We start from the raw sequence: 114,496 nt of genomic DNA on the forward strand, positions 1-114,496 counted from the left end.
CCGGCAAGAAGGTTTTCACGTTCCAGACGGTGGCCGGCATCCTCAATGCCGTCGAGCATGATGATGGGACGATCTCCGTCGATATGGGCAAGCCGGTCTTCGAGTGGGATAAGATTCCGCTTGCCGAAGAATTCCATGATACCAGCCGCATCGAGCTGCAGATCGGGCCGATCGACAACCCGGTCCTGCATTCGCCTTCCGTCGCCTCGATGGGCAATCCGCATGCGATCTTCTGGATCGACCGCGATCCGATGTCGTTCGATCTCGGCCGCTTTGGACCGCTGCTTGAAAACCATCCGATGTTCCCGGAGCGCGCCAATATCACGCTGGCGCAGGTGACCTCTCCCAGTTCGATTACGACGCGCACCTGGGAGCGGGGAGCGGGACTGACGCTTGCCTGTGGTTCTGCGGCCTGTGCGACGGCTGTTTCCGCCGCTCGCACCGGACGGACCGGACGCGAAGTGGCGGTGAAGGTCGCAAGCAGCCCAAATCAGGGCATACTCAACATCGAATGGCGCGAACGCGATGGCCACGTGATCATGACGGGGCCCGCCGAATGGGAATGGTCCGGCACGCTCGATCCGGCGACGGGTTCGTGGTCGCGCGATGCGGCGCCGGGAGCGGAAGCGCGGTGAGCGGCGTCGAAGTCATCACCTTCGGCTGTCGTCTGAATACCTACGAATCCGAAGTGATGCGGGCGGAGGCTGAAAAGGCCGGGCTCAACAATGCCATCCTCGTCAATACCTGCGCCGTCACCGGTGAAGCCGTGCGTCAGGCTCGCCAGGCAATCCGTCGCGCGCGGCGCGACAATCCTCATGCCCGCATCATCGTGACAGGTTGCGCGGCCCAGACGGAGAAGGAAACCTTCGCCGACATGGCAGAGGTCGATGCCGTCCTTGGCAACGAGGAAAAACTGAAGAGCGCTTCCTATCGCGCTCTGCCGGATTTTGGTGTTTCGGCGGAAGAGAAGCTACGCGTCAACGACATCATGAGCGTGCGCCAGACAGCGCCGCAGATGGTCAAGCACATCGATGGTCACGTGCGGGCTTTCATCCAGGTCCAGAACGGCTGCGACCACCGCTGCACCTTCTGCATCATTCCCTATGGTCGGGGCAATTCGCGTTCGGTGCCAATGGGAGCGGTCGTCGACCAGGCGCGCAAGCTCGTCGAAAGCGGCTACCGCGAGATCGTTCTGACCGGGGTCGATGCGACCAGTTACGGCGCTGACCTACCCGGCGAACCGACGCTCGGGTTGCTCGCGAAGACGCTTCTGAAGCAGGTGCCCGATATTCGCCGCCTGCGGCTTTCGTCGATCGACAGCATCGAGGCGGACAAGCATCTGCTGGACCTGATCGCCGAGGAAGAGCGGTTCATGCCACATCTTCACCTTTCCCTGCAGCATGGTGACGACATGATCCTGAAGCGAATGAAGCGCCGCCATTCCAGCGCGGACGCCTTGGCCTTCGTCAACGACGTGCGCCGCCTGCGGCCTGAGATGAGCTTCGGCGCAGATATGATCGCCGGGTTCCCGACAGAGAGCGAAGAGATGTTCGCCAATGCCGAGCGGCTCGCGGAAAAGGCCGGTATCGCCCATCTTCACGTATTCCCGTACAGCCCACGGCCGGGGACGCCCGCCGCGCGGATGCCGCAGCTCGATCGCGCGCTGGTCAAGGAGCGGGCAGCGCGGCTTCGCGCCACTGGACATCGCCTGCATCAGTCCCATCTCGACGGAATGGTCGGAACGCGGCAATGGCTGCTGGTGGAAAACAACGGTTTGGCGCATACCGAGAACTTCACGCTTGTCGCAGCGGCCGGACTGGCGCCCCGAAGCTTCGTGCAGGCTGTGATCACCGGGCACAACGGCAAACACCTCGACATGCAATTGACGGCCGCCGACGCGGCCTGAGTTTACGGAATCCTCATGGCGTTCAATTTCATCAAAAAGGTCTTCACCTTCGGCCCAAAGCCGGAGGAAGAGCAGGCGCCGGAGCCGGTCGAGACGAAAGCAGTCGAGTCCGAACTGGAGCCGCACTCGCGTGAGGAAAATCTTCCTGTTGCCGCCGACCCCGTTCTGGCCGAGGAGATGGATACGGCTGGCGGTCCTGCCCAAGACGTAGGTGAGGACGCTCCGATCGAGGATCTAGCCGAGCAGGCCGAAGCGCTCGTGCCCGTCGAGGAAGACGTTTCCGAGGTCTTGCCGTCCGAGATGCAGGCGAGCGATATAGGTGTTGTGCCGCTGTCGCTGCTCGAGGCCGAAACCGAGGTCGTTACTCCCGCCGAAAGCGCGCCGGAAGAGGCGGTTGCTGTTGCTGCTTCCCTGCAGCCGGGAACCGGCGAGCAGGCAAAAGAGGACGACGTTGCGCAGGTAGTATACGCTGCCGAAACCGACGAGCCGGCCGCAGAGCTTGAAACGGACGCTGATGCTGAGCAGCAGCCCATCACGGATGAACTCTCTCCCGCCGATCAAGAGATATCTGCTCCGATCGAAGACGATGCCGTTTCCGATGATGCCTCGGCCGCGCCGGTTCTTCCAAAGGGATTTGCGACAGGTCCCGTGGCTTCCGAGGCAGCGCCTCTGGTTCCTGCTCCTAAACTTTCCTGGTTCCAGCGTCTGCGTGCCGGCCTTGCCCGCACGTCGTCGCAGCTCACCGGCCAGATCGCGGCGCTCTTCACCAAGCGCAAGCTCGACGACGAGACGCTGCAAGATCTCGAGGATCTGCTGATCCAGGCCGATCTCGGCGTCGAGACGGCGATGCGCGTCACCGATACGCTCGCCTCCGAGCGCTACGGCAAGGACGTCACCGGAGAGGATGTCAGCCGCATCATGGCAAGCGAGATCGCCAAAGTGCTGAAGCCTGTCGCCAAGCCGCTGCAGCTGGACCTCAGCCACAAGCCGCATGTCATCCTTGTCGTCGGCGTCAACGGTACTGGTAAGACCACGACGATCGGCAAGCTCGCGGCGAAGCTGTCGGGCGCCGGGCTGAAGGTCATGGTGGCAGCCGGCGACACGTTCCGCGCCGCTGCGATCGAACAGCTGAAGATCTGGGCCGATCGCACCAAGTCGGAGTTCATCGGCACCAAGCTCGGCGCGGATGCCGCAGGCCTCGCCTATGACGCTTTCGAGCAGGCCAAGGCGAAGAAGTGCGATGTGCTGATCATCGATACCGCCGGCCGTCTTCAGAACAAGGCGGAGCTGATGGCCGAACTTGAGAAGATCGTTCGCGTTCTCGGCAAGCTTGATCCGGACGCGCCGCATACGGTGCTGCAGACGCTCGACGCGACAACGGGGCAGAACGCGCTGTCGCAGGTCGAGATCTTCCGCAATGTCGCAGGCGTCAACGGGCTGATCATGACGAAGCTCGACGGCACGGCCCGCGGCGGTATCCTCGTGGCGATCTCCGCCAAGCACAAGCTACCAGTCTATTTCATCGGCGTCGGCGAAGGCGTCGATGATCTCGAGCCGTTCGAGGCCGAGGATTTCGCGCACGCCATTGCCGGGCTCGGCCAATAGTGCCACAGATATGCCGACAAACACGGGCAAGCGTCTCGTGTGACACAAACGGATTTGAGATAGAATGACGACAGAGAGCGATATCACCCCAAGCGCGGCCGACAGGCATCACCCGATGCTGAAACTGGCGCTGGAGCTTGGCCCGCTGCTGATCTTCTTCTTCGCCAACCTGCGCGGCGCGTGGCTGGTCGAGCGTTTTCCTGTTCTCTCGGAGCTTGGCGGACCGCTGTTCGTGGCAACGGCCCTTTTCATGGCCGCGACCGTGGTCTCGCTGATCGTTTCGAAGGTCGTGCTCGGGCACCTGCCGATCATGCCGTTCGTGTCGGGAATCGTGGTCGTTATCTTCGGATCGCTGTCGATCTACCTGCAGAACGAAACCTTCATCAAGATGAAGCCGACCATCGTCAACGCGCTCTTCGGCGTTTCGCTGCTTGGCGGCCTGGCTTTCGGCAAGTCGTTGCTCGGCTACGTCTTCAATGCGGCCTTCCAGCTCGATGCCGAGGGATGGCGCAAGCTGACGGTTCGCTGGGGCATCTTCTTCCTCTTTCTCGCAGTGCTGAACGAAGTCATCTGGCGCAATTTCTCCGATGACTTCTGGATCGCCTTCAAGGTTTGGGGAACGATGCCGATCACCATCATCTTCACGATGGCGCAGATGCCACTGATCATGAAGCACACGGTAACGCCGGCTGGAGAGGCCGAAAAGTGACGGTTGCAGAGGCGCAGACAAGGGTTCGCCATCAGACGTTCTGGTTCGCAGCCTGCCTACTGGTTCTGCTGGCGCAGGTGGTTGCCGAGTATCTGATGGGCCGCACGCCGATCTGCACCTGCGGCTATGTCAAGCTGTGGGAAGGCGTCGTCAAGTCGAGTGGCAATTCCCAGCACCTGTCGGACTGGTACACGCCGTCGCATATCATCCACGGGTTCATCTTCTACGGCGTGGCGCATCTCGTCCTGCGCGGAAAGCCGTTTGCGGCACGCCTGCTGTTGGCGCTGGTCATCGAGTCCGGCTGGGAGCTGTTGGAGAACTCGCCCATCATCATCGATCGCTACCGCTCGGCGACGATCTCGCTCGACTATTACGGCGACAGCATCATCAATTCAGCGATGGACACCGTGTTCATGGTTGTCGGCTTCATCTTCGCATCGCGCGCGCCGGTGGCGCTGACGGTGGCGATAGCGATCTTCTTCGAGCTTTTGACCGGCTACCTGATCCGCGACAACCTGACGCTCAACGTCTTGATGCTGGTCTGGCCCGTCGAGGCGGTCAAGACCTGGCAAAGCGCGATCTGATCAGGAAGCGGGCTTGCCAAGGGCCTTTGCCATAGCGGGCAACAGACCTTCCTTCAGGCTGATGTCGTCGAACGGGCCTACACGTTTGTATAGGATTGTGCCGTCAGGGGCGACGAGATAGCTTTCCGGAATTCCGTAGACACCCCAATCGATCGCGGCCTGCCCCTTGGGGTCGATGCCGATAGCGGCAAAGGGATTGCCGAGTTCGCCGAGGAAGCGAAGCGCGTTGTCGTTCTTGTCCTTGTAATTGATAGCAACCACGTTGAGGCGGCTGTCCTTCGCGAGTTCCCTCAGGATCGGATGCTCTTCACGACAGGGGATGCACCAGGAGGCGAAGACGTTGACGAGCGTCAGCTTGCCCTTAATCGCACGGTCGGTGAGGGCGGGCAGGTTGGCGCCTTCGAGCGGCGGCAGGTTCAGCGCCGGCGCCTTCGTGCCGATCAATGCCGAGGGGATTTCAGAGATATCCTTGCCATGGACATCCTGATCGTAAAGCATCTTGGCCGCAGTGCCGGCAATGACGGCAAAGACCGCCAACGGGATCAAGGCGACGGCATAGCGTCCGAACCTGCGCTTGGCGGGGTTCGTTTCAGGCGTGGGGCTCATTCGCCATCCTTTGCGCGCGCCGAGCGGCGGCGAATACCGGAAGCCTCAAGGGCTGCAAGTTCCTTACGGCGAGCGCGACCGTCGGCCCAGGTCCACAGCGTCACGGCTGCTGTCACAAGCGCTGCAAAGGCGTAGGAGCCGTAAACATAGAAAGCGTGTGTCATGGCTATCCCTCGCGGCTCGCGAGCCGGGCTACCATACGGCGTTGGGCGGCGACACGGCGACGCCAGATTTCGTTGCGCATGGCCATGATGTGCAGGGTGAAAAAGAGCGCGGTGAAAGCCACGGCCATCACCAGCAGCGGCCGCAGGAATTCCGGGTCGATGGCCGGGCCGTCGAGACGCAAAACGCTTGCGGACTGATGCAATGTGTTCCACCAGTCGACGGAGAACTTGATGATCGGGATGTTGACGAAGCCGACGAGGATCAGCACGGCGCTGACGCGTGCGGCCTTGGACGGCTCGTCGATTGCGCGATTGAGCGCGATAAGCCCGAGATACATCAGGAACAGAATGAAGACGGACGTTAGCCTTGCGTCCCATACCCACCACGTACCCCACATCGGCTTGCCCCAGAGAGAGCCGGTGACGAGGGCAATCAGCGTGAAGGCGGCGCCCAGCGGGGCTGCGGCCTTGGCCGATACATCCGCCAACGGGTGGCGCCAGACGAGCGTGCCGATCGCCGAGAGGCTCATGATCGTATAGCCCATCATGGAAAGCCAGGCGGCCGGGACGTGGATATACATGATGCGAACCGTCTCGCCCTGCTGATAGTCGCCTTCGGTCGTGAAGCTGAGATACAGCCCCACGATGAAACAGAGGGCCGTGAAAGCGGCCATCCAGGGAAGGATGCGTGCAGCCAGCGCCAGAAACCGCGTCGGGTTGGCGAGATCGCTGAATTTCGTGATGGCGAGGCTCGTTTCACTCATGCCGTTTCCTTACCGCGATATGCCTTCTGTCGCAATCGAGCGCTCCATCAATCCGACGTGTTGCGCAGCGCCAATGCCGCCGCGGCCGGGCCGATAGCGGCGAAGAACAGTGTTAGCGCGATCAGGATCAGAAACGGTGGCAGGAAGGGCGACGGTCCCTCGACCGCCGAATAAGTAGCGCTGACGCCGAAGATCAATACCGGAATGGTCAGTGGCAGGACCAGGATCGAGACCAACAGTCCGCCGCGCGGCAAGGCAACGGCGACGGCCGCGCCAACCGCGCCGATGAAGGTAATCGCCGGTGAACCGACCAGCAGTGTCAGCATCGTCGCGCCGATCGCCGTCTCGCTCATGTTCATGAACAGGCCAAGCAGCGGCGAGGCAATGACGAGCGGAAGGCTGGTGGCGATCCAGTGCGCCAGGCACTTGACCAACACCGTCAGGACGAGCGGGGTCTCCTGCATCAGCATGAGGTCGAGCGAGCCGTCGTCGCGTTCGGCCTGGAATAGCCGGTCGAGGCCGAGAAGTGCCGCAAGCAGAGCTCCGATCCAGACGATGGCCGGGCCGATACGGGACAACAATGCGAGATCGGGTCCGACACCAAAGGGAATGACCGCAACGACGGTCAGGAAGAAGAGGACGCCGACCAGCGCACCGCCGCCGGCGCGGATGGAGATCTTGAGGTCGCGCAGCAGAAGTGCGGTCATGCCCACACTCCTGATCCGGGATGAGCAAACCCCGTCATCCGCAGTTCCTGCACGCCTTCTAGGCCAAGGGGCTGGTGGGTCGCAGCAAGCACGATGCCGCCATTGCGCCGATGCGCTTCGATGAGCTCGGCAAAGAGGCGGTCGCCGCTTGTGTCGAGCGCCGCCGTCGGTTCATCGAGGATCCAGACCGGCCGGTAGGCGATCAGCAGCTTGGCGAAGGCAAAGCGCCTTTGCTGGCCAGCCGAGAGATAGCCGAAAGGAAGGTGGGTGATCCCTTCGAGCCCGACCGCGGCTGCGGCCTCATCGATGGAAACGGAGGGGCCGTGCATCTGTCCCAGAAAGCGGCGCCAGAACTCGAGGTTTTCAGCAACGGTCAGTTCGCTTTTCATCGCATTGCGGTGGCCGAGATAGTGACTGATTTCTCCAACGCGCTTGTGTGTGTCGCCATGCGAATCGGTAAAGCTCACCGTACCCCTTTCCTGACGGAGGAGACCGGCGACGACGCGCAGCAAAGTTGACTTTCCCGATCCATTTTTACCAGTCAAAACCAGCGCTTGGCCTGCTTCCAGGCCGAATGAAAGCCCCTCAAAAATCAGGTCTTCGCCCCGGCGCGCAGCCAGATTGGCAGCCTCAAGATGCATGACTTTTCCGTGGTTTAATTTTTCAGTCATCGCAATGCAAAAAAATCCGAAATGGGTCACGCACTCTCTGGCACCTTTCATAGAAATTATCTATAAGACCCGCAACCACGCCAGCGGTCGGCGTGAATTTCATCCTTGCGCCGAACATGGGCTTCGCTCCACGTGCGGACAGCGGAAATGGCCGTACCCGCATCCTGATGTGCATTACGTGCATAGGCGTCCGCACGATTGTGTTCGCTATCAGAAACGGGGTCTCTCGTGTCTAAATCTCTTGACAGCTTTAATTGTCGTTCCACGCTCACCGTGAACGGTAAGGACTACGTCTACTACAGCCTGCCCAAGGCTGAGGTGAATGGCCTTCCGGGCGTTTCGAAGCTTCCCTATTCGATGAAGGTTTTGCTCGAGAACCTGCTTCGCTTCGAAGACGGTCAGTCGGTGACGAAGGAACACATCCTTGCTGTGGCCGAATGGCTGAACAACAAGGGCGCTGTCGAAAACGAAATCGCCTATCGTCCAGCGCGCGTGCTGATGCAGGACTTCACGGGCGTTCCCGCCGTCGTCGACCTCGCCGCGATGCGCGACGCGATGGTGTCGCTCGGTGGCGACCCAGAGAAGATCAACCCGCTGGTTCCCGTCGACCTCGTCATCGACCACTCGGTTATCGTCGACGAATTCGGTACGCCGCAAGCATTTGCCAAGAACGTCGAGCTGGAATACCAGCGCAACGGCGAGCGCTACCGCTTCCTGAAGTGGGGCCAGCAGGCGTTCAAGAACTTCCGCGTCGTTCCTCCGGGCACCGGCATCTGTCACCAGGTCAACCTCGAATATCTCGGCCAGACCGTCTGGACCAAGGAAGAGGACGGCGAGACGATTGCTTATCCGGATACCTGCGTAGGTACTGACTCGCACACGACGATGATCAACGGTCTCGGCGTTCTCGGCTGGGGCGTCGGCGGCATCGAAGCGGAAGCTGCCATGCTCGGCCAGCCGGTCTCGATGCTTCTGCCTGAAGTCATCGGCTTCAAACTCACCGGCAAGCTCAAGGAAGGCGTCACCGCGACCGATCTCGTGCTGATGGTCGTGCAGATGCTGCGCAAGAAGGGCGTTGTCTCGAAGTTTGTTGAATTCTTCGGCCCTGGCATGGACAACATGCCGCTCGCCGACCGCGCGACGATCGGCAACATGGGTCCGGAATACGGCGCGACCTGCGGCTTCTTCCCGGTTGACGGCGAAACCATCAACTACCTCAACATGTCCGGCCGCAGTAAGGACCGTATCGCTCTCGTCGAAGCCTACTCAAAGGCACAGGGCATGTGGCGCGAAGGCGATGGTTCGGACCTCGTCTTCACAGATACGCTGGAACTCGACCTCGGCGACGTTGTGCCTGCCATGGCCGGCCCGAAGCGTCCTGAAGGCCGTATCCCGCTCGAAAACATCGCTCCCGGTTTCGCCGGCTCGATGGACACCGATTACAAGAAGCCCGGTCAGCTCTCCAACCGCTACGCGGTCGAAGGCACCGACTTCGATCTCGGCCATGGCGACGTTGCGATTGCCGCAATCACCTCTTGCACCAACACCTCCAACCCGTCGGTTCTCATCGCTGCCGGCCTTCTCGCTCGCAACGCTGTTGCCAAGGGCCTGAAGACGAAGCCTTGGGTCAAGACGTCGCTGGCGCCCGGATCGCAGGTGGTTGGCGAATACCTCGCGAAGTCCGGCCTCCAGGCGGACCTCGACAAGCTCGGCTTCAACCTCGTCGGCTTCGGCTGCACGACCTGCATCGGTAACTCCGGCCCGCTGCCCGCGCCCATCTCGAAGACGATCAACGACAAGGGTCTGATCGTTTCAGGCGTTCTGTCGGGCAACCGCAACTTCGAAGGCCGTATTTCGCCCGACGTTCAGGCGAACTACCTGGCATCCCCGCCGCTCGTCGTTGCCTACGCGCTCGCAGGCTCGGTCCAGAAGGACCTCACCAAGGAGCCGATTGGCGAAGACCAGAACGGCAAGCCTGTCTACCTCAAGGACATCTGGCCGACCTCGCACGAAGTGCAGGACTTCATCCAGAAGTACGTCACTCGCGAACTTTACGAAACGAAGTACGCCGACGTCTTCAAGGGTGATGAAAACTGGCAGGCCGTCAAAGTGCCGGCCGGACAGACCTACGCCTGGGATGACAAGTCGACCTACGTGCAGAACCCGCCCTACTTTGTGGGCATGGGCAAGACCGGCTCGGGTATTTCGGACATCAAGGGTGCTCGCGTTCTCGGCCTTTTCGGCGACAAGATCACCACCGACCACATTTCGCCTGCCGGTTCGATCAAGGCTGCGTCTCCGGCCGGTGCTTACCTACTCGAGAACAATGTCGGCGTCGCTGACTTCAACCAGTACGGCACGCGTCGCGGCAACCATGAAGTCATGATGCGTGGCACGTTCGCCAATATCCGTATCCGCAACCACATGCTCGGCCCGAACGGCAAGGAAGGTGGCTACACCATCCACTATCCGTCGAAGGAAGAGGAATCGATCTATGACGCGGCTATGCAGTATAAGGCCGAGGGCGTTCCGCTCGTCATCTTTGCTGGCGTCGAGTACGGCAACGGCTCGTCCCGCGACTGGGCAGCGAAGGGCACCAACCTGCTTGGCGTGAAGGCGGTCATTGCACAGTCCTTCGAGCGTATTCACCGCTCGAACCTGGTCGGAATGGGCGTCATCCCATTCGTCTTCGAAGAGGGCACGACCTGGGCAAGCCTCGGCCTGAAGGGCGACGAAATCGTCAGCATCGAGGGCCTTGAGAACATCAAGCCGCGCGAAAAGAAGATTGCCAAGATTACCTACGGCGACGGCACCGTGAAGGAAGTTCCGCTGTTGTCGCGCGTCGATACGCTCGACGAAGTGATCTACCTCAACAACGGCGGCATCCTGCAGACGGTTCTGCGCGATCTCGCTGCCTGATTGTTAACAGACTTCCATGACAATGACCGCCGGAAAGAGATTTCCGGCGGTTTTCGTTTGAACGCGAGGCGGTAAATTCGCGCTCACGACGATGTGTTTCAGCTTGACTTCCTCGAAGCCTGTCTCACCCGTTCGTGACTTTCCGTTTCGATCGAGAACCACTATCTCTACGCTCAGATATCGGAACCTGCGGCGAAACTCGGCGGCAGGTACTGAAGAAAAAGGTGCAGTGAATGTCCGCGAGGTTTTTGATTTCTGTGGTTGCAGCTGTGGCGCTTGCCGGCCCGCTTTTTGCCCAGGATGCGCCGAAAGGTGTGGTCGAACTCTTCACCTCGCAGGGATGCTCTTCGTGTCCTCCAGCTGATGCGGTTTTTCGCAAGATCGTCGAGGCTGGCGGGGTTATTGCGCTCGCCTATCACGTCGACTACTGGAATTACATGGGCTGGGCCGACACGCTGAGTTCGAAGGAAAACACGGAGCGGCAGTATGGCTACGCGCAGACGATGGGTCGCGCCAATGTCTATACGCCGCAGGTCATCATCAACGGCCGCGACCATGTGGCCGGCGCTGACCTCGGTGCGATCAACAAGAAGATCGACGGCTATGCAGCCGAAGGGATGGGCCTTTCCGTGCCGGTGAAGGCCGAGATGCGCGGCGACCAACTCGAGATCAAGATCGGGGCAGGGCAAGGCAAGGCCAATGTCGTCATGGTCTATTTCAACCGTGAGAAGACCATCGACGTCGAGAAGGGCGAGAACAGCGGCCAGAAGATTGCCTACCTGAACAGCGTTGCCGATGTGGAGACGGTCGGTATGTGGGAAGGCAAGGAAACAAGCTTGACGCTGCCGGCAAGCGTGATGCAGAAGCCGGACCTCGAGGGCTGCGCGATTCTACTTCAATCCTCCACCGCCGATGGCAATCCATCCGCGATTCTCGGAGCGACGGTCGTCATGGCCGGGAAGAACATCTAGCCGTTTCATCTGCTTCTGTGGATGGAAAACGGGGCGGCCCGGCTGATCGTATTCGGGGCTGGGGTTAAGGTCGATACGGTCAGCCGGGCCCTTTGGCGCGCTGGCGCCAAACTCACGCACGACCTTTTATGCCTATAAAATCAGGCAAAGATCATGCACGAATCGGGTGCGACGTAGGTCCGAACGGGCCCGCGGCGCAGTCGTGAGGGAATTTCCCTTGCAAATGAGGCGCTGTTTTGACTGAATTGCGGCGCTCGGGAGATTGCACAGAGTATGATTAATGTGACTGATCGCCTGCTTGCAATTTGTAAACGCTAAGGCAAACTGTCATTTACCTGTCACGAGTGGAGGCACCGGGAGACTGATGACAGATCAGCCGGATTTGCGGCGCGGCGAAAGCCGGTCAGCCGAGAGCAGTTCCTCAGTCGTCGTGGATCTCAAGGAATACAAGCAGAGCAAGGATCCCGCTCCGGTCACATTCCACCGGCGCGAACTCGATGCGATTCTCTGGATCTATGGCCGCATGGTCGGCGAGGGAGAGTGGCGGGACTATGCGATCGATCATCTGAAGGACCGCGCGGTCTTCTCGGTTTTCAAGCGATCGGGCGAAATGCCGCTCTTTCGCATTGAGAAGAATCCGAAGCTTGCAACCAAGCAGGGCGCCTACTCCGTTACCAACATCCACGGCGTCATCCTGAAGCGCGGGCACGAGTTACAGCAGGTCTTGAAGGTCTTCAACAAGGCTTTGAAGCTGGTCGAGAAGTAAGCGACTCAGGCTTTGAAGAGGGTGCCGGGATAGGTCGAAGCATCCGGGTCCGAGGCTGCGCCCTCGCCCAAGGCACGTTGCATGATCATCGTGTCGAGCCAGCGTCCGTGTTTGTAGCCTGTCGCTTTCAGGCGACCCGTATCCTCAAAACCCAACGCGCGATGCAGGGCAATTGATGCCGGATGTGCGCCACCGATGACGGCGGCCATCTGACGAAAGCCGAGATCGCTGCAGCGTTGAATAAGTTCGGTAAGCAGCAGTCTTCCGATTCCCCGGCCGCGTGCCTCAGGCCCAAGATAGATGGAATCCTCCACCATCCAACGATAGGCCGGTCGTGTACGGAAAGCCGAAGCATAGGCATAACCAAGCAGGTTGCCACCCTCGTCGATCGCGGCGATGTACGGATAGCCCTGACCCGTGATGGCGGAAAATCGCGCCGCCATCTCGTCCTGTTCGGGCGGGACGAGCTCATAGCTTGCGACACCATTCAGAACGGATTCTCGATAGATCGTCGTAATAGCAGTGAGGTCGGATGGGGAAGCGTCGCGGAGGGAGATGGGCATTCGGTCGGCCGGCGTTGACTAAAGGACCCCTCCAAAAATCATTCTGCGGACGACCTAGCAACAAAAAAGGCGGCCGAAGCCGCCTTTTTCGATATGCCTCTGTTCCTTACTTGCGGTTGCCCATGAACTGCAGGAGGAACATGAAGAGGTTGATGAAGTCGAGATACAGGGTCAGTGCGCCCATGATCGCCTTGCGGCCGGCAACATCTGCGCCGTCTGCTTCGTAGTACAGTTCCTTGATACGCTGCGTGTCGTAGGCGGTGAGGCCCGCAAAGATCAGCACGCCAATCACGGAGATCGCGAACTGCATGGCAGACGATGCCAGGAAGAGGTTCACGAGCGACGCGATAATCAGGCCGAAGAGACCCATCATCAGGAACGAGCCCATTGCAGAGAGATCACGCTTGGTCGTGTAACCATAGAGCGAAAGTGCACCGAAGGAAGCGGCCGTTACGAAGAACGTCTGCGTGATGCTCGACTGTGTGTAGACCAGAAAGATCGACGAAAGCGACAGGCCCACCAGCGCGGCGTAGACCCAGAAGGTCGTCTGCGCAGCGGCAACACTCATCCGGTTAATCCTGAAGCTCAGGAAGAACACGGCGGCCAGCGGTGCAAGAATGACCACCCAGCGCAGCGGCGATTGGAAAAGCAATACGCCAAACTGCGTCAGTTGGCCGTTCTGGACGGCGAAATTGAAGCCCAGATAGGCGGCTACACCCGTGATCGCCAGACCCAGCGCCATCAGGTTGTAGACCTTGAGCATATAGCTGCGTAGGCCCTGGTCGATCATCTCGCCAGTCTGTACGCGGCCTTGGTAATTACGAAGGTCAGCCATAGTTTCCTCTTACAAGCTCCGGTGTGGACACGGTGTCGGGCGCAAAAACCCGGGCGCCGCTGCGGAGCCCAGCATGCCTGCAGACAATATGAGCCTTTCGGCTTTCGCAAACAAGGCCCTTGCAACCCGAGATCGGGTTAAATCGCCGTAAGGTGAAGGGAATTTCTCCGTTCGGTCAATCAGAGTTCGCGCAAAACGGGTGCTGCCTTCTGCCCCAAGATGCGCCATGTGCCGACGAGCCCTATGCCCACGGTGAGCACCAGGGCAGTGACGAGCGTCAGCCCGGCGACGTCAGGCAGGAAGTGGGATGGGATACGCATGATCCGGGCAGTGATGAACCATGCCGCGACGCCGCCGGCAAAGAGAGCGAATACCGCAGTCGCGGCGCCAAGGATGAGGTACTCGTAGCAGAATGCGCGGATCAGCATTCGCCGCGTCGCGCCAAGTGTCTTGAGGACGACCGCGTCATGGGTACGAGCGCGGTTGCCGGCGGCAAGTGCGCCTGCGAGCACGAGGACCGATGCGATGAGTGCAACGGAGGCGGCGGCGCGGATCGCTGTGGCCAGTTGCCCCACCAACGCATTGACGATGTCGATTGCGTCCTTGACCCGGACGCTGGTGATCGTCGGATAGGTGTTCGTTACCGACTTCAGGATCGCAGCCTCCGCGGCGGAGGTTGCCGTCGGGTCGGTTAGCGTCGCCAGCCACGCATGCGGGGCGCCGCGGAACGTATTCGGCGAGAAGATCATCACGAAGTTGATGGAAAGCGATTCCCATTCGACCTTGCGGAGATTGGCGATCTTGGCGGTGATGTTGCGGCCAAGCACGTTGACGGTGACGGTGTCGCCGATCTTCAAGCCGAGTTCCTTGGCTTCCTCGGCGGAAAAGGAGACCAGCGGCTCGCCGCTGTATTCCTTCGGCCACCATGACCCCTCGGTCAATGATGCATTTTCCGGCAGGGCTTCCGAATATGTGATGCCGCGGTCGCCGCGCAGTACCCACTGGCCGCCCGGCGGGACCTTCCGCTTCGTCACGTCCTCACCATTGAAAGCGAGGATGCGGCCACGCAGCATCGGCACTTCGACCAATTTGCCGTCCGGGGAGCCGGCTTTGACGACGCTCCGGAATTTCTCGAGTTCGGATCCCTGAATGTCGACGAAGAAGAAGTTCGGCGCGCCGGCGGCCATGCGTCCGGTCAACTGGTGCCGCATGTTGCCGTCGATCAGGGTGAGGGTGACGAGCAGCGCGAGCCCAAGACCGAGCGACAGCACGACGGAGGGCGTCAGAGCGCCGGGGCGATGGATGTTTCCGATCGCGAGGCGGAGGGCCGGCGAGTTGACACGCGGACTGCGGCGCGCGAGCCACGCAATACCGGCCGCGACCAGCCTCAGGATAACGAAAGCGAAGGCGATTGCCCCGACAAAGACGATGGCAATAAAGCGATCGTAGGCGGTGGCGATGGCGAGACCGGCAAGCGCAAGGAGAAAGGCTGCGGCAAGGAGGATGTAAGGCCAGGAGGGAAGGCCGCGCGCTTCAAAACCCTGCTCGCGGAACAGCGCTGTTGCCGGAACCTCGCGGGAATGTCCGAGCGGCATTATGGCAAACGCCAGCGTTGTCAAAATGCCGAACAGGACCGCGAGAGCCAAGGCTCCGGGGTAGAATGTGAGGTCGGTGGAAACGGGTAGGAATTGCGCCAGAAATTGCGATGCGACGATCGGCGCCAGCGCACCGATGACCAAGCCGACGACAATGCCGCCGAGAGCAATGATTGCAATCTGAAAAAGGTAGATCAGAACCACCGTCGCCGCCGGTGCGCCGAGGCATTTGAACGTTGCGATCGTCGTACGCTTGGAATCCAGGAAGGCGCGGACGGCATTCGCGACGCCGACACCGCCGACTATCAGCGCCGTCAGTCCGACCAACGTCAGGAACTGCGAGAAACGCTCGATGTTTTGAGTCAGTGAGGGGGCGGCGCGATCGCTCGTGCGAATCGACCAGCCGGCCGACGGAAATTCCTTCGCGGCCCGATCGCGGATTGTGGATCTCTCGGTGGGATCGTCCATGCGGATCTTGTAAACGTGTTCGACCAAGCTGCCCGTCTGGATGAGGCCCGATGCCTTGAGAGCGTCCCTGCTCACCAGCAGGCGCGGGGCGAAGCCGAAGCCTTCCGAAACTGCGTCCGGCTCGGTCTTGATCGTACCGGTAATGTTCAGAATGGCATTGCCGAGCAGGATTTCATCGCCAATGGAAAGACCGAGGCGCTCCAGGAGCAGCGGCGCCGCCACGGCGCCGAACGTACCGCTCTGTCCGGATAGAAGCGTGTGCAATGGGTAATTCGGGGCGGCTTCGAAAGTGCCGTAGAGCGGATAGGCGCTGTCGACCGCCTTGACATCGACCAAGGCCTGATCCGAGCCGTCGGGCTTGCGCGCCATCGAACGCAGGCCAGTCGACACTGACACGTTTCCGAAGCCGCGCAGGAAGCCCATTTCTGCTTCCGTCGCCTCGCGATTATTGAGCTCGAAGCGCACGTCGCCGGCGAGGATCTCCTGGCCCTGCGTGGCGATCGTGTCGGTAATCGACTGCGAAACGGAGTTAACCGCCGCAATGGCGCCGGTGCCGAGAGCAATACAGGCGAGAAAGATGTAGAAGCCACCAAGCCCACCGCGCAGCTCCCGAAGCGCGAGACGAAGGGCCAGGGAGACGCGCGGGCTCACCAGTGTCATGCAATGGCCGCCTCAGGCTGCACTGGCGCGCTATCGCCCTCGATCTGGCCGGACCGAACCCGAATCTGCCTGGAGCAGCGTTTGGCGAGTGCCGCGTCGTGGGTGACGAGCAACAGCGTCATGCCACGCTCAGCCTGCTTCGAAAACAGGAGATCGGCAATCTGGCGGCCGGTGTCGGTGTCGAGGTTGCCGGTTGGTTCGTCGGCGATCAGCAGTGCAGGCGAGGGTGCGAGCGCGCGTGCAATGGCTACACGTTGCTGCTCGCCCCCGGAAAGCTGGCCGGGATAGTGGTTCAATCGATCGCCGAGCCCCACGGATTTAAGCTCACGACGGGCGATCTCGAAGGGATTGGGAAGGTTGGCGAGTTCGAGCGGCACGGCGACGTTTTCCAGCGCCGTCATGTTGGCAATCAGATGAAAGGACTGGAAGACGATACCGATGTTGCGCCCACGGAAGTCGGCTACCTGGTCTTCACTTAACGCATGCAATGGCGTGCCACTGACGTTGATCTCGCCACTATCAAGCTTCTCAAGTCCGGCAAGCACCATCAGCAATGTCGATTTGCCGGACCCCGATGGCCCCACGATACCGACCGACTCACCGGCGGCAATCGTCAAGTCGATGCCTTTCAGGACATGGACGGAGGCGGCGGCACTGCCAAGCGTCAAATCGGCGCGCTTCAACTCGATGATGGTTTTTGCCAACAGTATTCGCCCTATATAAGTGCCGATCGTGCTGCCAATCTAGGGAAAGCGGAATGAGATTTAAAGTTGCCGGCCTTCACATCGCCGTCATTGTTGCTTCGCTGACCTTTGCGGTCGCCGCCAGTGCACGGACAATCAGCCTGGTTGGCTTTGGCGACAGCCTGATGGCGGGCTATCAACTCCCGCCCGGCGACGGCTTTCCAGAGAAGTTGCAGGCATCTCTGAAGGCCAAGGGAGTGGATATCTCAATCGCCAATGCAGGCGTGTCTGGGGACACGACGACCGGCGGTCTCGCACGCATAGACTGGTCTATCCCCGACGGCACCGATGGCGTCATCCTCGAGCTCGGCGCCAATGATGCGCTGCGCGGCATCCCTCCACAAGAGAGTGAAAAGAATCTCGATCAGATGATTGCCCGGCTAAAGGAACGAGGTATCGCGGTCCTTCTTGTGGGCATGCTGGCGCCGCCGAACATGGGCGGAGACTATGCGGCACAGTTCAACTCCATCTACCAGAAACTTGCGCAAAAACATGGCGTTGCGCTTTATCCTTTCTTCTTGGACGGGGTTGCTGTCGATGCCGGTCTGAAGCTTGATGATGGCATGCATCCGAACAGCAGAGGCATCGATGTGATGGTCGAAAGGATGGAGCCGGCTATCACGCAATTCTTGGGAACGATTTCTACTGTGAAGAATTAGGGACTTGCGCAGGTGTTCAATGCGTGATTCCGTGTGAGCACCTGCAAAAGATTCGGGGAGTGCTCGTTATGCCGAGACTGTTTACCGCCCTCGAAATTCCGCGCAATGCCGCAATGAGCCTCTCATTGCTGCGCGGTGGTCTCCCTGGTGCAAGATGGATCGATGTGGAAAACTACCACATCACTTTGCGGTTTATCGGCGATGTCGATGGGCGTACGGCAGACGAAATTGTCGACCGGCTCGACCGCATCGACCGGCCCGAATTCCAGATCCGTCTTGATGGTATCGGCGCCTTCGGATCCAAGAAGCCGCATTCCGTTTGGGCCGGTGTTTCGCCTTCGCCTGAGATGCATGCTCTGCAGGCGGAAATCGAACGGATCTGCCAGCGCATCGGATTGCCGCCGGATCCCCGTAAGTTCACGCCGCACGTCACGCTCGCGCGGCTGAAGTCATCTCGCGTCGATGACGTGGTGCACTATCTGGCGGGTCGCGGCAATTTCCAGACTTCGGCCTTCACTGTTCCGCGTTTCGTGCTGCTATCGTCACGGGAATCGGTTGGTGGCGGTCCCTATCTGACGGAAGAGATTTTCCCTCTCCATGAGGCATTGTCTGTTCCCAGCCCTTCCAGCAGCTTCCTGCAGCCGGTAAAGAGCCTGGCATAGACAAGTTCGAAGTCGTCCGCGCCGCCGTAGTAGGGGTCGGGAATGTCCTCGCCGGTTTCGAGCGCAATGTCTCCGAACAAGTGGACATTCATGGCTTCGGGATGCCTGCGGCGAAGTTCGGATAGATTTTCCTGATCCATCGCGAGGATCAGGTCGAAATGGCCGAAATCCTCCATCGTGATCTGGCGAGCGCGTTGCCGAGAGATGTCTATCCCGTGTCCTCTGGCCGTTGTGATCGAGTGCCGATCGGGATGATCACCTTGATGCCAGCTGCCCGTGCCGGCAGAATCGATCTCGAAACGACCAGCAAAGCCCGCCTCCTCGACAAGATGCGAGAAGATCCCCTCGGCCAGAGGCGAACGGCAGATATTGCCCATGCAAACAAAGAGGATGCTAATGCGTTTCATCTGTGGTCCATATTGCAAAAGAGGAGGGACGATCGCATGAAACGGGAAAAACTGGAACGCCAAGCCATCGCTGCCGAACTTTCCAAGCTTGACGGATGGTCGCTCGATGAAAGCGGCGCAGCGATATCGCGAAGCTTCAAGTTCCGCAATTTCGTCGAGGCTTTCGGCTTCATGACGGAAGCCGCACTCGCGGCGGAACGGCTCAATCATCATCCGGAGTGGTTCAATGTCTATTCGCGCGTCGACATCAAGCTGAATACGCACGATGCAGGCGGCCTGACCGAGCTGGACTTCAGGCTGGCCGCGGAAATGGAGAAAGCGGCGGCACGCCGGCTTGATTGAATCCGCTGCCATCATCACCATATGTGCGCGTGAACAAGAGGACCAATCTGGAATGGACGACGTCAAATTCGGTGAGATCCTGCTGCCGGGCGACGAGGATACGCAAAGCCGGCGAGAGCAGACTGTGCGCAAGAAATTCTGGCCGACCTTCAAGAAGGCCGTGCGGCAGATTCCATTCACACGCGATGTCGTCGCAGCATTCTATTGCGCGATGGATCCACAGACGCCCACGCGGGTGCGCGGTGTGCTTCTTGCCGCCCTTGCCTACTTCGTCATGCCGATCGACATGATCCCGGATGTGTTCGCCGTGATAGGTTTTTCGGACGACATTGCGGTTCTTTCCGCAGCCTTTGCCATGGTCAGCAGGCATTTGCAGCCAAGGCACTATGAAGCTGCTGATCGCGCGCTCGCCGACAAGCCCGAGGGGATGAAGACGATCTAGTTGTGCCGGCGCGTCAGGTACCCTCGGCCTCAAGTATCTTCCTGAGTTTTCCAAAGGCCAGCCGGATACGGGACTTGACCGTTCCGAGTGGCAGGCCCGTCGCCTCGGCGATCTGTGAATGCGATTGACCGAGAAAGAAGGCGGCGCGCAGCATTTCCCGTTGCTCTTCCGGCAATTGACGAACAGCGGCGCGCACGTTGGCGTCACGGTCGTCGTTCGCGACGATTTCATCTGCGCCGGTTTCCGCAACCGGTCTCAAAGCCGGATCTGCATGATCCAGGACACGCGCATTGGCCCGGCGCTGCAGATCGATTCGGCGGTTGCGGGCAATGCGAAAAAGCCAGGTCGACAGAGACGATCGAGTTGCATCGTAGAGCCCTGCTTTGTGCCAGAGCACGATCATCACTTCCTGGACGAGTTCCTCGGCCTCGCTGCTCGCCATTCTTTGGCGCAACAGCCAGGATTTTAGCCGCGGCGCAAAGTAGTCGAACAGCACGGTGAATGCCTCTTGGTCGCGGCGTTCCGCAACGGCCCTGACGAGGGCGGCGAAGCGCTGTTTCTCCTCGGCATTCATGTCCCGTGCAAAGTCCCCTGCCGCCGCGAATTCTCCAACGGATTTCCAACGCTTATTGACCTACAACGGTTTCTGAAAAGGTCAAACTCTTGCCTGAATCTTTATGTCTTAAATCATTCGTGACGATGGTCTGCGTGCGCACACAGTACTACGCCACCACGGGCGAGGCGCCAGCGCCCGACGTTGACGCTTGGGTGAGAATGGCACAGGCAGGGACTTCTCGCAGTCCCTGTTGACGCTTTGGTAACCTGAATTAAGTCAAAATAAAGCAGATCGTGATTATGCGCCGCCCGTTCGCTTCGGGCTCGAATCGCAAGAACCGGCAGGATATCCATGTTTCGTAAAACTACCGCAATCGCCATTTCCCTCGTTCTCGCCGGCGCCGGCATTGCATCCGCTCAGACCAAGAAGACGCAGCCCGCGGCACCGGCAGCGCAGCAGCAGGCTGCTCCGGCTTCGACAGCGCCGACGCGGATACAGCAGTTCCAGGCCTGGGGTGCCTATTCGTACAAGTCCGGCGCGAGCACCGTTTGCTATGTGTTGTCCGTACCGACGGAAAAGAAACCGGCCAACATCGATCACGGTGACAACTTCTTCATCGTCTCGCAGCGCCCCGGCCAGAACATTTCCTACGAGCCGCAGGCAATGATGGGCTACATCGTCAAGGAAAACTCGAAGATCGATGTCGTTATCGACAACAAGACCTTCGTGATGTTCACCAAGGACAAGGCCGGCTGGGTCGAGAATGCGGCTCAGGAGCCGGCGCTCGTCGCGGCCATGAAGAGCGGCCACTCGATGACCGTCAACGCGACATCGCGCAAGGGAACATCGACGTCGTACAGCTACTCGCTGTCAGGTATCTCCGCCGCACTCAAGCAGGTTGAAGGCTGCAAGTAAGCTTGCTGTCGCGGTAACGAAATTTCAGGAGGCCGGCCTTGCGCCGGCCTTCGTCGTTTCCATCTATAGTGACGCGCGGTGAAAATGATGCTAAAGGCCCGCGCAACAGCGGATAGATCGCGGCTTTGCCGCCGGTTCCGCATTCAATTTCTGCCATCATGCCTGTCGTGCCCGCAAGTCATCTGGCTTACCGGGGCGATCGCATGTTGAATTCGGGATTAGAGACTATGTCCGTCATGGATGCGATGACTGTTACCAAGCCTGCCGGAGTGCTGCCGCAGCTCGACGCCGGCCAGAAGCCCTCGCTGATCGGCCTCAGCCGTGAAGAGATGGGTGCTGCGCTGCGCGAAAAGGGCGTGCCGGACAAGCAGATCAAGATGCGCGTTGCGCAGCTCTGGAACTGGATCTACGTGCGCGGCGTCTCCGATTTCGATCACATGACGAACGTCGCCAAGGACATGCGCGAGATGCTGAAGCGGCATTTCACCATCGCGCGTCCCGAGATCGTCGAAGAACAGGTTTCCAATGACGGTACGCGGAAGTGGCTGCTGCGTTTCCCTCCGCGGGGAGCCGGGCGTCCGGTCGAGATCGAGGCGGTCTACATCCCGGAAGAGGGCCGCGGCACGCTTTGCATCTCGAGCCAGGTCGGCTGCACGCTGACCTGTTCGTTCTGTCATACCGGCACGCAGCGGCTGGTGCGCAACTTGACGGCCGAGGAGATCCTTTCACAGCTTCTCCTGGCCCGTGATCGGCTCGGCGATTTCCCGGACCGCGAAGCGCCGCAAGGCACGATCATGCCGGCGGAAGGCCGCAAGGTCAGCAATATCGTCATGATGGGCATGGGCGAGCCGCTTTACAATTTCGATGCCGTCAAGCAGGCGCTGCTGATCGCAACCGATGGCGACGGGTTGTCGCTCTCGAAGCGCCGGGTGACGCTGTCGACCTCGGGTGTCGTGCCTGAAATCTTCCGGACCGGCGACGAAATCGGCGTGATGCTGGCGATCTCGCTGCATGCCGTGCGCGACGATCTGCGCGATATCCTCGTGCCGATCAACAAGAAGTACCCGCTGAAGGAACTGATCGAGGCCTGCCGGAAGTATCCGGGCCTGTCGAACGCCCGCCGCATCACCTTCGAATATGTGATGCTGAAGGACGTCAACGACAGTCTTGAGGATGCTAAGGGTCTCGTTCAGCTGCTGAAAGGCGTGCCGGCGAAGATCAACCTCATTCCGTTCAACCCGTGGCCGGGCACCAACTATCAGTGTTCCGACTGGGCGCAGATCGAGAAGTTTGCCGATTTTATCAACTCGGCCGGCTATGCCTCGCCGATCCGCACGCCACGCGGCCGCGACATTCTGGCGGCCTGCGGCCAGCTGAAGTCGGAGTCGGAGCGCATGCGCAAGACCGAGCGGCTGGCCTTCGAGGCGATGATGATCGCCAACCATGGCGCGGATGATTGATCAGCAAGTTTGATCCTTCAAACACCTCCTGACGATTGATTTCATGGCCTGCTTTTCCTAGAAGCAGGCCAAAATCATATCTGGAGGATACCCAATGCGTTCAATTCTGCTTGCTGTCGCGGCCACGCTGGCCCTGACCCTGCCTGCCAAGGCAGAAGATGTCACCGTCGCTGTTACGGCGATCGTCGAGCATCCTGCTCTCGATGCAGCGCGCAAGGGCGTCCTCGATGTGCTGACGGCTGCCGGCTACAAGGAAGGCGAGAACCTGAAGTTCATGTTCGAGTCGGCCCAGGGCAACCCGGCAACGGCTGCGCAGATCGCTCGCCAGTTCGCAGGCGAGGGCCCGAACGTTATCGTGCCGATCTCCACGCCATCCGCTCAGGCGGTCGTTTCCGCAACACGCGACATTCCGGTTGTCTTCACCGCCGTATCCGATCCGCTCGGCGCGCAGCTCGTAAAGGATATGGACAAGCCGGGCGGCAATGTCACCGGTCTTTCCGACATGTCGCCGGTTGCCGAGCATCTTGCGCTTATCAAGGAAATCCTGCCGAACGTCAAAACGATCGGCTATCTCTACAACTCCGGTGAAGCCAACTCCGTATCGTTGCTTGCTGTCCTGAAGGCGGAGGCTGAGAAAGCTGGGCTGAAGGTTGTCGAGTCGGCCGCCACCAAGTCCGCTGAAGTGCAGGGTGCTGCCCGTGCACTCGTCGGCCGCGCAGACGCCATCTATATCCCGACTGACAACACGATCATCTCTGCACTCGAAGGCGCCGTCGCTGTTGCCGAAGAAAGCAAGCTGCCGCTCTTCACCGCTGACACGGACTCCGTTTCGCGCGGTGCGATCGCTGCCCTCGGCTTCAACTATTACGATGTCGGCAAGCAGACGGGCGAGATCGTCGTTCGCATCCTCAAGGGTGAAAACCCGGGCGACATTCCGGTGAAGGTTGCTGCCGGCAGCGATCTCGTCATCAACAAGGGCGCAGCGACCAAGATGGGCGTCACCCTGCCGGAAAGTGTCGTGAAGCGCGCAACGAAGACGATCGACTGATCGCCGTATAGTTTTGAGAAACTGGTCATCCAGCCGCTCCCGTTTTACGCGGGGGCGGCTGATGGTATTAAAAGCTTGGACCCGATGACAGGCGGGGCAAGTCAGAGGAAAGGGCAGGAGCCTTGAGTCAGATCGCATTCTGGGGAGCCGTGGAGCTGGGGTTGGTCTATGCCTTCGTCGCACTCGGCGTTTACCTCGCATTCCGTGTGCTGGATTTTCCGGATCTGACGGTTGACGGCTCTTTTCCGCTGGGTGCTGCGGTAACGGCGGTGTTGATCATCGCTGGCGTCAATGCCTGGCTTGCTGCGCTTATTGCGATGGTTGCGGGCGCTGCGGCCGGTCTGGTTACGGCGATGCTCAATGTGCGCTTCAAGATTCTGAACCTGCTTGCATCGATTCTGACGATGATCGCGCTCTTCTCGGTCAACCTGCGCGTCATGGGCAAACCGAACGTCGCTCTGATCAATGCGGATACGATGATCAGTCCGTTTTTTGGCCATGGCCTGCGTGAGTTTTATGTTCGGCCGCTGTTTGTCGGCGTCCTTGTCGTCGTTGCCGTGATCGTCGTTTGGCGTTTTCTTGAAAGCGACTCGGGTCTGGCGATGCGCGCGACGGGTGCGAATGCTCGCATGGCCCGCGCGCAGGGCGTCGACACAAGCCGCCAGATCTATCTCGGCATGGCGATCTCGAATGCGTTGGTTGCCTTCGGTGGCGCGCTCTTCGCGCAAACCAACGGTTTTGCGGACGTTACTTCGGGCGTTGGAACGATCGTCGTCGGTCTGGCGGCCGTCATCATCGGCGAAACGCTGCTCGGTCGTCGTGGCCTGCTGATCGCGCTGGTCGGCTGTGTGCTCGGCTCCATCCTCTACCGTATCGCCATCCAGCTGGCACTCTCGACCGATGTCATCGGGCTGCAGGCATCGGACCTTAATTTCGTGACGGCCGTTCTGGTTACAATAGCGCTCATTCTTCCCCGTCTTCGCCGCGGAGGTGCCGCATCGTGATCACGCTCAAGGATATCAAAGTCGTCTTCGGCAAAGGTACGCCGCTGCAGAAGCAGGCGCTGAACGGCGTCAGCCTGACAATCGAGGAAGGCTCGTTCGTCACGGTTATCGGCTCGAACGGGGCGGGCAAGTCGACGCTGCTCGGCGTTCTTGCCGGCGATGTGCTCGCCAGCGAAGGCCAGGTTCTCATCGGCAAGACCGATGTCACGCGCAAATCAACGGCCGCGCGTGCGGGCCTCGTTGCCCGTGTCTTTCAGGATCCACTGACGGGAAGCTGCGGCTCGCTCTCGATCGAGGAAAACCTTGCACTTGCCGCGCGTCGCGGTGAAAGGCGGGGGCTCGTCTCGGCGCTGGGTCCGAAGCGGCGCGAGCATTTTCGCGAGCGGATCGCCGAACTTAATCTCGGTCTTGAGAATCGGATGCGGGACCGCATGGACCTGCTATCCGGCGGTCAGCGTCAGGCTGTTTCGCTTGTCATGGCGACGCTTGCCGGTTCGGAAGTGCTGTTGCTCGACGAGCATACGGCGGCGCTCGATCCTGGCATGGCCGAGTTCGTCATGGGGCTCACGCAGAAGATCGTCTCGGAGCGCAAGCTGACAACGCTGATGGTCACCCACTCCATGCGACAGGCGCTCGACTATGGCCACCGCACGATCATGCTGCATGGTGGCGAGATCGTTCTCGACGTCAGCGGCGACAGCCGCAAGACGTTGCAGGTCGAAGACCTGATCGCGATGTTCCGCAAGATGCGCGGCCAGACGCTTGACGACGATGCGTTGCTGATCGGCTGACGATAGACAATTTTCCGGGAAGTCAGACTTCCCGGAGATTGCTTAGCGAGCCTGCGTCAGCAGGATTTTTGCCGCGAAGACGGAGAAGACGCCGGCAAAGGTAAAGTCCATGCCGCGCAAAACCTTCTTGTTGTTCTGCAGCCAGCTGGCCAGCCAGTCGGCCGCAAAAACCACAGCAGCGTTGACCGGCATGCCGATCACAATGAAGCAGAAGCCGAGAAACAGCAGCTTCTGCGTCACCGTCGGATCGCCGGCGCTGACGAACTGCGGCAGGAAGGTCATGAAGAAGATGATCACCTTCGGGTTCAAAAGGTTGACCCAGAAGCCCGAGGAGATGTTGGCAAGCGGCGTTCCTGTCGCTGTTTCCACCTTGTTGACCGAAAACTTCGAGCCGTAGCGGATCGCCTGGACGGCAAGCCAAAGCAGATAGGCGGCACCGCCGGTCTTCAGCATCAGGAAGGCGGTCGGCGAGGCGGTGATCAGCGCCGAGACGCCGAAGGCCACCAGCATCGTGTGGACGACGATACCGAGACTGGTGCCGAGCACGACGAACAGCGCCGCCTTCTTGCCCTGCGCCAGAGCGCGGCTGATCGACAGCGTCATGTCTGGGCCGGGCGTTGCCGCAAGCAGCAAAGTCGCAGCAGCAAAGGCGAGAAGCGTGGCAAAGCTGGGCAAAAAGTCCATGTTACACTCTGAGAGCCGGAAAAACGTTGGTTGCTTTTATCCGGCTCTCCGAAAATGTCTAATCAAACCTTCTAATACGACCTATTCCTTGCGTTCGAGATAGGTCTTGAACTTGTCGGCATAATCCTTGTGCCACCGCGACAGCGGCGGACGGTTCTCGATGATGTCACCCATCGCCCAGGCCATGCGGCGCTCGTCCACGGCGCGGGCGACGTCGTTGTCAGGGCAGAGGATGTAGAAGTCGCCGCGTTCCAGGCTTTCAATCATGAAGTCGACGGTCTGTTCCGCGGTCCATGCGGCGGCTGGCTTTTCCGCGCGGTCGCCCTTGGTGAGGCCGGTAAAAACGAAGCCGGGGATCAGCAGGTGAGCGGAGATCTTCGAGCCTTCGGTGTTGCGCAATTCATGCTCGAGCGCTTCGGTGAACACCTTCACGCCGGCCTTCGAGACGTTATAGGCCGGATTGCCGGGTGGCGTAGTGATGCCCTGCTTGGAACCGGTGTTGATGATCAGGCCGGGTTCGCCATGCGAGAGCATGTGCTGGCCGAAGGTCCGCGTTCCGTTGATGACTCCGAGCAGGTTGACGCCAAGGATGCTGTCCCAATCGGCTTGGGCGCTGAAAATCGAGGTCGCCGGGCCGATCCCGGCGTTGTTCATGAGGATATGAACGCGGCCGAAGCGCTGGATCACGGTTCTCTCGAGCGCCTCTAGCGAGTCCTTCTGCGCGACGTCGGTCTCAACGGCGAGCACATGCTCCTCTCCCGATATCGACTTCAGCTCGGCTGCCGCCGCTGCCAACCGGTCGCCGCCGAGATCGGCGATGGCAACGCTCATGCCGGCACGGGCAAAGTGCTTTGCCGCCGCAAGCCCGATGCCCGAAGCACCGCCGGTGATGACGGCGACATTGGATTTCTTGATGATGTCTTGGATTTTCGTCACGGCCAGCCTCTCCTCAGCATTGTGCGGACGCTGGCAGATATGGGTTGCGCTTTCTGCCTGTCAAACATTATCCGAGCCGCGTAGGGCCGCCGTTGCCCTTGCGTCCTGCGCCGATCTCGCTAAAAGTGCCCAGCCATACCGGGCTTGGCGGGCTTGCCGCCGCCCTTTTGCAACGGACCTCATCATCATGGCATCGCACAAAGACGTAAAGAAAGTCGTCCTCGCCTATTCCGGCGGTCTCGACACCTCGATCATCCTGAAGTGGCTGCAGACCGAACTCGGCGCAGAAGTCGTGACGTTCACCGCCGACCTCGGCCAGGGTGAAGAGCTGGAGCCTGCACGCAAGAAGGCCGAAATGCTCGGCATCAAGGAGATCTACATCGAGGATGTCCGCGAAGAGTTCGTGAAGGACTTCGTGTTCCCGATGTTCCGCGCCAATGCCGTCTATGAGGGCGTTTACCTGCTCGGCACCTCGATCGCCCGTCCGCTGATCTCCAAGCACCTGATCGACATTGCTCGCAAGACCGGCGCCGATGCGATCGCGCATGGCGCAACGGGCAAGGGCAACGACCAGGTCCGCTTCGAGCTCTCCGCCTATGCCCTGAACCCCGACATCAAGATCATTGCGCCATGGCGCGACTGGTCGTTCAAGAGCCGTACCGATCTGCTGGCCTTTGCCGAAGCCCACCAGATCCCGGTTGCCAAGGACAAGAAGGGCGAGGCGCCGTTCTCCGTCGACGCCAACCTGCTGCATTCCTCGTCCGAGGGCAAGGTTCTGGAAGATCCGGCCCAGGAAGCCCCCGAATACGTGCATATGCGCACGATTTCTCCGGAAGCGGCTCCCGACAAGGCAACTACCATCAAGGTTGGCTTCGAGAAGGGTGACGCGGTTTCGATCAACGGCGTACGCATGAGCCCGGCGACGCTGCTCGCAACGCTGAACAATTACGGCCGTGACAACGGCATCGGTCGCCTCGACCTCGTGGAAAACCGCTTCGTCGGCATGAAGTCGCGCGGCGTCTATGAGACGCCCGGCGGCACGATCCTGCTTGCCGCGCACCGCGCCATCGAATCCATCACGCTCGACCGCGGTGCCGCCCACCTCAAGGACGAACTGATGCCGCGCTATGCGGAGCTGATCTACTACGGCTTCTGGTTCTCGCCGGAGCGCGAAATGCTGCAGGCGCTGATCGACAAGAGCCAGGAGCATGTCGAAGGCGAAGTGACGCTGAAGCTCTACAAGGGCAATGTCATGGTTACCGGTCGCGAGAGCCCGAAGTCGCTCTACTCCGACAAGCTGGTTACCTTCGAAGACGACCAGGGCGCCTACGACCAGAAGGACGCCGCCGGCTTCATCAAGCTCAACGCGCTGCGCCTGCGCACGCTCGCCAAGCGCAACCTCTCGAAGTAATCGAGAGCAGTCTGCCTGATATCAAAGGCCCGCCTCGTGCGGGCCTTTTCATTGGTCCGTTGTGGTGTGGGAGAGTTGTGCCGTGCGTTGCGAGGCGCGCACGAACCAGACGTAGCTGATGATCGAAATCAGCGCCATGATCGGGATCACCGTTCCAAAGGCGAGCAGTGGCATGCCGATCAACGAACCCGCGACGCCGCCGGCAAAGCCGCCACCCATCTGAATGAAGCCCATCATCGCGGATGCCGAGCCAGCGATATGCGGGAATGGGTAGAGACCTGACGTGGTCATATGCGGGGTCAGGAACGCCAAGCCGAAGGCGAGGAATGCGATCGGCCCCATGATCGAAAGATAGGATGGCGTGACGAAGTGGACTGATAGCGCGATCATGATGCCGGCAAAGCCCAGCAGGCCAAGCCCGACGCGTACGGAGCCGTCGCCGCCCAGACGCGGCGCCGCATAGCGAAGGCACACGGAGCCGAGGAAGTAGGACCCTGATTGCATCAGCATGCCCAAGCCGAAGGCGGTCGGTGACAGACCGACGACCTTGATGAGGATGAAGGGAAGAAGTGTCGCCTGGGCGTAGAGGGCGCCGATCGAACCGCCGAGGACAAGCGAAGCGGAGACGAAGCGGCTTTCGCAGGCAAGCTCCAGATAGGCGCGAAGCAGGGGCCCCGGGAGCGCGCGGCGCGGATCCGGCACGCTCGTCTCGCGCATGAAGACGATCACTCCGAAACAGATCAGCAGTCCGAAGCCGATGAGGAGGAAGAAGACCGACTGCCAGCCAAACGCGGCCAGCGCCAAGCCGCCGACGGTTGGCGCGGCGGCCGGTCCGATGGCGATCATGATGCCGATCAGGTTCATGATGCGGGAGGCTTCGGTGCCGGTGAACTGGTCGCGGACGATGGCGCGCGCCACGGTAATCCCGACGGAGGCGCCGATGCCCTGGATCAGACGGCCGGCAAGCAGCCATTCGATGCCGGGCGCAAAGGCCGCAAGCAGGCTGCCAACCACATAGATGCCGATGAACAGCAGGGTCGCCGCACGGCGGCCGAACGCATCCGAAAGCGGACCAGCAAGCAGCTGCGCAACCGAGAAGCCGGCGAAATAGACGGACAGCGTCATCTTGATCGCCGAGTCCGATGTCTGGAACGCATGGACGAGCTCGGGCATCGCCGGCGTGTAGATCGACATCGAGATCGGGCCGATGGTCGCGAGGAGCGCGCCGAGCATGCTCGTTCGCCGTTCGCTCATCCGGAATGGGGGCATAGGGGTACTCGGTTCTGGTAACATGCGCGGTCAGCGCGAAGGCTGCGGTTTTTCTTCTGTCGCAAGCGGCGTGATCCGGCAATTCAAAAATGTCATGGCCGCCATGACAGCTTGACGCGTTTCGATTGGCGCATAAGCTGCGGCTGTCCTTTCCGGAGTTTCTCGATGACGCAATCCTTGCTCGCGGGCGCCTTTCTGGCTGCCCTTCTCTACGTGCTCATTCCAGGGCCTGCCTTCCTTGCGCTGCTTGGCATCGGCGCCGGGCAGGGGCGTCGAGCAGGCGCCATGTTCGTCGGTGGCCATCTGGTCGGCGATCTGCTGTGGGCGTCGCTGGCGCTGATCGCGATCATTGGGGCGAAGACGATCGGTACTTTCGTCTTCGACGCGCTTGGTCTGCTCTGCGGTTTCTATCTTGCCTGGATCGGCTGGAATGCGGTTCGGGCAAAGCCGAAGGGTGAGGGGCAGGCACTGATGGTGGTGGAGCGGCCGTTCCGCCGCGGCTTGATCTTCGGGGTCACCAATCCGAAGGGATATCCGGTCGCGCTGGCGACATTCACTGCCCTCGTTGCTGGTTCCGCGAGCGCACTGCAGTTCCACACACTGCCCGTGCTGCTGGCAGTTTCGTTCCTGGGCTTCATCGTGGCCGACATGATCCTGATCACAATCATCGGCGCAGGAACGGTACGGCGATTCTACCGCGCGCATGAGCGGCTGATCGTGCGCTGCTCCGGTGTGCTCTTCATGGGCTTTGCCGCGCAGGCGCTCTGGCATGCGACGCCCGGCCTGCTCGGCTGGCGGAAGGCCTGAGATCAGGCGTCGAGGAAGCTGACGACCGAATTCAGCCGTTCTACGGTCTGCGGGTCACCGATCGATGTCGCGATCTGCAGCTGTTCCTTGTAATAGTCCCGAAAATTGAAGCTCGTCGCGTCGGTGACATCCGACAGGTCGAGGATGTTGCCCGACGGGTCGATTGTTCGCATCGGCAGCGGTTCGGAGATAGCAGCATAGGTATCCTGATCGATCGCGCCGGCATCGAAGCTCTGCCTTGCATAGAGGCGTAGTTCGCTGGCGCTGATCGCGGAAAAATCTGGCGCGTTCGCGTTCGTTTCATCGATTTGAAACGACGCTGAGGCCTTTGTCTTTGTGCCGATCTGCTCTTCTAATTCACTGTAATAATTGGAATTATCTTGGTTTCTTTTGAAAAGGAAACTCGGCGAAGACCGCACAGAAAGGATTTCCATGGCGCGTATCCACTTGCAAAAAGATGATGAGTGAAACTACCGCGCGTGGCGAACGTACGTCAATCGTTAACGATTAGTTAATTCTTATGCATCATTTCTTGCCATGAAGTTTTCGCAGTCAGGGCGGGTGATGTGCGTCTGATCGCCAATACCAATTGCGGATGCGCATCCCTATATTGCCTGTTCAGTTGCCTGCCACAAAGGATCTCCGCATGCCTTCCACATCAGAATTCAACCCGGCACTTGTCGAATGGAACGGTCTCCACGGCCTGCCGCGTTTCGACGCTCTCAATGATGGCGACTTTGCTCCCGCCTTCGATGCAGCACTCGCGGCGCACGAGAAAGAGATCGACGCGATCGCGGGAAATCCGGAGGCCCCGACATTCGAGAACACCGTCGTTGCGCTCGAGATCGCGGGTGATGAACTGTCGCGCGTGTCGGCACTGTTCTGGAATCGGGCAGGCGCCCATACCAACGATACGATCCAGGCGCTGGAGCGGGATATCTCGCCGAAGATGTCGCGCCACTATTCCAAGATCGGCATGAATGCGGCGCTGTTTGCGCGTATCGATGCCTTGTGGGAAGCGCGCGAAAGCCTCGGCCTGACGCTGGAGCAAACGCGGGTGCTGGAGCGCCACTGGAAGGGCTTCGTCAAATCGGGCGCGAAGCTGCCAAAGTCCGAGCAGGAGAAGCTCGCGGGCATCAACGAGAAGCTCGCGGGTCTCGGCACCCAGTTCGGCCAGAACGTGCTTGCCGACGAGAAGAGCTGGGCGCTGATCCTTTCCGACGGCGCGGATCTCGATGGTATTCCCGACTTTCTGAAGGATGCGATGGCGGCGGCTGCGCGCGAGCGTGGCGAAGAGGGCAAGTTTGCTGTCACGCTGTCGCGCTCGATCATCGAACCGTTCCTGACCTTCTCGGAGCGGCGCGACCTGCGCGAGCAGGCTTTCAAGGCCTGGGTCTCGCGTGGCGAGAACGATGGCGCTACCGATAATCGCGGCATCATCAGGGATACGCTTGCGCTCCGCGACGAGGTGGCAAAGCTCCTCGGCTATGGCAACTTCGCCGAACTGAAGCTCGACAACACGATGGCGAAGACGCCTGAGGCCGTCAACCATCTGCTTCGGGAGGTATGGGCCAAGGCGGTAAAGCGTGCCGGCGAGGAAGAAGCCGATATCGCCAAGCTGATCGCTGATGAAGGCAAGAACCACGACGTCATGCCCTGGGACTGGCGCCACTATGCCGAGAAGATCCGGGCGCAGCGGTTCAATTTCTCAGAGGCCGAGCTGAAGCCCTACCTGCAGCTGGAGAAGATCATCGACGCCTGCTTCGACGTCGCTGGCCGGTTGTTCGGCATTCGCGCCGTCGAGAAGAAGGGTGTCCCCGCCTACCATCCCGATGCGCGCGTGTTCGAGATCCGCGATCGCGAGGACCGGCTGGTGGCACTCTTCCTTGGCGATTATTTCGCCCGCAGTTCCAAGCGTTCCGGGGCCTGGATGAGCTCGTTCCAGTCGCAGCACAAGCTGCCGCTGAAGAATGGTCGCAGCGGCGAACTGCCGATCATCTACAATGTCTGCAACTTCGCGAAGCCAGCCGAAGGCAAGCCGGCGCTCTTGTCACTCGATGACGCGCGTACGCTGTTCCACGAGTTCGGCCATGCGCTGCACGGGATGCTGTCAAACGTCACATATCCCTCGGTCTCGGGCACAGGCGTTTCCCGCGACTTCGTCGAGCTGCCGTCGCAGCTTTACGAACACTGGCTGACGGTGCCCGCGATCCTGAAGCAATATGCCGTGCACTTCGAAACCGGCGAGCCGATGCCGCAGGCCCTGCTCGACAAGGTTCTGGCAGCACGGACGTTCAACTCCGGCTTCAATACGGTCGAGTTCACCTCGTCGGCGCTTGTCGATATGGCGTTCCATACCCGCGACAAGGTCGAGGATCCGATGGCGGTGCAGAAAGAGGTGCTGTCGGAGCTCGGCATGCCGAAGTCGATCGTCATGCGGCACGCCTCGCCGCACTTCCAGCACATCTTCTCCGGCGGCTATTCAGCCGGCTACTATTCGTACATGTGGTCCGAAGTTCTCGATGCGGATGCCTTTGCTGCCTTCGAGGAAACGGGCGATGCCTTCAATCGCGAGATGGCGGCCAAGCTCAAGGACAACATCTATTCCGTCGGTGGCGCGATCGACCCTGAGGATGCCTACAAGGCTTTCCGCGGCAAGTTGCCGAGCCCGGATGCCATGCTGGTCAAGAAGGGTCTGGCGACCTTCGAAGAACGATCCGGCAGCGACGCCTGAGGCAGCAGGTCGCGCATAATCGATGCGTGAGGGCTAAAGTATTGACGGAAGATGGCATCTTGCCGCTTCGTCACATGACTGTCATTGAAGATTAATAAGCAACCGGCATCGATTTTCAACCGATGCCGGTTTTTTCATGACCCCTCAACCTTCAGAGACCAATGCGGCCGTTTCGACGGCCAGCGTGGAATTGCACTATGGGTCGACGCCCGTTCTGAAGGGTATTGATCTCTCGCTTTCCAAGGGAAAGACGCTGGCGCTGCTTGGGCCGTCCGGCTGCGGAAAGACTACTCTGCTGAGACTCGTCGCGGGATTGCTCGCGCCGACGAGAGGTTCGATCGCGATTGCCGGACGCACAGTTGCCGATGCCGCAAGCGGCGCCTTCTCACCGCCGGAAAAGCGCAATCTCGGCATGGTGTTTCAGGACTATGCGCTCTGGCCGCACATGACCGTTGGCGGCAACGTCTCCTTTCCCCTCGAAATGCGCGGTATCGGCAAATCCGAGCGGGGATCCCGGACAATGCGGGCGTTGGAACGCGTCGGTCTCGGCGCTTATGCCGATCGCCGACCGAGCGATCTCTCCGGTGGTCAGCAGCAGCGTGTCGCGATTGCGAGGGCGATCGTTGCCGAGCCGCAGCTCATTCTCTTCGACGAACCGCTGTCCAATCTCGATCGCGAGTTGCGCGAGAACATGGTCGGCGAACTTGCCGAGCTGATCGCGACGCTCGGCCTGACGGCAATTTATGTCACCCACGATCATAGCGAGGCGCTGACGCTGGCCGACGACGTCGCCGTCATGCGTGGTGGGTTGATCGAGCAGTTGGCATCGCCCGATGAGCTGATCGAGAAGCCGGCAACGCCTGAGGTCGCCGACTTCCTGCGCCTCGGCGGCGTTGCTGAGCTCGAGTATCGTGATGAACACTGGTTCTTCAAAGGCAGCGGCCTCGCCCTGCTGCGCGGTGCCGATGGCGTCGATTGCGCCGTTCGCGTCCTCATTCCCACCGGATCGATCACCGCGGGAGAGATCCTGCCGGGCACGCTTGCCGCAACGGTGCTGCGCTCGCAGTTCCGCGGCGATGGCCATCTGGCGACCGTCTCTCTGGTCGGCGCCGAGACAATCGAATTGCAGGTTTTGAGCCGCGCCAAGCTGCGACCCGGCGAGGGCATCGGTCTGTCGATCGATCCCGGCCAGATCCGGTGGTTCGGCAAAGAGGTTCAGTCGTCCAAAGAGGAGAATTTGGAGCATGTTTAAGTCGTTGAAGAGCATCACTTTCGGCGTTCTCGCCGCAACGCTGATGGCGGGCGTCGCCCACGCCGACATCACGGTCTACACCGCTGGTCCGCAGGGGCTGATCGACAAAATGTCGGCCGGCTTTACCAAGCAGACGGGCGTCAAAGTTAACGTCTTCCAAGCAACGACCGGCAAGGTCATGGCCCGTATCGAGGCCGAAGCCTCGAACCCGGTCGTCGACGTTCTTATTTCGGCTTCCTGGGATACGGCGACCGACTTCGCCAAGCGCGGCTGGCTCGTGTCCTACACCAGCCCGAACGCCGCCAAGGTTCCTGACTTCCTGAAAACCGACACGGCCGTTGCCCAGGGGATCTCGGCGCTCGGCATCGCCTGGAACACCAAGAGCGGCACGCCGAAGCCGGCCGAGTGGGCCGACCTGACGAAGCCTGAATACAAAGACCTCGTCAACATTCCGGATCCGGCGCAGTCCGGCTCGTCCTTCGAGCTGACGGCGGCGCTTGCCGGCCAGGATGACTTCAAGCTCTTCAAGGATCTGAAGGACAACGGCGCCATCATCGCGGGTGCCAATGCCGAGGCTCTGAACCCGGTTCTGCAGGGTGCGAAGGCTGCCGTCTTCGGCGCCGTTGATTACATCACCCTCAATGCCAAGGAAAAGGGCGAGAACATCGATGTGATCTTCCCAGAATCCGGCACTGTTATCGCGCCGCGTCCGGCCATGATCCTCAACTGGTCGAAGAACCAGGATGAGGCGAAGAAGTTCATCGACTACATGCTCTCTGACGAAGGCCAGAAGCTTGTTGCCGACCAGATGCTGATGCCGGCTCGTAGCGACATTCCGGCAAGCCGTCCGCTGATCAGCGATCTGAAGCTGCTGAAGTACGACACTGCTGCTGTCTACGGCAAGCGGAAGGAAACGCTGAAGCAGGTCACCGACACGTTCGGCGGCAAGTAAGGACAGGGCGATGAGGACGAACGATGGTAGCGGCGCTGCGCCGGCCGCCTGGCTGGCGATCGCGGGGTTGATCGTTATCGTCGGCGTTCCATTCATCGCCGTTGTGCTTCAGGGCATCTTTCCCAACCTCGGACAGGGCTCGTTCGCGGGCCCTTTCTCCTCGCTTGTTGCGACACTTTTCGATAGCGCGCTTGTTGGCATGGCCGGGAACACCATTCTGCTCGGCAGTTGCGTGGTGCTGGCCTCGGCGCTGGTGGCGGTGCCGCTCGGCGTGTTTCGGGCGCTCTATCGCATCCCGCTCGCGCCGCTCTGGGATGTGTTGCTGCTCGTTCCGTTCATGATCCCGCCTTACATCGCCACACTTGGCTGGATCATGACGTTGCAACCGCGCGGCTATCTTCAGCAGATCGCGGGATTCAACCTCGCACCCTCTCTTTTTTCGCTGTTCGGCATGACCATGGTCATGGCCTTCAACACTTTTCCCGTCGTCTATTTCGCAGTATCGCGCACGGTCGAGGCTGTTGGTGCGCGTTATGCGGACGTCGGTCGCGTCTTCGGCGCATCGCCGGCGCGGGCGTTCTTTCGGATCACGCTACCACTGTCGGCGCCCGGGCTCGTTGCCAGCCTGATGCTGGTCTTTGCCGCAGCGATCGAGGAATACGGTACGCCGGCAGCGCTTGGTCGTCGCGCCGGCTTCCAGGTGCTGGTCACCGGTATCGACCTGCGGATCTCGGATTGGCCGATCGATCTGCCGGGGGCCGCGATCCTGTCGATCCTGCTTGTCGTCATGTCGCTGCTGACTTTCCTGCTGCAGCGATGGATCCTTGCCCGGCGGTCCTATCAGACCGTGGGCGGCAAACCCGCTGCCAAGGACAAGCGGCCGCTTGGGGCGATGAAGGTTCCCGTGATGATCGCCTTCGCCGTCGTCGCCTTCCTTGCGACGGGCGTGCCGCTGCTCTCGATCCTGTTCACCGCACTGTCGCGCACGATCTCGGGTGGTCTGGCGCTCGACAACATCAGCGTCGAGAACTTCCTGTCCGTCTTCAACAACAGCGCCGGTGCACTGGGCGCGCTTCTCAACAGCTTCTCGCTGGGCATCGGCACGGCGTTGATTACCGGCCTCATCGGCGTATTGGCCGCCTATACTGTGGTCAAGACGAAGATCCGCGGGCGCGTGGCGATCGACACGATGACGATCCTGCCGAATGCGCTGCCAGGCATCGTTGTTGCCGTCGGCCTGATCCTTGCCTGGAACATGCCCTGGCTGCCGGCGACCCCCTACAACACGGCATTTATCCTGCTTCTCGCCTATTGCTGCATCCTGCTGCCGCAGCCCGTGCGTTACACGACGGCGGCATTCCAGCAGATCGGGGACAGCCTGGAAGCCGCGGCTCGGGTCTTTGGTGCAAGCGGAGTGACTGCGTTCCGCCGCATCCTCCTGCCGCTCGTCTTTCCGAGCCTCGCTTCCGCAATGCTGTTGGTCTTTGCGCTTGCGTCGCGCGAACTGGTGGCTTCGGTCGTCGTCGCACCTGTCGGCATGCAGACGATCGCCACCTTCATCTGGCGGCAGTTCGAGCAGGGGTCGATTGGCCTCGGCATGGCGATGGCCTTCATCGCCATCCTCATCACGACGCTTTTGCCGCTTCTGCTGCTGACGCTGCTTCGCCGCAGCGGATTGGTGGCGGAATAGCGCCTCGCCAGCGGCGCTCTCGTAACAAAACTGTCGCTGAAGTTTCGAAAAACGGTCATGCCACCTTCAAGCGAATGACATGACAGCCGCCATAGGTTCGGCCCTCCCGTTAGCCGGATAGACCTTGGCATGACATTGACTGAAACGACCCGTCGACGCTTCCTTTCATCCATGGGCGCCGTTGGCGGATTTGCACTGGCCGGGCTGGCGATGCCCTATTACGCACGCGGCTCGTCCAGTCGCCCAGTCTTTACTGCGGGCGTGCAATCCGGCGATGTCGATGCGAATTCGGGCGTGGTCTGGGCGCAGGTGAGCCGGCCGGCACGGCTCTATGTCGAGTATTCGACGAGCGACCGGTTCGCCAATGCGGTGCGCGTCGCGCCCATTGACGTGACGCCGGATACCAATCTGGCGGGAAAGTTGCTGCTCCAGAATCTCCCTGATGATCAGGAGATATTCTATCGCTTCCGTGCGGCCGACCTGCAGGACGTCAACGATCTGTCGGAGCCGATCCATGGACAGTTTCGCACGGCGCCGGCGGGTAAACGCAACATCCGTTTTGCGTGGTCGGGGGATACGGCCGGCCAGGGCTGGGGCATTGATGACGAGGGGATGCGGACCTATTCGACGATCGCCTACCACCGGCCGGATTTCATGATCCACTCCGGCGACACCATCTATGCCGACAATCCCATTGCCGATGAGGTCAGGCTACGAGACGGTAGTGTCTGGAAGAACCGCATCGTCACCGAAGCAAAGCGCGACATTGCGCAGACGCTCGACCAGTTTCGTGGCCAGTGGGCCTATAATCTGCTCGACGACCATGTGAAGGCGTTCAACGCGGTCTGTCCGGTGTTCTATCAATGGGATGATCATGAGGTGCTGAACAACTGGTCGCCCTCGACCGACCTTCGCGACGATGATCGCTACAAGGAAAAATCGATCGCCACGCTTGCATCCCGCGCAAGCCGTGCCTTTCATGAGATGACGCCAATTCGTTACGTGGCCGATGAGCCGGGCCGGATTTATCGCAAGGTGTCCTACGGTCCACTGCTCGACGTCTTCTTCATCGACCTGCGCTCCTATCGTGGCCCGAACAGTCATGGGCTGGATGTCGAGCCAAACCCGGAGTGTCGGCTTCTGGGCGAGCGGCAGGTGGCGTGGCTGAAGCGCGAGCTGGTGCGCTCGACAGCGACCTGGAAGGTCATCGCCTGCGATCTGCCGATCGGGTTGGTGATCTGGGACGATTACGGTCACCGGACGGGCAGCGAGTCGATTTCCAATGGTGACAATGGCGCCCCGCGCGGTCGCGAGCTTGAGTTTGCCGATCTGCTGCGCTTCATCCGCGATGCCGGCATAGCGAACATGATCTGGCTGACAGCCGACGTGCACTATACGGCTGCGCACTACTACGATCCAGGTAAGGCGAAGTTCCATGAGTTCCTGCCGTTCTGGGAGTTCGTGGCGGGTCCGTTACATTCCGGAACCTATGGTCAGCAGGAACTCGACATGACTTTCGGGCCGCAGGTGAAGTTCATGAAAGCCGCACCTGGCGGTGCGGAGCAGAACCTGCCGCCCTCGGCCGGCATGCAGTTCTTCGGGCTTGTCGACATCGATGGGCAGACCGAGCAACTGACCGTGAGGCTGATGGATCGGAACGATACCGAGCTGTGGCGGACGACGCTCGATCCGCAGATATCGAGTTGACGTCCATGCATGGCAGGCAATCCGGCCTCCCCCCTTTCGCAAACGCGAAAAACACTGTATGAGCCGCCCAAATGAAATTGGCGCCTTCTCCCAGCGCGGCGCCCCAGCTTCAGAGATATAGACATATGGCACTTCGCAACATCGCGATTATCGCGCACGTTGACCATGGCAAGACGACACTGGTTGACGAACTCCTGAAACAGTCCGGCTCGTTCCGCGAGAACCAGCGCGTTGCAGAACGCGTCATGGACTCCAACGACCTGGAAAAGGAGCGCGGCATCACGATTCTTGCCAAGGCGACCTCGGTCGAGTGGAAGGGTGTTCGCATCAACATCGTCGACACCCCCGGCCACGCCGACTTCGGCGGTGAAGTCGAGCGTATTCTCTCGATGGTGGATGGCGCGATCGTTCTGGTCGACTCGTCGGAAGGCCCGATGCCGCAGACCAAGTTCGTCGTCTCCAAGGCGCTGAAGGTCGGCCTCCGTCCGATCGTCGCGATCAACAAGATCGACCGTCCCGATGGCCGCCACGAGGAAGTCATCAACGAAGTGTTCGACCTCTTCGCCAGCCTCGACGCCACGGACGAGCAGCTCGACTTCCCGATCCTCTACGGTTCGGGTCGCGATGGCTGGATGAACGTCAATCCTGAGGGCCCGAAGGACCAGGGTCTCGCACCGCTGCTCGACCTCGTGCTGAACCACGTTCCGGAGCCGACGGTTGCCGATGGCCCGTTCACGATGATCGGCACGATCCTCGAAGCCAACCCCTTCCTCGGCCGCATCATCACCGGCCGTATCAATTCCGGCTCGATCAAGCCGAACCAGGCCGTCAAGGTTCTCGGCCAGGATGGCAAGCTGATCGAAAGCGGTCGTATCTCGAAGATCCTCGCCTTCCGCGGTATCGAGCGCACCTCGATCGACGAAGCGCATGCAGGCGACATCGTCGCGATCGCCGGCCTCTCCAAGGGCACGGTTGCCGACACCTTCTGTGATCCGGCGATCACCGAAGCGCTGACCGCGCAGCCGATCGATCCGCCGACCGTCACCATGTCCTTCATCGTCAACGACAGCCCGCTGGCTGGCACCGAGGGTGACAAGGTTACCTCGCGCGTCATCCGCGACCGCTTGTTCAAGGAAGCCGAAGGCAACGTCGCGCTGAAGATCGAAGAAGCCGAAGGCAAGGATTCGTTCTACGTATCCGGCCGCGGCGAATTGCAGCTCGCTGTTCTGATCGAAACCATGCGCCGCGAAGGCTTCGAGCTCGCCGTGTCGCGTCCGCGCGTCGTCATGCACAAGGATGACAGCGGCAACACGATGGAACCGATCGAAGAAGTCGTCATCGACGTCGACGAAGAGCACTCCGGCGTCGTCGTGCAGAAGATGTCCGAGCGCAAGGCTGAAATGACCGAGCTGCGTCCTTCGGGCGGCAACCGCGTTCGCCTGGTGTTCAACGCGCCGACCCGCGGCCTGATCGGCTACCAGTCCGAACTGCTGACCGACACGCGCGGTACCGCCGTGATGAACCGCCTGTTCAAGGACTACCAGCCCTTCAAGGGCGAAATCGGTGGCCGTACGAACGGCGTTCTCCTTGCTAACGCTCCGGGCGAAGCCGTTGCCTACGCCATGTTCAACCTTGAAGATCGCGGCCCGATGATGATCGAGCCCGGCGAAAAGGTCTACATGGGCATGATCATCGGCATCCACAGCCGTGACAACGACCTCGAGGTCAACGTCCTCAAGGGCAAGCAGCTGACCAACATCCGCGCCGCCGGCAAGGACGAAGCCGTCAAGCTGACGCCGCCGATCCGCATGACGCTCGACCGCGCTCTCTCCTGGATCCAGGACGACGAGCTGATGGAAGTGACGCCGAAGTCGATCCGTCTGCGCAAGATGTATCTGGATGCGAACGATCGCAAGCGCTTCGCCAAGGCGAAGACGGCCTGAGTCATCCAGGCATTCTGAACACCAAAACCCCGGCCACCGTGCCGGGGTTTTTTATTGTGTGCCGCGTCGAATCCGGCTTGTCGCAATAGTTAAAGAAGCGTTAAATTTCAGTTGTCGTCCACATGTTAAGTCTGTGGGCAAGCGACCTGAATGCGCCGGACGCATATGGTTAATTGCCGGCAATCGGACCAGAGTACGCGTTATGAAGACGTTGTCGATCGATGTTCGGCGGGCCGAGCCGCACGATTCCCGAGCTATTTCGGAGGTGCATCGGCTTGCGTGGCAGCACACCTATGCGGGAATCATCCCGCACCGTGCGTTGCGACAGATGATCGAGCGTCGCGGTGAGAATTGGTGGCGCAAGGCCACCCGAGGGCCGGCAACGCTTCTCGTTCTCGATGTTGCCGGAACGGTCGCTGGTTACGCAACGCTTGGCCTCAATCGCGCCCGCGCCCTGCCTCAGGAAGGTGAGATCTACGAACTCTACCTTCGCCCAGAATATCAGGGCATTGGCCTCGGACATATGCTCTTCGGCGAAGCGAGACGCCTTCTGAAGTCATTGGGCTGCAAAGGGCTGGTTGTGTGGTGCCTTGAGGAGAACGAGAACGGGGCTCACTTCTACCGCAGCCATGGTGGTATCGACTATTGCGAAGGCATGGAAACCTTCGACCAGAAGCAGCTAAAAAAGATCGGCTTCATCTGGGGTTGAGGATCTTCCTTTCCCTATCGTTTTTTCCAGCGAAATTGACAGTTGCCGTCGTCACGAAAACTTGCAAATAACATTCAACTTATATAAGTCGCGGCTCACGCTCTTGGCGCGTGAGGGGGACAAGCATGTTGGATGGCTTTTGGACGCGTCTCGACCGCGGGGGTGACCGGCCCGCGTTGCTGCTGCCCTCCCGACCCGCCATTACTTACAGCGAGCTTGCCGATCGCGTCGCAACACTCGGCCGCGCTCTGGGCCCAACCAAAAAGCTGATGGCCATCGAAGCTGCGCATTCGGAGCATTCAATTATTGCCTATCTCGCAGCCCTTGCCGGCGGGCACGCGGTTGCATTGCTGCCGTCTGAGGACCGCGTCGCCTGGTCATCCTTCCTTGAGCGGTTTGCGCCCGAGATCGTCTACCGCCGTGAGGGTCGGCGCTGGCGGCTCACCGAAACAAACCTCAATTCCGGTGATGTGGCGGTGCATCCTGATCTTGCCCTCATGCTTGTGACATCGGGTAGTACGGGCAGTGGAAAGGCCGTGAGGTTGTCGAAGACAGCGGTGGCCGCCAACGCAGAGCAGATTGCCGACTATCTTGAACTGCTGGAAAGCGATGTTGGTGCGCTGGTCCTGCCGCTTCACTATTCATACGGTTTGTCTGTTCTCAATTCCCACCTTGCCGTCGGTGCCGCGATCTGGGTGCCAGGTACATCTGTCCTTGAACCGACATTCCTCGATGATTTCAGTGCCGCCCGATGCACCAACTTCGCAGGTGTTCCGCATTCCTACGAGCTCCTCGAGCAACGCGGGTTTCGCGAGCAGCACTATCCCGATCTTCGCTTCATGACGGTTGCCGGCGGACGTATGGAGTTGGAGGCGGTGCGGCGCTACCACGGGTGGCTGCAATACGAGGGGCAGCGCTTCTACGTGATGTATGGACAGACAGAAGCGACCGCACGAATTGCTTACGTCCCTCCTGAGCATCTGCCTGGGAGTGCAGATCGGATCGGGACCGCGGTGCCGGGCGGTGAGCTGTGGCTGGTCGACGAGAAGGGTGCAATAATCACGGACACCGACGTTGCCGGCGAGCTGGTATATCGTGGGCCCAACGTCATGCTCGGCTACGCCGACACCCGTCAAGATCTGGCGCGCGGTGCTGATATTGAGGAGCTTCGGACCGGTGATCTGGCCGCGCGCGATGCGGACGGACTGTTTCGGATCACGGGCCGTTTGCGGCGGATGTCCAAGATCGGCGGTGTCCGTCTCGGCCACGATGCGCTTGAAGCAGCGCTGGCTGCGAAAGGCATCACAGCCGCGGTCGTGGGCAACGACCAGCAGCTGCTTGCGGCCTTTGCAGGGTCGCAACGCGAGGAGGATGTTCGTGAGGCGCTGGCGGTGATTGCAGGCATCGGCTTGCCACAGGTGCGCGCGATCGGCTTTGAGGAGCTGCCGCGGCTTGCCAACGGTAAGATTGACTACGCACACCTCCGCCTACGCATGGAATCCCCGACGGCGTGCGAGCAAGCCACGGTCTTGAGCCTGTTTCGCGAAGTGTTTTTTCCCCGACGCGTCTCGCCCAACGACAGCTTTGCAGAGCTTGGCGGGGATTCGTTGCGTTATCTCGAGCTTACAGTCGGTCTCGAGCGGCTGCTTGGCAGGGTGCCGGATGGTTGGGAAAAGATAACTGTCGGTGTGCTGGCGGGTCTATCGCATTCGTCGAGCCCCCAACGAACGATCGCCAGTGACATTCTCCTGAAATCCATTGCAATCCTGCTGGTGGTGCTCCATCACGCCACGCCGTGGCCCATTCCTGGCGGTGCGGGCACAATGTTGGTGCTGTGCGGATACGGGCTGGCGCGCTTCCAGTCCAGTGCGCTTTTCGCCGGGGACCTGAGGCGTTTTCTGCTGCCGCTTAGCCTAGTTCTCTGGCCCTACTACCTTGTCGTCCTGGGTTTCAGTATTGCCTGGGGTGCAATACCGTGGGCCTCGGTCTTCCTGGTCGGCAACCTTGGCTTCGCTGAGCCTGATCGACATGAAATGCTGCCTTATCTCTACTGGTTCGTGGAGGCTTTCGCGCAGCTTCTGGTGCTTTGGGGAGCCTTGTTTGCTGTGCCGAGCATTCGCCGTTCTGCGGCAAGGGATCCTTTCCGTTTCGGCATGCTGTTTTTGGCGTTTGCCGTCCTCGCGCATTTCGCGGTCCCGGCGCTCTCGCCAGTTGGGCAGCGGCAGATATTCACCCTTGCCTGGGTGTTGCACCTTGCGGTTTTCGGATGGTGCGCGGCTTTTGCAAATTCGAGGAGCCGACGACTTGCGGTAATCGCCGCCGGATGCGCGGTCATGCCGCTTATGGCCTATACTGGCGGAAACTGGTCAGGGTCCTGGGTCCTCTATGGTATGCAGTTGCCGGTACTTGCCGTCCTTCTCTACGTGCCTCGGGTCAAGCTGCCCGCGACGCTTGCCGCCGTGCTGGTTGCGATCGCTGCCGGGAGCTATCACATTTACCTGCTACACCGGATTCTGCCGGAGGCCCTGTTTGATAGCGCCGATCCCGCGACCTTTAACGCGCCGCTACCGGTCGCAGTATCGGTCGTGTCCGGTCTATTGAGCGGCATACTTGCCCATCAGCTCCAGCGTCGCATCATGCTTGGCCAACGCTTGTGGGCAGGGTTGAGCTGGCTCGGCGATTGCCTGCGCCAGTCAGGCCGACAGGGGATGTCGTTCGGATCCGGTCGGCCCCTTGTAAGGGAACAACAGAGAAGTCGCGTGTCGCCTTGACGACCTCTTAGACGGGCCCAATCCACATTGGCGTGTTGCGTTGCGGGATGATTCCCAGTATCTGGCAACCATCGACTTAACCTTTAGAGGGAAGCTCTATGCGCATCGACGCCGTTTCCATTGGCAAGAACCCGCCGGAAGATGTCAACGTCATCGTTGAGGTGCCCGTCGGCGGCCACCCGATTAAGTACGAAATGGACAAGGAAGCCGGTACGCTGGTTGTCGATCGCTTCCTCTATACGCCGATGACTTATCCGGGCAACTACGGCTTCGTGCCGCATACGCTCTCCGAAGACGGCGACCCGATCGACGTCCTCATCGCCAGCACCCGTCCGCTCGTTCCGGGCTGTGTTATCAACGTGCGCCCAATCGGCGTTCTGAAGATGGAAGACAATTCCGGCAAGGACGAGAAGATCATCGCCGTACCTTCGCCGAAGCTCACGCTGCGCTACGAGAAGGTGAAGGACTACACCGACCTTCCGGATATCACGCTGAAGCAGATCGAGCACTTCTTCGAGCATTACAAGGATCTTGAGCCCGGCAAGTGGGTGAAGATTTTTGGTTGGGGCGATTCCAAGGAAGCTGGCGCACTGATCCTCGAGGCGATCGAACGCGCCAAGAAGGAAAAAGCGTAATCAGCTTTCGAGACGAGCACTCAATTTCCTGATCAAATCCTCCGGGTCGCCATCGATCCGGAGGATTTTTTTACGCGATGTGTCGCCGGAGGCGATACTGACGGATGATTTCGCGACCGCAAGCGACCTCGCTATGAGCGCGATCAAGGCTTTGTTCGCCTTACCCTTCTCGGGAGCCACAGCCACCCTGGCTTTGAGGTGAGACTTGTCCTCGGCGTCTACTTCAATGCCGTCAATGGCATCGCGCCCGCCGTTGGGCGTCAAGCGAACTGCCAGAGATATGTGGTCGGTGAAAGCAGCCCAGGGCCGGTTCATGCCACCAGCGGGAAGATCGAATTCCACATCAGCGAGCGCACGAAGAAGATGATCAGCAGCAGGATGATTGGCGAAATGTCGATACCGCCAAGGTTCGGCAGCACGCGACGGATCGGCCGTAGCAGCGGTTCGGTGACGTTGTAGAGGAACATGCCGACCGAATTGACGAACTGATTGCTGGAGTTGATTACGTTGAACGCATACAGCCAGGAGAAGATGGCGCTGGCGATCAGCACCCAAGTATAGAGATTCAAAGCCAAATCAATGGTTTGAAAAAGCGCAAGCATTGCAATCTCCAGTTCGTTGTTGACAGACATGTAGACATTGGCGACTAAACGAGCAAGTGCTGTCTCGAAACGCATTGTAAATCATGTTTAACAGCGGCGTCGTGCGTTGGCGTCTGGCCTGTTGTCCTGGAAAGCCCTCATGTCCTTTTCGCCAACCGGAGACCGTTTTGCCGCGTTCCGGCATCCTTCATATACTCGGTTCTTCTTCGCACGATTTCTCCTGTCCTTTTCGCAACAGATCGTCAGCGTGGCAGTTGGCTGGCAGATGTACGATCAGACCGGCAGCGCCATCTATCTCGGCCTGATTGGCCTGGTGCAATTTCTGCCGTCCTTGGTACTGATCCTTGTCACGGGGTCGGTCGCCGACCGGCATAACCGGCGTGCGATCGCTGCCCTTTGCTCGCTCGTAAGCGCGCTGTGCACGCTCGCACTGTTGTTGATGACGATTACGGGCACGTTCTCGCCACTACCGGTATTTGCTGTGCTGCTGGTGTTTGGCATCGAACGCGCCTTCATGTCGCCGGCCGTTCAGTCGCTCGCACCAAACCTTGTGCCAGCACAAGACTTGTCGAATGCCATCGCCTGGAATTCGTCCTCATGGCAACTAGCGGCGATTACAGGACCGGTTCTCGGCGGTCTCTTGTATGGCATCAGTCCTCACACGGCCTACACGGTTGCTGTTGTCTTCGCCGCACTGGGCGCAGCACTGCTCTACATGATCCCCAAACCGCCGCAGAAAACGACCGGCGAAGCCAAGAGCTGGGATATGATCCTCGGTGGCTTCCGCTTCATCCGTGCCGAGAAGGTCGTACTCGGCGCCATATCGCTGGACCTCTTTGCGGTGCTGCTCGGTGGCGCGACGGCACTGATGCCGATCTTTGCGCGGGATATCCTGACCCTCGGCCCATGGGGGCTTGGTCTCCTGCGATCGGCACCCGGGGTCGGCGCCATTGCAATGGCGATTTTTCTCGCTGCCTATCCACTCAGGCATCGTGCGGGCGTTGCCATGTTCATCGGCGTTGCCCTGTTCGGTATTGGCACCATCGCGTTCGGATTCTCGACCAGCACGGAACTATCGATCGCAGCGCTGGCCATCATGGGGGCGGCCGACATGATTTCCGTCTATGTGCGGGAAAGCCTGATCGCCCTCTGGACGCCGGACGAATTGCGCGGCCGAGTCAATGCCGTCAACATGGTCTTTGTCGGCGCCTCCAATGAACTCGGAGAGTTTCGCGCCGGCACCATGGCGTCCATTTTTGGCGCCGTCCCTGCGGTTGTCATTGGCGGCATTGGGACACTTGCCGTAGCGGCAATTTGGGCAACGAGCTTTCCTAAGCTGCGCAAGATCGACAGCCTTGATGCGCCCGAGCGGCTTGGACAGGCGTGACGGTCTTCAGGTCGAGATAATGACCTCTGCTTCGATTTCGACGGGAAAGTTCAGCGGTAGGCCGGCAACGCCAATCGCTGATCGGGAGTGGCTACCGACTTCCGGTCCGAACACTTCGATGATCAGCTCGGTGAAACCGTTGATGACGGCCGGCGAATTGGCAAAGCGCGGCGCGCAATTCACCATACCGAAAACGCGGCACCAGCCAGTAATGCGATCAAGGCTGCCTAGTTCCCGCTTCAGACTGCCCAACATGGAAAGCGCTACTTTCCGAGCGGATGCCTTGGCCTCCTCAATGGAGATGTTCTCACCAACCGCTCCGAACGGGCCTGCAGGCGTACCATCGGTATTCTGTGGGCCGTGACCCGAGACGAATGCGCGATTACCGCGCACGTTCACCCACGGAAATGGCAGGACCATATTGGAAGGCAGTTTCAATGGCTGCGGTAGAACCAATCCCAACGCGGCAAGTCTCTGCTCGTAATTGGCCATGGAATTCCTCCGGAGATAGCTTTGCTCGTCATTGCTCGGGTACGGAAATCCGAAGATCTGATCTTGGATCGGAACATTCTTACTGGCGGGTATCGCCAAAGTGGTCGTTGGCGATCCTAGCACGCCGCGGTGCAGGGCGCACGCCGCTAAGCGGAAAGGACGGCCTTGGACGTTGCGACGGATTTCTTGGCCTCGAAAACAATATCGAGGAACTCACTCAGCCATGCCTTTAGCGGCGCGTCGAAGAGCATGCGTCCTTCCAGGTGTTCACGGCCCTGTTGCGCATTCGGAAGTATGAAGCGATGAGCGCCGTGGACCACCCAGCGGTGCATCATCGCGCGTGTCAGCTCGGCATGGAACTGGAGCCCCCAGGCATGGCCATCATAACGAAAGGCCTGATTGGGATAGGTGTCGCCTTCAGCCAGCAATTCCGCTCCGTGTGGCAGGTCAAAGCCTTCGCGGTGAAAGTGATAGACCATCCTCGGCCAGTGCATCAGCAGGCGGCCTTTCTCGGTCGGGCGCAAAGGATACCAGCCGATTTCGGTGGAGCCGTCGGCATTTGCCTGGACCTTGCCGCCGAGTTGCCGGACAAGCATCTGCGCGCCAAGGCAGATGCCGAGCAGTGGACGCTTTTCTCTGAGCGGCACATCGAGCCAATTGATTTCCGTCTTGACGAAGTCATCTGTATCGTTGGCGCTCATCGGACCACCGAAGACGACGGCACCCGCATGTTCCGCAAGCGTCGAGGGAAGCCTATCGCCGAGAACCGGGCGTCGGATATCGAGCCGGTATCCCTTCTCGACCAGTAGCTGACCGACCCGTCCGGGGCTCGAACGCTCCTGATGGAGGACGATCAAGACGGGACGTTTGTCGTCCTCCGGTAAACGGTCAGTCGGCATCGTCCTGCACCACCTCGGCATCCGTGACCCGTCGCGCTGCCTCCTGCCGCTTCTGGATACGCTCGCGGGCGGAGACACCGAGAAGCTCGGCAATGCGCCAGATCGCATCATCCTCCATCTCGCTACGCTCTCCATCGGCATAGACGATGTCCCAGAGAACCCCGATCAGCTCGAGCCGCTGTTCGGTGTTAAGGTGACGCTTGAGATCCGAGGTGAAGCGGTAGTAGTCGACGGCATCGCTTTCCGCCTCCTGGCCGGCGGCGATCAGCGCGTCGAGTTGCTTGCGATCGAGCCCGTACTGATCCTTCAGCAGCTTGCGAAGTCGCTTCGTTTCGCTGTCCTTGACCTGCCCATCGGCCTCCATGACCTGCATGCAGAGCGCGGCCACAGCGATGCGCGGATCGTCGGGCGCAAAGCCCTTCTTTGTGTTGTCGGAAGTCAGATTCTGAAAGAATTCCTGGAAGCGTTCGAACATTTAGGTCCTGTTTAATTAGAAAAGGCGGAGCCGTGTCTTGGGTTCTGGTTCCGCTGCTGGATTGCGAACGCCGGGATCGTCCGGCAGGCCGCCAAAGAAGGGGCGCGGTTCGGGTGAAGGTGCTGCGTCAGTCGGCTGTTTGCTTGTTCCCGGCTGCTTCGGAGACGGTCGCGCCGCCTCGGCGATCGTTGCAGCCCGCTCGAGTTCGATGATGCGATGATCGCTTGCCAGGTTTTCAGAACGGGCTTCGCGCACGGGGGGGAGCGTTTTCAGAGCGCTGTCGATCGAGATCGTTGTGCTTTCGTCAACTGCCTTGTCCACGTGGTCGAACGGCGCTTTCCAGACAAAAGCGTCCAATCGACCGCTGACTGGCGAGAGCGGCAACCATTTGTCGGAAACGAAACCGTCCGCCACCCATGCCGGATCGCGCGGAGCCTTCAGGGCTTGGGCAAGCCAGTGGCGAATACGACCTTGATCGCCGGTTTCGGCCTCCTCGATGTCGGCAAGCAGCAGGAAAACGGCTTCGCGTGGCTCGATGCGGGCGGCGGCCTCCGCCTTGGCGCGGGCCTTGGCAAAATCCTGAGTGTCGAGAGCGGCCTGAGCGACCAGGAGCAGAGATTCGACGTTGTTTGGCCGCATTGCTTCCAGGCGCTCGGCGCGCTTGAGGCGGTCGGCAGCAGAATCGCCGCTGCGCGCACGCACATAGGTGCCGCCGATGTCCGGATGCGGGTTCGACTTCCATGCCTGTTCGAGGATGGAGGCCGCCTTGCGCAGCTTGTCTTCACGGAACAGGGCTTTCGCGGCGATAATTGCGGCAGGCTCGAAGTCGGCCGAAAGCTTGAGGGCATGCGTAGCGTCGTCGCGCGCGCCCGCCGGATCGTTCTCGAGTTTCTCGGTGGCGCGAGCGGTCAACAGAACGGCGCGAAGCCTGTCAGCCTCGGCCTTTTCGATGACGCGACCTGCCTTTTGCTGCTCCAGCAACCGCATCGCATCATCCCAGCGCCCGGCCTGGCTGCGATACTCGAGCGTTGCCTGGGCGGCCCATGGCAGATAGGGCGCGTTGTCGGCAGCCTTTTCGGCATACTGCCGGGCCGCTTCGTTGGCGCCGAGGCGCTTGGCTTCGAGATACAGCCCACGCAACCCGAGTTCGCGAGTCTCGGGATCGTTTGTCATTTCCTCGAACTTGGCACGCGCTTCGTCGTGGCGGCCCTCGATCAACGCGGCCTGCGCCTCGAGAAGTGCGATCAGCGGCTCCTGATCGGCGCGGATCAAACCGCGGGAGCGGGCGGCCATTTTGCGAGCCATCAGCGCGTTGCCCGCGCCTGCTGCAATTAAGCCAGTCGACAGCGCCTGATAGCCGCGATCGCGCTTGCGGGCGCGAAAATAGCGGGTGACGGAATAGGGCGACGTCCAGATTGTTCGCAGCAGCCACCATACGATCATCACGACCGCAATGAGCGCGATCAGGGCGCTCGCAGCGACGATGAGCCGGGTTTGGTAGAGCTGGCCTTCCCAAATCAGCGAAAGATCGCCCGGGCGATCGGCCAGCCACGAAAATCCATAGCCAAGCGCCAGAACGAGGAGGGCGAATACGACGAGCCTGATCATGCCTCAGCCCTCCTTGCCAGCGTTGGAAACAGCCTTGGACACTGCGCTGCCCACGAGATCCTCGACGCGGATGCGGGCTTCCAGGGATTGCTGGAATGCGGCGGAGGCCTGTTTGGCCTCAGCCGGCAAGGCGGCCCATTCCGATGCGGCGCCCTGCAGGTCGCCGTTTTTCACTTTGTCTTCCATGCGTGCGGCGATCGCTTCGACGCTTTCGCCATCGACGTTGCCGACAGGCCGGACCTTTACAAGCGACTTGGCGCCCGCCATCAACCGGTCGGACCAACTCTGGTTGGCATCGGTCTGATTGACGGAATCAACGATTGCTGTTGCGACATCCGGCACCTGGCGGACCAACTCGGCACGCGAGGGAACGCCGGTCTCCGCAAATTTGCGCAGATCCGCGGTCGCCGGATCATCGGGGGAAACCCCTGCAAAGGTGTCGAGTTCGGCGACGAACGGACCGCCGCGATCAATTGCTGCCTTCAGCGCGGCGGCGGCGATCGCCCGGGCGACGGCGACATCCTGCCGTGGCTCATTGAGCTTCTTTTCCGCCTCGGCAAGGCGTTGCTCAATATCCGCGCTGTCGGAGGATTTCTGCTCCGACGCTTGAGTGACGGCGCCACGCAGTTGATCGACCTGGCCGGTCAAATCTGCAATCTTCTGATTGAGAGCATCGACCGCAGTCGTGTCGGCCGCAGCGGGCGGGTTCTTGGTCGTCGCCTCCAATGCCGCGATACGTTGTTCCAGCGCACCGGTGTCGGAGGTGGGCGGAGCGGCGGCGAGATTGGCGACTGATTGCTTAAGGCCGTCGATCTCGGCGGAGAAGTTGGCGACGTCAGCCGATGGTGTCGCAGGCGCCGATGAGCTTGGCAGGTAGCCGGCATACTGAATGGCGCCTGCGCCAACAAGCGCAATCAGGCCGCCGACGATCCCGGCTGCGATCAGGCCCGACGTACCGCTGTGCGGTGGGGCGGCGGGCGGTGCTGGCGGAACGGGATTGCTTGGCTCGTGCGGCTCTGGTGAGGGTTCGGCAGCGGCCACCAGCGTTTCTTCGGGCAACGGCTCGCTGGTCAGGTCGGGCTGTGCTGGAGGCTCGTCCGCAGCGTTCGTATCGGGCGCTTCGGACGGCTTATCGGCTTTCGTTTCGGCATCCTTGGCAGAAGCAAATTCCTGCGCGTCCAGATCGATGGTGACCGGCTCTTCGGTGTTCTTCGAGTGGCGAGGCGGATTTCCTGGTGCCATGAGATCCTCTTACTGATGCATTGCAACGAAACTAGTCAGTGATGCTATTCAAGGAAAGAGGTTTGATAAAATTTGGGCGCGCTTGCGTTCAAAGGAGCGACAAAAGGCTGCGCTCTTCCGGCATCTCCGCAATGCTGACCGCACTCTGCAGCGGCGCAGGGATCACCTCCGCGACGGACTTGCTGAGGCAAAGAAAGCGCATTCCATCCGTGCTGCCGTCCTGCATCAGTGCCGCGGCCACATGGAAGAAATTTTCAGCCGTTTGGCGTGAATAAAGGAGCACCGCGTCGGGCCGTTGATCGATGAGGATCGTTTCCAACGTTTGAGGTGAGGGCTCGATCGGCTCCATCCGGTAACATTCCACAACGACGATCTGCAGACCCATTTCCTGCGCACGCTTCTCGAAGGTCGCTGCTCTTGGCGAGCCGGCGAGATAGACGACAGCGCCGCCTGCCTGTTTCGCGATTGTCTCGGCAAGGTCGGTGCCGCTGCCGCCTGATGCGGTGATGGAGGTAAAGCCGATCTTCCGCGCTTCTTCGGCCGTTGCATCGCCGACCGCAAAGACGGGGCGCGCACGATGGATGGCAAGTTCGGCTGCATGCGATGTAAGCGCCCTGATCGCTTCGGCACTGGTGATCGCTATGCTGCCCTTGGTCGTGGTTAAGCCGCGCAGCGCCGCACTGGCGTCGTGAACCGGTCGCGACAGTGGCAGCAGTATGGGCTCGTGCCCCAACTCGCGAAGACGCTTGGCGGTGCGCTCGCCCGAATGCTGAGGACGGGTCACGAGCACGCGCATCGAAGCGTCAACTCCAGTCGTCGAAGAAGCTGCTGCCGGCGCGTGCGCGGATTTCCTGCCCGGCACGGGTGCCAAGGGCGGCCGCGTCGCGCCTGTGGCCGTCGACGCTGACAGCGTGCTGATTGCGACCGTCAGGCGTGATGATCAGCCCGGAAAAGCGAACCTGGTCGCCTTCGCAAATGGCATAGCCGCCGATTGGCGTGCGGCAGGAGCCATCCAAAGCGGCGAGAAAAGCCCTTTCACAGGAAACCGCGTCGAAGGTCGCGGCATCATTGATGGGTACAAGCAGGTCGTCGACGCGGGCATCGCTAATGCGGCTTTCGATGCAGATCGCCCCCTGTGCCGGTGCGGGCGGAAAGGTATCCGCCGAAAGAATATCGGTTATCACGTCGACCTTGCCGAGACGCTTCAAGCCGGCGAGCGCAAGTAGCGTGGCGTCGACCTGGCCTTCCTGCAACTTTCTCAGTCGCGTATCGACAAGGCCGCGAAAGGTAATGACGTTGATGTCGGGCCGCATTCTGCGGATCAGCGCCTGGCGGCGGAGCGACGAAGAGCCAACGGTTGCGCCATGTGGCAGATCGATCAGCTTCGGCGCCGTGCGCCCGATCACCGCGTCGCGGACATCCTCGCGTGGCAGGTAGGCGGAAAGACAGAGCCCCTCCGGAAGTCGTGTCGGCATGTCCTTGGCGGAATGCACGGCAATGTCGAGATCGCCGCTTGCAAGCTGCTGTTCCAGTTCTTCGGTGAAAAGCCCCTTGCCGCCGATCTCGGCCAGCGAGCGGTCGGTGATGCGATCGCCCTTGGTGCTGAGAACGACGATTTCGAACATCTCTGCGGGAAGCCCATGCGCTGCCATCAGCCTGTCACGCGCTTCGTGAGCCTGGGCGAGCGCCAGCGGGCTACCTCGGGTGCCGATCCGGAAAGGTTTTGTTTGCATCCGCATTGATCCGTTGTTACCGGAGTTCCTCGTAAACGGGTTTAAGACCCATCGCAATCAACGATCAGGTTTCATGGCGCCCTTTCTACGCATCCTCGGCATCGAAACAAGCTGCGACGAAACCGCCGCAGCAGTGGTCGAGCGTGCTATCGACGGGCAGCCGACAGTGCGCTCTGACGTTGTCTTGAGCCAGCTCGAAGAGCATAGCGCTTACGGCGGCGTGGTGCCCGAGATCGCCGCGCGCGCCCATGTCGAGGCCCTCGATACGCTGATCGACGAGGCCTTGAAACGCGCCAATGTGTCACTCTCCGATATCGATGCCATCGCGGCAACCTCGGGGCCTGGGCTGATCGGTGGTCTGCTCGTCGGGCTCATGACCGGCAAAGCGATCGCCAAGGCGTCCGGGAAACCGCTCTATGCGGTCAATCACCTCGAAGGGCATGCATTGACGGCGCGGCTGACGGACGGGCTTGCATTTCCCTATCTGATGCTGCTCGTGTCCGGCGGCCATACGCAGCTTATTCTCGTGCGCGGCGTCGGACAATATGAACGCTGGGGTACGACGATCGACGACGCGCTTGGCGAGGCCTTCGACAAGACGGCGAAGTTGCTGAGTCTGCCGTATCCCGGCGGACCCGCGGTCGAGCGCGCCGCCAAGAGCGGTAACCCCGATCGGTTCAACTTTCCGCGACCGCTAGTTGGAGAGCCAAAGCTCAATTTCTCGTTCTCCGGCCTGAAGACGGCTGTGCGTCAGGCGGCGAGCGAAATCGCGCCGTTGACGGAGCAGGATGTCGCGGATATCTGCGCCTCGTTCCAGAAGGCAATCTCGGGCACGCTGAAGGATCGCATTGGCCGTGGGCTCGAGCGCTTCAAGGCCGAATTCCCAAACGTCGACGGTCGACCGGCTCTTGTGGTTGCCGGTGGGGTTGCGGCCAATCTGGAGGTTCGCAGTACCTTGCAGTCGCTTTGCGACAAGCATGGCTTTCGTTTCGTCGCGCCGCCGCTGCATTTGTGCACGGATAACGCTGTGATGATTGCCTGGGCAGGTCTGGAGCGCATGGCAACGGGCGTCGAGCCGGATGATCTCGATGTGCAGCCGCGCTCGCGCTGGCCGCTGGATTCAAGTGCCGAGACATTGCTTGGCTTCGGCAAGCGTGGAGCGAAAGCATGAGCGAAAAGATTGCTGTCGTCGGCGCTGGCGCCTTTGGAACGGCGCTTGCCGCAGTGATTGCCCTGACGGAGCGCAATGCAGTCACGCTGGTCGGCCGCGATCCTGAGTTGATCGCCGACCTGAAGGCCGAGCACCGGCATGACGCGGCCTTGCCGGGCATTGCCTTGCCGAAGTCGCTCGGCTTTTCCGCCGAACCGGATGCAATTTCTGATGCGGAGATCGTGCTTTTCGCGATGCCGTCGCAGGCACAGGCGGATGCGGCGAGGCAGTACCGACCCTATCTTGCAAGCAATGCCATCGTGGTGACCTGCGCGAAGGGCATCGAGAGGGCGACAGGCAACCTCTTGACCGACATGCTGGAGCGCGAAATTCCGGGTCACCCCGTGGCCGTACTGTCGGGGCCCGGCTTTGCTGCCGACATTGCCAAGGGACTGCCAACGGCGATGGCGATCGCTGCAGCGGATATAGACGTTGCCGAAAGGCTGGCCCACGCCATTTCCGGGCGGACGTTCCGGCTCTATGCCTCGTCTGATCGGATCGGCGTCCAGCTTGGCGGCGCACTGAAGAATGTCCTGGCGATCGCCTGCGGGATCGTGGAGGGCGCAGGGATCGGCGACTCTGCGCGCGCGGCGCTAATTGCCCGCGGGCTTGCCGAGATGTCGCGGTTTGTCGTCGCCAAAGGCGGGCAGGCGGATACTGTGCCTGGCCTCTCCGGCCTTGGTGATCTGGTCTTGACGGCGACCAGCCATCAGTCGCGCAACCTGCGCTTCGGGATCGCGCTCGGTCGCGGCGAGACGGTCGACCCCTCCCATGGCGAACTTGTCGAGGGTGCGTTTGCCGCCGCCGTGGCATCGCGCCTGGCACAGTCTCTTGGTGTCAGCATGCCAATTACCGATGCCGTGTCCGCCATCATCGAAGGCAAGCTCGGCATTGCCGAGGCCATCGATCAGCTCATGACGCGTCCGATAACGACTGAATAGGAGTTCCGATATGCTTTTTGCTCTCCTCTGCAAGGATAAACCCGATCATCTCAACGTTCGCATGGAGGCGAGACCCGCCCACGTGGAGCACCTCAACAAGCTCAATGCCGAGGGTGTGCTGAAGATGGCCGGCCCGTTTCTGGACGCCGAAGGCAAGCCCTGCGGCAGCCTCGTGATCATTCATGCCGATACGATCGAAGCAGCTAAGGCGCTGGCCGACAGCGATCCCTACACCAAGGCCGGTCTTTTTGAGAGCGTCGATATCAAGCCCTTCAACTGGGTCTTCAACAATCCGGAGGCATGAGCGTGGCGCATTGGCTTTACAAATCCGAACCCGCTTCCTGGTCGTGGGAGCAGCAAAAGGCTGCCGGCGAGAAGGGCACCGAATGGACCGGTGTCCGGAACTATCTCGCACGCAACAACATGCGGGCGATGCAGTTGGGGGACAAGGGCTTCTTCTATCACTCCAACGAGGGCCTCGAGATCGTCGGTATCGTCGAGGTCTGCGCACTGTCTCACCCTGACTCGACCGCCAAGGGCGATGACCGCTGGGACTGCGTTGATATTCGCGCCGTCTGCGACATCCCCAAGCCGGTCTCGCTGAAGGACATCAAGGCCAACGAGAAGTTCGCCAAGATGTCGCTCGTCACCTCCATGCGACTTTCGGTCCAGCCGGTCACGGACGAGGAGTATCTGGAGATCTGCCGCTTGGGCGGGCTCGACAATCCGCCGCGTTGAGCGACCATTGAAGACCGATCCCGAAATCTTCATCCGCGCCAATACCGGCGTGATGGCGCCGCCGCATGTGCCGGAGATTCGGCTGCATCTGGCGGCTGAGGCACATGACTTGTGGCTGAAGACGGAAGAGGAACTCGCGGAGATCGGTCTGCCGCCGCCGTTCTGGGCGTTTGCCTGGGCGGGCGGTCAGGGACTGGCGCGGTACATTCTCGACCATCCTGATACTGTTGCCGGCAAGCGCGTTATCGATTTCGCCACGGGCTCCGGCCTTGTCGCGATCGCGGCAAAAATGGCCGGAGCGGCCAAAGTCGTTGCCGCCGACATCGATCCCTGGACCAAAACCGCTGTGCGGCTCAACACCGGACTGAACAAGGTCGAGGTCGATTTCAGCGATGCCGATCTGATCGGCATCCTCGTCGAAGCAGATATTCTGCTCGCCGGCGACGTCTTTTACGACTGCGATTTTGCTGCGGCGATCGTTCCGTGGTTCGAGACGCTCAGTCGCCAGGGCATCACGGTCTTCGTCGGCGATCCGGGCCGCGCCTACCTTCCCAGGGAGCGGCTGGAATTCTGCGCAGCCTATCAAGTCCCGGTTACGCGGGCACTTGAGGACAGCGAGGTGAAGAAAACAACTGTTTGGCGGTTTACGGCCTGATCACACAAACACCTGCCTCGTAGGAGCAAGCGCTGCTCTTTGCCGTCACGCTGATGACCTTGGCCATTGGCGCCAGACCGGTGGTTTGGACTGGCACCGGAAAGCCATAGTTGCTGCCGACCGCGTAAGTTCCGCCGTCGCTGTCGTAGACGTAGGACGATCCCGCATAGGTACCGCCTATGCTTCCGCCGCTCTGTGGCGCAACGACGACGATTACATTGCGTCCACCATAACCGCCGTAACCGCCGCCATAGCCATTGTAGCCGCGATAAGGAAACGAGGCGCGCTTGATCAAAGGCGTGCGACCGTGGCCATAGCCGAACCGGCCGTATCCATCGGCGAAATGTGGGCGCCCATGGTTCAAGCCACGAAACGGCCGGCCGAGGATCATGGGAGTACGATGCCCAATGAAAACCTTGCCACCGTGGCGAGAGAACGAATTGTGGCCGAAATCGCCGGCGGAGGTCGGCATTGCGATCAAAGCGGCAGCGGCAAGGGAAACGAGCACGGAGGCAAGCTTCAGCATCGCGCGGATCTCCAAAATGGAACTGTTAACAAAGCGTTAACCGTAAAATGCGCCAAAAGCAGCTAATTGTCCAGAAGACACCCCGACATGCCGCTTGCGTCGGGAGCCAGGCCGGCCGTCAAGCGCAGTTCGCGCCACCCAGAGACGCAAATCGATTAAATTAAATTGGGGTTGCAATTATACTTGTCGTTAGGGGCTTACGTGATTAAACGTCGCCATTGATGCGACGCACACAAACAAATTTGTCCTTCGTGTGATCGCCTTGAATGCTCCCTGATGTCGGGAGCGCAGAGAAGACGCCGCGAGGTTCTGATGGCGAATGTGACAAATAACCGGCCCCTGTCGCCGCATTTGCAAATTTACAAACCAATCCCCACCATGGTCATGTCGATCGTTCACCGCATTACCGGTGGCGCTCTTTACGTCGGGACGCTGCTGGTCGCCTGGTGGCTGATCGCGGCTGCGACCGGTCAAGCCTACTATGACTGGGTCAACTGGATCCTCGGCAGCATCGTCGGCAAGCTCGTGTTGCTCGGCTATACCTGGGCTCTCTTGCACCATATGGTCGGCGGTTTCCGTCACTTCGTCTGGGATCTCGGTTACGGCTTCGACAAGGAAGTCTCGACCAGGATGGCCCAGGCCTCGATCGTCATATCGCTCTGTCTGACCGTACTGGTCTGGGTGATCGGCTTCCTTATTCGCTTCTGAAGGTTGTTCTCATGGATATGCGCACCCCCCTGGGTAAGGTTCGCGGCCTTGGCTCGGCCAAGGAAGGAACCGATCATTTCTGGCGCCAGCGCGTCACTGCGGTTGCCAATGTGCCCCTTTTTCTCTTCTTCATCATTTTCATGATCGTCCACGCGGGCGAGCCTTATTCCGACGTGGTTCACGCCCTGTCGAACCCGCTTGTCGCAGTCATCATGGGTTTGATGGTCGTGTCCGGCATCATTCACATGCGGCTCGGCATGCAGGTCATCATCGAGGACTACGTTCACGGCGAGTTTGCCAAGATCGGCCTACTGATGCTGAATACCTTCTTTTCGATCCTGATGGCGGGGCTCTGTCTCTTCGCCATTCTGAAAATTGCATTCGTAGGATAACCGTATCATGGCACCGACTTCACCCGCTCAGAATGGGAAGGCCTACAAATACGTCGATCACTCATATGACGTGATCGTCGTCGGCGCCGGCGGCGCCGGTCTTCGCGCCACGCTTGGGATGGCCGAACAGGGTTTCCGCACGGCCTGCATCACCAAGGTATTCCCGACCCGCTCGCACACGGTCGCCGCGCAGGGCGGTATCGCCGCTTCTCTGCGCAACATGACGCCCGACAGCTGGCAATGGCACCTCTATGACACCGTCAAGGGTTCTGACTGGCTCGGCGACGTCGATGCCATGCAGTATCTGACCATGGAAGCGCCGAAGGCGGTCTATGAGCTCGAACACTACGGCGTTCCCTTCTCGCGTAACGAAGAAGGTAAAATCTATCAGCGGCCGTTCGGTGGCCACATGCAGAACTACGGCGAAGGCCCGCCGGTACAGCGCACCTGCGCCGTGGCCGACCGTACCGGCCACGCCATCCTGCACACGCTCTATGGCCAGTCGCTGCGCAACAACGCCGAATTCTTCATCGAGTATTTCGCGCTCGACCTGATCATGTCGGATGACGGCAGCCGCTGCACCGGCGTCGTCGCCTGGTGCCTCGATGACGGCACGATCCATCGCTTCGCCGCCAAGATGGTGGTGCTGGCGACCGGCGGCTACGGCCGCGCCTATTTCTCGGCGACCTCGGCGCACACCTGCACCGGCGACGGCGGCGGCATGGCGGCACGCGCCGGCCTGCCTTTGCAGGACATGGAATTCGTTCAGTTCCACCCGACCGGCATCTACGGTTCGGGCTGTCTGATCACCGAAGGCGCACGCGGCGAGGGCGGTTACCTCGTCAACTCCGAGGGCGAGCGCTTCATGGAACGCTATGCTCCTTCGGCCAAGGACCTTGCCTCGCGCGACGTCGTTTCGCGCTGCATGACGCTCGAGATCCGTGAAGGTCGCGGCGTCGGCAAGAACAAGGACCACATATTCCTGCATCTCGACCACCTCGATCCGGCCGTTCTGCACGAGCGCCTGCCGGGTATTTCCGAGAGCGCCAAGATCTTCGCCGGTGTCGACGTGACGCGCGAGCCGATCCCGGTTCTGCCGACCGTTCACTACAACATGGGCGGTATTCCGACGAATTATTGGGGCGAAGTGCTCAACGCCGACAGTTCCAATCCTGAGCGGATCATTCCGGGCCTGATGGCGGTCGGCGAGGCCGGTTGCGCCTCGGTGCACGGCGCCAATCGCCTCGGTTCCAATTCGCTGATCGACCTCGTGGTCTTCGGCCGCGCTGCCGCGATCCGCGCTGGAGAGGTGATCGACCGTGCAGCACCGGTGCCGCATCTGAATGTCGCCGCCTGTGACAAGATCATGGATCGCTTCGATGGCCTGCGCAATGCCAGCGGCGGTACGCCGACGGCGGTGCTGCGCGAAAAGATGCAGCGCGCCATGCAGGAGGACGCTGCCGTGTTCCGTACGCAGGAATCGCTGGAGTCAGGCTGCAAGCGCATCTCCGCCATCTGGCAGGAAATGCGTGACATCAAGGTCACCGACCGTTCGATGATCTGGAACTCCGACCTTGTCGAAACACTCGAGCTGCAGAACCTGATGGCCAATGCCATCACCACGATCTACGGCGCCGAAGCACGCAAAGAGAGCCGCGGTTCTCACGCCCGCGAAGACTACACGGAAGGCGCATTCGCCGGCCGCGACGACGTCAACTGGCGCAAGCATACGCTCGCCTGGGTCAACGAGGCAGGCGACGTCAAGCTCGACTACCGCCCGGTTCACACCGAGCTCATCGCAGAGGGCATCGATCCCCAGAAGATCGCGCCCAAGGCTCGCGTGTACTAAGAGGAACTGGACATGGTTGAACTCGCTCTTCCCAAGAACTCCCAGATGCGCGAAGGCAAGGTGTGGCCAAAGCCGGCTGGCGCCAAGAATACCCGCGAATTCCGCGTCTACCGTTGGAGCCCCGACGATGGCCAGAACCCGTCGATCGACACCTTCTATATCGATGTCGATAATTGCGGCCCGATGGTGCTCGACGGTCTCCTCTACATCAAGAACAACATCGACCCGACGCTGACGTTGCGTCGCTCCTGTCGCGAGGGCATCTGCGGTTCCTGTGCGATGAACATCGACGGCACCAATACCCTTGCTTGTACGAAGGGCCTGGACGAGATCAAAGGCTCGGTGAAGATCTATCCGCTGCCTCACCTACCTGTCGTTAAGGATCTTGTCCCTGATCTCACCAACTTCTATGCCCAGCATCGCTCGATCGAGCCGTGGCTGAAGACGGTTTCGCCGACGCCTGCCAAGGAATGGAAGCAAAGCCACGAAGATCGCCAGAAGCTCGATGGCCTCTACGAGTGCATCCTCTGCGCCTGCTGCTCGACCTCCTGTCCGAGCTACTGGTGGAACGGCGATCGCTATCTCGGTCCAGCTGTCCTGCTGCAGGCCTATCGCTGGCTGATCGATTCCCGCGACGAGGCGACCGGCGAACGCCTGGACAACCTCGAGGATCCCTTCCGCCTCTATCGCTGCCACACAATCATGAATTGTGCGCAGACCTGCCCGAAGGGTCTTAACCCGGCAAAGGCGATCGCCGAAATCAAGAAGATGATGGTCGAGCGCCGCGTTTGATCAATTCAGCATAGGGCCCGATGCGGCCCTTTTCTCTCTGCGATCACGGAGCGTTGCTTTGTTCGAGATTGCGCCAAATTTGTCTCGGAGTTGCGGCGTTGCTCCCACATCGACACAATTTCTCCTCGCGCTGGCTTGATTCAATACAGCCTTTCAAGATAATTCCGCCGTGATTGCGCGGCAATTTCAGGACAATACTGGAAAAATCGGGAGTATCATGATGCAGTTCAGACATGTGGCGACAGGTCTCGTGGTTATTCTGTCGCTAGCTGGCTGCCAGCGCACCGCTTACAATGATGCGAGCTATTCCGCCCCGGCGCCACTGACGGCGCAGCCGGTTCCGTCGGTTCAGGGTGGGCAGCTTCCTCCGCCTTCCGGCTCTTCGCAGTTCCCTGCTGCTCCGACGACCTCGGCACCTGTCGCTGGCGGTCAGCCGGGCGTGATGGCGGCGAATGCAATGGATGTCACCAAGGAATCGATGGTCGGCAGCTGGCGCGTCAACGGCTCCTGCGACATGTTCCTGACGCTCACCAATCTCGGCAGCGGCTCGCGCGGCGGTACGCGCGGTTGCGTCGGCGAGTTGACGGCGATGGGTTCCTGGGAAGTCTCGGGCAAGCAGGTTCTCCTGAAGGACCGCAGCGGCAACCAGATCGGCAGCGTCTACAAGACAGCCGACAATGCCTTCAGCGGCCAGACCAATACCGGACAGCCGATCAGCCTCAGCCGTTAAAAGATTGGGCGGCGAAGGCCGCCGATCCTCCATAGGCGGACCTTTATGCAACCCATGCCAGACTACAGCCTGAGCGTCAGCGAACAATTGAAGTCGCTGACGGCTTCGGGCGCGCTTCAAATCGATTCAGCCCAGATGCATGTGGCGAAATGCCTGGATCGAGTGCTGTCGGGATTGAAGCAGCGGCGGCCGGCGGCAAAGGGAAGCGCTCTCGGCTGGCTGTTCGCCAACAAGAAGAAGTCGTCGGAGGCGGTCAAGGGCCTATACATTCACGGCAGCGTCGGCCGCGGCAAGACGATGCTGATGGATATGTTCTTCGCGATGGCACCCTGCGCGAAGAAGCGGCGCGCGCATTTCCATGAGTTCATGACCGATGTGCACAATCGCATCGCAGCGCACCGGCTGAAGCTCAAGCAAGGCGAGACCAAGCAGGCCGACCCCATCCCGGTCGTCGCGGCAGCTCTTTATGATGAGGCCGAATTGCTTTGCTTCGACGAGTTCACGGTGACGGATATTGCTGACGCGATGATCCTATCGCGGCTTTTTTCCGAACTCTTCCGGCGCGGGTGCCTGCTGGTCGCGACCTCGAATGTCGAGCCCGATAACCTCTACAAGGACGGCCTCAATCGAAGCCTGTTCCTGCCCTTCGTCGATCTTCTCAAGCAGAACGTCGAAATCGTGACGTTGGACTCTCCGACCGACTACCGGATGGAGAAACTCGATAGCCAACCTGTCTACCTGACGCCAATCGATGACCGGACGGACATGGCGATGGATGCGTCCTGGATGCAGGCGCTTCATGGCCGCAAGGCGCAGCCATTGGAAATTCCCATGAAGGGACGATCGATCCACGTGCCACGTGCCGTCGACCGAATGGCGCGCTTCACCTTCGCCGATCTCTGCGAGAAGCCGTTGGGCCCAGCCGATTTCCTGGCCATTGCCGAACGCTTCGACGCCATCTTCTTGGATCACGTGCCGCTGCTAGGTCCCGAGAAGCGCAACCAGACCAAACGCTTCATTATCCTGATCGATACGCTTTACGATCATGCCGTGCGGCTCTATGTGTCCGCAGCAGCGATGCCTGAAAATTTGTTGACACAAGCGCGTGGTACCGAGGGCTTCGAATTCGATCGTACCGTGTCGCGCCTTTTCGAAATGCGCAGCGCCGAGTATCTCGCATTGCACCACGAACGGCGGGCCGCCGAGTAATGTTTTGGTGACAAATTGTCTTACGTTTACGTAAGAATTTTATGATCTAAACGATTGAAATTCCTCGCTCAAAAATAATCATTTGCCATTTTTTGGCTTTGGGGCTATGCGATTGCGGCATTGGGCGATGCCCCCTCCGCGCGTCGCCTGACGAATTTTGATCGCAAAGGAAACAGCGAAATGGCGCGTAACAAGATCGCACTCATTGGTTCTGGCATGATTGGTGGCACGCTGGCGCATCTCGCCGGCCTGAAGGAACTGGGTGACATCGTTCTCTTCGACATCGCCGATGGTATTCCTCAGGGTAAGGGCCTCGACATTGCTCAGTCCTCGCCGGTCGAAGGCTTTGACGCCAACCTCACCGGCGCCAGCGACTACTCCGCGATCGAAGGCGCCGACGTCTGCATCGTCACCGCCGGCGTCGCCCGCAAGCCGGGCATGAGCCGCGACGATCTGCTCGGCATCAATCTCAAGGTCATGGAACAGGTCGGCGCCGGCATCAAGAAGTATGCCCCGAACGCGTTCGTGATCTGCATCACCAACCCGCTCGACGCCATGGTCTGGGCGCTGCAGAAGTTCTCCGGCCTGCCGGCCAACAAGGTCGTTGGCATGGCCGGCGTTCTCGATAGCTCACGCTTCCGACTGTTCCTCTCGAAGGAATTCAACGTTTCAGTACAGGACGTCACCGCATTCGTTCTCGGTGGCCACGGCGACACGATGGTGCCGCTCGCTCGCTACTCCACCGTTGCCGGCATTCCGCTCACCGACCTCGTTACCATGGGTTGGGTCACCAAGGAGCGCCTGGAAGAGATCATCCAGCGCACCCGTGATGGCGGCGCCGAAATCGTCGGCCTGCTGAAGACCGGCTCTGCCTACTACGCGCCGGCCGCTTCGGCGATCGAGATGGCTGAATCCTACCTCAAGGATAAGAAGCGCGTCCTGCCCTGCGCAGCACAGCTGACCGGCCAGTACGGCGTTAAGGACATGTATGTCGGTGTGCCCACCGTCATCGGTGCCGGTGGCGTCGAGCGCATCATCGAGATCGATCTCAATAAGGCCGAGAAGGAAGCGTTCGACAAGTCCGTCGGTGCTGTCGCCGGCCTGTGCGAAGCCTGCATCAACATCGCGCCTGCGCTGAAGTAATCAGTTGCGCGCCGACGCAATCCAAACAGGAACAGATCCATGAATATTCATGAATACCAGGCCAAGGCTCTCTTGAAGGGCTATGGCGCGCCGGTCGCCAAGGGTGTGCCGATCCTCAAGGTCGAGGAAGCCGAAGCTGCTGCCAAGTCGCTGCCGGGTCCGCTCTATGTCGTCAAGAGCCAGATCCACGCCGGCGGCCGCGGCAAGGGCAAGTTCAAGGAACTCGGCCCCGACGCCAAGGGCGGCGTTCGTCTCGCCAAGTCGATCGATGAAGTCGTCGCTCACGCCAAGGAGATGCTCGGAAACACGCTGGTCACTGCGCAGACGGGCGAAGCCGGCAAGCAGGTCAACCGCCTCTACATCGAAGACGGCGCCGACATTGCTCGCGAACTGTACTGCTCGCTGCTGGTCGATCGCTCGGTTGGCCGCGTTGCCTTCGTGGTTTCGACCGAAGGCGGCATGGACATCGAAGCCGTCGCCCACGACACGCCTGAGAAGATCCACACGATCGCCATCGATCCGGAGGCTGGTGTCACGGCGGCCGACGTTACCGCGATCTCCAAGGCTCTCGAACTGACCGGCGCTGCCGCCGAAGATGCCAAGTCGCTGTTCCCGGCGCTCTACAAGGCGTTCGGCGAAAAGGACATGGCGCTCCTCGAGGTTAACCCGCTGATCGTCATGAAGGACGGCCACCTGCGCGTTCTCGATGCGAAGATGTCGTTCGACGGCAATGCGCTGTTCCGCCATGACGACGTCAAGGCGCTGCGCGACGAGACCGAGGAAGACGCCAAGGAAATCGAGGCCTCGAAGTGGGATCTCGCCTACGTGGCTCTCGACGGCAACATCGGCTGCATGGTCAACGGCGCAGGCCTTGCCATGGCGACGATGGACATCATCAAGCTCTACGGCAAGGAGCCGGCAAACTTCTGTGACGTCGGCGGTGGCGCTGGCAAGGAGAAGGTCGCGGCTGCCTTCAAGATCATCACCGCTGACCCGAAGGTCGAGGGCATCCTCGTCAACATCTTCGGCGGCATCATGCGTTGCGACGTCATCGCCGAAGGCGTTGTCGCAGCTGTGCAGGAAGTCGGTCTGAAGGTTCCGCTCGTCGTTCGCCTCGAAGGTACCAACGTCGAACTCGGCAAGAAAATCCTCAACGAGTCGGGTCTGGCGATTACGGCTGCCGACGATCTCGACGACGCGGCGAAGAAGATCGTCGCGGCGATCAAGGCCTAATCCGGAAGGACCGAAAGAATGTCTATTCTCGTCAACAGAGACACCAAGGTTCTCGTTCAGGGCCTGACCGGCAAGACCGGCACCTTCCACACCGAACAGGCGCTTGCCTATTACGGCACCAAGATGGTCGGCGGTATTCACCCGAAGAAGGGTGGCGAAACCTGGTCGTCGGGCGTCGACGGCACGGTGCTGCCGATCTTTGCAAGCGTTGCCGAAGCCAAGGAACGGACGGGCGCCGATGCGACTGTGATCTACGTTCCGCCGGCAGGCGCCGCCGATGCGATCATCGAGGCGATCGAGGCCGAAGTTCCGTTCATCACCTGCATCACCGAAGGCATCCCGGTCATGGACATGGTGCGCGTCAAGGCCAAGCTCGACAAGTCGAAGTCGCGCTTGCTCGGGCCGAACTGCCCGGGCATCCTGACGCCGGAAGAATGCAAGATCGGCATCATGCCGGGCTCGATCTTCCGCAAGGGTTCGGTTGGTATTGTCTCGCGCTCCGGCACGCTGACCTACGAAGCCGTGTTCCAGACCTCCAATGAAGGCCTCGGACAGACGACGGCTGTCGGCATCGGCGGCGACCCGGTCAAGGGCACCGAGTTCATCGACGTGCTGGAAATGTTCCTGGCCGACGAAGCCACGACGTCGATCATCATGATCGGCGAAATCGGCGGCTCGGCTGAAGAAGACGCAGCCCAGTTCCTGATCGACGAAGCCAAGAAGGGCCGCAAGAAGCCGATGGCAGGCTTCATCGCCGGCCGTACCGCTCCGAAGGGCCGCACCATGGGCCACGCCGGCGCTGTCGTCTCCGGCGGCAAGGGTGACGCGGAATCGAAGATCGCGGCCATGGAATCGGCTGGCATCCGCGTTTCGCCGTCGCCAGCTCGCCTCGGCAAGACGCTGGTTGAAGTCCTCAAGGGCTGATCCGATCTATATCCCGGGCAGGCTTAGCGTCTGCCCGGGCCTCGACTTCGAATGAATGAGCCGCGGACAGGCGGCTAACGACAGATGCGGCAAGCCGGTCGAGTATCCGGCGGAATCACAAGTCAGGAGGCGGACGAAAGCGTCCGCGTGTAACCATGGCACGGCAAGAAGCCAACGAGCAGTTTCAGATCACCTCGTTCCTGGATGGCGCCAATGCTGCGTATATCGAGCAGCTCTATGCGCGCTATGAAGAAGACCCGAGCTCGGTCAACGAGGAATGGCAGTCCTTTTTCAAGGCACTGGAAGACAATCCGGAAGATGTGAAGAAGGCGGCCAAGGGTGCGTCCTGGCGCAAGACGAACTGGCCCCTGCAGCCGAAGAGCGACCTTGTTTCTGCGCTCGATGGCGATTGGGGCACAGTCGAAAAGATCATCGAAACCAAGGTCAAGGGCAAGGCGGAAGCCGCCGGCAAGCCAACCGATGGTGCCGACATCCTGCAGGCAACGCGCGATTCCGTCCGCGCCATCATGATGATCCGCGCCTATCGCATGCGCGGCCACCTGCATGCCAAGCTCGATCCGCTGGGGATTGCGGCACCGGTCGAAGACTATAAGGAACTGTCGCCCGAAGCTTACGGCTTCACCCCGGCTGACTATTCCCGCAAGATCTTCATCGACAACGTTCTCGGCCTCGAATACGCCACCCTTCCCGAGATGATCGAGATCCTCGAGCGCACCTACTGCTCGACCCTCGGCGTCGAATTCATGCACATCTCCAACCCGGAAGAAAAAGCCTGGATCCAGGAGCGCATCGAAGGTCCGGACAAGGGCGTCGCTTTCACCGCAGAAGGCAAGAAGGCGATCCTGTCCAAGATCATCGAAGCCGAAGGCTACGAGCAGTTCCTCGACGTGAAGTTCAAGGGCACCAAGCGTTTTGGTCTCGATGGCGGAGAATCACTCGTCCCGGCGCTCGAGCAGATCCTGAAGCGCGGCGGCCATCTCGGCCTTCGCGAGGCCGTGTTCGGCATGGCCCACCGCGGTCGCCTTAACGTGCTCTCCCAGGTCATGGGCAAGCCGCACCGCGCCATTTTCCACGAGTTCAAAGGCGGCTCCTACGCGCCTGACGAAGTCGAAGGCTCGGGCGACGTCAAGTACCACCTCGGCGCGTCCTCTGACCGGGAGTTTGATGGCAACAAGATCCACGTCTCGCTGACGGCCAACCCGTCGCACCTTGAAATCGTTGACCCTGTAGTCATGGGCAAGGCTCGCGCCAAGCAGGATATGGGCGCCACTGTCTGGGACGGGGATACCATTCCGCTGTCGGAGCGCGCCAAGGTTCTGCCGCTCTTAATCCACGGCGACGCGGCCTTTGCCGGCCAGGGCGTCATTGCCGAAATCCTCGGCCTGTCCGGCCTGCGTGGTCACCGCGTTGCCGGCACGATGCACGTCATCATCAACAACCAGATCGGCTTCACCACCAATCCGGCCTTCTCACGTTCGTCGCCCTATCCGTCGGACGTCGCCAAGATGATCGAGGCGCCGATCTTCCACGTGAACGGTGACGATCCGGAGGCGGTCGTCTATGCTGCCAAGATCGCCATGGAATTTCGTATGAAGTTCCACAAGCCCGTCGTCATCGACATGTTCTGCTACCGCCGCTACGGCCACAACGAAGGCGATGAGCCGTCCTTCACGCAGCCGAAGATGTACAAGGTCATCCGCGCTCACAAGACGGTCCTGCAGATCTATGCGGATCGGCTTGTCGCCGAAGGTCTTCTGACCGACGGCGAAGTCGAGAAGATGAAGGCTGACTGGCGCGCGCATCTCGAGCAGGAATTCGACGCCGGCCAGAGCTACAAGCCGAACAAGGCCGACTGGCTGGACGGCGAGTGGTCGGGGCTGCGTACTGCCGACAATGCGGACGAACAGCGCCGCGGCAAGACCGCCGTGCCGATGAAGACGCTCAAGGACATCGGCCGCAAGCTTTCGGAGATTCCGGAAGGCTTCCGGGCGCATCGAACGATCCAGCGCTTCATGGAAAACCGCGCCAACATGATCCAGACGGGCGAGAACCTCGACTGGGCGATGGCGGAAGCACTTGCTTTCGGTTCGCTTGTTGTCGAAGGCCACAAGATCCGCCTCTCCGGCCAGGATTGCGAACGCGGCACCTTCTCGCAGCGTCATTCGGTTCTCTACGATCAGGAAACCGAAGAGCGCTACATTCCGCTGGCCAATCTGTCGCCCAACCAGGCTCGCTATGAAGTCATCAACTCGATGCTTTCGGAAGAAGCGGTCCTCGGCTTCGAGTATGGTTACTCGCTGGCTCGCCCGAATGCGCTGACGCTCTGGGAAGCCCAGTTCGGCGATTTCGCCAACGGTGCGCAGGTCGTGTTCGACCAGTTCGTCTCGTCCGGCGAACGCAAGTGGCTGCGCATGTCCGGTCTCGTCTGCCTGCTGCCGCATGGCTACGAAGGTCAGGGTCCGGAGCACTCCTCGGCCCGCCTCGAACGCTTCCTGCAGCTCTGCGCTGAGGACAACATGCAGGTCGCCAACGTTACGACGCCGGCGAACTACTTCCACATCCTGCGCCGACAGTTGAAGCGCGACTTCCGCAAGCCGCTCGTCCTGATGACACCGAAGTCGCTTCTGCGTCACAAGCGGGCTGTGTCGACGCTCGCGGAACTGGCCGGAGAGTCCTCCTTCCATCGCCTGCTCTGGGACGATGCCGAGGTGATCAAGGACGGCCCGATCAAGCTGCAGAAGGATGCGAAGATCCGTCGTGTCGTCATGTGCACCGGCAAGGTCTATTACGACCTTCTGGAAGAGCGCGAAAAGCGCGGCATCGACGACATCTATCTGCTGCGCGTCGAACAGCTTTATCCGTTCCCGGCAAAGGCGCTCATCAACGAGCTTTCCCGCTTCCGGAACGCTGAGATGGTCTGGTGCCAGGAAGAGCCGAAGAACATGGGCGCATGGTCGTTCATCGACCCGTATCTGGAGTGGGTGCTCGCCCACATCGATGCGAAGTACCAGCGCGTCCGCTACACCGGCCGTCCGGCCGCCGCGTCGCCGGCAACGGGTCTGATGTCCAAGCATCTGTCGCAGCTCGCCGCATTCCTCGAGGATGCGTTGGGCGGCTAAGGGATCGGGGCAATGGCATATTTCTTCCTCAGACTTGTGCCGCCTCGCCCTCGTTTCCCGCATGACGCGACCGGGGAGGAAATGGCCGCGATGAAACGCCATGCCGCCTACTGGCACCAGAACGCAGAAGAGGGATCGGCGATCGCCGTCGGTCCCGTCTTCGAGGGTGAAGGGGGCTGGGGCATGGCAGTGGTCTCGGTGGAGGATCAGCAGGCAGCGCAGGCAATGGCCGACGCCGATCCGATCATCCAGTCCGGTTACGGGTTTCGCTTCGACATATTGCCAATGCCCTCGATCATTCTCCGGCCATTCGCTGCCGGAAACGAATAAACGAACACAAGCAAATCAGGATTTGAACAATGGCCACAGAAATCCGCGTTCCAACTCTCGGTGAATCCGTCAGCGAGGCAACCGTCGGCACCTGGTTCAAGAAGGTTGGCGACGCCATCAAGGCCGACGAGCCGATTCTCGAGCTTGAAACCGACAAGGTGACCATCGAAGTACCGGCTCCGGCTTCGGGCACGCTGTCCGAAATCGTTGCCCAGGCTGGCGAAACCGTCGGTCTCGGCGCACTGCTCGGCCAGATCGCCGCGGGCGCCGGCGCTGCCGCCGCCCAGGCTCCTGCTCCCGCCGCAACTCCGGCAAAGGTAGCCGAACCGGCTGTTGCAGCCGCCGCTGCTCCGGCAGCAGCTGCTTCTGCGATGCCGCCGGCCCCGGCTGCCGCCAAGATGCTCGCCGAGAACAACCTGTCGGCAGATCAGATCGATGGATCAGGCAAGCGCGGGCAGGTTCTGAAGGGTGATGTGATCGCCGCTGTTGCCAAGGGCATCTCCGCTCCGGCAGCCGCTGCAGCACCTGCCGTTCCGGCTGCCGCTCGTGGCCCGTCGACGGTCGAGGATGCGGCTCGCGAAGAGCGCGTGAAGATGACGCGCCTGCGCCAGACGATCGCCAAGCGCCTGAAGGACGCGCAGAACACCGCCGCCATGCTCACCACCTACAACGAGGTGGACATGAAGGCGGTCATGGACCTGCGCGCCAAGTACAAGGACGTCTTCGAAAAGAAGCACGGCGTGAAGCTCGGCTTCATGGGCTTCTTCACCAAGGCCATCACGCACGCGCTGAAGGAGCTGCCGGCCGTCAACGCCGAGATTGACGGCACCGACATCATCTACAAGAACTTCTGCCACATCGGCATGGCCGTCGGCACCGATAAGGGCCTCGTCGTCCCAGTCATCCGCGACGCCGACCAGATGTCGATCGCTGAGGTCGAAAAGGAACTGGCGCGTCTGGCAAAGGCTGCCCGCGACGGCTCGCTGTCGATGGCCGACATGCAGGGCGGCACCTTCACGATCACCAATGGCGGCGTCTACGGCTCGCTGATGTCCTCGCCGATCCTGAACGCGCCGCAGTCCGGTATCCTCGGCATGCACAAGATTCAGGACCGTCCGGTTGTCGTCGGCGGCCAGATCGTCATCCGTCCGATGATGTATCTCGCGCTCTCCTACGATCACCGCATCGTCGACGGCAAGGAAGCCGTGACCTTCCTCGTTCGAGTCAAGGAAAGCCTGGAAGATCCGGAGCGTCTGGTTCTCGATCTCTAAGCATTCGACTGGGCCGCGTGAGCGGCCCTTTCCACCTCAGCGGGGCGCGTAATGTCGCTGGCAATCTCCACAAGGCGTATGATCATGAAGCCTCCCCTTGCTAAAGGCGGGGTGGGAGCCTTGTTCGCGCTTTTGCTGCTGTCACCCGTGATGGCTGTGGCTGCTCCTGGCTGCCGGCAGGCGAGTGCGGTCTATGCCGACCGGGATGGCGCCTACGAGCTTCGCTTTACGCCAATAAATTCGGACGCGGCGGCTGCCAGCAATCGGTTCACGCTCAAGGTCCTCAAGACGTCGATCGAGCTGGACGGCTATGTCATGCCATTCAACGATCCGGAACGCGCCGTCGGTATCCTGATGTTCAAATGCCCCGGCGGTGACGTGACCGGCGCGGATCTGGACGCCTGTACGATCTGGCGGGGCGCGGTCTATAGCGTAAACGCCAAGGGCGAGATCGATAATTTGCAGCCCGAAGCCGCAGCCGCCGCTGAGAACGTCTTTCTGCCGGGTGTCGGCCCGGCGATCCGCCAATCGCAGATATGGGGCAACGGCAAGGCGACGGTTGCGCCGTGGGATGTCCTGGCATTCAAGGAGTGCGCGAAATGACAGAACGACCGGTTCTTCTCGTTACCGGTGGCAGCCGAGGCATCGGTGCGGCCGTCAGCCGCCTCGCTGCCCGCCAGGGCTGGAACGTCGCCGTCAACTACGCCGCGAACCGCGCTGCCGCCGACGCTATCGTCTCTGATGTCAAGGCAGAGGGTGGCGATGCCATCGCGATCAAGGGCGATGTCGGCAGCGCGCAGGATATCGTTTCGATGTTCCAGACTGTCGACAAGCACTTCGGGCGGCTGGATGGACTGGTCAACAATGCCGGCATCGTCGATGCCCAGCAGCGCGTCGACGAGATGAGCGTCGAGCGACTTGAACGGATGATGCGCGTCAACGTGACCGGCTCGATCCTCTGCGCTGCCGAAGCCGTCCGCCGCATGTCGTCGAGGCATGGCGGCAAGGGCGGGGCGATCGTCAACATCTCGTCGATGGCAGCAGTTCTGGGCTCGGCCTCGCAGTATGTCGACTACGCCGCATCGAAGGCCGCGATCGATACCTTCACCATCGGCCTGTCGCGAGAAGTGGCAAACGAGGGCGTGCGCGTGAACGCCATCCGCCCCGGCGTCATCGATACCGACATTCATGCATCCGGCGGCCTGCCGAACCGCGCACGAGATCTCGCGCCGAGCATTCCGATGCAGAGGCCCGGTACGGCAGAGGAGATCGCCGATGCGGCCCTCTACCTTCTCTCGCCGACGGCTTCCTATATAACGGGCGCCATACTCAACGTCAGCGGCGGCCGTTAGGACGCGGAGACCATATCGCCATGCAATACTTCTTCGAATTTCTCGGCCTCATGGCCGTCTTTTCGATCTTCATCGTCGTACCGGGCGCCGACTTTGCGGTCATCCTGCGCCAGAGCATCGTGCACGGCCGCGGTGCCGCCATGATGACCGGCCTCGGCATGGGTTTTTCGCTGCTCTTTCACATCAGCTACACGATACTCGGCCTCGGCCTGATCGTCTCCAAATCGCTGATGCTGTTTGCCATGATCAAGTGGGCGGGCGTCGCCTATCTCGTCTACCTCGGCATCAAATCCTTCCGCGAGCCGGGCTTCAAGGTCAATCAGATCGAGGTGACGGAGGAAGACCGCAGGCCGATCTCGGCGCTCAAGTGTCTCGGCATGGGTTTCATCACCAACGCGCTCAATCCGAAGCCAGTCCTGTTTTTCCTGTCGCTGTTCTCGACGCTGGTGCATCACGATACCCCGGCACTGATCCAGTTCAGCTATGGCATCGGCATGGCCACCGCGCTCGTCGCCTGGTTCGCCGGCGTCTCCACCTTCTTCACCGTTAAACCCATTCGCGACCGCTTCATCGCAAGCGGCAAATGGTTCAACCGCATCACCGGCGCCGCTCTGGTCGGCTTCGGTTTCCGCCTCGCGCTCGCCCGCGCGGCTGACTAAGCAAATAACGAAAGGGAAAAGAAACAATGTCCTACGATGTGATCGTTATCGGAACCGGCCCCGGCGGCTATGTTGCTGCCATCAAGGCAGCCCAGCTCGGCCTCAAGGTCGCCGTCGTCGAAAAGCGGGCAACCTTCGGCGGCACCTGCCTGAACGTTGGCTGCATCCCGTCCAAGGCGCTGCTGCATGCCTCCGAAATGTTCCATCAGGCCGGCCACGGCATGGATGCGCTCGGCATCGAGGTCGCCGCTCCAAAGCTGAACCTTGAAAAGATGCTGGCGCACAAGGATGCGACTGTGAAGGCCAATGTCGACGGCGTTGCCTTCCTCTTCAAGAAGAACAAGATCGATGCTTTCCAGGGCACCGGCAAGATCGTTTCGGCGGGCAAGGTTTCCGTGACCGCCGAAGACGGCAAGGTGCAGGAAATCGAAGGCAAGAACATCGTCATCGCCACCGGTTCCGACGTCGCCGGCATTCCCGGCGTCAAGGTCGATATCGACGAGAAGGTGATCATTTCCTCGACAGGCGCAATTGCGCTTGAGAAGGTGCCGGAAACGATGATCGTCGTCGGCGGTGGCGTCATCGGCCTTGAGCTCGGGTCGGTCTGGTCGCGCCTCGGCGCCAAGGTCACGGTTGTCGAATATCTCGACACGATTCTCGGCGGCATGGATGGCGAAGTCTCCAAGCAATTCCAGCGGATGCTCGCCAAGCAGGGCGTCGCCATCAACCTCAGCTCCAAGGTGACGGGCGTTGAGAAGGGTGGCAAGGGTGCCAAGGTGACCTTCGAGCCGGTCAAGGGCGGTGATGCACAGACACTCGAAGCCGAGGTCGTTCTGATTGCGACCGGCCGCACGCCCTACACGGCCGGCCTTGGCCTTGAAGAAGCCGGCGTCAAGCTCGATAACCGTGGCCGCGTCGAAATCGACGGTCACTTCCGGACCAACGTTGCCGGCATCTACGCGATCGGCGACGTGGTGAAGGGTCCGATGCTGGCTCACAAGGCGGAAGACGAAGGCGTCGCACTCGCCGAAATTCTCGCCGGCCAGCATGGCCATGTGAACTATGACGTCATCCCAAGTGTCGTCTACACTCAGCCTGAGGTCGCTTCCGTCGGCAAGACCGAGGAAGAGCTGAAGGCCGCTGGTATCGCCTATAAGGTCGGCAAGTTCCCGTTCACGGCAAACGGCCGCGCCCGCGCAATGCTTGCCACCGATGGTTTCGTGAAGATCCTGTCCGACAAGGAAACCGATCGCGTTCTCGGCGGCCACATCGTCGGCTTCGGCGCCGGCGAGATGATCCACGAGATCGCCGTTCTGATGGAGTTCGGTGGTTCCGCGGAAGATCTCGGCCGTACCTGCCACGCACACCCGACCATGTCGGAAGCGGTCAAGGAAGCGGCTCTCGCCGCCTTCTTCAAGCCGATCCATATGTAATATTAAATTTCGGCAATGTGCGAACGGCTGCTTGTCTCCCGACAGGTGGCCGTTTTACTTTTGAATGGTTCTAAAGTCGTTCGAAAGGAGAGCCGATGCAATCCGCACCCGTCGATGCTTACAGCTTGCCGCAACGCCTGCTTCACTGGGGTATGGCACTGCTCATCTTCTTCAACCTCCTATTTCCTGACGGCATGAACGAATGGCATCGCGCCATGCGTCGCACCGGCATTGCCACTGCCGACCAGGTCGCGGCGGCCAACATTCACGCCTATGTCGGTATTGCCATTCTGGCGCTCGCGATTATCCGGGTTTGCCTGCGTTTTTCCCAGGGTGCACCGATCGAAATCGCGGGCGAGCCTGCAATATTTCGCCTCGCGGCCAAGGTCGTGCACTTCGGCCTTTATGCCTTCATCTTCGTGATGCCGCTAACTGGAATTGCCGCCTATTATTTTGGGATGGATGCCGTCGGATCGCTTCACGCCGATGTGCTGAAGGTCGTCCTCTGGGTGTTTGTCGCGGCGCATGTCGCGGGCGCGCTCGTTCACCAGTTCTATTGGAAGACCAATGTTCTCAAGCGTATGACCGTCGGGCGCTAGTTAACGGCGGTGACGGTGAAGCCTTGATTGCGCAACAGTTCGATCACGCCGCCGTCGCCTGGTAGGTGCAGGGCGCCGACGGCCATGAAGACGTTGCCCTTGGCGAGGATCGGCGCGGCGCGCTCGGCCATCACCTTGTTGCGATCAAGGATGATGCGCTGCTCGAAGGCGGCGTAGTCGCTATCTTCGTCCTCGCCGTCGGGTGACACGGTCTTCAGCATGGGGATCGTCATGCCGATATCACCGGAAAGATAGAGATCGGTCATGGTCTCGACGACATCGTTCATCTTAGAACCGAGAGCCAGCGTTTCGATCAGCGATTTCAGGTGGAACTCGGTGGGCAGCTCAGCCATTGCCTGCAGTTGTTCGGCCAGCGTTTCGAGGCCCTTGACCTGCTTGCCCGCAGCGGCGGCATCCGCCGCGATTTTCTGGTCGAGGAATTGAACGCCTTTCGCCTTGCGAGCCATTTCGCAGCCGGGAAGGGCAACCACGCTCGAGATCATCCAAGGGCGCATGCGAGAAACCGCCGCAAGCGGGATGCCGCGCAGCTTCAGACCGGCTTCCAGCCGCGTATAGTCGTCGCGGGAAAGAAGCTTCTCGATGGTCGTGCCGTCGGTGAACATCGTCAGTTCCGGCCGTATCAGCAGCGCAGCCGCCGCCTTCTTTTCGTCGAGGATCTCGTCGGATTCAATGATGATGGTATCGGCAGCATCATGGGCAGTCTGCGCGCGCGGCGGCAAGTTCAGCACGCGGGGATCGGTCACATGCATACTGCCAAGCAGCCAGGACGGCGCTATCCCCGCCTTCTCGATTCTCCAGAAAATGCCCTTGCCGTTCGGCACGGCATCGGCCTCCTTCACGACTTCGGCGTATCGGGCGGGATCACTCTGTTTGAGATCGGTCAGGATGTTGTGGCCGGTACAGGCATCGTCGCTCGCGGCAGCCACCGGCGACACCGAAAACAGCACGGCGATCAGGGTTGCCGCAAGCAGCATGTGAAACGCGGCAATCAGCCAGAGAAGGATATTGCCCGGCAATGCAATGAGCAGGCTGCGACGGCCGATGGAGATCGTCATGGTGGTGTTCCGGTCACTATGATCGCCAAGCCTACGCCCAGCGTGCGGATATTCCTTTAAGAGAAGCCGTTAACAAAAGATTACGCCCGAGGATGGGCACGGTCGTAAACTTCAAGCAATCGTGAGGAATCCACACCTGTATAGACCTGGGTGGTGGAAAGGCTGGCGTGGCCGAGCAATTCCTGGATGGTTCTGAGGTCACCGCCGCCGGCCAACAGGTGGGTCGCAAAGGAATGGCGCAGCGCATGCGGTGTCGCCGTTTCGGGAAGGCCGAAGGCGCTGCGCATCTTCTGCATGGTGCGCTGAATGATCGCAGCCTGCAGCTTGCCGCCGCGCGCGCCACGGAAAAGGGGCTCGTTGCCTTCGAGGTGATAGGGGCAGAGCGCCCGGTATTTCTCGACGGCGTCGAAGACCAGGGTCAGCAGCGGCACAAGGCGGGTCTTGTTGCCCTTGCCGGTGATGCGCAGCGTGGCAGCACCGCGGTTGAAATCGCCGGGCGTCAGATCGAGGGCTTCAGAGATGCGCAGTCCGCAGCCATAGAGCAGAGCAAAGACGGCGGCGTCGCGGGCGGCGATCCAGGGCTCCTCGTGCAACTGCGCCTCGTCGCTGACGACGTTGATGGCTTGCCGGTCGGATAACGGCTTCGGCAGCGATTTGGGTTGTTTCGGCGAGCGGATTGCGCCAACGCCGGCGGCATTTACCAGCCCCTTCCTTTCCAGGTAACGCAGCAGTGAACGCAGCCCGGCCAGATTGCGGCCAAGCGAACGGGCACCGGAGCCTTCCTTGCGCCGTGCGGCCAGGAACGCACGGAAGTCGGCAGGCCTGAGTGCGTGGATATCTTTCAGCGTTGCGGGCCCGCCGAGGTGCCCAGTCAGAAAGGTCAGGAACTGACGCGTATCACGCTCGTAGGCATCGAGCGTGTGCTCTGAAAGGCGTCGTTCGCGCGCGAGGCTATCGAGCCAAGCCGAGCGCTCGGCCATCAGGCGTGGGTCGGCGATGATCAGGAGTTCGTTCACGTATTCGGCCTTGAATTTGCCAATCCTGCCGCCAATTCTGAGGGAGCGATAGTTATGGAATTCCTAATGCCGGCCAAGTGCTTGTCATGCTCCCATCATATCATTCCACGTAACCGGTTTCCCAACGACGCAGGATCTTGAATGCCACGGCGCCAACCCACGACCGCTTTTGGACAATTCGCGGAAGCGATCGCACTCGTCTCCCATGGCAAGCCGGGTCACATCGTCGACACGTTGATCGCCGAACGCGGGCAGCGGATCGTGAAGCATCCGCTTTGGCCGATCATGCGGCCGTTTCTCTATACGCTGCTCCGCTACAACCGGGCGGTCAGCTTTGCCAACGATGTTGCGAACATGCCGGGTTTGCAGTGCTTCGAGTATATGAGCAACCTGCTGAACCTCGACATCAATGTCAGGCATGGCGACCGCATTCCCGAGACCGGCGGCTTCATTCTCGTCAGCAATCATCCGACCGGCATTGCCGATGGTGTCGCCGTCTTCGACCTCCTGAAGCATAAGCGACCGGATGTGATGGTGTTTGCGAACCGTGACGCCGTGCGCGTCAATCCGCGTTTTGCCGAGGTCATTATCCCCGTCGAGTGGCGCGAGGAGTACAAAAGCAAGCTCAAGACCCGCGAAACGCTGCAGATCACCAACCGTGCGGTCAGGGAAGGCAAGGCAACAGTGCTCTTTCCCTCTGGCCGCATCGCCTACTGGGCGAACGGACGGCTGAATGAACGCCCGTGGAAAACCTCGGCGGTCGGCCTTGCCCGCAAGTACAATCTGCCGATCCTTCCCGTTCATATGACGGCTCGGAACTCCGGCCTGTTCTACTGGCTTGCGAAATGGTCGACCGAGCTCCGGGACATGACCGTCTTCCACGAGCTCCTCAACAAGCGCGGCGATCGCTTCGACTTCGTGGTCGGCAACCCGATCCCCGTGGAACACCTCGACGGCGACATCAACGAGGTAACCAAGGCGCTGGAAGACCACACCGTCCACGCGCTTGCCGCGGATGGCGGAGCACAATTCCTGCCGCTGGTCCCGCCCGCGGAACGGGAACTGGCCAGCGCCCATTCAATTCGCTGATTGGATAGGCTAAAGCGAGGCATGCTGCTCCGCTCGATGTTTGCACAGAATTACCGGTCCCTGCGATCGATCCGTATGGATCTTTCCGGGATTAACCTCTTCATCGGCGAGAACGGCGTCGGAAAATCCAACCTCTACCGCGCTCTCCAGCTCATCCAAGCGGCAACGCGAGGGCGCCTGGCGCATGAGATCGCCGCCGAGGGCGGGATGTTTTCGGCGCTGTGGTCGGGCCCGCGCCGGGATGCCGACGGACCCTTCCGGATTCGCCTGGAAGCCGAACTTGTCGACGAGGAACGAGCGATTACCTTCCGTTATCGCGTCGAGGCCGGGTTGCGGCCGCCGGCGGCTGCGGCGGGATTTCCCTTTGAGCCTCAGATCAAGGCTGAAGAGTTGTCGATCGAGACGGGAACGCGGCCGGTGACGATGATGAAGCGTGCCGGCCCGGCCATTTCGGTTCGTGGACCGAATGGGCGGATGCAGGATTATCCGGAGCAGGCGCTGACATCGGAAACCGCGATCGCGCTGCTCGGTGATGCCGGCCAGTATCCCGAGATCGGAACGTTCCGCCGTGCAATCGACGGCTGGCGTTTCTTTCACGGCTTCCGGACTGATCGCCTGTCACCACTGCGCTCCCCTTGTCTTGCTGTCACCGCGCCGCTGCTCGATGAGGATGGCAGCAACATTGCTGCCGTCTTCGCGACGCTGGCGCATACGCGGGAGGATACGGTCGATCTCGATCGTGCCGTGGCCGCGGCCCTTGGCGGTGCGCGGCTCGTTATGCCGCTGCCCGAGGAGACGGCGTCTTTCGGCCTTTCCTTTTCCGAGTTTCCAAATCGGGTGTTCAAGCCGCGCGAGCTGTCGGACGGACAGATCCGCTTTCTGGGACTTGCGGCCGCACTGATGTCCTATCGGCTGCCGCCGCTGATTGCGCTCAACGAACCAGAGGCAAGCCTCCATCCCGACATGCTGCCCCCTCTGGCGGACATGATCGCGGAGGCCGCCAGCAGCAGCCAGATCTGGATCGTTACGCATTCCGAAGCGCTGGCGGCCGCCGTGCGCGAAAAATGCGGTGCCCGTGCTCGCCACGTGGTGCGGCAGGACGGCGCAACGTGGATCGAGGGCATGCGGCTAACGGGCGTTATCGATGACGACGAGTAAACCGGTGGCACCAGTCTTACAGGTTTTCTTTTCGTGTCGATCCGGGCATGGTCACGCCCGATGAGCACAGATTCGTCAGATCTCTTTGGAGCGTTGTTTGAGGCGCCGCCGGCAAACCGTACGGTTCCGGTGCTCGTTCCCATGCCCGCGCCGAAGCCATATTCATATGCAGTGCCGGAAGGGATGGCGGTCGAGCCCGGCTCGGTCGTGCAGGTGCCGCTCGGTCCGAGGCAGGTGATCGGCGTCGTCTGGGACGGTGGCGAGGACGGTGTCGACCCGAAGAAGCTCAGGCCGATCAGTCATGTCTTCGATTGCCCGCCGCTGACCAAGGAGATGCGCGATTTCATCGACTGGGTGGCGAGTTACACACTTTCTCCACCTGGGCTCGTGGCGCGGATGGCGCTGCGTGCACCCAACGCCTTCGAGCCCGAGCCGATGGTGGAGGGATTGCGCTTCGCCGGCGGCGCGCCGGAACGGATGACGCCGGCGCGCGCCCGGGTGCTGGATATTGCCGGGGATGGCTTGTCCTGGACGCGAAGCGGGCTGGCCCACGCCGCCGGTGTGTCGACCAGCGTCGTTGATGGTTTGATCAGTCAGGGCATTTTCGAGACGGTGTTCCTGCCGCCCCCGCCAGTGGTCGCCAGACCGGATCCGGATTTTGTGGCCGCGCGGCTCGAAGGTCCCCAGAAGGAAGCGGCGAACGAGATCCTCTCCGAAGTTCGAAAGGGCGAGTTCGCAGTCTCGCTGATCGACGGAGTTACCGGTTCGGGCAAGACCGAAGTCTATTTCGAAGCGATCGCGGAAACGCTGAAGCGCGGCAAGCAGGTGTTGATTCTCCTTCCGGAGATTGCCTTGACGGCCAGCTTTCTGGAGCGGTTCCAGGATCGCTTCGGCGCCAAGCCGGCGGAATGGCATTCCGATCTGGCGCCACGCATGCGCGAAAAGGTCTGGCGTCAGGCAGTCACGGGCGAGGTTCGCGTCGTCGCCGGCGCGCGCTCGGCGCTGTTCCTGCCTTTCGAGGACCTTGGGCTGATCATCGTCGATGAAGAACACGATCCCGCTTACAAGCAGGAAGATCGTGTCTATTACAATGCGCGCGACATGGCGGTCGTGCGCGCCCGCATTGGCGATTTCCCGGTGGTTCTGGTTTCGGCCACGCCGTCGGTCGAGAGCCAGGTCAATGGGCAGAGCGGGCGTTACAGCACCATTCACATGCCGACCCGCTTCGGTGACGCGGCGCTGCCGGATCTGCATCTCATCGACATGCGCCGTCATGCGCCCGAGCGCGGCGGCTTCCTCTCGCCAGTGCTGATTCGAGCGATCGGCAAGACGGTTGAGAAGCAGCAACAGGCGCTTCTTTTCCTGAACCGGCGGGGCTACGCGCCGCTGACGCTTTGCCGCGTTTGTGGTCACCGCTTCCAATGCCCGCAATGCTCCAGCTGGCTCGTCGAGCATCGATTCAAGAGGCAGCTGCAATGCCATCAGTGCGGTCATGCCGAGCGGACGCCGGAAGCCTGTCCCGAATGTGGCACACTTGATCACCTCGTTGCCTGCGGGCCGGGCGTCGAGCGTATCGCCGAAGAGGTGGAACGTCATTTTCCCGAGGCACGGACGATCGTGCTCTCGTCCGACATGATGGGCGGCGTCAAACGGTTGCGTCTTGAGCTCGAAGCCATCGCCAAGGGCGAGGCCGATATCGTCATCGGGACGCAGCTTGTCGCCAAGGGTCACAATTTCCCGCTGATGACGCTGGTTGGCATCGTCGATGCCGACCTCGGCCTTGCCAACGGCGATCCACGCGCCGCCGAGCGGACCTTCCAGCTCCTGTCGCAGGTGACAGGCCGCGCCGGGCGTACCGGCCTGAAGAGCCACGGACTGTTACAGACCTACCAGCCGCAGCATCCGGTTATGCAAGCGATCGTCTCCGGCGATGCGAGCGCATTCTACGAACGCGAGATCGCCGAACGCGAGCGCGCCATTCTTCCCCCTTTCGGACGGTTGGCATCGATCATCGTCTCGGCGGAAGCGCGCCACGATGCGGAAAACCATGCCCGCGGGATCAGGAACGCGGCACCTCATGTCTCTGGCATCGCCGTCCTCGGCCCGGCGGAAGCGCCACTTGCCCTGGTGCGCGGCCGCTATCGCTTTCGGCTTCTCGTACACGGGCGGCGGAACTCCGACATGCAGGCGTTTCTGAGGACTATGCTTGCGCAGGCGCCGAAGGAGCGTGGGTCGGTGCATGTACAGCTCGACGTCGACCCTCAAAGCTTCCTGTAGATCGCTGCCTTGCGGGCTTTTGTCCGGCACGGCAATCATGCCATAAGGACGGCGAAGCAGGGGATTCGGGGTCGACTATGGATTTTTATTTTCCGACGGAGTTTGGCGAACAACTCGCCTTCGGAGCGGCCGCTTTCACGGCGCTTGTGGGCTTTGTCATCATGTTTGCGCCGGGATACGCGATGCGGCTGTTCGGCATCATGCCTCGCGAGGGTCGGCGTGACGGTTATGCGGAGCAACGCTCCGTCGGCGGCTTCTATCTCGGCTTCGGCCTCTCGGCCATCATGCTGGCGCAGAACTGGATCTACATGGCGCTCGGCGGCGCCTTCGCCATGGCGGCGTTTGCACGCATCATTTCGCTCCTTTCAGATAAGGGGAGCACAATTCTCAACTATTTACTCCTGGTTGTGCAAATCATTCTGGCGGCGCTTCCTCTCGCCTATGTTTTCGGTTTCTTTTCCGCTTGAGTTGAGCGGATATCGCTCGCGCTAAGCTCTTCCCTGCCGGGGCTCGAGCATTTTTGCGTTAGAAATCGATAGGAAAGCAGTATTCGGGCGTTACGCGTGTTGCGAGTCCGAACATCCTATGTTAGACGGACCCCGAATTTCGGAAGAAGCAAGAGGCTTTTCTTGCGATTTCTGGGGGAAATCATAACGAATTCAAGATTATAGGTCAGGCGCCCGCCGAGGACCGGATTCTTGGGTTGAAATCAGGGAAATTTGGGCCAGTGGCAGACACATCCCAGCTTACTTCTGGTGTTGCAGAGCGCTATGCCTCGTCGTTGTTCGAGCTTGCGCTCGAGCAGGGCGCCGTTGAGGTCGTCACCAAGGACCTCGATCGGTTCCAGGCGATGCTCGACGAGAGCGAAGACCTGAAGCGTTTCGTTTCGAGCCCTGTTTTCTCGGCCGACGATCAGCTCAAGGCAATCATTGCCATCAGTGAGAAGGCTGGCATCAGCGGCTTCTTCGCGAATTTCCTGAAGGTCGTGGCGCGTAACCGTCGCCTCTTTGCCCTCCCGGGCATGATCAAGGCCTTCCGCATCATTGCTGCAAACCAGCGTGGCGAAATCACTGCCGACGTTACTGCGGCGCATGCGCTCACTGCAGCGCAGGAAACTGAATTGAAGGCGGCGCTCAAGGGCGTCACCGGCAAAGACGTGGCGATCAACGTCACGGTTGATCCGTCAATTCTTGGTGGTCTGATCGTGAAGGTCGGGTCCCGTCAGATTGATACGTCTCTTCGTACAAAACTCTCTACCCTTAAGCTTGCATTGAAAGAGGTCGGCTGATGGATATCCGCGCTGCGGAAATTTCCGCAATTCTCAAAGACCAGATCAAAAACTTCGGTAAAGAGGCAGAAGTCTCGGAAGTCGGTCAGGTTCTCTCCGTCGGTGACGGTATCGCTCGCGTTTACGGTCTGGACAATGTTCAGGCAGGCGAAATGGTCGAATTCCCCGGTGGCATCCGTGGTATGGCGCTGAACCTGGAATCGGACAACGTCGGTGTTGTTATTTTCGGTTCGGACCGCGACATCAAGGAAGGCGACACCGTCAAGCGGACCGGCGCCATCGTTGACGTTCCGGTTGGTCCGGAGCTGCTCGGCCGCGTTGTCGACGCTCTCGGCAACCCGATCGACGGCAAGGGCCCGATCAACGCGACCCGCCGTGCGCGCGTCGACGTCAAGGCTCCTGGTATCATTCCGCGTAAGTCGGTTCATGAGCCGATGTCGACCGGCCTCAAGGCCATCGACGCGCTCATCCCGGTCGGTCGTGGCCAGCGCGAGCTCGTCATCGGTGACCGCCAGACCGGCAAGACCGCGATCATTCTCGACACGATTCTGAACCAGAAGGCCATTCACGACAACGGCCCGGACGGCGACAAGCTGTTCTGCGTCTACGTCGCTATCGGCCAGAAGCGTTCGACCGTTGCCCAGTTCGTCAAGGTTCTCGAAGAACGCGGCGCAATGAAGTACTCGATCGTCGTTGCTGCAACGGCTTCCGATCCGGCTCCGATGCAGTACCTGGCACCGTTCGCCGGCTGCACGATGGGCGAATTCTTCCGCGACAACGGTCAGCACGCGCTGATCGGCTACGACGACCTGTCCAAGCAGGCTGTTGCTTATCGCCAGATGTCGCTGCTGCTGCGCCGCCCGCCGGGCCGCGAAGCTTATCCTGGCGACGTTTTCTACCTTCACTCGCGTCTCCTCGAGCGCGCTGCAAAGCTCTCCGACGAGAAGGGTGCTGGCTCTCTGACGGCTCTGCCTGTCATCGAAACCCAGGGCAACGACGTTTCGGCGTTCATTCCGACCAACGTGATCTCGATCACCGACGGCCAGATCTTCCTCGAAACCGACCTGTTCTACCAGGGCATTCGTCCGGCCGTTAACGTCGGTCTGTCGGTTTCGCGCGTTGGTTCAGCCGCTCAGGTCAAGGCCATGAAGCAGGTCGCCGGCTCGATCAAGGGCGAACTCGCCCAGTATCGCGAAATGGCCGCCTTCGCCCAGTTCGGTTCGGACCTCGATGCTTCCACGCAGCGCCTGCTCAACCGCGGTGCACGCCTGACCGAACTCCTGAAGCAGCCGCAGTTCTCGCCGCTGAAGACGGAAGAGCAGGTTGCGGTCATCTTCGCAGGTGTCAACGGCTACCTCGACAAGATCCCGGTCAACCAGGTCGGCAAGTTCGAACAGGGCCTGCTGTCGTACCTTCGCTCGGAAGGCTCGGCTATCCTCGACACGATCCGCACGGACAAGGCAATCAGCGACGATACGAAGGGCAAGCTCACGGCTGCCGTCGATAGCTTCGCGAAGTCCTTCGCCTAATCGGACCCCAAAGGACGGATAACGGATGCCTTCACTTAAGGATCTGAAAAACCGGATCGCCTCCGTCAAGGCGACGCAGAAGATCACCAAGGCGATGAAAATGGTCGCCGCGGCGAAGCTTCGGCGTGCCCAGGAGGCGGCCGAGGCCGCCCGTCCGTACTCGCAGCGCATGGGTGCCGTTCTGGCAAACATCGCCGGTGCGATGACGGAAGCCGACGGTGCGCCTGCGCTGATGACCGGCACCGGCAAGGACCAGGTTCACTTGCTGGTCGTCTGCACTGCCGAGCGCGGTCTGTGCGGCGGCTTCAACTCGCAGATCTCGCGTTTCGCGCGCGATCACGCTCGCAAGCTCATTGCTGAAGGCAAGACCGTCAAGTTCTTCACCGTCGGCAAGAAGGGTTACGACGTTCTGCGCCGTGAATTCGCCTCGCTCATCGCCGAGCGCAAGGAATTGCGCGACGTGAAGAAGGTCTCCTTCGAGAATGCGGATCAGATCGGCAAGCGCGTCATCGAGATGTTCGAAGCCGGCGAGTTCGACGTCTGCACGTTGTTCTATTCCGAATTCAAGTCGGTCATTTCGCAGGTTCCGACGGCACAGCAGCTCATCCCGGCATCGGCCCCCACGGCAGTTGTCCAGGATGCGGAGCATGCCGGCGCAGTCTACGAATACGAGCCGGATCCGGCATCGATCCTCGAGGATCTGATTCCGCGCAACATCTCGGTCCAGATTTTCCGCGCGCTCCTTGAGAACGTCGCCGGTGAAATGGGTGCCAAGATGAGCGCCATGGACAATGCAACGCGCAACGCTGGTGAAATGATCAACAAGCTGACGCTTTCCTACAACCGTCAGCGCCAGGCTCAGATCACCAAGGAACTCATTGAAATCATTTCGGGCGCGGAAGCGCTCTGAGGTTAGGGAAAGAGGGTAAGAAGATGGCTAAGGCAGCTACCCCCAAGAAGGCCGCGGCAGGCTCCGCCGGCAAGGTTACGCAGGTTATCGGCGCCGTCGTGGACGTTGCTTTCGAAGGCGAACTGCCGGCGATCTTGAACGCGCTCGAAACCACGAACGGCGGCAACCGCCTCGTGCTCGAAGTGGCGCAGCATCTTGGTGAAAACGAAGTCCGTACGATCGCCATGGACTCGACCGAAGGTCTGGTTCGCGGTCAGTCGGTTTCCGACACCGGTGGCCCGATCACTGTTCCGGTTGGTCCGGAAACGCTCGGCCGCATCATGAACGTCATCGGCGAGCCGGTTGACGAAGCTGGTCCACTCGTTACATCAGGCAAGCGCGCCATCCACCAGGATGCGCCTGCCTACGTCGACCAGTCGACCGAAGCACAGATCCTCGTTACCGGCATCAAGGTCGTTGACCTTCTCGCTCCTTACGCAAAGGGCGGCAAGATCGGCCTGTTCGGCGGCGCGGGCGTTGGCAAGACCGTTCTCATCATGGAACTGATCAACAACGTCGCCAAGGCGCATGGTGGTTACTCGGTCTTCGCAGGCGTGGGTGAACGTACCCGCGAAGGCAACGACCTTTACCACGAAATGATCGAGTCGGGCGTCAACAAGCATGGCGGTGGCGAAGGCTCGAAGGCAGCCCTCGTTTATGGCCAGATGAACGAACCGCCGGGCGCTCGCGCTCGCGTCGCTCTGACCGGTCTGACGATCGCTGAAGACTTCCGCGACAAGGGCCAGGACGTTCTGTTCTTCGTCGACAACATCTTCCGCTTCACCCAGGCAGGTTCGGAAGTGTCGGCTCTGCTCGGCCGTATTCCTTCCGCCGTTGGTTACCAGCCGACGCTCGCCACCGACATGGGCCAGATGCAGGAACGCATCACGACCACGACGACGGGCTCGATCACCTCGGTTCAGGCCATTTACGTTCCGGCCGACGACTTGACCGACCCTGCTCCGGCAACGTCGTTCGCCCACCTTGATGCAACGACCGTTCTGTCGCGCTCGATCGCTGAAAAGGGTATCTACCCGGCCGTTGACCCGCTCGACTCCACGTCGCGCATGCTCGACCCGATCGTCGTCGGCGAAGAGCACTACGAAGTGGCTCGTAAGGTTCAGTCGACGCTGCAGCGCTACAAGGCCCTGCAGGACATCATCGCGATCCTGGGCATGGACGAACTGTCCGAAGAGGACAAGCTGGCCGTTGCCCGCGCCCGCAAGATCGAGCGCTTCCTGTCGCAGCCGTTCTTCGTCGCTGAAGTCTTCACCGGTTCGCCGGGCAAGCTCGTAGCGCTCGAAGACACGATCAAGGGCTTCAAGGGCCTGGTCAACGGCGAATACGACCACCTGCCGGAAGCTGCCTTCTACATGGTCGGCTCGATGGAAGAAGCTATCGAGAAGGCCAAGAAGCTGTCCGCAGCTGCCTGATGAGCGACGCTCTCAACGAGATCTTCTGCTGCGACGCCCTTCGGGAGGTCGCAGCAGAGCTTCCCGCCCCTGCTGCCCCGACGATCTACAGATCGGACGACGGCAAGATGATGATGGTGGTGGGATTGATCCAGACCGAAGAGGGTCTTGGGTATCTTGATCAAGCGATAGTGCACTGCCCGTTCTGCGGGACCAATTTGCAAGATACAGAAGCTGCCGAGAAGGTAAGTCACTGATGGCTGACAATTTCAATTTTGAACTCGTATCTCCCGAGCGTCTGCTCCTTTCGGAGATGGTGACCGAAGTTGTCATTCCGGCAACCGACGGCGAGATGACCGTTATGGCGAACCACGCCCCGACGATGACGACGATCAAGCCAGGCATCGTCAGCGTTCGTTCGGCCAACGGCTCGAAGCAGGACTACGTTGTTTTCGGCGGTTTCGCCGACATTCTGCCGACAGGCTGCACGCTGCTGGCAGAGTCTGCCGTCATTGTTCAGGATCTCTCCAAGGACGAACTGACGCTGCGCATTGAGGCGGCACAAAGAGAAATCGCAGATGCCGTTCATCACGAGCACAAGTCGCGCCTCGAACACTACATCATGGAACTGACGCACCTTCGGGGTGTGATCGACCAAGACTAACCCGTGCCCGTCACGGTGTCATGAGGCGGCCTTTTAGGGCCGCCTTTTTGTTTTCCGGGACCCCTTGGCTCCCGGTGTTCCGATGGCCTTTCGGTCACGCGAACGTTCGGCTACAACACCTCAAGTTACATTGAGGTCGATGTCATGGAAGAGGGCTCCCCCAATCCGTTCCGAAAGCTGCTGACGGTTGGCGAGGTCGCGGAGCGCAGCGGTCTTGCCGTCTCTGCGCTGCATTTCTACGAAGCGAAGGGTCTCATCTCCAGTATTCGTTCGCGTGGCAACCAGCGCCGCTTCGGCCGTGATGTGCTTCGTCGCCTCGGGATCATCAAGGTCGCGCAGCGCGTAGGCATCCCCCTGGCGGAGATTCAGGCGGCTTTCGAAACATTGCCTCAGGGCCGCACGCCGACCGCTGGCGATTGGCAGCGCCTGTCCCTCCTATGGAAGCAAGACCTCGATGTTCGCATTGATCGGCTCGTCGCCCTGCGCGATCGGTTGACGGATTGCATCGGCTGTGGTTGCCTCTCGGTTGAAAGCTGCCCACTGCGCAATCCGTATGACCGGCTGGCTAAAGATGGGCCGGGTCCGCGTCTGCTGGAAACCAACGACGTCTAAGTGACGTTCCCCTTGCGTATTAACACACTATGGAAGCCGTAGACGGCGCGTCCCGGAGGAATGAATGTTTCACCCCAAGCTGTTCGAAAGCCGCAATGTGGTGGTCACCGGCGGCGGCAGGGGCATTGGCCTCGAAGTCGCGCGGCAATTTCTCGATTGCGGCGCCCGCGTGCTGGTGCACCTCGGGCGAAGCGCCGAGCGTGATTTGCCGGACTTCTTGCTGACGGCGGAGGAGGACCGCCGGGCGTTTCTTGTTACAGCCGATTTTTCGACACCGGGTGGCACGACAGGATTCGCTGAAAAGGTGCGCGCCACGTTCGATCGCGTCCACGCATTGATCAACAATGCCGGCACCATGGTCGGACGCTTTCCCGCCGATGCGTTGACCGACGAGCAATACGAGACGATCGTCCGGTTGAACCAGACCTCGGTGGTTGAGGTAACGCGAGCTCTTTTGCCGGCGCTACGTGCATCGCAGCAGGCGGCGATTGTCAACACGGTCTCGATTTCGGCGCTGACGGGCGGCAGCCCCGGTTCCGCGATCTACTCGGCGTCGAAGGCATTTGTAGCAACCTATTCGAAGGCGCTAGCAAGGGAGCTCGCGCCGGACGGCATCCGCGTCAACTGCGTTTCACCGGGAACGATCGAAACCGACTTCCACCAACGGTATTCGTCGGCAGAAAAGCTTGAGCAGACCCGCAAGACCATTCCGCTGCAGCGATTGGGCACCTCGGAAGATTGCGCACCCGCCTATCTCTTCCTTTCGGCGCCTTCGCTTTCCGGTTACATCACGGGTCAAGTGCTTGAGATCAATGGTGGCCAGCTGATCTGCTGAGCTGGCGGGACTTTTTTTGGCATTTTGACAGATCCAAACAGCTGGTTGCTGCGAATATGTTATTGTCACGCTTCATACATATTGTTTATGCAACCAGAGATAAAGAATGCATTTGCCTACACCGGGATCGGGCATGGCCGATCGGGATCTGCAGAAGCTCTCTGCTAGAGCGCGGGAAGCGAGCGACTTTCTCAAGGCACTTTCCCATCATACGCGGCTGATCATTCTCTGCCTTCTGACGGAGGGAGAGAAGACTGTGGGCGAGCTCGAGGAGAGCCTTGGCATTCAGCAAGCAATGGTGTCGCAGCAGCTGGCGCGCTTGCGTTTGGATGGTCTCGTCTCCAGCCGCCGGGACGGACGTCTCATCTATTACAGTGTTGCCCATCCCGATACGACGGGGCTGCTACGTTTCCTGTTGGCGATGTTTCCGGGGAAGCAGGACAACTGACAACCGGCCTTGCGGACCGGTCCGCTGGACGTGAAGATGACGGTGTGCCGCAGTTCGGCGCGGAGGCCGGATGATCGACAAGCTGGAATTCTTTATCGCGCTCGCCAACGAGAAACATTTCGGCCGCGCAGCCGAGGAATGCGGTATTTCGCAGCCGACGTTGTCCGCCGCCATTCGTCAGCTCGAGGATCAGCTCGGCGTGATGCTGGTGCAACGCGGCTCGCGCTTCCAGGGGCTGACGCCTGAGGGCCAACGCGTGCTCGAATGGGCGCGGCGCATTGTCGGCGATGCCCGCACGATGCGCGAGGAGATGCGGGCGGCGCGCAAGGGGCTTTCAGGCCATATCAAGATCGCCGTCATCCCGACAGCGCTGGCGATGCTGCCGCGCATTACGACGCCATTTCAGGAGCGGCACCCCGATGTGACGTTTTCCATCGTCTCCCGCAATTCCCTGCAGGTGCTCAGCATGCTGGAAAATCTCGAGATTGATGCGGGGATCACCTATCTGGAGAATGAGCCCCTTGGGCGGGTGACGAGCGTGCCGCTCTATGCCGAGCAGTACAACCTGATTACCGCCGCCGGCAGCCCTTTGTCCGATCGCGATAGCGTTACCTGGAAGGAAGTGGGTAGTCTTCGGCTTTGCCTATTGACGGCGGACATGCAGAACCGCCGTATCATCAATCATCACCTGGCTGAAGCCGGTGTTACGGCACATCCGACGCTCGAGTCAAACTCGATGATCGTGCTCTTTTCCCATGTTCGTACTGGGCGCTGGGCGAGCATCATGCCGCGCAATGTCGCGAAATCCTTTGGCTTTCCGGCAGAAATACGGATGATTCCAATCACCGAGCCGCGAGCGCATCACCTTGTCGGCCTGGTTGCGACGCATCGTGAGCCGTTCACGCCGTTGGTCTCGGCTCTGTTGCATGAGGCCCGAATTCTCGCCGAAGAACCGGAATTCTGATAGGAATCTCCTATCGTTTGACGGAACAGCATTATTGATCGCTTCGTCCATCCCTGAGAAAGTTCTATAATGAACAGACGTGAGCGGTTCTGTCGGCCATAGGGTTCTGAGGAAAGCCCGCCTGCCCAGCGTCGCCACGTGCAATTTGCAGGCCGTGGGAGGGCTGCTGATGAACATCCACGTCGCCAAGGGCGATATCGCAACGCGCACGATCGCGATCATCGATCAACTCAAGCATCTCGAAGGGCCGTTGCTGCCGATCCTGCACGAGATTCAGGATGAGTTCGGCTATGTCCCGCAAGAGGCGCTGCCCGTTATCGCGAACGAGCTGAACCTTTCGCGCGCCGAGGTGCATGGTGTCGTCAGCTTCTATCATGATTATCGCGATCATCCCGCCGGCCGGCATGTGCTGAAGCTCTGTCGTGCAGAAGCCTGCCAATCGATGGGTGGCGACGCGCTGGCCGAGCGCGTGAAGGTTCTGCTTGGCGTCGACTGGCACGGCACGACGCCTGACGGAGCGATCACCCTCGAGCCCGTCTTCTGTCTTGGGCTCTGTTCGTGCTCGCCGTCCGCGATGATGGACGGCGAGGTACATGGCCGAGTAGACGCCGCCGATCTCGAGGCGCTGATTTCGGAGGCACGTCGATGACCGTCCGGATCTATGTTCCCTGTGATGCGGCGGCCCTGGCGCTGGGTGCAGAACGCGTCGCTAAAGCGATCGCCGAGCAGATTGCCGCTCGTGGCCTCGATGCCAAGATCGTGCGCAATGGCTCGCGCGGCATGCACTGGTTGGAGCCGCTGGTCGAGGTCGAAGTCTCCGGAAAGCGCATCGGTTACGGTCCCGTCAAGGTGAAGGATGTCGTTTCGCTGTTCGATGCGGGCTTGGCCACGGGCGAGGGTCATCCCCTCTGTCTTGGCGAAGTGGCCGAACTGCCGTTCCTCAAGCGCCAGACACGCCTGACCTTTGCCCGCTGCGGCATCACTGATCCGCTCTCGCTTGATGACTACGAGGCTCACGGTGGCCTCGCCGGCCTGCGTCGCGCGGTTTCGATGCTGCCGACTGATGTCGTCAAGGAAGTTACCGATTCCGGCCTGCGTGGCCGCGGTGGCGCGGGCTTCCCGACTGGTATCAAGTGGAAGACGGTGCTCGACGCGCCTGGCGAGCGCAAATACATCGTCTGCAATGCGGACGAAGGCGACAGCGGCACCTTCGCCGACCGGATGATCATGGAAGGCGATCCCTTCGTGCTGATCGAAGGCATGGCGATTGCCGGCCTTGCGACGGGCGCCACCAAGGGCTTCATCTACACGCGGTCGGAATATCCGCATGCGATCGCGGCGATGAGCCGGGCAATCGATATCGCGCGCAGTGCCGGCATCCTCGGTACGTCGGTTTTGGGCTCGGGCAAGACCTTCGATATGGAAGTCCGCACCGGCGCGGGCGCTTATGTCTGTGGCGAGGAGACGGCGCTCCTGAACAGCCTTGAAGGCAAGCGCGGCATCGTGCGCGCCAAGCCGCCGCTACCGGCCCACAAGGGCCTCTTCGACTGTCCAACCGTCATCAACAATGTCATTTCTCTCGCTTCCGTGCCCGTGATCATGGACAAGGGAGCAGCCTACTACCGCGACTTCGGCCTTGGCCGCTCACGCGGCACCATTCCGATCCAGATCGCCGGCAATGTGAAACATAGTGGTCTGTTCGAGACCGCATTCGGCATTTCGCTCGGCGAGCTGATCGATGACATTGCTGGCGGAACCGCATCCGGGCGGCCGGTGAAGGCAGTTCAGGTCGGCGGTCCGCTTGGCGCGTACTTCCCGCGCGCCCTGTTCGATACGCCATTTGACTACGAGTCTTTCGCGGCGAAGGATGGGTTGATCGGCCACGCCGGGATCGTCGTCTTCGACGAAAGTGCCGACATGCTGAAGCAGGCCCGCTTCGCGATGGAATTCTGCGCCGTCGAAAGCTGCGGCAAGTGCACGCCTTGCCGCATCGGCTCGACGCGTGGCGTCGAAACGGCGGACAAGATTGCCCGCGGCATCGAACCGGAAAAGAATCGCGAGCTGCTTGCCGATCTCTGCAACACCATGAAATTCGGGTCGCTCTGCGCGCTCGGGGGCTTCACGCCTTATCCGGTCATGAGCGCGATGACGCACTTCCCCGAAGATTTCGTTCCCACACCTCTCATCGAAGCGGCGGAGTAAGACCATGCCTCTCGTCCATGAAACCGATTACGGCACGCCGGCCTCGACCTCCGAAACGATGGTGACGCTCACCATCGACGGCAACCAGGTGACTGTGCCCGAGGGAACGTCCGTCATGCGCGCATCGATGGATGCGGGTATCGAAATTCCGAAGCTCTGCGCCACCGACATGATGGATGCTTTCGGCTCCTGCCGGCTCTGTCTGGTCGAGATCCAGGGGCGCGCGGGCCTTCCTGCGTCCTGCACGACGCCCGTTGCGCCGGGCATGGTGGTCTCGACGCAGACGAACCGGCTGAAGGACGTTCGCAAGGGCGTGATGGAGCTCTACATCTCCGACCATCCGCTCGACTGTCTGACCTGTGCTGCCAACGGCGATTGCGAGCTGCAGGACATGGCGGGAGCCGTCGGCCTGCGCGACGTGCGCTATGGCTATGATGGCGACAATCACGTCAAAGCGCGCAACAACGGCGACCTCAATCTCAAATGGGCGCCGAAGGACGAATCAAACCCCTATTTCACCTTCGATCCCGCGAAGTGTATCGTCTGCTCGCGCTGCGTGCGCGCCTGCGAGGAAGTCCAGGGTACGTTCGCACTGACCATCGAGGGCCGCGGCTTCGATTCGCGCGTTTCGGCCGGCATGCATGAGGATTTCGTCTCGTCTGAATGCGTTTCCTGCGGCGCCTGCGTGCAGGCCTGCCCGACAGCGACGCTAATCGAAAAGTCGGTCATCGAGATCGGCCAGCCGGAGCATTCCGTCGTTACGACCTGCGCCTATTGCGGCGTCGGCTGCTCCTTCAAGGCGGAGATGCGCGGCGAAGAGCTGGTGCGCATGGTGCCTTGGAAGGACGGGCAGGCGAACCGCGGCCACTCCTGCGTCAAGGGGCGCTTCGCCTATGGCTATTCCAGCCACAAGGAGCGCATCCTCAATCCGATGATCCGCGAGAAGATCACCGATCCCTGGCGCGAAGTGAGCTGGGACGAGGCCTTCGCGCATGTCGCCTCCGAATTCCGCCGCATCCAGTATCAGTATGGCCGCGACTCGGTCGGCGGCATCACCTCGTCTCGCTGCACGAACGAGGAGACCTATCTGGTTCAGAAGCTGGTGCGTGCCGGCTTCCGCAACAACAACGTCGATACATGCGCTCGCGTCTGCCATTCGCCAACCGGATACGGCCTCGGCCAGGCTTTCGGCACGTCCGCCGGCACGCAGGACTTCGACAGCGTCGAGCAGAGCGACGTCGTCGTCATCATTGGCGCTAATCCGACCGACGGCCATCCGGTCTTTGCCTCGCGCCTGAAGAAGCGGCTGCGTCAGGGCGCCAAGCTTATCGTCATCGATCCGCGCCGCACCGATATCGTGCGTTCGCCCCATGTCGAGGCGTCCTATCATCTACCGTTGAAGCCCGGCACGAACGTCGCGATCCTGACGTCGCTGGCGCATGTCATCGTCACCGAGGGATTGTTCAACGAGGCCTTCATTCGCGAGCGTTGCGACTGGTCCGAATTCGAGGACTGGGCAAGTTTCGTCGCCGAACCGCATCACAGCCCTGAAGCATCGGAGAAATTCACCGGCGTCCCGGCCGATCGCGTGCGCGGCGCTGCGCGTCTCTATGCCAAGGGCGGTAATGGCGCAATCTATTATGGTCTCGGTGTAACCGAACACAGCCAGGGGTCGACAACTGTCATGGCGATCGCCAACCTTGCGATGGTGACCGGCAATATCGGTCGTCCCGGCGTCGGTGTGAATCCACTGCGCGGCCAGAACAATGTTCAGGGTTCGTGCGACATGGGCTCCTTCCCGCACGAACTGCCCGGCTATCGTCACATCTCCGATGACGCGACGCGCGACATCTTCGAGAAGCTCTGGGGCGTCAAGATCAGCAATGAGCCGGGGCTGCGCATTCCGAACATGCTGGATGCAGCGGTCGATGGGTCGTTCAAGGGCCTCTACGTCCAGGGTGAGGATATCCTGCAGTCAGACCCCGATACGAAGCACGTCGCGGCCGGCCTTGCCGCCATGGAGTGCGTCGTCGTTCACGACCTCTTCCTGAACGAGACGGCGAACTACGCGCATGTCTTCCTGCCGGGCTCCAGCTTCCTGGAGAAGGATGGGACGTTCACCAACGCCGAGCGCCGTATCAACCGCGTTCGCAAGGTCATGAGCCCCCGCAACGGCTATGCCGATTGGGAGGTCACGCAGAAGATGGCGCAGGCCATGGGCCTTGGTTGGAACTACACGCATCCTTCCGAGATCATGGACGAGATCGCCGCGACGACGCCGAGCTTTGCGCTCGTCTCCTACGACTATCTCGACAAGATGGGCTCTGTGCAATGGCCCTGCAACGAAGCGCATCCCGAGGGGTCGCCGATCATGCATGTCGATGGCTTCGTCCGCGGCAAGGGCAAGTTCATCCGCACCGAGTACGTTGCAACCGATGAGCGGACCGGGCCGCGCTTCCCGCTGCTGCTGACGACGGGCCGCATCCTCAGTCAGTACAATGTTGGCGCGCAGACGCGCCGTACAGAAAACGTCGTCTGGCATCCGGAGGACCGTCTGGAGATCCATGCACACGATGCCGAACAGCGCGGCATTCGCGATGGCGACTGGATCAAGCTGATGAGCCGCTCGGGCGATACGACCCTGCGCGCGCTGATCACCGATCGCGTGGCGCCCGGTGTCGTCTACACAACCTTCCACCATCCAGACACGCAGGCGAACGTCATCACGACAGATTTCTCCGACTGGGCCACCAACTGCCCGGAATACAAGGTCACGGCTGTGCAGGTTTCGCCCTCGAACGGCCCGACCGATTGGCAACGTGACTACGACGAGCAGGCACGGCAGAGCCGTCGGATCGTCAGCAAACTGGAGCCCGCAGAGTGACGATTGACCGGCCGAACCGCGTTGCCGTGAAGCGCACCGCCTGTAGCGGCGGTGTCGTCACGCCCGGCGAGCGGATCGTTCCGGAGGAGGTGCCGATCGCCTTTTCCTATGGTGGCAGCACGCATGCGGTGATGATGGGAACACCTGCGGACCTCGAGGATTTTGCGATTGGTTTCAGCCTCACCGAGGGGATCATTTCCGAAGTCGATCAGATCGCGGGAGTCGAGATTGTCGCGGGCGATAAGGGCATCGACGTTCAGATCACGCTGGTCGATGAGGTCGCTACGGCACTGACAGCACGGAGACGCAGCATGGCCGGACCGGTCGGCTGCGGCCTCTGCGGCATAGAGTCGATCGAACAGGCTGTTCGCAAGGTGCCCGATGTGGCGGCAGTCCCTCTTAAGATTACCCATCGAGACATCATCGAATCCGTTTCGCTGCTGAATGGCGCACAGCCGCTGCATCGCGAAACGCGCGCGGTACATGGAGCCGGCTTCTACGTGCCGGGCAAGGGACTACTTGCGGTGCGCGAAGATGTCGGTCGTCACAATGCACTCGACAAGCTTTGCGGCGCGGTGATTGCCCAACCGCAGCCGGGAGCTGAGGGCATCGTCGCCGTCACCAGCCGTCTGTCCGTCGAGATGGTGCAGAAGGCGGCCATCCTCGGCAGTCCGGTGCTCGTGGCTATCTCGGCACCGACCGCGCTTGCCATCCGAACGGCCGATGAGGCCGGCATGACCCTCGTCGCCTTGGTGCGCGGCGAGGATTTCGAAGTTTTCACGCATCCACAGCGCATCCAACCGGGAACCATCTCCGATGTCGCATGATACGCAGTCCAAACTGGTTTATATGGCCAATCAGATCGCGACGTTCTTCAAGAGCCAGCCGGAGAGCGAAGCCGCGGAGGGTGTGGCGACGCATATCAACAAATTCTGGGAGCCGCGCATGCGGCGGCAACTGTTCGAGATCATGGAACGGGAAAGCCATGGCCTCAATCCGCTCGTCGTGCAGGCCGCCCCTTTGATCAAACGCCCCGAGGCTGCGGCGACAGTATCGCACTAGAGTGCTTCGGTGGGTGCAGAACAGCCGGCAGCGAGTTTCGCTGCCGGCCGTTTTTAATCGAGCGTTTTGGGTGATCTAGAATTCTTCCCAGCTGCCGACGGCCGGAAGGGCGGCCCCATGCGCCTTGGCAACGCGAGCGATCAGATGACGTGCCGGAGAGGCCGGATGTTTCTGCACGGTCCTTGGACTATGGGCTTCGTCAAGGCGGAATTGAGCCAGCAGCCGGCGCAGTGCCTCCGCTTCGCCAGCCAGCTTGTGGCTTGCTGCCGTGCTCTCTTCGACCATGGCTGCATTCTTTTGTGTTGCTTGGTCCATGGAATTAACGGCCTGATTAATTTCCTTGAGACCGGTCGCCTGCTCTTTGGAGCCTTCGACGATCGCTGCCACATTCACGTTGATATCGCCAACCTGCGCCACGATCGTCTCCAACGCCTTTCCGGTCTCGCCGACCAGATTGACGCCGTTTCTCACCAGCTCACTTGACGTCGTGATCAGGGACTTGATCTCCTTTGCCGCACTTGCCGAGCGTTGCGCGAGTTCGCGGACTTCCTGAGCGACGACGGCAAAGCCCTTGCCAGCCTCACCGGCGCGGGCTGCTTCGACGCCCGCGTTCAGCGCCAGGAGATTGGTTTGGAAAGCAATGTCGTCGATCACGCCGATGATATTGGTGATCTCACGTGAAGATTGCTCGATCTGGTCCATGGCAGAGACGGCATTGCGGACAACCAGGCCGGATTGTTCGGCACCCTGCTTCGTCTTGGCAACCAGTTTCCCAGCTTCGTCGGCGCGGTGGCTGGAGTCATTGACCGTGGTGGTGATCTCTTCGAGCGCCGCAGCGGTTTCCTCAATCGATGAGGCCTGCTGTTCCGTACGCTTTGAAAACGAATCGGCGGCGGAACCGATCTCACGGGAGCCGGCGGCAATCGCATGGACGCTTTCGCCGATGGTCTTCACGGTCTCGGCGAGCTTGATGACAGTCGCGTTGAAGTCATGGCGAAGCTGTTCCATCGACGGCACGAAGGGCAAGTCGACCGTTTTCGTCAGATCGCCTTCGGAGAGATGGCGCAGCGCTTCGCCGAGCTGGCTAATCGCGCTCATTCGTTGGGTTACGTCGGTCGCAAACTTCACGACCTTGTAGACCTTGCCGTTTGCGTCCTTGATTGGGTTATAGGCTGCCTGGATCCAGATTTCCTTGCCGCCCTTGCCGTAACGAACGAATTCGTTGGAGATGAACTCGCCCTGTGCGAGACGGCGCCAGAAGTTTGCGTATTCCTCCGTCCGGGTATACGCCGGGTCACAGAACATGCCGTGATGCTTGCCGGTGATCTCAGTGAGCGAGTAACCCATCGCACTGCAAAAGTTCTCGTTTGCCGTCAGGATTTCGCCGGTAGGGGTAAATTCGATGGCAGCCTGAGACCGCGAAATGGCATCCAGCTTGCCCGCATCGTCGATGGACTTCTTCTTCACGTCCGTGATATCAGCCGCGAACTTGACGACCTTGTAGGGCCTGCCGTACTTGAAGACCGGGTTGTAGGAGGCTTGGATCCAGATTTCGCGGGCACCCTTCGCAAGCCGCTTGTAGGCGCCGGCATCATATTCGCCACGGCCGAGACGGGCCCAGAATTCGCGGTATTCCGCAGTGGCGGTGTAAGCTGGATCACAGAACATGCTGTGATGTTTGCCGACGATCTCCGGTAGGCTGTAGCCAAGCGCACCACAGAAATTCTCATTGGCCGCGAGTACGTTGCCCTTCAGGTCGAACTCGATGATGGCCTGTGACTTCGAAATGGCATCAAGAACATACTTAGAATCAGGCGATAGACCGAACATTCCCCATCCCTCGTGATGCAGGCGCCGATTTCGGCGTCAGCCAGTGAAGAAGCTCGCGGGCACATTAACCTCAAGGGATACACAAGGGAGACCGATCCGTCCTGCGGCGCCTACTATAGAGGGAGAATAACCAGCGACTTCACAACCGATGATGAAGTGGGGGCGGTTAATGAGATATGTATAAGAAATAGCGAATTTAATATTCGTTCTACAGTAGAACTTGTGATCGATTTCTTATAATGATTGTATCTGTCAACAAAAAGCCCCTCTCGAAGAGGGGCTTTTATCTTTGGGTCCAGTGATGGTGTCAGGCGGCGAGCTCGTCGGTTTCGCTTTCCTTGAACATCTTGGCGAGGTTGAGGAAGCAGATCATGCCATTTTCGGAGGCGATGATACCTTCGCAATAAGCCCGGTCAAAGGACGCTGTGACTTCCGGAACCGGCTGCACCTGGCTGGAAGAGATCGTCAGGATATCCGAGACGCGATCGACCAGCATGCCGATGACCATGTTGTGGACCTCGGCCACGACAATGGCGCTGCGCTCGTTGGCCACGGTGCTCTTCATGCCGAGCTTGAACGCGAGGTCGATGATCGGGATGACGGAGCCGCGGAGGTTCATGACGCCGATGACGTCCGCCGGCGCATGCGGAATCGGTGTCGATGGTGCCCAGCCGCGGATTTCGCGAATTGTCGTCGTCTTAACGCAGAATTCCTGATCGTGCAGTCTGAAGGCAATGATCTCCAGCGTATCGCCGCTGAAGTTCGTGGAATTGATCGTAGCCATGAGTATTGTCCCAACCGTCAAAAGCCAGGGCAGAAGCAACCGCGCCACCATTGGCGCGGATGGACTTTGCCTTCAAACCGCGCGTGTCTCCCGAGGAAGGATTAACGATACGGTTACTCCGGACCTTAACGAAAGAGTGTTGCCCAAATCTAAACTGAGGCAGCTGATTTCTGGTCAGGCGCTCGGTTGGGTTGGATCTCGGAATGAGGAGAAGCTACGTGGAAACGGCGGGATGACCTTCCCGCCGCATTGTCCGTTCGCTGCCTCAGGCGAGGGTCTTCTCGATCTGCTCGACGGCCCAGTCGACCTGGCTCTTGGTGATGACCAGCGGCGGGGCGAGGCGGATCGTGTTCTCGTGGGTGTCCTTGGCGAGTAGGCCGCGATCCTTGAGGGTGTAGCAATACTGGCGGGCGCCGCCGGCTTCCGGCACGAGCTCGACCGCCATCATCAGTCCGCGACCGCGCACGTCCTTGACGATGTTGGAGCGGATGGAGCGCAGCCCTTCCAGGAAATAGTTGCCCATCTTTTCGGCGTTCTCGATCATGCCTTCTTCGGTCAGCACCTTGAGCGCGGCGCGCGCCACGGCGCAGGCAAGCGGGTTGCCGCCGAATGTCGAGCCATGTTGCCCAGGCTTCAGAACACCAAGCACCTCGGAATTGGAAAGCACCGCTGAAACCGGATAGAAGCCGCCGGAGAGCGCCTTGCCGATCAGGGTGACGTCGGCCTCGATTCCCTCGTGCTCTTCGGCCAATAGCTTGCCGGTGCGTCCGAGGCCAGTCTGGATCTCGTCAAGGATCAGAGTCACCTTGTTTTCGGTGCAGAGTTCGCGCACGCGCTTGAAGTAACCTGACGGCGGGATGATGACACCGGCCTCGCCCTGGATCGGCTCGATCAGCGCTGCGACCGTGTTCTCGTTGATGGCGGCAGCGAATGCGTCGGCGTCGCCGAAAGGTATTGTCCGGAAGCCGGGCGTGTAGGGGCCAAAGCCGGTACGGGCGTCGGGGTCGGTCGAGAAGCTGATTATGCTTAGCGTGCGGCCATGGAAATTGTCGGCGCAAACGATGATCTCGGCCTTGCCCTCAGGCACGCCCTTCACCTCGTAGCCCCACTTCCGCACAGCCTTGATGGCGGTTTCGACAGCCTCGGCGCCCGAGTTCATCGGCAGGATCTTATGCGAGCCTGTCAGCGCCGCGAGTTCCTCGTAGAGATGCGCGAGCTGGTCGTTGCGGAAGGCACGCGAGGTCAGCGTCAGCTTGCCGGCCTGCTCGACCATTGCCGCCAGGATCTTGGGGTGGCAATGCCCTTGGTTGACTGCGGAATAGGCCGATAGGCAATCAAGATACTGCTTGCCGTCCGTATCCCAGACATAGACACCTTCGCCCCGGGTCAGCACGACATCGAGCGGCTTGTAGTTGTGGGCGCCCAGGCGCTGTTCGGTATCGATCAGATTCTTGGAATTGCTCATGGTCGGCTCTCCTCAGGCAGCGCGGGTCGGACGGTCGAAGATGCGGCGGCCGAACAGACTTGCCGTCAGTTCCACCAGGATCCGCGCGCTCTTACCGCGATCGTCGAGGAAGGGGTTGAGTTCGACAAGATCGAGCGAGGAGACGAGGCCGCTGTCGCAGAGCATTTCCATGATGAGATGCGCCTCCCGGAAGGTTGCACCGCCAGGCACTGTTGTACCGACGCCAGGGGCGATCTCGGGATCGAGGAAATCGACATCAAGGCTCACATGCAGCAGACCGTTTGCATCGGAGACCGCGCCGAGCACCTGGCGGATCGCCGCGGCAACGCCCTGTTCGTCGAGCCAGCGCATGTCGAAGACGTTGACGCCGTGTTCCTTGATCAGATCCCGCTCCGGCGCATCCACCGATCGGATACCGACCTGGAAGACGTTCTGGGGATCGACGAACGGACGGTCCTTCGGCAGGATTTCCGCGAGTTCGGCCTTGCCGCAGAAATAAGCGACCGGCATGCCGTGAATGTTGCCGGAGGGCGACGTCGCAGGCGTATTGAAATCGGAATGGGCATCGAGCCACAGCACGAAGAGCGGCCTACCTTGCTCTGCCGCATAGCGAGCCATGCCGGATACGGTGCCCATGGACAGGCTATGATCGCCACCGAGAATCAGCGGAAAGCGCCCGGCCGTCGCGGCCTCGTAGACGCCAGCTTCGAGCGCGCGGGTGAATGCGCCGACGACGCGCAGATTATGTGCTTTCGGATGGTTCGGCAGATCGCGTGCCGGAATGACATGCACGTCACCGGCATCGACGACATCATGACCAAGATCGATCAGCGTCTGGTCGACGCCTGCGATGCGAAGTGCGGCCGGACCCATCGCGGCGCCCCTGCGTCCCGAACCCTCTTCCAGCGGTGCTCCGATGAGCGTGACCGATCTTGCTTGTGGCTGCATGCGTCTTCTCCAGCTCGCGTTTCGGAAAGCATATTGAAATATCGGCACGGCGACAAAAAGATGAAAAAGTGCCGATAATGCGCTACGATTGATCAGTTTGATAAGTGCATTTTGACAAAGTGGCAGCCATGGACGATCTCGATCAGGAACTTCTCAGCGCTCTGCGGCACAATGCACGTACGCCAGTCTCTTCGCTAGCGGCAATGACGGGTGCATCTCGCGCGACAGTCGCAGCCCGCATCGATCGGTTGGTTGCTAATGGCACCATCACGGCATTCACCGTGCGCACCGGCCATGAAACCCGCGCCGCGGGCGTGCGCGCGATTGTCATGATCGAGGTACTCGGGAAGCTGGCGGACAAGGTCGCCGATCAGCTTCGCGGTTTGCCGCAAGTGCGTGCCCTGCACAGCACCAACGGCAAATGGGATTTCATCGCCGAACTCGAGGATCGCGATCTCGTCGCCTTCGACGAAACGCTGAGGCGCATCCGGCTGATCAATGGGATCAATACCACGGAAACCAATATCCTACTGAAGACCAGCAAGACCAGCTTTTAATACTCGTGCTCGTAGACGACGCCCGCCTCTCCCTCGCCATCTCCACCTGCGCCGGCACGCAACTTCACGCCGCGGCCGACATCGAAATTGATGATCGCCTTGGCGCCGCCCTTGCCGGTGGTCTGCTGCAGTTCGAAATAGGTCCGGTCGTTGAGATAGCGGCCAACGCTGACACTGGTGCGGCCTTTGGCATCGGTACTGACGTCGAAGTCATCGACGCCGAGCTGGTTGCGAAGGCCCTGGAACAACGATCCGGAACGGCCGCCGGCCAGCTGGCTGACTGCATCGGCGAGCTGGGCGATTTGAACCGGCGACAGCCTGGACATCGACTGGCCGAAGATCAGCTGCGCCAGAACCTCGTCCTGCGGCAAGGCCGGCGACGACGAGAAGGTGATTGAGGGGTCCGTGGCCAGTCCCGCCACATTGACCGTCAGTGTCGTTGAGCCGGACGTCGAGCTGGCTTCCATATCGAGGGCGGGGGTGAGATCGCCGGCGAAGCTGATCCGGCTTCTGTTGGTGAAATCGAGGCGCCGGTTGAGAATCGTCATGCGCCCGCGCCGCATGGTGAAACCACCCGAAACGATCGGCGCCGCCGCCGTTCCCCGAATCGTGACGCTACCACCGAGTTCAGCATCGATACCGCGGCCGCGCACGAAGATCTGCGAGGGTGCGTCCAACTGAAGATCGAGATTGATGGTGTTGGACTTCGCGCGTGCCCCTTGCTGGGTCTCGTCGCGCAGCTGGGCGAGAACACTTTTCGGGGCGTTTATGTGCCTGATGTCGATCTCACGCAGCGAGGTCGGCAGTCTCTCTGGGACGGTGATCGAGGCTCTTTCGAGCCGCAGCCTGCCGTTCAGGGTGGGGTTTGCGAGTAGCGGACCGCGCAAGCCGATCGTGCCATCGACGGTCGCCACGACGAGCGTTCCATCGACATAGACGGCCCTATCGAGCCTGACGTCGATATTGGCGGGGAAATTGGAAGCGGGCTGTATCCCGACGCTGCCAGAAACCGAGATGCTGCCGCCGCTGGCGAGCTGACCGGTGAGCCGGGAGATGACGGCTTCGTTGCCGTTGAACCGGATGTCTGCCGCGAGATTGTTGATCGCAAGGTTGCGCCGGACATCGACGAACCTCGCGCCGCTGGTCGCCACGGTCCCGTTGATGGACGGGGCGGCGGCGGTTCCGGCGATCTGCAGATTGAGGTTGGCAGTGCCATCGGCGACGAAACCCTGGGCCGCGAGTTGTGAGCCGAGGACCGCGAATGGCAGACTGCCGGAAAAGCGCATGTCCAAGGCGCGATTGCCGGTAATGGTGACGCTGCCGCCGCCGCGCAGGGATAGGCCGCTGTCGCCGGCCACATTGGTGTCGATGGTCAGCCGGTTGTCCTGCAGTCTTCCGTTCGCAGCGATGCTAAGCGGCGAAAGCCCAGCACTTCTGGTCTGGCTAGTCGCTGCCCCTCTCCAGTCAAGGTTGAAGTCCACAGCAGGCACCGGCAGCCTGCCCGATGCCCTGACGGTGCCCGAAATATTGCCTTCGGCCGCAAGCCCAGGAACGAATGCGTTGGCAAGCCCGGCGGGAAGATTGGAGATGTCAGCATTGACCGTCAGCGATTGGGCGTTCTGCCCGGCGATGATGAAGTTGCCGCCGGCCTTCATCGACACGCCGGTGCCGCTGAGGTTCGTCGTAAAATCGAGCCTACCGTTCGCAAGCTTTCCGCCTGCATTTACTGAAAGCGGCCGGATGCCGGATGCCCGTGTCTGCGTGGTTGCCGCGTCCTTCCAATCCAGGTTGAAGTCGATGATCGGATTGCTCGGAGTCCCAGACGTCTTTGCCGTGCCTGAGATGGTCCCTTCCGCTCCCAGACCAGGGACAAATCCGTTGGCGAGGCTCGCGGGAAGATTCGCGATGTCGGCATCGACCGATAGACCCTGGACGCTCGCTCCCTGCAGGTTTGCCGTTCCCTTTGCCCTCAGGAGGCTGCTGCGACTGCTGGTCAGGGTGGCATCGAAGGCGATCTTGTTATCCGCGACATTGCCGGACGCATTCAGCGTGAGGCCCGAAAGGCCGGCCGCCCTGGTCTGGCGGGTCCCTGCATTGTTCCAGTTGAGCTTGAAATCGACGGCGGGAATCGGGAGGGAGCCGGACGCGGTCGCCGTGCCCGATATCGTTCCCTCGGCACCAAGATCGGGGGCAAAGTTGTTCACCAGCGCGGCGGGAAGGTTGCTCAGTGTCGCATCCGCCTGCAGGCTCTTCACGGTCGTACCTTCGAGAGTAACCTTGCCGTTCGCCGACAGAGCGGAACCTGCATCGCCAGTCAGATTTGTCTGGAAGTCGAGCACATTGTTGGCGAATGTGCCCTTGGCGCCGAGCACGAGGCTAGAGAGCCGAGCAGCCTTGGTTTGGGCAGTCGCGAGGTCCTTCCAAGTCAGGTCGAAGCTTGCCGTCGGCCGTTGCAGTGTACCTGACGCGGATGCCGTGCCCGAGACCGTGCCGCTGGCGCCGAGACCGGATACGAAGGCGTTTGCGAGGCTCGCTGGAACGTTGCGTATCGTTGCATCAGCAGTGAGGTTTTCGATTGTCGTTCCTGCCAGCGAGACATTGCCGGAGGCGTTCAGCGCCATACCGCCATTGGCCGTAAGGTCGACCTGGACGTTCAATTTTTCATCGGCGAAGTTGCCCTTCGCTGCCAAGCGCATGCCCGAAAGGCGCGCTGCCCTGGTGTGGCTGGTGGCGGCGTCTTTCCAGGTGAGATCGAAGGTTGCCGCTGGCTTCGGCAACTTGCCGGTGGCCGATATGGTTCCCGATATCATGCCTTCTGCGGCAAGATTCGGAACAAACCCGTTGGCGAGAGCGGCCGGAATGTTGGCGATCTGCCCATCGAGTTTCAGTGTTTGAGCCTCGGCGCCGGCGACGACGAAATTGCCGCTTGCCTGCAGTGACATGCCGCCGCTGCCACGTGCGTCGGCATCGAAGTTGAGAATGTTGTCCTTGAGATTGCCGCTCGCCGTCAGCCCAAGCGATGAGAGCTTCGCACTTCGGGTCTGGCTCGTTGCGGCATTCTTCCAATTCAGTTTGAAGTCCAGCGTCGGTGCTGGCAGCTTTCCGGCTGCGGTGACGTTGCCCGAGATCGAACCTTCGGCAGCCAGGTCCGGAACGAATGCGTTCGCCAAGCCCGCTGGGATGTTGATGATATCCGCATCGACCTTCAGCGATTGCGCATCCGGGCCGCCAGTGACGACACTGCCGGCGGCTTTCAGCGAGACTCCGCCTTTGCCGTTGGCGTTCGTTTCAAAGTCCAGCGTGTTGTTGGCAAACGTCCCGCTTGCATCGATCGCCAGGGGCGAAAGGCCGGCGCCCTTTGTCTGGCTCGTGGCCGCGTCCTTCCAATCCAGGTCGAAATTGGCGATGGGTGCCGCTGGCGTTCCGGTCACGGCAACCTTGCCCGAGATCGTGCCTGCGGCATCGAGCTTCGGAACGAAGCTATTGGCCAGGCTTGCGGGCAGGTTCCGGATGTCAGCCTTGATATCGAGAGTTTCGCCGACCGTGCCGCTGACGTGAACCGAGCCGTCGCCGGTCTTCAGTTCGACGGCGCTCAGCGTCACCGTGCTGCCACTGATCGACACCTCTGACGGCGATGCAAGCTCTACCTGGATGTTGCGGGGTTTGGCCAAGAAGCGGTCCAGGCGAAGCAGCGTCGTGCCGGCGTTCACTTCGACGCTGCCGGATGCGACCAACGGATTGGCGTCATAGGTGGCGCCGAGATCGAAGTTTGTCCGGTTCTGCTGCTGCGTGAAATTGAGCGCCAGGCTCTCCGCCTTGTTAGGCCCGGAGGCAAGCTCCTGCGCGGTGATTGTGCCCGTCGCGGCAAAAGCCTTGAGGTCGGTAACAGCGACGTTGATATCGGGGCCGACGATTGCAAAGGTATCGCGCTTCAGGCCGCTGCCGGATGCGACGACTTTGAGGGCGATCTTACCGCTGTCGTTGGCAATATCGACCGATCCCTTCAGGTCACCTTCCGCCTTCTGTCCGCCCAGTGCCGCGAGAAGGCCGATATCCGGAAAGTCAAACGTCGCCTGTCCGGTCGGCTCGAAAGCAGGTGACAGTTCGAGGTGGCCGGTCAGTCGGTTTTTGCCAACGTCGCCGGCAATCGACGGAAGCTGCACCTTCCCGTGGACGATCTGAACTGCCGTGGCGACGTTGATTGGCTGGTTGTCGATCGCGCCCCTCGCCGTGATTTGCGCCTTTGGCGCATTAGGGTCGGCCGTTCCGGAAAGATTGAGCTCGAGTTGCTTGACCTGACGCCCGGCCATCACGAGCGACGGCCCCTTGATGTTAGCCGCTACCGCGAGAGCAGAGACATTCCCCTTTGCGCTCAGCTGATAGTTCAGCTCGCCCGATGCGGTTTCCAGCAGCGCCTGAACGTTGGGAATGCGACCGGAAAGGTTGGCGTCGAGGTTCTCCTCGTCGAGCACCACTTGGCCGGTCGCTTCGAGCGCGTTCGACTTGATGGAGAGGTTCGAGATGTTGAACTTCGAGGGAATCGTTCCCGCAACCTGACCCTCGATGACGATCGGAGCATTGAAACGGGTTGCGACCGCCGGCGGCAGTACGGCCGGTTGAGCAGTCAGCTTGATGTTGCCCGTAATCGCGCTGGCGCTCAGCTTATAGGAGCCGTTGAGGTTTGCATTCGCTGCCGCGCTTTCGATCGTGGCACCGTTGAAGCCGAGCGCGTCCGGGGAGATCTGCAACGGCAGCGTGATCGTGACCGGGCCTTTGATGGCACGATCGATGTCGGGATTGACGAATGACGTGTCACCTGCGGCAAGCGTAATCTGAACGCTTCCCGTGCGACCGGCGAGATTGAAGTTGTCGCTCTTGGCGGTCAGCTTCACGTTGCCCATCGTCGCCTGTGGCAAGGCGGCCGAATCGAGCGAGGCGCTGGCATTAAGGCGGGAAGCCTTCGCGTCGCCCGTCAACGAAAGATTGATACCCGCTACCAGGAGACGGGCTTCACCGTCAGCCAGAGGCCAGCGGAAATCAACCGGCCCGGACGTTCCCAACAGATTGGCGTTAAGACTGTTGTTGCCTTTTGGATCGAGCGTGCCTGATGCCGCGATGACAACGGCGCCGGTCGCCAGATTGCCGGTCTGGATGTCGATCTTGCCCCTATTGTCGAAGTTCGCGGCGACGTCGATGTTCGTCTGTCCCGCAAAGAGCGGACGGAAGGCGGCCGGCAGCAGCGAGCTGAGGTCGCCGCCGCCCTTCAGGTCAAGGTGATGAAGGTTCTCCGGCGTCAGGGTGTGATGCGCCTCGATCGAGGCGCGTTGCTGTCCATCGAGAGCGGCCTGCAGCTGTCCCCGCCAATCCGAGAGGGGTCCGTCTCCCGTCAAGCCAATCTCCACCGCCGGGTTGCCAGGCAGCCCCAGCAGGCCAGCGAGCAGCCCACCCTTCGGTTCCGTCAGCTTTGCCTTGAGCCGCAACTGATTGCGGTCCGGTAGGAAGGCGGCATCTGCGATCAGCTTGGCATCCGGGGCATCGTGCCGATGCACGTTGATCGACGCATTGCCCCCGTCATTGTCGGCCCGCATGCTGCCGTCCGCGGCAAGCGAGAAAGCCCGTCCGATCAGAGGTTGAGCAAGGTTGATTTCCGGCAGGGCGATCTTGTCGATGTCGATCTTGACCGGCAACGAAAAGCCGGTGTCGGCTTCGCCTGTTGCGGCCGGGCGCGACGGTAGCGTGCGCACCGGCTGCCGCAGCACGTGAATAGCCGTAGCTTCAATGCTTCTTGCATGGAACCTGCCGGTAAGGAGCGCGAGCGGATTCCAGCTTATGGCAAGGCCATCGACCTGAGCGAAGACGCCCTTGGTGTCGGAGAGCACAATCTGGCTCGCCCGCAGGCCACCCGTCAGCAGTCCCTCCGGCTCCTGAACCTTGATGGTCATGTCCCGGTTGGAGATGCTGGAGGCGACCCTGTCGGTGATGATGCGCGCGCCAAAGGATGTGAAGCCGAAAACACCGATGGCGATGGCAAGCAGGATGAGGAGGGTGCCGACGGAATAGCCGAGCAGCCGCACGATCCAGTTCAAGATTTTCGCCAGTGTCTGCATGGGCGCGGACATTACTCCGTTTCTGTGGCGGCTCAAGGCACACGAAGGCGCCGCGGGTTGCCAGTATGTTAGAATGCCTGGCCGATGCCGGCGTAGATACCGTAATCCGTGCCATCCTCGTACTTGTTGAGTGGCACGGCAAAATCAAGCCGCAATGGACCAAACGGCGTCGCATAGCGAATGCCGATGCCCGCACCCGCCCGAATGTCGGAAAAATCGGGCGCGATGTCGGCTGAAACCGTCCCCACATCGATGAACGGCACTATGCCGATCGTATCGGTGATCTTTACGCGGGTCTCGAACGATGCAGTGACATAGGATGCTCCGCCGGTCTCTTCGTTGTCCGCGTTCCTGGGCGAGATCTCCTGGTAGCTAAAGCCGCGAACCGAGCCGCCGCCGCCAGCGAAGAATCGGCGTGTAGCAGGAATGTTCTGGAGGTCGTCTGCCCCTACGAGAAAGCCTGCGGAAAGCTTGCCGGCAAGAACGATGCGGTCCTCCGCTCCCAACGCGTGATATCCGGTGATCAAGCCCTCGACGCTCGAGAAGAAGGTGCCGTTGTAGGCCTCGTAGCTTGGCGTCGCCTTGAGCATTCCCCGATAGCCTTCGGTCGGGTCGAACTTGTTGTCGCGTGCGTCGCGGTCGTACTGCAAGGGCAGTGAGAAGGTCAGGTAGCTGTTGTTGCCAAAGGCATCGTCATCACGTTCCCAGCTCACCTCGCCGGCGCCGGTTATTGTATCCAAGTCGGACAGTTCGTAGGAAAGGCCGAGGGACGCAGTGACGAGCTTTGCGGTGTAGGCATCGGGGTTCTCGGTTTTGGCAAGGATGCTGGCCCGGAGGGTCGCGGCCGGAACGAACGCGCCGGGCTTGGTAAAGGTGACACCTGCTGAATAGTCGAGATCGCCAACGTTGGTCGTTTCGCCCAGGCGGCCCACCGACCCTTCGATGCGCAGTGCTTCCGCTTCTCCGAAGAGATTGCGGTGACCCCAATAGCCGTTGATCCCGAAGCCGTCCGTGGTCGAATACTGGGCGCCGATACCGAGATAGCGTTGCTTTCCCTCCGATACCTCGATCGTCATCGGCAATGTGCCGTCCGGTGCCAGAGCGTCTGCCTCGTGAATGGTCACGCTGGAGAAGACCCCCAATGCGCGCAGTCGCTCTCCGGCTTTCTTCAATGCTTCGGGCGAATATTGCTCGCCCCTGTTCAGCCGCGAGTAGCGCTGGATGAAGCCCGGTCTTACGGCCTTTGCGCCCGTGACGTCGACGTCGCCGACCGGCGCGACCGGACCGCCTTCGGCGGCGAGAACAATGTCGACGGTGTTCGTCCTGTGGTCAGCGACGACTTTGCGAGTCGTCAGCTTCGCCAGCGGCCGGCCTTCGCTTTTCAACTGTTCGACAATCGTGTCGCCGGCCTTGATGATGGTCAACGAGCCAGCCGTCTCGCCGGGAGCAAGATCGTAGTCTGCGGGGTTGCGGCGCGCGGCGTCGCCGCCGAACTGAACCTCATGAACTTTGAAGACAGGACCCGCAGCAACGTTGATCGTAACCGGGACAGGGCGTGAGCGATTGAAGGTCGGATTGGGCGGAAGAGCGTCGATATCCCTGCCGTCGACTCTGATTGTCACCACGCCGCCGTAGCGCGCCTTCTCATAAAGGGCGGCGATCAGCCGTTCGCGATCGTCTCTGGCCTTGACGACGACGCCGAGGTCGCCCGACACGGGTCGATCCTTGTCGCCCACCAGACGTGAACTGTTTTCCAGTGCTTCCTTGAGATCCGGATCGCTGCTGTCGGTCGTGAGCGTGACATCGTAGCGGACAGGATCAGGCACCTGGTCGGCCGCCGAGTCGTCATCCTTGCCCCACAATGTGATGCCGAAAAGCTTGAAGGCGAAAGCCTCCGAGATCAAAGCCGGCGAAAACGCGAATGCCGCCGCGACCACCAGTATGGTGCCTGCGCGCCGATACGCTATACCCGGTTTCGGTGCCTGCCCTCTAATCTGCATCCGCCGCTTTTGGTTACACTAGAATTGCTTCGCGCCCCCCGGCCGGCGGCAACCTTAGCGGCAAATTTCCTCGGCGTGTACCGTTTTAAATCGCCTGGCCGCTGAAATGGTGGAAAAAACGAGAAATCCCGGGCTTCACACCCGGGATTTCGAGACAGTTTTGCGCCGCTCAATAGCCGCCGCGGCAATCGTCGATGTACCGGCGACCGTACTGGTCGCGGTAATAACACTGTCCCGGCTGCTCGGCGACACGGCCGATGAGGGCGCCAGATACACCGCCGATCGCCGCGCCAACCGCAGCGCCACGAACATTGCCTGTTACTGCACCCCCGATAATTGCGCCGGAGGCAGCGCCGATACCGGCGCCCTGCTGGGTCGGCGTGCAGCTTGCAATCGAAAATCCAATCAAAGCGAATGCAACAATCTTCTTAATCAAATTCTTCTCCTAGGTTGGTCGCCCTCGAAAGAGCGGTGGCCGTCCCTGATTCTTGTTTTTGTCATGCTAGTCGTCAAACTGTGGCGCAAAAAGAGCAGCCTGCCTTCGATGCCCACCTTTCGCACAATGGAGCTGCAACTTTCGTCCAAATTCGACGCAACCGGACACGGCGAATTTAACTAACCTCCCGAAAGTAGTGGTTGATCCTAAAGCGAAAACGTCAAATGATACCGTCCGTGCCTGGAGGAGGCGCGAGGAGGAAATCATGGCGAAAGTGAAACTGACGGTGAACGGCCGGGCAGTCAGCGGTGACTGTGAAGAGCGTACGCTTCTTGTCCATTTTATTCGCGAAAAACTCGGCCTGACGGGAACCCACGTCGGCTGTGATACAAACCAATGCGGTGCCTGTGTCGTTCACATGGATGGCAAGTCGGTGAAGAGCTGTTCGATCCTTGCTGTCCAAGCGTCGGGTTCCACGGTCACCACTATCGAGGGGCTCGCCAGCAACGGTGAATTGCATCCTGTCCAGGCCGCCTTCAAGGAGCATCACGGTCTGCAATGCGGCTTCTGCACGCCGGGTATGGTGATGACGGCCGTCGACATGATTTCGCGCCACGGCGGCCAGCTGGACGAACAGACGGTCCGCCATGAACTCGACGGCAATATCTGTCGGTGCACCGGCTATCACAACATCGTCAAAGCCGTCCTGTCTGCCAACGAACAGATGCACGGCACCGCCAAGCAGGCGGCCGAATAGCTCTCAGGAATTGTCTGGCTGACTGCCGAATACGATTCGCTTTGGCGGAATGCCAGGCCCGAAACCCCATTGGGAGGACATCATGGGTGTTGAAGGAATTGGTGCACGCGTCGCACGCAAGGAAGATAAACGGTTCTTGACCGGCAAGGGCCGCTACACGGACGACATGGTCGTGCCGGGCATGAAATTCGCCTATTTCATCCGCAGTCCACATGCACACGCCAGGATCACGGGAATCGATGCGGCTTCGGCCAAGGCCATGCCGGGCGTCATCGACGTGCTTGACGGCAAGCAGCTGCTTGCAGACGGCATCGGCAACCTCATCTGCGGCTGGATGATTCATTCGAAGGATGGTTCGCCAATGAAGATGGGGGCTTGGCGTCCGCTGGCGGTCGAGACTGTCCGCTACGTTGGCGATGCTGTTGCCATCGTGGTTGCCGACTCGCTCGCAGAGGCCAGGGACGCCGCAGAGGCCGTCGTAATCGACTACGACGAATTGCCCGTTGTCGTCGAGGCTGTCGACGCACTGAAGTCCGGTGCACCCCAGATCCATCCGGAAGCTCGGAACAATCTGATCTTCGATTGGGAACTCGGCGACGGTGCTGCAACCGACAAGGCTATTTCCGCAGCGGCGCATGTCACGGAAATAGAGATCCACAACAACCGCTTGTCGCCCAATCCGATGGAGCCGCGTGCTGCGCTCGGGATCTACGACGCCGCCGAAGATCACTACACCTGCTACACGACTAGCCAGAACCCGCACGTCGCCCGTCTCGTGATGAGTGCCTTCTACAACGTCGCGCCCGAGAACAAGCTGCGGGTGATTGCTCCTGACGTTGGCGGCGGATTTGGATCGAAGATCTACATCTACCCGGAAGAGATCGTCTGTCTCTGGGCTTCCAAGAAGACAGGCGTGCCGGTGAAATGGAATTCGGACCGAACCGAGGCCTTCCTGACAGACGCCCATGGCCGCGACCATGTCTCCAAGGTAAAGATGGCCTTTGACAGCGACCACCGCATCATTGGGCTAAAAGTCGATACCATCTGCAATCTCGGTGCCTACATGTCGCTGTTTTCGTCGGCGGTTCCGACCTACCTCTACGCAACGTTGCTGTCCGGCCAGTACGATATTCCGGCCATCCATGCCAATGTGCGTACGGTTTATACCAACACCGCGCCGGTTGATGCCTATCGTGGCGCTGGTCGCCCCGAGGCCACCTACCTGCTCGAGCGGACGATGGAAACGGCAGCCCGCGAGCTTGGCATTTCGCCGGCCGAGCTGCGGCGGAAGAACTTCATCCGCTCCTTCCCGCACCAGACGCCTGTCATCATGAACTATGACGCCGGTGACTACGAGGCATCACTCAATGCCGCCATGCAGGCCGCCGACTGGAACGGCTTCGCGGCGCGCAAGGCAGAGGCGGCAAGCCGCGGCCTGAAGCGCGGCCTCGGCATGAGCTGCTACATCGAGGCGTGCGGCATCGCTCCCTCGCAGGCGGTCGGCTCGCTTGGTGCGGGCGTCGGTCTATGGGAATCCGCCGAGGTACGGGTCAATGCGGTTGGCACCATCGAGGTGCTCACCGGGTCGCACAGCCACGGACAGGGGCATGAAACGACCTTCGCGCAGCTCATTTCGGATCGTCTCGGTGTTCCGCTGGACAGCGTGTCGATTGTCCACGGCGACACCGACAAGGTGCAGATGGGCATGGGCACCTATGGCTCACGCTCCGGCGCCGTAGGCATGTCGGCCGTGGTCAAGGCGCTCGACAAGGTCGAAGCCAAGGCCAAGAAGATCGCCGCTCACCTGATGGAAGCCGACGAGGGCGATATCGTCATCGAGAACGGCGAGGTGAAGGTTGCCGGCACCGACAAGAGCCTGCCGTGGTTCCAGGTGGCGCTCGCCTCCTACACCGCACACAACCTGCCGAGCGGCATGGAGCCGGGGCTGAAGGAGACCGCCTTCTACGACCCATCCAACTTCACCTTCCCGGCCGGCTGTTACATCTGCGAAGTCGAAGTCGATCCGGAAACCGGCAAGACGGAGATCATCCAGTTCGTCGCGGCGGACGATTTCGGCAACATCATCAACCCGATGATCGTTGAAGGCCAGGTGCATGGCGGTATCGCACAGGGCATCGGTCAGGCTCTGCTCGAGGCCGTGCATTATGACGAGAATGGGCAGCTGTTGACGGCAAGTTTCATGGATTACGCCATGCCGCGCGCCGATGATCTGCCGTCGTTCAAGGTCTCGCATCAGGTAACGCCGTCCCCGAGCAATCCGCTTGGTATCAAGGGCTGCGGCGAGGCTGGTGCCATCGGATCTCCGCCGGCGCTCATCAACGCCATCACCGATGCCATCGGCAACAACATGCTGACGATGCCGGCCACGCCGCAGAAGGTGTGGATGGCAGCGCGCGCGGTTCATTGAGGAGGAACGACGATGTATCAGACCAACTATCACCGTGCGTCCTCGGTCGATGAAGCCGTGAGGATGATTTCGGGCACATCGGAGGGCAAATATGTTTCCGGTGGCATGACACTGATCCCGACGATGAAGCAACGCCTCGCCGCGCCGAGCGATCTCGTCGATCTCAGGCATATTCCCGCGATGCAGGGAATCAAGGTCGATGGTCGCAAGGTGACCATCGGGGCGGCGACTCCGCATGCCGAAGTTGCCGCATCGGCGGCTCTGCGTGCGGTTTGTCCCGCGATTTGCGACCTCGCCGGCATGATCGGCGATCCGCATGTCCGGCACATGGGCACGATCGGCGGCTCGATCGCCAACAACGACCCTGCTGCGGACTACCCGTCGGCCATGCTGGCGCTCAATGCCCGCATCATCACCAACAAGCG

Annotated in this window: 108 protein-coding genes (2 of these 108 running past the window's edge); 74 read left to right on the forward strand and 34 right to left on the reverse strand. The window is 60.7% G+C overall.

Annotated elements, in window-relative coordinates:
• The 5 genes from dapF to FHT76_RS14140 form a co-directional block, all read left to right on the forward strand.
• A protein-coding gene (gene dapF / locus FHT76_RS14120; protein ID WP_183755138.1) for a diaminopimelate epimerase crosses the window boundary here: on the forward strand, positions 1-635 show its 3' portion. 271 nt of this gene lie to the left of the window's left edge; 635 of the gene's 906 nt are visible here — the last part of the coding sequence; its start codon lies off the left edge, out of view; its stop codon occupies positions 633-635.
• Complete coding sequence (gene mtaB / locus FHT76_RS14125) at positions 632-1,906, forward strand: tRNA (N(6)-L-threonylcarbamoyladenosine(37)-C(2))-methylthiotransferase MtaB (RefSeq protein WP_183863746.1); 1,275 nt, start codon at positions 632-634, stop codon at positions 1,904-1,906. The genes dapF and mtaB overlap by 4 nt, the downstream gene beginning before the upstream one ends.
• A 15-nt stretch (positions 1,907-1,921) precedes the next feature.
• Positions 1,922-3,511: a signal recognition particle-docking protein FtsY gene (gene ftsY / locus FHT76_RS14130; RefSeq protein ID WP_183863745.1), complete on the forward strand. Its 1,590-nt coding sequence runs from the start codon at positions 1,922-1,924 to the stop codon at positions 3,509-3,511.
• Positions 3,512-3,575: 64 nt separating this feature from the next.
• Positions 3,576-4,220, forward strand: a complete 645-nt coding sequence (locus tag FHT76_RS14135) for a septation protein A (protein WP_183863744.1) — start codon at positions 3,576-3,578, stop codon at positions 4,218-4,220.
• Positions 4,217-4,804, forward strand: coding sequence for a DUF2585 domain-containing protein (locus tag FHT76_RS14140; RefSeq protein ID WP_259126892.1), 588 nt, complete (start codon positions 4,217-4,219; stop codon positions 4,802-4,804). Before FHT76_RS14135 ends, FHT76_RS14140 begins: the two co-directional genes overlap by 4 nt.
• On the opposite strand, the gene FHT76_RS14145 is transcribed toward FHT76_RS14140, so the two are convergent.
• From FHT76_RS14145 to ccmA, 5 genes are read right to left on the reverse strand one after another with little or no spacing between them, the layout of a single operon-like run.
• Positions 4,805-5,410 carry a DsbE family thiol:disulfide interchange protein gene (locus tag FHT76_RS14145; protein WP_259126890.1) on the reverse strand — a complete coding sequence of 202 codons (606 nt, stop codon included), beginning with the start codon at positions 5,408-5,410 and terminating at the stop codon, positions 4,805-4,807. It lies immediately after the preceding gene.
• Positions 5,407-5,574: a heme exporter protein CcmD gene (gene ccmD, locus FHT76_RS14150; protein ID WP_183863741.1), complete on the reverse strand. Its 168-nt coding sequence runs from the start codon at positions 5,572-5,574 to the stop codon at positions 5,407-5,409. The genes FHT76_RS14145 and ccmD overlap by 4 nt, the downstream gene beginning before the upstream one ends.
• A 2-nt stretch (positions 5,575-5,576) precedes the next feature.
• On the reverse strand, positions 5,577-6,338 hold the full coding sequence (locus FHT76_RS14155) for a heme ABC transporter permease (RefSeq protein ID WP_259126889.1): 762 nt from the start codon (positions 6,336-6,338) through the stop codon (positions 5,577-5,579).
• 47 nt (positions 6,339-6,385) lie between these two features.
• Positions 6,386-7,045 carry a heme exporter protein CcmB gene (gene ccmB, locus FHT76_RS14160; protein ID WP_183863740.1) on the reverse strand — a complete coding sequence of 220 codons (660 nt, stop codon included), beginning with the start codon at positions 7,043-7,045 and terminating at the stop codon, positions 6,386-6,388.
• Complete coding sequence (gene ccmA, locus FHT76_RS14165) at positions 7,042-7,686, reverse strand: heme ABC exporter ATP-binding protein CcmA (RefSeq protein ID WP_183863739.1); 645 nt, start codon at positions 7,684-7,686, stop codon at positions 7,042-7,044. Before ccmA ends, ccmB begins: the two co-directional genes overlap by 4 nt.
• A gap of 258 nt (positions 7,687-7,944) precedes the next feature.
• Here ccmA and acnA point away from each other — a divergent pair, with 258 nt between their 5' ends.
• The 3 genes from acnA to FHT76_RS14180 all read left to right on the forward strand — a co-directional run bounded on the left by acnA (position 7,945) and on the right by FHT76_RS14180 (position 12,372).
• A complete protein-coding gene (gene acnA, locus FHT76_RS14170; protein WP_259185629.1) occupies positions 7,945-10,635 on the forward strand; it encodes an aconitate hydratase AcnA in 2,691 nt (896 codons plus the stop codon).
• Positions 10,636-10,868: 233 nt separating this feature from the next.
• Positions 10,869-11,606 carry a thioredoxin family protein gene (locus tag FHT76_RS14175; RefSeq protein WP_183863737.1) on the forward strand — a complete coding sequence of 246 codons (738 nt, stop codon included), beginning with the start codon at positions 10,869-10,871 and terminating at the stop codon, positions 11,604-11,606.
• Between the two features lie 364 nt (positions 11,607-11,970).
• Positions 11,971-12,372 carry a DUF2794 domain-containing protein gene (locus FHT76_RS14180; RefSeq protein WP_183863736.1) on the forward strand — a complete coding sequence of 134 codons (402 nt, stop codon included), beginning with the start codon at positions 11,971-11,973 and terminating at the stop codon, positions 12,370-12,372.
• A 5-nt stretch (positions 12,373-12,377) separates the two neighbouring features.
• On the opposite strand, the gene FHT76_RS14185 is transcribed toward FHT76_RS14180, so the two are convergent.
• The 4 genes from FHT76_RS14185 to FHT76_RS14200 all read right to left on the reverse strand — a co-directional run bounded on the left by FHT76_RS14185 (position 12,378) and on the right by FHT76_RS14200 (position 17,197).
• The gene (locus tag FHT76_RS14185; RefSeq protein WP_259126887.1) at positions 12,378-12,935 is read right to left on the reverse strand and encodes a GNAT family N-acetyltransferase; all 558 of its coding nucleotides are present in this window, start codon (positions 12,933-12,935) and stop codon (positions 12,378-12,380) included.
• Between the two features lie 106 nt (positions 12,936-13,041).
• Complete coding sequence (locus FHT76_RS14190) at positions 13,042-13,770, reverse strand: Bax inhibitor-1/YccA family protein (RefSeq protein ID WP_183863734.1); 729 nt, start codon at positions 13,768-13,770, stop codon at positions 13,042-13,044.
• 179 nt (positions 13,771-13,949) lie between these two features.
• A complete protein-coding gene (locus FHT76_RS14195; protein WP_183863733.1) occupies positions 13,950-16,493 on the reverse strand; it encodes an ABC transporter permease in 2,544 nt (847 codons plus the stop codon).
• A complete protein-coding gene (locus FHT76_RS14200) occupies positions 16,490-17,197 on the reverse strand; it encodes an ABC transporter ATP-binding protein (RefSeq protein WP_028827974.1) in 708 nt (235 codons plus the stop codon). Before FHT76_RS14200 ends, FHT76_RS14195 begins: the two co-directional genes overlap by 4 nt.
• 53 nt (positions 17,198-17,250) lie before the next feature.
• On the opposite strand from FHT76_RS14200, the gene FHT76_RS14205 reads away from it, so the two are divergent.
• Both FHT76_RS14205 and thpR read left to right on the forward strand, forming a co-directional pair.
• Positions 17,251-17,895 carry an arylesterase gene (locus FHT76_RS14205; protein WP_183863732.1) on the forward strand — a complete coding sequence of 215 codons (645 nt, stop codon included), beginning with the start codon at positions 17,251-17,253 and terminating at the stop codon, positions 17,893-17,895.
• Positions 17,896-17,963: 68 nt separating this feature from the next.
• A complete protein-coding gene (gene thpR / locus FHT76_RS14210) occupies positions 17,964-18,557 on the forward strand; it encodes an RNA 2',3'-cyclic phosphodiesterase (protein WP_016556634.1) in 594 nt (197 codons plus the stop codon).
• Here thpR and FHT76_RS14215 read toward each other — a convergent pair.
• A complete protein-coding gene (locus tag FHT76_RS14215) occupies positions 18,464-18,964 on the reverse strand; it encodes a low molecular weight protein-tyrosine-phosphatase (RefSeq protein WP_183863731.1) in 501 nt (166 codons plus the stop codon). The genes thpR and FHT76_RS14215 overlap by 94 nt on opposite strands.
• A 36-nt stretch (positions 18,965-19,000) precedes the next feature.
• Here FHT76_RS14215 and FHT76_RS14220 point away from each other — a divergent pair, with 36 nt between their 5' ends.
• Positions 19,001-19,306: a 4a-hydroxytetrahydrobiopterin dehydratase gene (locus FHT76_RS14220; protein WP_028827972.1), complete on the forward strand. Its 306-nt coding sequence runs from the start codon at positions 19,001-19,003 to the stop codon at positions 19,304-19,306.
• A 52-nt stretch (positions 19,307-19,358) separates the two neighbouring features.
• Positions 19,359-19,748 carry a YkvA family protein gene (locus FHT76_RS14225; RefSeq protein ID WP_259185630.1) on the forward strand — a complete coding sequence of 130 codons (390 nt, stop codon included), beginning with the start codon at positions 19,359-19,361 and terminating at the stop codon, positions 19,746-19,748.
• A gap of 13 nt (positions 19,749-19,761) precedes the next feature.
• On the opposite strand, the gene FHT76_RS14230 is transcribed toward FHT76_RS14225, so the two are convergent.
• Entirely contained in the window at positions 19,762-20,322 is a 561-nt protein-coding gene (locus FHT76_RS14230; protein WP_028827971.1) for a sigma-70 family RNA polymerase sigma factor, read from the reverse strand.
• Between the two features lie 333 nt (positions 20,323-20,655).
• Here FHT76_RS14230 and FHT76_RS14235 point away from each other — a divergent pair, with 333 nt between their 5' ends.
• The 5 genes from FHT76_RS14235 (at position 20,656) to FHT76_RS14255 (ending at position 25,522) form a co-directional block, all read left to right on the forward strand.
• Positions 20,656-21,219, forward strand: coding sequence for an invasion associated locus B family protein (locus FHT76_RS14235; RefSeq protein WP_028827970.1), 564 nt, complete (start codon positions 20,656-20,658; stop codon positions 21,217-21,219).
• A gap of 227 nt (positions 21,220-21,446) precedes the next feature.
• On the forward strand, positions 21,447-22,679 hold the full coding sequence (gene rlmN / locus FHT76_RS14240) for a 23S rRNA (adenine(2503)-C(2))-methyltransferase RlmN (RefSeq protein ID WP_183863730.1): 1,233 nt from the start codon (positions 21,447-21,449) through the stop codon (positions 22,677-22,679).
• A 94-nt stretch (positions 22,680-22,773) separates the two neighbouring features.
• Positions 22,774-23,727, forward strand: a complete 954-nt coding sequence (locus FHT76_RS14245) for an ABC transporter substrate-binding protein (RefSeq protein ID WP_028827968.1) — start codon at positions 22,774-22,776, stop codon at positions 23,725-23,727.
• A 122-nt stretch (positions 23,728-23,849) separates the two neighbouring features.
• A complete protein-coding gene (locus FHT76_RS14250; RefSeq protein ID WP_028827967.1) occupies positions 23,850-24,731 on the forward strand; it encodes an ABC transporter permease in 882 nt (293 codons plus the stop codon).
• Positions 24,728-25,522 carry an ABC transporter ATP-binding protein gene (locus FHT76_RS14255; protein WP_016556624.1) on the forward strand — a complete coding sequence of 265 codons (795 nt, stop codon included), beginning with the start codon at positions 24,728-24,730 and terminating at the stop codon, positions 25,520-25,522. The genes FHT76_RS14250 and FHT76_RS14255 overlap by 4 nt, the downstream gene beginning before the upstream one ends.
• A 42-nt stretch (positions 25,523-25,564) precedes the next feature.
• Here the strand turns inward: FHT76_RS14255 and FHT76_RS14260 are convergent, their stop codons facing one another.
• Both FHT76_RS14260 and FHT76_RS14265 read right to left on the reverse strand, forming a co-directional pair.
• The gene (locus FHT76_RS14260; RefSeq protein WP_183863729.1) at positions 25,565-26,206 is read right to left on the reverse strand and encodes a LysE family translocator; all 642 of its coding nucleotides are present in this window, start codon (positions 26,204-26,206) and stop codon (positions 25,565-25,567) included.
• Between the two features lie 81 nt (positions 26,207-26,287).
• The gene (locus FHT76_RS14265) at positions 26,288-27,142 is read right to left on the reverse strand and encodes an SDR family NAD(P)-dependent oxidoreductase (protein WP_183863728.1); all 855 of its coding nucleotides are present in this window, start codon (positions 27,140-27,142) and stop codon (positions 26,288-26,290) included.
• A 187-nt stretch (positions 27,143-27,329) separates the two neighbouring features.
• Here FHT76_RS14265 and FHT76_RS14270 point away from each other — a divergent pair, with 187 nt between their 5' ends.
• Complete coding sequence (locus tag FHT76_RS14270; RefSeq protein ID WP_028827964.1) at positions 27,330-28,553, forward strand: argininosuccinate synthase; 1,224 nt, start codon at positions 27,330-27,332, stop codon at positions 28,551-28,553.
• Between the two features lie 48 nt (positions 28,554-28,601).
• Here the strand turns inward: FHT76_RS14270 and FHT76_RS14275 are convergent, their stop codons facing one another.
• Positions 28,602-29,786, reverse strand: a complete 1,185-nt coding sequence (locus FHT76_RS14275) for a multidrug effflux MFS transporter (RefSeq protein WP_183863727.1) — start codon at positions 29,784-29,786, stop codon at positions 28,602-28,604.
• Between the two features lie 201 nt (positions 29,787-29,987).
• Here FHT76_RS14275 and FHT76_RS14280 point away from each other — a divergent pair, with 201 nt between their 5' ends.
• On the forward strand, positions 29,988-30,629 hold the full coding sequence (locus FHT76_RS14280; protein ID WP_028827962.1) for a LysE family translocator: 642 nt from the start codon (positions 29,988-29,990) through the stop codon (positions 30,627-30,629).
• Between the two features lie 2 nt (positions 30,630-30,631).
• Here FHT76_RS14280 and FHT76_RS14285 read toward each other — a convergent pair whose 3' ends face one another.
• Positions 30,632-31,063: a hypothetical protein gene (locus FHT76_RS14285; RefSeq protein WP_183863726.1), complete on the reverse strand. Its 432-nt coding sequence runs from the start codon at positions 31,061-31,063 to the stop codon at positions 30,632-30,634.
• A gap of 212 nt (positions 31,064-31,275) precedes the next feature.
• Here FHT76_RS14285 and FHT76_RS14290 point away from each other — a divergent pair, with 212 nt between their 5' ends.
• From FHT76_RS14290 to ppa, 9 genes are all read left to right on the forward strand, one after another.
• Positions 31,276-33,363, forward strand: coding sequence for a M3 family metallopeptidase (locus tag FHT76_RS14290; RefSeq protein ID WP_183863725.1), 2,088 nt, complete (start codon positions 31,276-31,278; stop codon positions 33,361-33,363).
• Between the two features lie 136 nt (positions 33,364-33,499).
• Positions 33,500-34,615: an ABC transporter ATP-binding protein gene (locus FHT76_RS14295; RefSeq protein WP_183863724.1), complete on the forward strand. Its 1,116-nt coding sequence runs from the start codon at positions 33,500-33,502 to the stop codon at positions 34,613-34,615.
• Positions 34,608-35,567 carry an ABC transporter substrate-binding protein gene (locus FHT76_RS14300; RefSeq protein WP_259126882.1) on the forward strand — a complete coding sequence of 320 codons (960 nt, stop codon included), beginning with the start codon at positions 34,608-34,610 and terminating at the stop codon, positions 35,565-35,567. Before FHT76_RS14295 ends, FHT76_RS14300 begins: the two co-directional genes overlap by 8 nt.
• 10 nt (positions 35,568-35,577) lie before the next feature.
• Positions 35,578-37,257 carry an iron ABC transporter permease gene (locus tag FHT76_RS14305; protein ID WP_183863722.1) on the forward strand — a complete coding sequence of 560 codons (1,680 nt, stop codon included), beginning with the start codon at positions 35,578-35,580 and terminating at the stop codon, positions 37,255-37,257.
• Positions 37,258-37,386: 129 nt separating this feature from the next.
• Positions 37,387-38,964: an alkaline phosphatase gene (locus tag FHT76_RS14310; protein WP_183863721.1), complete on the forward strand. Its 1,578-nt coding sequence runs from the start codon at positions 37,387-37,389 to the stop codon at positions 38,962-38,964.
• 125 nt (positions 38,965-39,089) lie between these two features.
• Complete coding sequence (gene typA, locus FHT76_RS14315; RefSeq protein WP_183863720.1) at positions 39,090-40,907, forward strand: translational GTPase TypA; 1,818 nt, start codon at positions 39,090-39,092, stop codon at positions 40,905-40,907.
• A 202-nt stretch (positions 40,908-41,109) separates the two neighbouring features.
• Complete coding sequence (locus FHT76_RS14320) at positions 41,110-41,616, forward strand: GNAT family N-acetyltransferase (protein ID WP_114714034.1); 507 nt, start codon at positions 41,110-41,112, stop codon at positions 41,614-41,616.
• Between the two features lie 125 nt (positions 41,617-41,741).
• The gene (locus FHT76_RS14325) at positions 41,742-44,387 is read left to right on the forward strand and encodes an AMP-binding protein (protein WP_183863719.1); all 2,646 of its coding nucleotides are present in this window, start codon (positions 41,742-41,744) and stop codon (positions 44,385-44,387) included.
• Between the two features lie 98 nt (positions 44,388-44,485).
• Entirely contained in the window at positions 44,486-45,022 is a 537-nt protein-coding gene (ppa, locus tag FHT76_RS14330) for an inorganic diphosphatase (protein WP_016556608.1), read from the forward strand.
• On the opposite strand, the gene FHT76_RS14335 is transcribed toward ppa, so the two are convergent.
• A complete protein-coding gene (locus FHT76_RS14335) occupies positions 45,023-45,337 on the reverse strand; it encodes a DUF167 domain-containing protein (RefSeq protein WP_183755168.1) in 315 nt (104 codons plus the stop codon).
• A complete protein-coding gene (locus FHT76_RS14340) occupies positions 45,334-45,624 on the reverse strand; it encodes a YggT family protein (protein ID WP_016556606.1) in 291 nt (96 codons plus the stop codon). The genes FHT76_RS14335 and FHT76_RS14340 overlap by 4 nt, the downstream gene beginning before the upstream one ends.
• 139 nt (positions 45,625-45,763) lie before the next feature.
• Between FHT76_RS14340 and FHT76_RS14345 the strand changes: the two genes are divergently transcribed.
• Positions 45,764-47,011: an MFS transporter gene (locus tag FHT76_RS14345; RefSeq protein ID WP_183863718.1), complete on the forward strand. Its 1,248-nt coding sequence runs from the start codon at positions 45,764-45,766 to the stop codon at positions 47,009-47,011.
• Positions 47,012-47,017: 6 nt separating this feature from the next.
• On the opposite strand, the gene FHT76_RS14350 is transcribed toward FHT76_RS14345, so the two are convergent.
• The 7 genes from FHT76_RS14350 to hemC all read right to left on the reverse strand — a co-directional run bounded on the left by FHT76_RS14350 (position 47,018) and on the right by hemC (position 53,460).
• Positions 47,018-47,503 carry a RidA family protein gene (locus tag FHT76_RS14350; protein ID WP_016556604.1) on the reverse strand — a complete coding sequence of 162 codons (486 nt, stop codon included), beginning with the start codon at positions 47,501-47,503 and terminating at the stop codon, positions 47,018-47,020.
• 146 nt (positions 47,504-47,649) lie between these two features.
• Positions 47,650-48,402 (reverse strand): glutamine amidotransferase, encoded by a 753-nt coding sequence (locus FHT76_RS14355; RefSeq protein WP_183863717.1) that lies wholly within the window; start codon positions 48,400-48,402, stop codon positions 47,650-47,652.
• Positions 48,392-48,877 (reverse strand): TerB family tellurite resistance protein, encoded by a 486-nt coding sequence (locus FHT76_RS14360; protein ID WP_183755171.1) that lies wholly within the window; start codon positions 48,875-48,877, stop codon positions 48,392-48,394. Before FHT76_RS14360 ends, FHT76_RS14355 begins: the two co-directional genes overlap by 11 nt.
• Before the next feature lie 15 nt (positions 48,878-48,892).
• Positions 48,893-50,485 carry a heme biosynthesis protein HemY gene (locus FHT76_RS14365; protein WP_183863716.1) on the reverse strand — a complete coding sequence of 531 codons (1,593 nt, stop codon included), beginning with the start codon at positions 50,483-50,485 and terminating at the stop codon, positions 48,893-48,895.
• A 3-nt stretch (positions 50,486-50,488) separates the two neighbouring features.
• Positions 50,489-51,727, reverse strand: coding sequence for a COG4223 family protein (locus FHT76_RS14370; RefSeq protein WP_183863715.1), 1,239 nt, complete (start codon positions 51,725-51,727; stop codon positions 50,489-50,491).
• Between the two features lie 88 nt (positions 51,728-51,815).
• Positions 51,816-52,523, reverse strand: a complete 708-nt coding sequence (locus tag FHT76_RS14375; protein ID WP_183863714.1) for a uroporphyrinogen-III synthase — start codon at positions 52,521-52,523, stop codon at positions 51,816-51,818.
• Positions 52,524-52,530: 7 nt separating this feature from the next.
• A complete protein-coding gene (gene hemC, locus FHT76_RS14380; protein ID WP_183863713.1) occupies positions 52,531-53,460 on the reverse strand; it encodes a hydroxymethylbilane synthase in 930 nt (309 codons plus the stop codon).
• Between the two features lie 73 nt (positions 53,461-53,533).
• Between hemC and tsaD the strand changes: the two genes are divergently transcribed.
• From tsaD to FHT76_RS14405, 5 genes are read left to right on the forward strand one after another with little or no spacing between them, the layout of a single operon-like run.
• The gene (gene tsaD, locus FHT76_RS14385; protein ID WP_259126876.1) at positions 53,534-54,631 is read left to right on the forward strand and encodes a tRNA (adenosine(37)-N6)-threonylcarbamoyltransferase complex transferase subunit TsaD; all 1,098 of its coding nucleotides are present in this window, start codon (positions 53,534-53,536) and stop codon (positions 54,629-54,631) included.
• Positions 54,628-55,611: an NAD(P)H-dependent glycerol-3-phosphate dehydrogenase gene (locus FHT76_RS14390; protein WP_259126875.1), complete on the forward strand. Its 984-nt coding sequence runs from the start codon at positions 54,628-54,630 to the stop codon at positions 55,609-55,611. The genes tsaD and FHT76_RS14390 overlap by 4 nt, the downstream gene beginning before the upstream one ends.
• A gap of 10 nt (positions 55,612-55,621) precedes the next feature.
• Positions 55,622-55,915: a YciI-like protein gene (locus FHT76_RS14395; protein ID WP_114714021.1), complete on the forward strand. Its 294-nt coding sequence runs from the start codon at positions 55,622-55,624 to the stop codon at positions 55,913-55,915.
• Between the two features lie 2 nt (positions 55,916-55,917).
• Positions 55,918-56,349 carry an EVE domain-containing protein gene (locus FHT76_RS14400; protein WP_007794193.1) on the forward strand — a complete coding sequence of 144 codons (432 nt, stop codon included), beginning with the start codon at positions 55,918-55,920 and terminating at the stop codon, positions 56,347-56,349.
• Between the two features lie 7 nt (positions 56,350-56,356).
• Entirely contained in the window at positions 56,357-57,004 is a 648-nt protein-coding gene (locus FHT76_RS14405) for a methyltransferase (protein WP_259126873.1), read from the forward strand.
• On the opposite strand, the gene FHT76_RS14410 is transcribed toward FHT76_RS14405, so the two are convergent.
• Positions 56,994-57,530, reverse strand: coding sequence for a hypothetical protein (locus tag FHT76_RS14410; protein WP_259126872.1), 537 nt, complete (start codon positions 57,528-57,530; stop codon positions 56,994-56,996). The genes FHT76_RS14405 and FHT76_RS14410 overlap by 11 nt on opposite strands.
• A 312-nt stretch (positions 57,531-57,842) precedes the next feature.
• Here FHT76_RS14410 and sdhC point away from each other — a divergent pair, with 312 nt between their 5' ends.
• The 17 genes from sdhC to FHT76_RS14495 all read left to right on the forward strand — a co-directional run bounded on the left by sdhC (position 57,843) and on the right by FHT76_RS14495 (position 75,294).
• Positions 57,843-58,238 (forward strand): succinate dehydrogenase, cytochrome b556 subunit, encoded by a 396-nt coding sequence (sdhC, locus tag FHT76_RS14415; protein WP_183755181.1) that lies wholly within the window; start codon positions 57,843-57,845, stop codon positions 58,236-58,238.
• Between the two features lie 11 nt (positions 58,239-58,249).
• Entirely contained in the window at positions 58,250-58,630 is a 381-nt protein-coding gene (gene sdhD, locus FHT76_RS14420; RefSeq protein WP_183755182.1) for a succinate dehydrogenase, hydrophobic membrane anchor protein, read from the forward strand.
• Positions 58,631-58,637: 7 nt separating this feature from the next.
• On the forward strand, positions 58,638-60,479 hold the full coding sequence (gene sdhA / locus FHT76_RS14425; protein ID WP_183863708.1) for a succinate dehydrogenase flavoprotein subunit: 1,842 nt from the start codon (positions 58,638-58,640) through the stop codon (positions 60,477-60,479).
• A 12-nt stretch (positions 60,480-60,491) separates the two neighbouring features.
• Positions 60,492-61,271 carry a succinate dehydrogenase iron-sulfur subunit gene (locus FHT76_RS14430; RefSeq protein ID WP_016556589.1) on the forward strand — a complete coding sequence of 260 codons (780 nt, stop codon included), beginning with the start codon at positions 60,492-60,494 and terminating at the stop codon, positions 61,269-61,271.
• A gap of 220 nt (positions 61,272-61,491) precedes the next feature.
• Positions 61,492-62,001 (forward strand): protease inhibitor Inh/omp19 family protein, encoded by a 510-nt coding sequence (locus FHT76_RS14435; RefSeq protein WP_183863824.1) that lies wholly within the window; start codon positions 61,492-61,494, stop codon positions 61,999-62,001.
• Positions 62,002-62,046: 45 nt separating this feature from the next.
• Complete coding sequence (gene zapE, locus FHT76_RS14440) at positions 62,047-63,210, forward strand: cell division protein ZapE (RefSeq protein ID WP_183863706.1); 1,164 nt, start codon at positions 62,047-62,049, stop codon at positions 63,208-63,210.
• A 180-nt stretch (positions 63,211-63,390) separates the two neighbouring features.
• Positions 63,391-64,353: a malate dehydrogenase gene (mdh, locus tag FHT76_RS14445; RefSeq protein WP_037116323.1), complete on the forward strand. Its 963-nt coding sequence runs from the start codon at positions 63,391-63,393 to the stop codon at positions 64,351-64,353.
• Positions 64,354-64,392: 39 nt separating this feature from the next.
• Positions 64,393-65,586: an ADP-forming succinate--CoA ligase subunit beta gene (sucC, locus tag FHT76_RS14450; protein WP_183863704.1), complete on the forward strand. Its 1,194-nt coding sequence runs from the start codon at positions 64,393-64,395 to the stop codon at positions 65,584-65,586.
• An 18-nt stretch (positions 65,587-65,604) separates the two neighbouring features.
• Complete coding sequence (gene sucD / locus FHT76_RS14455; RefSeq protein ID WP_183863703.1) at positions 65,605-66,510, forward strand: succinate--CoA ligase subunit alpha; 906 nt, start codon at positions 65,605-65,607, stop codon at positions 66,508-66,510.
• Positions 66,511-66,665: 155 nt separating this feature from the next.
• Positions 66,666-69,650 carry a 2-oxoglutarate dehydrogenase E1 component gene (locus tag FHT76_RS14460; RefSeq protein WP_183863702.1) on the forward strand — a complete coding sequence of 995 codons (2,985 nt, stop codon included), beginning with the start codon at positions 66,666-66,668 and terminating at the stop codon, positions 69,648-69,650.
• A 12-nt stretch (positions 69,651-69,662) separates the two neighbouring features.
• Complete coding sequence (locus FHT76_RS14465) at positions 69,663-69,980, forward strand: YciI family protein (RefSeq protein ID WP_183755189.1); 318 nt, start codon at positions 69,663-69,665, stop codon at positions 69,978-69,980.
• Between the two features lie 29 nt (positions 69,981-70,009).
• Entirely contained in the window at positions 70,010-71,251 is a 1,242-nt protein-coding gene (gene odhB / locus FHT76_RS14470) for a 2-oxoglutarate dehydrogenase complex dihydrolipoyllysine-residue succinyltransferase (RefSeq protein WP_183863701.1), read from the forward strand.
• A 78-nt stretch (positions 71,252-71,329) separates the two neighbouring features.
• Positions 71,330-71,854, forward strand: coding sequence for a hypothetical protein (locus tag FHT76_RS14475; protein ID WP_405049269.1), 525 nt, complete (start codon positions 71,330-71,332; stop codon positions 71,852-71,854).
• Positions 71,851-72,603, forward strand: coding sequence for an SDR family oxidoreductase (locus FHT76_RS14480; RefSeq protein WP_183863699.1), 753 nt, complete (start codon positions 71,851-71,853; stop codon positions 72,601-72,603). The genes FHT76_RS14475 and FHT76_RS14480 overlap by 4 nt, the downstream gene beginning before the upstream one ends.
• A gap of 20 nt (positions 72,604-72,623) precedes the next feature.
• Positions 72,624-73,262, forward strand: a complete 639-nt coding sequence (locus tag FHT76_RS14485; protein WP_183863698.1) for a LysE family translocator — start codon at positions 72,624-72,626, stop codon at positions 73,260-73,262.
• Positions 73,263-73,288: 26 nt separating this feature from the next.
• Positions 73,289-74,695 (forward strand): dihydrolipoyl dehydrogenase, encoded by a 1,407-nt coding sequence (gene lpdA / locus FHT76_RS14490; RefSeq protein WP_183863697.1) that lies wholly within the window; start codon positions 73,289-73,291, stop codon positions 74,693-74,695.
• Positions 74,696-74,790: 95 nt separating this feature from the next.
• Positions 74,791-75,294 (forward strand): cytochrome b, encoded by a 504-nt coding sequence (locus FHT76_RS14495; RefSeq protein WP_259126869.1) that lies wholly within the window; start codon positions 74,791-74,793, stop codon positions 75,292-75,294.
• Here the strand turns inward: FHT76_RS14495 and FHT76_RS14500 are convergent.
• Complete coding sequence (locus tag FHT76_RS14500) at positions 75,291-76,370, reverse strand: TraB/GumN family protein (protein WP_183863695.1); 1,080 nt, start codon at positions 76,368-76,370, stop codon at positions 75,291-75,293. The genes FHT76_RS14495 and FHT76_RS14500 overlap by 4 nt on opposite strands.
• An 80-nt stretch (positions 76,371-76,450) precedes the next feature.
• Complete coding sequence (locus FHT76_RS14505; RefSeq protein ID WP_183863694.1) at positions 76,451-77,386, reverse strand: tyrosine recombinase XerC; 936 nt, start codon at positions 77,384-77,386, stop codon at positions 76,451-76,453.
• A gap of 141 nt (positions 77,387-77,527) precedes the next feature.
• On the opposite strand from FHT76_RS14505, the gene FHT76_RS14510 reads away from it, so the two are divergent.
• The 19 genes from FHT76_RS14510 to FHT76_RS14600 all read left to right on the forward strand — a co-directional run bounded on the left by FHT76_RS14510 (position 77,528) and on the right by FHT76_RS14600 (position 96,759).
• Positions 77,528-78,475 carry a GNAT family N-acetyltransferase gene (locus FHT76_RS14510; RefSeq protein WP_183863693.1) on the forward strand — a complete coding sequence of 316 codons (948 nt, stop codon included), beginning with the start codon at positions 77,528-77,530 and terminating at the stop codon, positions 78,473-78,475.
• A gap of 21 nt (positions 78,476-78,496) precedes the next feature.
• Positions 78,497-79,633, forward strand: a complete 1,137-nt coding sequence (locus tag FHT76_RS14515; protein ID WP_183863692.1) for an AAA family ATPase — start codon at positions 78,497-78,499, stop codon at positions 79,631-79,633.
• Positions 79,634-79,693: 60 nt separating this feature from the next.
• Positions 79,694-81,910 (forward strand): primosomal protein N', encoded by a 2,217-nt coding sequence (locus FHT76_RS14520; protein WP_183863691.1) that lies wholly within the window; start codon positions 79,694-79,696, stop codon positions 81,908-81,910.
• 77 nt (positions 81,911-81,987) lie between these two features.
• Positions 81,988-82,377 carry a DUF4345 domain-containing protein gene (locus FHT76_RS14525; protein ID WP_183755201.1) on the forward strand — a complete coding sequence of 130 codons (390 nt, stop codon included), beginning with the start codon at positions 81,988-81,990 and terminating at the stop codon, positions 82,375-82,377.
• A gap of 260 nt (positions 82,378-82,637) precedes the next feature.
• A complete protein-coding gene (locus tag FHT76_RS14530) occupies positions 82,638-83,198 on the forward strand; it encodes a F0F1 ATP synthase subunit delta (protein WP_183863690.1) in 561 nt (186 codons plus the stop codon).
• Complete coding sequence (atpA, locus tag FHT76_RS14535) at positions 83,198-84,727, forward strand: F0F1 ATP synthase subunit alpha (RefSeq protein WP_016556568.1); 1,530 nt, start codon at positions 83,198-83,200, stop codon at positions 84,725-84,727. Before FHT76_RS14530 ends, atpA begins: the two co-directional genes overlap by 1 nt.
• Positions 84,728-84,752: 25 nt before the next feature.
• On the forward strand, positions 84,753-85,637 hold the full coding sequence (locus FHT76_RS14540; protein ID WP_183863689.1) for a F0F1 ATP synthase subunit gamma: 885 nt from the start codon (positions 84,753-84,755) through the stop codon (positions 85,635-85,637).
• A 23-nt stretch (positions 85,638-85,660) separates the two neighbouring features.
• Positions 85,661-87,109: a F0F1 ATP synthase subunit beta gene (gene atpD / locus FHT76_RS14545; RefSeq protein ID WP_183863688.1), complete on the forward strand. Its 1,449-nt coding sequence runs from the start codon at positions 85,661-85,663 to the stop codon at positions 87,107-87,109.
• Complete coding sequence (locus FHT76_RS14550) at positions 87,109-87,345, forward strand: hypothetical protein (RefSeq protein ID WP_016556565.1); 237 nt, start codon at positions 87,109-87,111, stop codon at positions 87,343-87,345. Before atpD ends, FHT76_RS14550 begins: the two co-directional genes overlap by 1 nt.
• Positions 87,345-87,752, forward strand: coding sequence for a F0F1 ATP synthase subunit epsilon (locus FHT76_RS14555; protein WP_016556564.1), 408 nt, complete (start codon positions 87,345-87,347; stop codon positions 87,750-87,752). The genes FHT76_RS14550 and FHT76_RS14555 overlap by 1 nt, the downstream gene beginning before the upstream one ends.
• Before the next feature lie 144 nt (positions 87,753-87,896).
• A complete protein-coding gene (soxR, locus tag FHT76_RS14560) occupies positions 87,897-88,364 on the forward strand; it encodes a redox-sensitive transcriptional activator SoxR (RefSeq protein WP_016556563.1) in 468 nt (155 codons plus the stop codon).
• A gap of 64 nt (positions 88,365-88,428) precedes the next feature.
• The gene (locus FHT76_RS14565; RefSeq protein ID WP_183863687.1) at positions 88,429-89,199 is read left to right on the forward strand and encodes an SDR family NAD(P)-dependent oxidoreductase; all 771 of its coding nucleotides are present in this window, start codon (positions 88,429-88,431) and stop codon (positions 89,197-89,199) included.
• Between the two features lie 106 nt (positions 89,200-89,305).
• Complete coding sequence (locus tag FHT76_RS14570; protein WP_183863686.1) at positions 89,306-89,647, forward strand: helix-turn-helix transcriptional regulator; 342 nt, start codon at positions 89,306-89,308, stop codon at positions 89,645-89,647.
• 70 nt (positions 89,648-89,717) lie between these two features.
• Complete coding sequence (locus FHT76_RS14575; RefSeq protein ID WP_183755207.1) at positions 89,718-90,611, forward strand: LysR family transcriptional regulator; 894 nt, start codon at positions 89,718-89,720, stop codon at positions 90,609-90,611.
• Between the two features lie 169 nt (positions 90,612-90,780).
• The gene (locus FHT76_RS14580) at positions 90,781-91,260 is read left to right on the forward strand and encodes a formate dehydrogenase subunit gamma (protein WP_183755208.1); all 480 of its coding nucleotides are present in this window, start codon (positions 90,781-90,783) and stop codon (positions 91,258-91,260) included.
• A complete protein-coding gene (locus FHT76_RS14585; RefSeq protein ID WP_183863685.1) occupies positions 91,257-92,813 on the forward strand; it encodes an NADH-quinone oxidoreductase subunit NuoF in 1,557 nt (518 codons plus the stop codon). Before FHT76_RS14580 ends, FHT76_RS14585 begins: the two co-directional genes overlap by 4 nt.
• Before the next feature lie 4 nt (positions 92,814-92,817).
• Positions 92,818-95,697 carry a formate dehydrogenase subunit alpha gene (gene fdhF, locus FHT76_RS14590; protein ID WP_259126868.1) on the forward strand — a complete coding sequence of 960 codons (2,880 nt, stop codon included), beginning with the start codon at positions 92,818-92,820 and terminating at the stop codon, positions 95,695-95,697.
• 26 nt (positions 95,698-95,723) lie between these two features.
• Positions 95,724-96,524, forward strand: a complete 801-nt coding sequence (gene fdhD, locus FHT76_RS14595) for a formate dehydrogenase accessory sulfurtransferase FdhD (protein ID WP_405049268.1) — start codon at positions 95,724-95,726, stop codon at positions 96,522-96,524.
• Positions 96,514-96,759: a formate dehydrogenase subunit delta gene (locus FHT76_RS14600; RefSeq protein WP_016556555.1), complete on the forward strand. Its 246-nt coding sequence runs from the start codon at positions 96,514-96,516 to the stop codon at positions 96,757-96,759. Before fdhD ends, FHT76_RS14600 begins: the two co-directional genes overlap by 11 nt.
• 75 nt (positions 96,760-96,834) lie before the next feature.
• Here the strand turns inward: FHT76_RS14600 and FHT76_RS14605 are convergent, their stop codons facing one another.
• The 4 genes from FHT76_RS14605 to rocF all read right to left on the reverse strand — a co-directional run bounded on the left by FHT76_RS14605 (position 96,835) and on the right by rocF (position 101,786).
• Entirely contained in the window at positions 96,835-98,589 is a 1,755-nt protein-coding gene (locus tag FHT76_RS14605; RefSeq protein ID WP_183863683.1) for a methyl-accepting chemotaxis protein, read from the reverse strand.
• Between the two features lie 307 nt (positions 98,590-98,896).
• On the reverse strand, positions 98,897-99,373 hold the full coding sequence (locus tag FHT76_RS14610; RefSeq protein ID WP_183863682.1) for a chemotaxis protein CheW: 477 nt from the start codon (positions 99,371-99,373) through the stop codon (positions 98,897-98,899).
• 265 nt (positions 99,374-99,638) lie between these two features.
• Complete coding sequence (gene rocD / locus FHT76_RS14615; RefSeq protein WP_183755213.1) at positions 99,639-100,838, reverse strand: ornithine--oxo-acid transaminase; 1,200 nt, start codon at positions 100,836-100,838, stop codon at positions 99,639-99,641.
• Between the two features lie 12 nt (positions 100,839-100,850).
• Positions 100,851-101,786 carry an arginase gene (gene rocF / locus FHT76_RS14620; RefSeq protein WP_183863680.1) on the reverse strand — a complete coding sequence of 312 codons (936 nt, stop codon included), beginning with the start codon at positions 101,784-101,786 and terminating at the stop codon, positions 100,851-100,853.
• Between the two features lie 128 nt (positions 101,787-101,914).
• On the opposite strand from rocF, the gene FHT76_RS14625 reads away from it, so the two are divergent.
• Positions 101,915-102,343 (forward strand): Lrp/AsnC family transcriptional regulator, encoded by a 429-nt coding sequence (locus FHT76_RS14625; RefSeq protein ID WP_183755215.1) that lies wholly within the window; start codon positions 101,915-101,917, stop codon positions 102,341-102,343.
• On the opposite strand, the gene FHT76_RS14630 is transcribed toward FHT76_RS14625, so the two are convergent.
• The 3 genes from FHT76_RS14630 to FHT76_RS14640 form a co-directional block, all read right to left on the reverse strand.
• Positions 102,340-108,462: a translocation/assembly module TamB domain-containing protein gene (locus FHT76_RS14630; protein WP_246712658.1), complete on the reverse strand. Its 6,123-nt coding sequence runs from the start codon at positions 108,460-108,462 to the stop codon at positions 102,340-102,342. The genes FHT76_RS14625 and FHT76_RS14630 overlap by 4 nt on opposite strands.
• Before the next feature lie 56 nt (positions 108,463-108,518).
• Positions 108,519-110,450 (reverse strand): autotransporter assembly complex family protein, encoded by a 1,932-nt coding sequence (locus tag FHT76_RS14635; protein ID WP_183863679.1) that lies wholly within the window; start codon positions 110,448-110,450, stop codon positions 108,519-108,521.
• Between the two features lie 169 nt (positions 110,451-110,619).
• Entirely contained in the window at positions 110,620-110,883 is a 264-nt protein-coding gene (locus tag FHT76_RS14640; protein WP_183755331.1) for a YMGG-like glycine zipper-containing protein, read from the reverse strand.
• A 268-nt stretch (positions 110,884-111,151) separates the two neighbouring features.
• Here FHT76_RS14640 and FHT76_RS14645 point away from each other — a divergent pair, with 268 nt between their 5' ends.
• The 3 genes from FHT76_RS14645 to FHT76_RS14655 all read left to right on the forward strand — a co-directional run.
• A complete protein-coding gene (locus tag FHT76_RS14645) occupies positions 111,152-111,643 on the forward strand; it encodes a (2Fe-2S)-binding protein (protein ID WP_183755217.1) in 492 nt (163 codons plus the stop codon).
• A gap of 82 nt (positions 111,644-111,725) precedes the next feature.
• Positions 111,726-114,071 (forward strand): xanthine dehydrogenase family protein molybdopterin-binding subunit, encoded by a 2,346-nt coding sequence (locus FHT76_RS14650; protein ID WP_183863678.1) that lies wholly within the window; start codon positions 111,726-111,728, stop codon positions 114,069-114,071.
• A gap of 12 nt (positions 114,072-114,083) precedes the next feature.
• A protein-coding gene (locus FHT76_RS14655) for a xanthine dehydrogenase family protein subunit M (protein WP_183863677.1) crosses the window boundary here: on the forward strand, positions 114,084-114,496 show its 5' portion. 385 nt of this gene lie beyond the right edge of the window; 413 of the gene's 798 nt are visible here — the first part of the coding sequence; its start codon is at positions 114,084-114,086; its stop codon lies off the right edge, out of view.

The organism is Rhizobium sp. BK176, assembly GCF_024808055.1.

Bases quoted from the DNA above. Each gene is read 5' to 3' on its own strand.
- ftsY (WP_183863745.1), top strand. From the start codon at position 1,922: ATGGCGTTCAATTTCATCAAAAAGGTCTTCACCTTCGGCCCAAAGCCG.
- FHT76_RS14135 (WP_183863744.1), top strand. From the start codon at position 3,576: ATGACGACAGAGAGCGATATCACCCCAAGCGCGGCCGACAGGCATCAC.
- FHT76_RS14145 (WP_259126890.1), bottom strand. From the start codon at position 5,410: ATGAGCCCCACGCCTGAAACGAACCCCGCCAAGCGCAGGTTCGGACGC.
- ccmD (WP_183863741.1), bottom strand. From the start codon at position 5,574: ATGACACACGCTTTCTATGTTTACGGCTCCTACGCCTTTGCAGCGCTT.
- FHT76_RS14155 (WP_259126889.1), bottom strand. From the start codon at position 6,338: ATGAGTGAAACGAGCCTCGCCATCACGAAATTCAGCGATCTCGCCAAC.
- ccmB (WP_183863740.1), bottom strand. From the start codon at position 7,045: ATGACCGCACTTCTGCTGCGCGACCTCAAGATCTCCATCCGCGCCGGC.
- ccmA (WP_183863739.1), bottom strand. From the start codon at position 7,686: ATGCATCTTGAGGCTGCCAATCTGGCTGCGCGCCGGGGCGAAGACCTG.
- FHT76_RS14175 (WP_183863737.1), top strand. From the start codon at position 10,869: ATGTCCGCGAGGTTTTTGATTTCTGTGGTTGCAGCTGTGGCGCTTGCC.
- FHT76_RS14180 (WP_183863736.1), top strand. From the start codon at position 11,971: ATGACAGATCAGCCGGATTTGCGGCGCGGCGAAAGCCGGTCAGCCGAG.
- FHT76_RS14185 (WP_259126887.1), bottom strand. From the start codon at position 12,935: ATGCCCATCTCCCTCCGCGACGCTTCCCCATCCGACCTCACTGCTATT.
- FHT76_RS14190 (WP_183863734.1), bottom strand. From the start codon at position 13,770: ATGGCTGACCTTCGTAATTACCAAGGCCGCGTACAGACTGGCGAGATG.
- FHT76_RS14195 (WP_183863733.1), bottom strand. From the start codon at position 16,493: ATGACACTGGTGAGCCCGCGCGTCTCCCTGGCCCTTCGTCTCGCGCTT.
- FHT76_RS14205 (WP_183863732.1), top strand. From the start codon at position 17,251: ATGAGATTTAAAGTTGCCGGCCTTCACATCGCCGTCATTGTTGCTTCG.
- thpR (WP_016556634.1), top strand. From the start codon at position 17,964: ATGCCGAGACTGTTTACCGCCCTCGAAATTCCGCGCAATGCCGCAATG.
- FHT76_RS14215 (WP_183863731.1), bottom strand. From the start codon at position 18,964: ATGAAACGCATTAGCATCCTCTTTGTTTGCATGGGCAATATCTGCCGT.
- FHT76_RS14220 (WP_028827972.1), top strand. From the start codon at position 19,001: ATGAAACGGGAAAAACTGGAACGCCAAGCCATCGCTGCCGAACTTTCC.
- FHT76_RS14225 (WP_259185630.1), top strand. From the start codon at position 19,359: ATGGACGACGTCAAATTCGGTGAGATCCTGCTGCCGGGCGACGAGGAT.
- FHT76_RS14230 (WP_028827971.1), bottom strand. From the start codon at position 20,322: ATGAATGCCGAGGAGAAACAGCGCTTCGCCGCCCTCGTCAGGGCCGTT.
- FHT76_RS14235 (WP_028827970.1), top strand. From the start codon at position 20,656: ATGTTTCGTAAAACTACCGCAATCGCCATTTCCCTCGTTCTCGCCGGC.
- rlmN (WP_183863730.1), top strand. From the start codon at position 21,447: ATGTCCGTCATGGATGCGATGACTGTTACCAAGCCTGCCGGAGTGCTG.
- FHT76_RS14245 (WP_028827968.1), top strand. From the start codon at position 22,774: ATGCGTTCAATTCTGCTTGCTGTCGCGGCCACGCTGGCCCTGACCCTG.
- FHT76_RS14260 (WP_183863729.1), bottom strand. From the start codon at position 26,206: ATGGACTTTTTGCCCAGCTTTGCCACGCTTCTCGCCTTTGCTGCTGCG.
- FHT76_RS14270 (WP_028827964.1), top strand. From the start codon at position 27,330: ATGGCATCGCACAAAGACGTAAAGAAAGTCGTCCTCGCCTATTCCGGC.
- FHT76_RS14275 (WP_183863727.1), bottom strand. From the start codon at position 29,786: ATGCTCGGCGCGCTCCTCGCGACCATCGGCCCGATCTCGATGTCGATC.
- FHT76_RS14280 (WP_028827962.1), top strand. From the start codon at position 29,988: ATGACGCAATCCTTGCTCGCGGGCGCCTTTCTGGCTGCCCTTCTCTAC.
- FHT76_RS14285 (WP_183863726.1), bottom strand. From the start codon at position 31,063: ATGGAAATCCTTTCTGTGCGGTCTTCGCCGAGTTTCCTTTTCAAAAGA.
- FHT76_RS14290 (WP_183863725.1), top strand. From the start codon at position 31,276: ATGCCTTCCACATCAGAATTCAACCCGGCACTTGTCGAATGGAACGGT.
- FHT76_RS14295 (WP_183863724.1), top strand. From the start codon at position 33,500: ATGACCCCTCAACCTTCAGAGACCAATGCGGCCGTTTCGACGGCCAGC.
- FHT76_RS14300 (WP_259126882.1), top strand. From the start codon at position 34,608: ATGTTTAAGTCGTTGAAGAGCATCACTTTCGGCGTTCTCGCCGCAACG.
- FHT76_RS14305 (WP_183863722.1), top strand. From the start codon at position 35,578: ATGAGGACGAACGATGGTAGCGGCGCTGCGCCGGCCGCCTGGCTGGCG.
- FHT76_RS14310 (WP_183863721.1), top strand. From the start codon at position 37,387: ATGACATTGACTGAAACGACCCGTCGACGCTTCCTTTCATCCATGGGC.
- typA (WP_183863720.1), top strand. From the start codon at position 39,090: ATGGCACTTCGCAACATCGCGATTATCGCGCACGTTGACCATGGCAAG.
- FHT76_RS14320 (WP_114714034.1), top strand. From the start codon at position 41,110: ATGAAGACGTTGTCGATCGATGTTCGGCGGGCCGAGCCGCACGATTCC.
- FHT76_RS14325 (WP_183863719.1), top strand. From the start codon at position 41,742: ATGTTGGATGGCTTTTGGACGCGTCTCGACCGCGGGGGTGACCGGCCC.
- ppa (WP_016556608.1), top strand. From the start codon at position 44,486: ATGCGCATCGACGCCGTTTCCATTGGCAAGAACCCGCCGGAAGATGTC.
- FHT76_RS14335 (WP_183755168.1), bottom strand. From the start codon at position 45,337: ATGAACCGGCCCTGGGCTGCTTTCACCGACCACATATCTCTGGCAGTT.
- FHT76_RS14340 (WP_016556606.1), bottom strand. From the start codon at position 45,624: ATGCTTGCGCTTTTTCAAACCATTGATTTGGCTTTGAATCTCTATACT.
- FHT76_RS14345 (WP_183863718.1), top strand. From the start codon at position 45,764: ATGTCCTTTTCGCCAACCGGAGACCGTTTTGCCGCGTTCCGGCATCCT.
- FHT76_RS14350 (WP_016556604.1), bottom strand. From the start codon at position 47,503: ATGGCCAATTACGAGCAGAGACTTGCCGCGTTGGGATTGGTTCTACCG.
- FHT76_RS14355 (WP_183863717.1), bottom strand. From the start codon at position 48,402: ATGCCGACTGACCGTTTACCGGAGGACGACAAACGTCCCGTCTTGATC.
- FHT76_RS14360 (WP_183755171.1), bottom strand. From the start codon at position 48,877: ATGTTCGAACGCTTCCAGGAATTCTTTCAGAATCTGACTTCCGACAAC.
- FHT76_RS14365 (WP_183863716.1), bottom strand. From the start codon at position 50,485: ATGATCAGGCTCGTCGTATTCGCCCTCCTCGTTCTGGCGCTTGGCTAT.
- FHT76_RS14370 (WP_183863715.1), bottom strand. From the start codon at position 51,727: ATGGCACCAGGAAATCCGCCTCGCCACTCGAAGAACACCGAAGAGCCG.
- FHT76_RS14375 (WP_183863714.1), bottom strand. From the start codon at position 52,523: ATGCGCGTGCTCGTGACCCGTCCTCAGCATTCGGGCGAGCGCACCGCC.
- hemC (WP_183863713.1), bottom strand. From the start codon at position 53,460: ATGCAAACAAAACCTTTCCGGATCGGCACCCGAGGTAGCCCGCTGGCG.
- tsaD (WP_259126876.1), top strand. From the start codon at position 53,534: ATGGCGCCCTTTCTACGCATCCTCGGCATCGAAACAAGCTGCGACGAA.
- FHT76_RS14390 (WP_259126875.1), top strand. From the start codon at position 54,628: ATGAGCGAAAAGATTGCTGTCGTCGGCGCTGGCGCCTTTGGAACGGCG.
- FHT76_RS14395 (WP_114714021.1), top strand. From the start codon at position 55,622: ATGCTTTTTGCTCTCCTCTGCAAGGATAAACCCGATCATCTCAACGTT.
- FHT76_RS14410 (WP_259126872.1), bottom strand. From the start codon at position 57,530: ATGCTGAAGCTTGCCTCCGTGCTCGTTTCCCTTGCCGCTGCCGCTTTG.
- sdhC (WP_183755181.1), top strand. From the start codon at position 57,843: ATGGCGAATGTGACAAATAACCGGCCCCTGTCGCCGCATTTGCAAATT.
- sdhD (WP_183755182.1), top strand. From the start codon at position 58,250: ATGGATATGCGCACCCCCCTGGGTAAGGTTCGCGGCCTTGGCTCGGCC.
- sdhA (WP_183863708.1), top strand. From the start codon at position 58,638: ATGGCACCGACTTCACCCGCTCAGAATGGGAAGGCCTACAAATACGTC.
- FHT76_RS14430 (WP_016556589.1), top strand. From the start codon at position 60,492: ATGGTTGAACTCGCTCTTCCCAAGAACTCCCAGATGCGCGAAGGCAAG.
- FHT76_RS14435 (WP_183863824.1), top strand. From the start codon at position 61,492: ATGCAGTTCAGACATGTGGCGACAGGTCTCGTGGTTATTCTGTCGCTA.
- zapE (WP_183863706.1), top strand. From the start codon at position 62,047: ATGCAACCCATGCCAGACTACAGCCTGAGCGTCAGCGAACAATTGAAG.
- mdh (WP_037116323.1), top strand. From the start codon at position 63,391: ATGGCGCGTAACAAGATCGCACTCATTGGTTCTGGCATGATTGGTGGC.
- sucC (WP_183863704.1), top strand. From the start codon at position 64,393: ATGAATATTCATGAATACCAGGCCAAGGCTCTCTTGAAGGGCTATGGC.
- sucD (WP_183863703.1), top strand. From the start codon at position 65,605: ATGTCTATTCTCGTCAACAGAGACACCAAGGTTCTCGTTCAGGGCCTG.
- FHT76_RS14460 (WP_183863702.1), top strand. From the start codon at position 66,666: ATGGCACGGCAAGAAGCCAACGAGCAGTTTCAGATCACCTCGTTCCTG.
- FHT76_RS14465 (WP_183755189.1), top strand. From the start codon at position 69,663: ATGGCATATTTCTTCCTCAGACTTGTGCCGCCTCGCCCTCGTTTCCCG.
- odhB (WP_183863701.1), top strand. From the start codon at position 70,010: ATGGCCACAGAAATCCGCGTTCCAACTCTCGGTGAATCCGTCAGCGAG.
- FHT76_RS14475 (WP_405049269.1), top strand. From the start codon at position 71,330: ATGATCATGAAGCCTCCCCTTGCTAAAGGCGGGGTGGGAGCCTTGTTC.
- FHT76_RS14480 (WP_183863699.1), top strand. From the start codon at position 71,851: ATGACAGAACGACCGGTTCTTCTCGTTACCGGTGGCAGCCGAGGCATC.
- FHT76_RS14485 (WP_183863698.1), top strand. From the start codon at position 72,624: ATGCAATACTTCTTCGAATTTCTCGGCCTCATGGCCGTCTTTTCGATC.
- lpdA (WP_183863697.1), top strand. From the start codon at position 73,289: ATGTCCTACGATGTGATCGTTATCGGAACCGGCCCCGGCGGCTATGTT.
- FHT76_RS14495 (WP_259126869.1), top strand. From the start codon at position 74,791: ATGCAATCCGCACCCGTCGATGCTTACAGCTTGCCGCAACGCCTGCTT.
- FHT76_RS14500 (WP_183863695.1), bottom strand. From the start codon at position 76,370: ATGACGATCTCCATCGGCCGTCGCAGCCTGCTCATTGCATTGCCGGGC.
- FHT76_RS14510 (WP_183863693.1), top strand. From the start codon at position 77,528: ATGCCACGGCGCCAACCCACGACCGCTTTTGGACAATTCGCGGAAGCG.
- FHT76_RS14515 (WP_183863692.1), top strand. From the start codon at position 78,497: ATGCTGCTCCGCTCGATGTTTGCACAGAATTACCGGTCCCTGCGATCG.
- FHT76_RS14520 (WP_183863691.1), top strand. From the start codon at position 79,694: ATGAGCACAGATTCGTCAGATCTCTTTGGAGCGTTGTTTGAGGCGCCG.
- FHT76_RS14525 (WP_183755201.1), top strand. From the start codon at position 81,988: ATGGATTTTTATTTTCCGACGGAGTTTGGCGAACAACTCGCCTTCGGA.
- atpA (WP_016556568.1), top strand. From the start codon at position 83,198: ATGGATATCCGCGCTGCGGAAATTTCCGCAATTCTCAAAGACCAGATC.
- FHT76_RS14540 (WP_183863689.1), top strand. From the start codon at position 84,753: ATGCCTTCACTTAAGGATCTGAAAAACCGGATCGCCTCCGTCAAGGCG.
- atpD (WP_183863688.1), top strand. From the start codon at position 85,661: ATGGCTAAGGCAGCTACCCCCAAGAAGGCCGCGGCAGGCTCCGCCGGC.
- FHT76_RS14550 (WP_016556565.1), top strand. From the start codon at position 87,109: ATGAGCGACGCTCTCAACGAGATCTTCTGCTGCGACGCCCTTCGGGAG.
- FHT76_RS14555 (WP_016556564.1), top strand. From the start codon at position 87,345: ATGGCTGACAATTTCAATTTTGAACTCGTATCTCCCGAGCGTCTGCTC.
- soxR (WP_016556563.1), top strand. From the start codon at position 87,897: ATGGAAGAGGGCTCCCCCAATCCGTTCCGAAAGCTGCTGACGGTTGGC.
- FHT76_RS14565 (WP_183863687.1), top strand. From the start codon at position 88,429: ATGTTTCACCCCAAGCTGTTCGAAAGCCGCAATGTGGTGGTCACCGGC.
- FHT76_RS14570 (WP_183863686.1), top strand. From the start codon at position 89,306: ATGCATTTGCCTACACCGGGATCGGGCATGGCCGATCGGGATCTGCAG.
- FHT76_RS14575 (WP_183755207.1), top strand. From the start codon at position 89,718: ATGATCGACAAGCTGGAATTCTTTATCGCGCTCGCCAACGAGAAACAT.
- FHT76_RS14580 (WP_183755208.1), top strand. From the start codon at position 90,781: ATGAACATCCACGTCGCCAAGGGCGATATCGCAACGCGCACGATCGCG.
- FHT76_RS14585 (WP_183863685.1), top strand. From the start codon at position 91,257: ATGACCGTCCGGATCTATGTTCCCTGTGATGCGGCGGCCCTGGCGCTG.
- fdhF (WP_259126868.1), top strand. From the start codon at position 92,818: ATGCCTCTCGTCCATGAAACCGATTACGGCACGCCGGCCTCGACCTCC.
- FHT76_RS14600 (WP_016556555.1), top strand. From the start codon at position 96,514: ATGTCGCATGATACGCAGTCCAAACTGGTTTATATGGCCAATCAGATC.
- FHT76_RS14605 (WP_183863683.1), bottom strand. From the start codon at position 98,589: ATGTTCGGTCTATCGCCTGATTCTAAGTATGTTCTTGATGCCATTTCG.
- FHT76_RS14610 (WP_183863682.1), bottom strand. From the start codon at position 99,373: ATGGCTACGATCAATTCCACGAACTTCAGCGGCGATACGCTGGAGATC.
- rocD (WP_183755213.1), bottom strand. From the start codon at position 100,838: ATGAGCAATTCCAAGAATCTGATCGATACCGAACAGCGCCTGGGCGCC.
- rocF (WP_183863680.1), bottom strand. From the start codon at position 101,786: ATGCAGCCACAAGCAAGATCGGTCACGCTCATCGGAGCACCGCTGGAA.
- FHT76_RS14625 (WP_183755215.1), top strand. From the start codon at position 101,915: ATGGACGATCTCGATCAGGAACTTCTCAGCGCTCTGCGGCACAATGCA.
- FHT76_RS14630 (WP_246712658.1), bottom strand. From the start codon at position 108,462: ATGTCCGCGCCCATGCAGACACTGGCGAAAATCTTGAACTGGATCGTG.
- FHT76_RS14635 (WP_183863679.1), bottom strand. From the start codon at position 110,450: ATGCAGATTAGAGGGCAGGCACCGAAACCGGGTATAGCGTATCGGCGC.
- FHT76_RS14645 (WP_183755217.1), top strand. From the start codon at position 111,152: ATGGCGAAAGTGAAACTGACGGTGAACGGCCGGGCAGTCAGCGGTGAC.
- FHT76_RS14650 (WP_183863678.1), top strand. From the start codon at position 111,726: ATGGGTGTTGAAGGAATTGGTGCACGCGTCGCACGCAAGGAAGATAAA.